This window comes from Chryseobacterium sp. Leaf394 (assembly GCF_001424105.1).
Classification (GTDB): Bacteria; Bacteroidota; Bacteroidia; order Flavobacteriales; family Weeksellaceae; genus Chryseobacterium.
The window spans coordinates 298-115,640 of record NZ_LMQH01000004.1; the positions used below are offsets into that span (position 1 = coordinate 298).

The following is a 115,343-nucleotide window of genomic DNA, read 5'->3' on the forward strand; positions in this document are numbered from 1 at the left end:
AATTATTAAAAACAATAAATCAGAATTGGATGAGGTACAAACCTTAAGAAATATTGAGAATCTTGATACAAATACTGACCAAAAAGACCTGAAAAGCAGGAACTATTATCTTATTCAATAATAGCAGCAAGTATAGTCATAGAATATGGTTCGATATGAAAACAATAAATTTAACCATAACTTTGAAATGCTTCAATGGAAAGAGCATAGGATATGTACTGCCTTTTTGCTTTAACCGGATAGAGATATCCTGACATCTAAATGATGTTTATATATCTGACGACTATTAACTTTTACGATTAAAACATCTAAGAGTGTATAGCATTCGCTATTTTTAAGAGACTAGCATAAAGGTAAATTTTGAAATATAAGGACACAATTTACTAGCCTGTCCCCAGAATATCCTCACAAAATCAGATGAAGCAATTCAAAAGTATTGTGAAGAAAATGGTCTTACCGGGGAAGTTCAGTTAACACGTTATTGCGGTTCAAAAGGATTTGACGAAACATTAGAAAAATGTGATGAAATTATAAATCATACTGGAAGGAAAAATTTAATACTAATAGCCTGTATCTGGATATTCCGAGCGGATTTTTAATTAATAGACCACTTCCAAGGATAGGAAAATTTTATGAGATATGTCAAAATCTCAGGGCAACATCGTAAGCTAGATAAATGGAGTGTCTTATCGCTAGATGACAATAGAACTTAAAAAATTTCAGAAATATTAAAATAAATACCATAGAATAAAAAACAAGTGAAAAAATCATAGCGTAAATATTCCAGATCGATATGTGCAGCTTTTCACAATGGCTACCGTCAGACAAATCAAGTAAATAAAAGTCATCATGATATCATTCAATTTCTTAATGGGAATTTTGAATCTTATAAAATAAAAAAATGGCTAAATTCATCAAAGACGGCTTACAGTCAAATCCTGAAAAAGAATTGCAAATTGAGATATTAAGTGAAGATATCCTATCCCCCTACTATTTCCCACCACCAGAAGATCAGATGCGTCAACGGGAAGTTGCAGAGATGTTTAGCACGACAGTTCAAACAATTATTAACTGGACTTCTTCGGGCAAAATTCCTGCATTCAGGATTGGTAAAGTTCCCATTTACTCCCGTAAACTTCTTATTTGCATTGCCAGAAACAATCGTAATCTTTTAAAATCTTAAAAGATTCTTTGTTCAATGATATTCCAAATTCTAAAACTATTTTAGAAAGCACTTTCCAGATAAATTATATTTGTAGAAAGTTTTGGAACAGTTTTGTAGAAGATTTGGATAAGATAGCTAAACTCTCACCACTGAATTATTGTTAAATATATTCTCTAATTTATCTTTTTTGTAACAAGCAGATAAATGTAACTCCTCAAAAAATATCCTTATTTTCAAGATCAAAACAATAAAATATTTAAAAATTATAATTTATTGCCGACAAAGGTAATTTCTCAAATTACATGTGGGATGAATGTTATATTTAACTTCTCTACGGTTATTATACATTGAGTGAAAAATATAATCTAGTGCTAGAAATAATAGTCTTTTTCAGAAAATTTTGTATGATAGATTATTTTTAAAAAAATCGAATAATTAATAATATTTTTCGTCCATTTTTGATTGTTCCTGAATAGCTCAAATGATCTGATCATCTCTCTTCACTTCTCTTCGTACTTATGTGACGCATTTAGACTTTCTGCCTTCTATTTGATACTTATTTGGGCCATTTTGGTCTTTAATAACCTCTTTTCTGGTTTTTCGTGGTTTGCTGGGTCTTTCTTATATTCACGCCATTCTTGCCCTGTGTTGTGACCAAATACTTCTTACCCTTTTTCGGTGGGCTTACCTGTATTAGGATCAATGAACTTTCCATCTTTAGTTTTAGGAGCGGCATCACGAATAGCTTCTTTTGTTTCTTTTCGAAGTTTAACCCTATTTTTCATTACATCCGTAGTCTTTACGACATCATCTGCAACAGCAACAGCTTTACTATCAGATTTAAAAACACCTTTTACAGAATTTACCATTATCGCAAAAAAACCAGTTTTAGCGGCCACTGTAATTACAAGCTCCTCAATAGCCATTTCCGGTACAATGCTTGCGAATGCTACCCAAAAGGGCTCTAATATTGAGTTTCTGGTTTCATTAAATTGTTGGTAAAGTTTACTGTCTCTGTAATTGACAACTCCATCTGTCTGCTTCATGAATATTACATTGGGGTCATTACTGCTTAAATCCCAACGTGTAAATTCCGATCCTTCCAGCTCTCTGCCATCAACAACTCTATTCTCCGAAAAATTATAATGAGACTGATAAGAATACTTTTCACTTAATGGATCAATATTGAAAAATCTCCCAATCGATGGATCATAATTTCGCCATCTAAAAGAATTCCAACCAGTGTGAATCTGGCTTTCCTGCGATTGAAAACTATATTTGAAGCTTGTATTATTTTATGATGTAATTGAGCCATGTTCCAATCCAAATGGGTAAAATCAACTTCATCATCTATTTCCGCATTTCCATTGGAGCCTTTATAGAATGAAACTCTGATATTTCCTACTTGATCTTTATAATGATAAATATACTTATTATTTTCGAAATTACTCCCCCCCAATCCATTGCTGACAAGGGTTTCACAAATGATCCTTGCAGGAAAAACAGCTCCTTTTACTAAAGGCGTACTTCTTGGTATCGGAACTAAAGCTGACTTTGCAAAATATTCCGACAGATCGGCTTCTTTTATTCTGCGGCTTACATCTCGTACTGAAGCTAACATCTCCGTTTTTACAGGAACCGGCAACCGTCCTTGAAGAAGTTTCAATCTCGGATCTACCTTTTAGAGAATAGGTTAAAAAAGTAAGAAAATTAAAATACATACTCTTTTTTTGTTGTTATATAGGGAATGCTTTCAATTAAAAATTCAAAGTTATCATTCGTCAGTAACTGAGCATTTCTTCAGCCCAAGAAATTTTTTCATTAAGGACATTTTCCATGATCAGCAGTTGTCTGCCTGGACGAAGCGCTTCCCAACCTTAATGTTTTGTACCGCTTTTCTCACTTGCATCAATGATGATCGTCGCATCACTTATCAATGCCATTGTTCGATTTCTTATCGGGAAACTTTTTAGTGTTACGGGATAGTTTTCCGGAAACTGCGTGATCAGTAGGTGATTTTCAGCAATGAAATCCTGAAGGTCTTTATTTTCAGCAGGGAAATATTTATTAAGAGGTGTCCCGATAACACCGATAGTATGACCATCAAATTCAATCGCAGTTTTGTGTGCAATCGAGTCAACACCTTCCGCTAAACCGCTGACCACAGTTATATCATTTTGCACCAAGAGCTTTACGATCTTCCTTGCTCTCCTTACCCCAAATTCTGATACCTTCCTAGAACCAACAACCGCTACCCTTCTTCCATTTTCCAATAACGAAAAGTCCCCGTTGTAAAATAACTCTTTGGGACTGTTTTTCTTCTCAACGGTGGTAAACTTATCGTAATATTCGTTAAAAGCACTGATCTGCATAGGAACTCAAGATTTAAATGAATAATGTAAATATAGTTTTTTACCCTATAATTACAAATTGAAAAATATTATCGATTACATAAAGTAGTACTACAATAATTTAAAGAGAAGTCATATTTCTCATAATCAACCGCTAAAAAGGCAGCTAAGGTATATCGGTCATCCATTTCTTCACCCAGCCAAAAGACTACGGCATAAACGGTTTCCTCCCTGAAGGTACCCTCCAATTATTCCGTTTCCTTAGCTTTTCCCTTTGCCCGCTAAGATTATCTGCTTTCTTTTTTCCGGTTTTTCTTTTGAAAAATATTCAGCGAAGCCCAAAGGGCTTTGAAAGGAAGGACGGAGAAGAGATTGAGAACAGATCAAAATGTACAATCTTTAAAAACAACGATTATGAACATCATCGGAAGTCTGACAAGGGATGCAGAAGTGCGCAACTTGCCAAATGAAAAAAAGGTAGTTAATTTTTCAATTGCTACAAATGACAACTATCGCAACAAGCAAGGCGAACAGATCGAACAGACCACCTATTTTGAATGCGCCTACTGGATCTCTCCAAAAATGGCTGACTTTTTAACAAAAGGTACTTTTGTAGAATTAACAGGAAGAGCCTACACCAATGCGTGGTTAGGAAAGGATGGAGAACCTCACGCAGGATTGAATTCCACACCTCACAAATCAAGGTTCGCAGCAGTAATTAGCGAACTGAAAACAAGTATACTGAATCGAATAAAAAAGATAAGAAGGAAATTTCTAATTCTAATTCCAACGACAGCGATAAAGATGATAACCTACCATTTTAAAATCATCAAACAGAATTCTCTAACAATTAAATATTAACATCATGGCACATAATTTAAATTTCAACAACAGAATAGGAAAATATTTATTTTTCAGCGTAAAGGAATAAGCATGGCACAACTTGGGGCAGATCGTACAGGAATACCCTACAAGTGATGAAGCCATCAAATTTGCAGGACTTGACTACGAGGTCGGAAAATCTGCCCTATTTAAAAAAGGTGCAGGCATTATCGAATATACCACCGGAATAGAAATGATCGATTCAGAATTGGAAGTTCACAACTACTTTGCCAATATCCGCACCGATAATAACACCGTTTTAAGCGTAGTCGGAAAAAGATTACCAGATCGTACAAAACCGTGAAGCCTTTTTATTTTTTGATTCTATTGTAGGCGGCACTGGTTTGCAACACTTCAGCCGTAATTTTGGTCCACAATCATCAGTCAGGAAATTTCGAACCTTCTGCCGTAGATTTGAAAATTATACACAACATCAAAAGAGCATCTAAATTTTTAAATATTAAATTACTGGATCATTGCATTATGACGTCGACTGACCATTTATAATTTATCATTTATCGAATAATATAATTTATAAATGACCTTCATATTAATAGTAAAATACACGATAATATTTTAATTGTCGTGTATTTTGCTATTCTGACGAAAAGACAATTCCTTTCGGTGGTCGGAAACATCTTTTCGCAAAAAGTATCGAAACAACTCTTATTACGAGCCTCAAGAAGCCATGCATATCATAAAAGTTGTGAGCTTTTGAAGATAATATTTACTAATTAACCTACTAATCGATTGCACCCTATTGCCGAGCATAAGTCAGGATTTTAAGACGTATTGTCAAATGCAAAATCTACCCTTCTTTCATTCTACAAAACTATCTTTGATCTAAATGCTGATTGCTTTTGTTTCAATTGACACTCGTCATTCGGTAGATATGTTAGGTTATTGTAATATTGAAGCTGACCAGCGCCTTCATACCGCGACATTGTAAACCATCCGATAATATAGCATACCAGCGAGCAGGCTTGAGCTACATCTAAATCTCTAAGAATCTGACTGCGCTGAAAGTACTCCCGCTTTCCAATCTTAAAGCGAGAATTTAATCAGTCAGTTAGTTTTTTTTGAAAGGATCCCGTACTTCTTTCAGGTTGTAGTTCCTGACTGATCTCTGTCCCCTCGGAATTCCGCATGCCCAGATTGCATGAATTCATGAACGCTGGATTGTTTGGCTTCAAAGGTATCAAACAATTTTGCCATACATCAGTCCTGCTTTACTTATTGTGCAAATATAAAATCCTTTTGTGCTCAGCATCTAAATTGTTGTGTTTGGCTTGCTGTGCTATGTTTGGCGTTATGGACATCAAAGAATCTGTGAAGCATTGTGGCTTACTTTGTCAAACGGAGATTGGAGAACGACAGCTTTTTACCTTTGAAATTATAAAAGGATTATAATGTTGGATTAATCAATTGTATTGTGGGTATTATCCTTTCTCCCGAAAGGGGCAAGTTGTGTTTTGAGTGCCTCATAACTGTTTTTTGTGCCTCAAAACAACTTGACCTGCCGGGAGTTGGAAAACATTCTCCAAAGTCGAAGTTTTATAAAAATTAGTGGGCAGATGATGAATGAAAATAATGATAGATCACAGAAAAAGACAGGGCGCCGTCCAAAAACATATCCTGCCCAGATTAGATACACTATCTCATTTAATGAAGTGGAGCATGCCCGATTTCTCCAACTTTTTGACCAGTCGGGAATGAAATTAAAAGCCCATTTCATCATTTCATGTATTTTAAAAGACTATCAAGACCACTAAAACAGATATGAGAACGGCAGATTTCTATATCCGACGATTTGCGGAAATGAGCTTTTCAGAATTCAATAACCAATAATGAGGACGCCTAATTAGCGTCCTTTTTTCATTTGTCTGTTAATCCATGGTATATCTTTTTTATCTTAGAAAATAATCCCACCAATCTATCATTCGTGCATAGAGATCTTTATTTTCCCTGCTTGAGGAATTTGGATAACGCCCCTGTTTCGGATAGAATATTCCAATAACATCTTTCTTATTCCTTTTTAAAGGAATATAAAATACCATCCTCTGTTCACATCTTATATTTTCATCTTTTTCCCCTCCCCAAAGCTTTATGGGTGCTGAAACATTCTCTGCATAATGAACAGGATTATCTCAAAAATATAATTCTTTATCCTGTGCAAAAGATTTCTGAAAGTTATACTGACCCACTTCAAACTGATAATAAAATGAAGAATGAAAATTACAATTATATGAGAAATATGATTTAATAATATCAGCGTTGCCGGATCCTAAAAGTAGGCTGCACCGGAGTGTGTTGCAATGAAGTTGGTTTCATAGCCTCCGTGGAAATGACCGGTTAGTCCGATCTTATCCTGATCAATGAACTGTTTAATACTTAAAGCACTCAGGGCAGCATGCACATCATCAAGAGCCTAGAGACCACTTTCATTTTTTCCTGTTATCTTCCATAAATTTGTTGATCATCTTGCATCATAAAATTGGAATCCACCAGTGTTTGATGTAATACATCTTTTTTACTCTCTCCGGCTATAATTTTTTCTGCTATCTTTTGTGTCGTATTTTTATAATGCTCACCAAAATTTTCCAGCTTTTCAATATCCTTCAATAGTTCTTTTTTAGTTTCATCAAAAATTTGTTTTTCAGATTTTATAACTTTATCTGAAGGAATTGGCACTTGGTTCACCTTTTCATTTTTTAGAACTGAATCTTTATTTTTCAGACTATAATCGTTTTATTGCTTAGATTTTAAACCCAATTGAGTTCCCTTATAAGCCTCGAATAAAAGGTTTGAATATTTAACTGTACTATTCCCCAGCTAGGATCATTTGTTTGTGAAATTGCAGAAATTCTCTCTAAACCTTCAAACAAATATTTCTATTTTTCTTCTGTTAAGAGTGCAAGATGAGCGCAGTCAATTAGGGACTTACTATTCCAATGCTGATTGCTGACAGTCTTGAGAATTAAATTGTATTAATATAAGCTAAAAGAATTTGTCTGGATAATCAAAATTTCCTTTATAAACATCAGCCCCCACTTTCGCCCCCTATAAAAAATAAACCCTTGAACATCAGCATATTCAAGGGTTTTATTGTGGTCCCACCTGGGCTCGAACCAGGGACCACCTGATTATGAGTCAGGTGCTCTAACCAACTGAGCTATAGGACCTCAAAATTTGGTTAAATTTTGTGTTTGCAAAAATAGTAAAATTTCTTTCTCTGCAAAACTTTTTATGGCTTTTCTTGGCAAAGTTCTACCAAAACTCCATTGGTTGATTTCGGATGCAGGAAGACAACTAATTTATTATCAGCACCTTCTTTAGGCTCTTCAGATATAAATTGAAATCCTTCTTTTTTTAATCTTTCGATCTGATAAGTAATGTTTTCTACACCAAAAGCCAAATGATGAATCCCCTCCCCTTTTTTATCTATGAATTTTGAAATCGGACTATCCTCTTTCGACGCTTCCAAAAGCTCGATTTTCGATTCTCCGGCTTTGTAAAAAGAGGTGACAACGCCCTCGCGCTCGACGGATTCTTTTTTGTAAGATTTTTCGCCTAAAAGCTTAGTGAAAAGTTCATCAGAAAATCCCAATGACTTCACAGCGATACCGATATGCTCAAGTTTCATAAATATATTGATAAGATAATTAATTCTTTGATCTATTTTAAAAAGATCAATTAAAACAAAAGTAGTAAATTTGCACAAATTATGGAAAGTAACAGACAAAGAAAAGTAGCACAGATTATACAGGAAGATTTCGCAGAACTTTTCCGCAAACAGGCATCAGAAAGTAAGCAAAACTTTTTGGTTTCCGTTTCGGATGTGAAGGTAACTCCGGACTTGGGAATTGCAAAAATTTATTTAAGCATTTTTCCACAGGAATTCCGTTCCAGCATTATGAAAGAGATTGAGGAAAATAAGGCTCAGTACAGAAATTTCATCGGTCAGAAAATGGCAAAACAGGTTCGTATTATTCCGCAACTTAATTTTTATCTGGATACAACGCTGGATGATGTGGAAAAAATTGAGAAAGAACTTCGTGGTGAAGGAGAAAATCCTATTCTGTAGATCTTGAAAAACATTGCTTTTTACATTGCATCGCGCTACCTGATTTCAAAAAAAGGAAGCACAGCGGTTACCTTCATCACATGGCTTGCTGTGGGAGCGATGAGCGTTGCGGTGACAGCAATGTTTGTGATTATTTCTGTTTTTTCGGGGCTTGAAGATTTCAATGCTGATCTCGTAAAAGACCTGCACGCAGATATTACTGTTAAGAGCACGGCCGGAAAAACAATCAAAAACCCTTCGGAAATTTTAAAAGTTTTAAAGCAAAACAAAGAAATATCTCAGTTTTCAAGGGTTATTGAAGAAAAAATCTATATTAATTTCAACGGCAAAGGCGACATCGCGTATCTCCGTGGTGTAGATTCTGTATACGCCCAGGTAAATCCGATACATAAAAGCATTGTCTACGGAACTTATCCGGATTTCAAATTTAAGGATGAGGTTCTGATTGAAAATTCTCTTGATTTAAGACTGTCAATTCCGGTAAATTCAGAAAAAGATATGGCAACGCTGTATATGCCGAAGCCAGGTAAAGGTCTTATCAACAAAGAGGAAGATATTTACAACCGAAAAAACATTTTCGTAACCGGAGTTTTCCCCGGAAAGGAACAGCTCAACAATTACATTATTGCTCCGATATCTTTAGCTGAAGAACTTTTGAATCTCCCAAAAAACTCTGCCTACAACATCGTTATCAAACTCAAAAATCCAGACAGAACAAATGATGTAAAACTGGAACTTGAAAAAAGTTTAGGTAAAAATGTGATTTTAAGCACAAAATCTGAAGAAAATGCAGCATTCTGGAAGATGATTAACACTGAAAAACTATTCATCTACCTGATTTTCGGACTGGTAATTTTCATTACAACATTTAATCTTGCGGGCGCCATCATTATTCTGCAGCTCGACAAACGTGAACAGGCAAGATCATTGGTTTCACTTGGTTTTCCTTTGAGCCATCTCAGAAAAACATACTTTTACACCGGACTTCTCATTGTTTTTGCAGGAATTTTAACCGGTTTATTGATTGGAACTGCACTCTGTGTTTTTCAGGAGTACACAGGTCTGTTTAAAGTGGTTGATGACCTGCCTTTCCCAGTAAGAATTGAAGGGAAAAATTATCTTATTGTTACTGCTACAGCGGCAGGTTTTGGCATTCTCATATCATGGTTTTTCTCGAAGATCAGCAAGGGCTATATTACTAAAAATTAATATATAACGGCCTTAAATTTTGTACCTTTGTCGCCCAATTTCAAAAAAATGAAGCGATTTCTATCTTTTTTAGTATTCAGTTTTGCTGTAATCATCAGCAATGCGCAGGCTCCTGCAGGGTATTACGACAACGCCGCAGGTCTCACCGGAGCAAATTTAAAAACAGCTCTGAAAACAATCATTACCAACGGACATGCATCCGGCATATCCTACAATGACCTGTGGACAGCCTATCAAACGACCGACAGAGACCAGCATTACGAAAATGACGGTACTATTTTAGACATTTATTCAGAAAACCCAACAGGAGCAGATCCTTACAATTACACCTACGGCTCCAGCCAGTGCGGAGGAACCAATGGCCCTGAAGGATATTGTTACAACCGTGAACATATCGTACCTCAAAGCCTTTTCAACGATGCCTTACCTATGAGATCTGATGCTCACTTTGTAAGAGCCAGCGACCAGAAAGTAAACAGCGAAAGAGGAAATTTTCCTTTCGGAAATGTGTCTTCACCAACTTTTCAGTCTCAGAACGGATCCAAAAAAGGATCTTCATCTTCTCCAGGATTCTCTGGAACTGTATTTGAACCTATCAATGAATTTAAAGGTGACGTTGCCAGAATGATTTTTTATTTTGTGACAAGATACGAATCTCAGCTTCAGAGCTTTTCTTCAGGAAACATGCTGGATACTTCAAACTCACCAACATCATGGAAAGGAATCGTACAGTGGGAACTTGATGTTCTTTTAGCTTGGAACGCTTTAGATCCTGTTTCACCAACCGAAATTTCAAGAAACAACGCAACTTACGTATTTCAGGGTAACAGAAATCCATACATCGACAATCCTAATTATGTAAATTTAGTTTGGGGAGCAGCAGTGATCGACAATCAGGCACCAACTGCACCGACAAATCTTACAGTTACAAGCTCTAATACCAATTCAGTTTCTCTCAGCTGGACAGCCTCTACAGATAACGTAGGTGTTACTGGATACAATATTTATGTAAACGGAACACTTCATTCGACAGTTACAGGAACAACGGCAACAGTTTCAGGACTTTCTTCAGGAACTACATATTCATTCTACGTAATTGCAAAAGACGCTTCCAATAATCTTTCACCTCAGAGTAACACTGTTCAGGGAACTACAACAACAGATACCCAGGCACCGACAGCTCCTGCAAACCTCGCTGTGACAGGAACTTCAAACAATTCGGTATCATTGAGCTGGACAGCCTCAACTGACAATGTAGGTGTTACGGGATATAATATTTATTTAAATGGAACTTTCCATTCAACACTACCAGGAACTTCGGCAACTGTTTCAGGTTTGAACCCATCAACAACTTATTCTTTCTATGTTGTGGCCGCAGATGCAGCAAATAATCTTTCTACCCAAAGCAATACAGCTCAGGGTACAACGACCGCTATTCCACCAGCCGGTACCAATTGCGGAACGGAAGATTTCTCTACAATCCCGGCAAATGCCAACAACTACACCACGAGAACCTGGACGAATAATGGAATCACATGGACCGCAACTGATGCAAGAACAGACCAAACCATCAATGGCAGAGCTATCGTTATAAGAACAGGAAGTCTTACCAGCTCAACAATCACGAATGGAATTCAAAGCATTACATTGACCACCCAACTACCGTTTAGTGATAACGGAGGAACTCTCACAGTGCGTGTTAACGGAAATATTGTAGGAACAGCTCCTTACAGCACAACAGTTCAGACTACGACCATCAGTAATATTAATGTTTCCGGGAACGCTGTCCTGTCAATCACCAATTCAAACAATCAGAGAGTCGGAATTGATGATTTGAGCTGGACTTGCGGAACATTGAGCACAAAAGATCTTAATGTTGAGAAAGCACAGTATCAGCTTTATCCAAATCCGGTAAAAAACCACCAGATTTTCATTAAAGGTGAAAAACTTGATAAGATTAAAACTGCTGAAATTTATAATCTGAACGGTCAGCTTTTAAAGAAAATTGAAAAACCATTTATTCATTCAAATAAAATTGAAGTAAGAGAACTTACCAAAGGAACTTACATTCTTAAAACAGATGAATTCTCTACGAAATTTATAATTGATTAATCTAAAACGATTTTCAGATCTAAAAGACCGGCATTGTCCGGTCTTTTTTTTATTTTTGAACTATGGAAAGCAAGCAAAAACTGGGGTTGATCGGCCGGAACATCTCCTACTCTTTTTCAAAAAAATATTTTGAGGATAAATTTCAAAAACTGATGATTAACAATTATTCGTATGATATTTTTGACCTTCATAATATAGATGAGGTTAAAAAGCTTTTCGCTGATCCCAAACTGCTTGGTTTTAATGTCACCATTCCATTTAAAGAAAAAATTATCGATTATCTGGATGAATTAAGTGATGAAGCTGAAAAAATCGGTGCCGTAAATTGTGTTAAAATCGAAAACGGAATTAAAAAAGGATACAACACCGATGCAACAGGTTTTGAAAAGACCTTGCTCCTCCATATAAAACCACATCACAAATCTGCCATGATTTTAGGTAACGGCGGTGCTGCAAAAGCGGTAAAATATGTTTTAGACAAGATGCAGATTCCTAATATTACCGTTGCACGAAGTTCTCATGAATTTAATTTTAAAAATATTTCAGAAGAAACAGTGCGAAATCATCAGTTAATCATACAGACAACTCCTGTAGGAACTTATCCGAACATTGATGACTGTCTTGATTTTCCATTTGACGGAATCACCGACCACCATTTGATTATCGACCTGATTTACAATCCAAATTACACCAGATTTATCATAAACGCTTCCGAAAAAGGTGCAAAAACTGCCAACGGTTTTTATATGCTTGAGCAACAAGCAGAAAAAGCATGGGAAATTTGGAGTAATCAAAAAAAATAGTATAAATTAGTGCTCTGTTATGCTTTTTAGGCAATTTTAAAAGATAACCGTACCAAAACACATAAAAGATTTGCTATGACTACAGAAAATAACTTTTCTGACAACGAAGAAAAGAACATCCAGGAAAACGTGGAAGAAACTACAAATCCTGTTCAGAATGAAGAAACTTCACCTGTCGAAGAAAACGATCATCACGACGAACAGGAACAGGAAGAACTGAATCTTGCAGATGCCCTTAAAGAAATGGAAAGCATCATCAACAGTCCGTCGGCGGGTGAGCAGCACAAAAGATTTAACTTCCTGAAAGAAAAAGCAAGTCATTTCATTCACGACGAGGTGGAAGATAAAAGGCATGAGCATACTGATGCGGGAAATCCGTCAGAGCATTTCAGCTATCATCATCCGCAGCAGTCGAGATTCAATGCTTTGGTGCATATCTTCAAAGAAAAGCATGACGATTACCAGAAACATCAGGACGAGGAACAGCATAAAAACCTTGCCCACAGACAGGAAATCATTGAGAGATTAAAAAATCTTTATACCAACTCTGAACCTGGCGTCAATCTTTTTAAATCTATCAGAGAGATTAAGGAAGACTGGTCAAATTCCGGACAGGTTGCCAAATCTGAATTCAAAATTTTAAACAATAATTATTTTCATCATCTGAATCAGTTTTATCAGATGCTTGATCTTAATAAAGAATACATGGAGCAGGAATATGCTCACAATCTTGAAAAAAGACAACACATCATCGACCGTGCAAAGGAGCTGGAAAACGAGCCGGTGATTCAGAAAGCACTGAACGAACTCCAATACCTTCATAAGCTCTGGAAAGAAGAAGCAGAGCCGGTGGCAGAAGAATTCCGTGAAAAAACGTGGGAAGAATTCAAAGAAATCTCCAATAAAATTCACGAAAGAAAATCTGAACTTTCTGCGGTAATCGAATCTGAACAAAATGCCAATTTAGAAAAGAAAAACAGCATTATTGAGGAGATTAAAAAACTTTCAGAGCCTGGCGAAAATCCTAATCATAATTTCTGGCAGAATGCGATCAGAAAAGTTGAAGATCTGCGTACAGAGTTTTTAAAAACCGGTAGCGTACCGCGCAAACTTTCAAACCAGAACTGGAATGATTTTAAAGTAACGCTCAGAACTTTTAATACACAGAAAAATTCTTATTACAAGTCTTTAAAGGGATCACAGCAAAGCAATCTTGATGAGAAACTGAAGCTGATACAAACTGCAAAAGACAATATGAACAGTGAAGACTGGGATATCACCGTTCCGCTTTTCAAAAAACTTCAGGAAGACTGGAAAAAAATCGGTCATGTACCTAAAAGTATGACCAATAAAATCTGGGAAGACTTCCGTGAGGCCTGTAACACTTTTTTCAACAATTACAGAGAAAAAAGCAATGTTTCCAACGACAACTGGAAAGAAAACTACAAAACCAAAAAAGCTTTGCTGGAAGATCTTAAAATGGTTACCGACGAGGATGGAAGTGTAGAAAAAATTGAAAGCATCAAAACTGCATGGAATAATATCGGAAAAGTACCGAGAGACAAGATTGGAATCAATTCTGAATTTAACAAAGCTTTGAGAGAAAAACTGAAGCTGAACAAAATGAACGAGCTGGAGCTGAAGGAAGAAGGTTTATCTGAAAATCAGCTGACAGACAAGGCCAGAAAAATCAAAACCCAGATTTCTGAACTGGAAGGTGAAATTGTAAAACTGGAAAATAACCTTTCATTCTTTACGAAGCCATCCAGAGAAAATCCTCTTCTTGCTGAAACTTACAACACTTTAGACAGCAAAAAGGCACATCTGGAAACTTTAAAACAGAATCTGCACAGCATTATCAGCGGTGAATAATTACTGAAATACTTGATACAGGCGGAGCAAAGCAATTTGTCTTCGCCTTTTTTAATTTTAAAAATGAACGACGGATTTTATATTCAAAGATGCATTGAGCTTGCAAGAAAAGCTTTTGGAAAAACCTATCCCAACCCCATGGTCGGAAGTGTGATTGTACATAAAGGCAAAATTATCGGGGAAGGCTATCATCAGAAAGCAGGCGAACCGCATGCTGAAATTAACGCCATCAATTCTGTAAAAAACAAAGAGCTCATTCCTGAATCTACAATCTATGTTTCTCTGGAACCCTGTGCTCATTATGGTAAAACACCTCCGTGTGCTTTAAAAATCGTTGAACTCGGTTTTAAGAAAGTCGTAATCGGAGCCATGGATTCTCATGACAAAGTGAACGGAAAAGGAAAAGAAATCATTCAGGATGCAGGGATAGAAGTAGTTTCGGGAGTTTTGGAAGATGAATGTACAGATTTAAATAAGAGATTCTTCACTTATCACGAAAAGAAGCGTCCTTACATTGTCCTCAAATGGGCAGAATCTGCAGACCGTTTCATGGATAAGGATTTTAAACCCACACAAATTAGCAACACACTTACAAAGCAGTTTGTACATCAGCTCAGAAGCAGCGAACATGCTATTCTGATCGGCACGATGACTGCGCTCAGAGATAATCCTAGCCTTACAACGCGTGAAATCAGCGGAAGAAGTCCGGTAAGAGTATTAATTGATGTAGATTTGAAAGTTCCGCAACACTACCATATCTTCAATAACGAGGCAGAGACTTTGGTTTTCAATTCGGTAAAAAGTGAGGAAGATGGAAATGTGAAATTCATTAAAACTTCGAGGGAAAATTTAATTCAGAATCTGCTGACCAAACTGCATGAACGCCAGATTCAGTCGGTGATTGTAGAAGGCGGTGGCTTGGTTCTTCAACAGTTTATCGATGCCGGCCTTTGGGATGAAGCGATTGTTATCAAAAACAGCAATTTGATTCTAGAAAATGGGACAAAAGCTCCGAAATTCGGGAATAAAGCTTCTGATATTCAGGATTTCAGAGATAACGTTATTGAATTTCATTTTAATAAAAATTAAGCAGGAAGCCTAATGTTGCACGAGTATAAAACCATTTCAAAACCCGTCGAAAATATCCTTTTGAAAGAAAAAGGAAGTAAGTTCATTGGTTATGCATTTCCTGTGAACAGTGAAATGGAACTGAAAGGTGCTCTGGAAAAAATCAGACTCGAACATCCCAAAGCGACACACCACTGTTATGCTTTCAGAATGGGCTTAAATGGAGAAAACTACCGTGCGAACGATGATGGCGAGCCTTCCGGAAGTGCAGGATTACCAATTTACAATCAGCTTCTGGCGAATGAAATTACAAATGTTCTCGTCATTTCCGTCAGATATTATGGCGGAACAAAACTTGGAGTTTCAGGATTAGTGAAAGCTTATAAAGAATGCGCTAAAATCACTCTCGAAGAAGCTGAAATCATCATAAGAGAACTGGAAACTGAAATTACAGTTCAGTTTAATTTCGATCAGCAGAATGTTATTTTCACTTTACTTTCAAAATTTGATGCTAAAATTTTAAATTTTGAAACTTTTGAAAAATGCGAAATCAGGGCTTCAATAAAATTGGCAGAGAAAGAAAACATTTCAGAAAAATTATCTGAAATGCAGCATGTTTCTTTTGATTTTAATGACTGATTACAATTCAGTCTGTTTTTTGGTTTGAGGATCATAAAGAATAATCTTTCCGCAGTCCTTCCCTAACCTATCTTTTAAAATGACACTTATTTTCCGGTAAATATCATCTTCCGGAAGAGGAGCCGATTTAATCTCCTTCATCGCCCAGTTTTGCAGGTTGATGATGTAATATTTATGATATGGCTGCACATGATCAGGAACAGAAAAATCCCGATATTCCTCATTTTCTTTTGACACATAGATATAAAGCTGCTTTTCCTTCCCTGTGTAAAGACTTGAAGAAAAATACTGATACCACATCCCGAAGAAACTGAAGACCGGCATCACAAACCAGAGTAAAAACCAAAAAGCATTTCTTTTTAGCAGAGTCAGTGAAAAACTTTCAAAAGGTTTCAGATAAACAAGTATGAGCATAAAAATCATGGCTAAATTCCAGCTCCAGATTACAGGATTGTAATTCAGACCGAACGGACCGATAAAAAACAAAACAATAATATGAACTGAAATTAAGCAGTAGCTTACATATTTTTTTCGCCTTGAAAAGAGAAGCACTATTCCCGCAAAGATTTCTATGAAAGGAATGATGAGGCCGAGAAAAAATAATTTATATCCCACAATAGTTTCCTGTGAAAGATTAAAGAGATTTTCAAGAACCATTCGCAGCCAGACATTTTCTAAAAATCCACGGTTTAATTTATGCAGACCGCTGAAAATGTAAACTGAAACAAGAAAAAAATGAAGGAGCCGAAAGAAAGTTTTCTTTTTTCTAAAATGCAAAAAATAGAGTGCAAAAATACAGATGTACATAAACTCCCAGGGTTGCCAACGGACGGTATCTAGACTGCAACTCAGAAATTCAAAAATTAAGAACAGTATTAAAAAATATTTTTTAGGTGAAATAACAATCGCAAATAGCATCAGCATGGCAGTTCCAAACAAAGCAAGGTGAATCTCGGAAGGAACTTTCTGGAGAAAATCAGCGGGAGCAACTACAGGATATTTTCTGTCTGTAATCCATGTTTTATAACTGAAAACCTTCGTCACAAACCACAATACCGCAATGACGCGAAGCAGAAGTACAGATCTGCCCTGCTCTGAATTAAGTATAGTTTTTAAAGAGTTCAAAAGGATTTAATTTTAAATCAAAAATATTAAAATAACCTTGATTTAATAACAAAAAAAATCCCGGACAACAATCCAGGATTTCTATATTTTAATTTATAATTTTTTAATCTCTTCTTCCACTCATCAAAAGTGATGCGAAATATAAAAGTTGCGCCAACGATCCAATAGCCGCCACCAAATATGTTCTTGCTGCCCATTTCAAACTGTCTTCCACACCAACATATTCCTGTGCAGTCACAGTTCCGGTATCTTTCAGCCATTTCATTGCCCTGTTGCTGGCATCGTATTCTACAGGAAGTGTAATAAACGCGAACAGAGTCGTCAGTGCAAACATAATTACACCGACAAATAAAAGAATTCTGTTGCCGCTCATTGCCATAAGCAAAATACCTCCCATGATTACAAACTGCATCAGGTTTGAGCTGATGCTTACCACAGGAACCAGCTTTGATCTCAGTTGCAGCATAGAATATCCGACTGCATGCTGTACAGCGTGACCACATTCGTGAGCTGCGACAGCCGCTGCTGCTGCATTTCTCTGCATGTATACCGCTTCTGATAAATTTACCGTTTTATTTTCCGGATTGTAATGATCTGTCAGCTGTCCGGGAACTGAAATTACCTGAACGTCATGAATCCCGTTGTCATACAGCATTTTCTCAGCAACTTCTTTTCCCGAAAGTCCGTTGCTAAGTCTTATTTTTGAATAATGTTCAAATTTTGATTTTAATCTCGAAGAAACCCACCAGCTGATAAGCATCGAGATCCCGATTATAATGTAATATCCTGTCATTTTTACTTTAAATTTCAATCTAAGATTAGGATTAGAAGATGTAAAAATTGTGCCAAAGTTTAAGCAATATTTAATTATATTTGTGGTTCTATTTACCCGAAAACTATGTCTGAAGTTTCCATTTTTGAAGTAAAAACGCCTGAAGATTTAAAGAAATTTGTAAAGTTCCCGATGGATCTTTACAAAAACAATCCCTATTACGTTCCATCCTTTATTAAAGATGAAATTAATGTCTGGAATCCGAAGGAAAATCCGGCACTGAGTTATTCGGAAGCGAAACAGTTTTTAGCTAAAAAAGATGGTAAAATCGTTGGCAGAATCGCGGTGATGATCAATCATAAAGAAGAAAAGGAACTCGGCATCAGAAAAGTACGTTTTGGATGGATTGATTTTACAGACGACAGAGATGTTTCAAAAGCTCTGATCGATACTGTGATTGATTACGCAAAATCTCATCAAATTGACAAAATCGAAGGCCCGATGGGCTTCACAAACCTCGACAAAGCGGGAATGCTGACATTCGGTTTTGAAAAAATTGCGACAATGATCGGAATTTACAACCATGAATATTATCACCGTCATATTGAAGAGCTTGGGTTGGTAAAGGAAAAAGAATGGGTGGAATTTGAAATGAATTTCCCAAAAGTACTTCCTCCGAAAGTAGAAAAATTCAGCTCTCTGATTGCTGAAAAATACAACTTGAGAGTTTTGGATTTCCAGAGCAAGGAAGAAATTTTACCTTATGTAAAACCGATGTTTAAGCTGCTTGACGAAACTTACAAACATCTTTCCACCTACACTCCTATTACAGAAGAACAGATCAAAACATACAAAGAAAAATTCTTTCCGATGATTGCCAAAAACTACGTAATCTGCGTGGTTGATGAGCATGACGAACTGGTTTCTTTCGCCGTGACAATGCCTTCTTACTCCAAAGCGTTACAAAAATCTAAAGGTAAACTTTTCCCGTTTGGGTGGTGGCATTTTATGCAGGCTCAAAAGAAAAATGACCGTGCCAATTTCTACCTGATAGGAATTCATCCTGAATACCAGAGGCGAGGTGTAACGGCTATTATTTTTAAGGAAATATTTGTCCGTTTCAACAGTATGGGAATTGATTTTGCAGAAACAAATCCTGAACTGGAAGAAAACAAAAGTGTACAGCTCCTGTGGCAGGATTACAATCCTGTGAATCACAAAAGAAGAAAAACCTATTCATTACAGTTTTAATATGAAACCACATCTCATTATATTCGGAATTATGATTGCAGGCTTCATTGCTTACAATCTTTTCTTCGCCGCCACAGACGACAGAGCGAATACACTGATCAATATTATTTACGCAAGTGTTCTCTTCGGATATATGGCTTTTATGGCTTTCGTAGTGCTGAAAAAAATGAGGAAATAATCCCTATTTTTAATAATTCTAAATTATGGTTTTTCTCCATAATGAAACGACTTTTAGCGTGATTAATTTCACGCTTTATTGTTTATTGCCTAAATTTGCAACTTGAGATAATAATGTAAAAATGAATTTACCAGAAAATTACATTCCGATCCTTATTCAAGCGGGTGTAGCTGTAGGATTTGTAGCGATTTCGCTCCTTGGCGCACACTTTTTAGGACCAAAACAGAAAAAAGGAAATTCTGTAAAAAATCAAAGCTGGGAGTGCGGTGTGCCTGTGGAAGGTAATGCAAGAACTCCATTCTCGATTAAATATTTTCTTACTGCAGTGCTTTTTGTACTGTTTGATATCGAAATCGTATTTTTTTATCCTTATGCCGTAAATTTCAGAGAATTCGGATTCGAAGGCTTCCTTGCGGTGCTTACATTCGTTGCCATTTTCTTCCTTGCATTTTTCTATGTGTGGAAACGTGGCGCTTTGGACTGGGATAAATAAACAATCATCATTTTAAATAAGAGATTTAGATAAACACAATCAGATTAAAGTTAACATTAGCGGTAATTTGGAATCTAAATTAGAATATTAAAAATCAACAAAATGTCAGATCAAAAACCAATTATAAGAACAGATGCACCAGCTCCCGAAGGATTTGAAGGAGAAGGTTTTTTCGCAACAAAACTGAGCAGTGTGATCGGTATGGCAAGAAAGTTTTCACTTTGGCCATTGCCTTTTGCAACTTCTTGTTGTGGTATCGAATTTATGGCGACGCTTAACCCAACGTATGACGCATCACGTTTTGGTATGGAAAGAAACTCTTTCTCACCAAGACAGGCAGATATGCTGATGGTTTGCGGAACTATATCTAAAAAATTAGGCCCTGTTTTAAAAGAAGTATACACGCAAATGGCTGAACCGAAATGGGTTGTTGCTGTTGGTGCATGTGCTTCCAGCGGTGGTATTTTCGACAGCTACTCTGTTTTACAGGGAATTGACAAAATTATTCCTGTGGACGTTTATGTTCCCGGATGCCCGCCAAGACCGGAGCAGATTATTGAAGGGGTTATGCAGGTTCAGGCTTTGGCAGAGAGCGAAAGCATCAGAAGAAGAGATACTCCTGAATATCAGCATTTATTAGACTCTTATAATATTAGCAACTAAGAGAATGACGAACGAATTTGTATTAGAAGCCATAACAAGAGAGTTTCCTGAAACGGTAATTACCAGCTCAGAGCCTTACGGAATGCTGACGATTGAAGTTAAAAAAGAAGACCTTAAGAAAGTAGTTCATTATCTGAAAGACTCATCATTGGAAATCAATTTTCTTACAGACGTTTGTGGAATCCATTACCCGGAATTCCCAGATAAGGAAATCGGTGTGGTTTATCACTTACAGAATATGATGACCAACTTCAGATTACGTCTGAAGATTTTCATGACAAGAGAAAATATCGAGGTAGACTCTCTCACTGAACTGTATGCAGGAGCCAACTGGATGGAAAGAGAAACTTTTGATTTCTACGGAATTAAATTTAAAGGTCATCCGGATCTCAGACCTATTTTAAATATGGAAGATCTTGGATACCACCCTATGTTGAAAGAATATCGACTTGAAGACGGTACCAGAACCGATAAGGACGATGCAATGTTCGGAAGATAATATAGCCAATGGCGGATGGCAGCTAGCCAATAGCCAGAAGCAAATAGCTAAAAGCAAATATTATGAAAGATAACTCATTATCTAATATACTTAACCAACACGAAAGTAAAGAACAGATTGACGGGCAGTTATACACCCTGAATCTTGGTCCTACTCACCCTGCAACACACGGAATTTTCCAGAATGTGTTGACGATGGATGGAGAAAGAATTCTTCATGCTGAGCAGACCGTTGGTTATATCCACAGAGCTTTTGAGAAAATTTCTGAAAGAAGAAACTATTCTCAGATTACTACTCTTACAGACCGTATGAACTACTGTTCGGCTCCTATCAATAATTTAGGATGGCACATGACGGTTGAAAAACTTATCGGTATCAAAGTTCCAAAGCGTGTAGATTACATGCGCGTTATTTTAATGGAACTGGCGAGAATCGGTGATCACCTGATCTGTAACGGGGTAACCGGAATGGATGCAGGTGCTATTACAGGATTGACATATATGTTCATCGAAAGAGAGCGTATTTACGATATGTACGAGCAGATTTGTGGAGCGAGGATGACAACCAACATGGGAAGAATCGGAGGTTTTGAAAGAGATTTTACTCCAAAATTCCATGAGTTGCTGAAAGATTTCCTGAAAACTTTCCCTGCAAGATTTGCAGAATTCGGTCAGTTGCTGGAGAGAAACAGAATCTTCATGGACAGAACCATTGGTGCCGGAGCAATTTCTGCGGAAAGAGCTTTAAGCTACGGATTTACAGGTCCGAATTTACGCGCATCAGGTGTTGATTATGATGTAAGAGTTGCAGAGCCTTATTCTTCGTACGAAGATTTTGACTTCATCATTCCTGTTGGAACTGCAGGTGATACTTACGACAGATTTATGGTTCGCCAACAGGAGATTTGGGAATCAATCAAGATTATTAAGCAGGCATACGAAAATCTTCCTGAAGGACCTTTCCACGCAGATGTTCCTGACTTCTATCTTCCTGAAAAGGCAGATGTTTACCAGAAAATGGAAGCGTTGATCTACCACTTCAAAATTGTAATGGGTGAAACTGATGTTCCAAAAGGAGAAGTTTATCACGCAGTAGAAGGAGGAAACGGAGAATTAGGATTCTATTTGGTAAGTGACGGTGGTAGAACGCCATACAGACTGCACTTCAGAAGACCATGTTTCATTTATTACCAGGCTTATCCTGAAATGATTACAGGTTCTGTGATTTCAGACGCCATCGTTACGATGTGTAGTATGAACATTATTGCGGGAGAATTAGACGCGTAAAATTGTATAAAGTATAATGTACTGATGTACAATGTACTTGAAAATATAAACAGTAAATAATTACCCAGTACTCTGTACTTCGTATATTTTACAACTGAATAGTTCCCAAAAGAACTTTTTAATTAAAATAAATTTAGAATTGAGCCTTTGAATCTCAAATTTCAAACCTCAAATTTCAAATCAGATAAAGATGAGCGAAACAATAGCTTTTAAACCGGAAAGTTTACAGCAGGTCCATAAAATCATGGCAAGATACCCTGAGGGAAGACAAAAATCTGCTCTTCTACCTGTGCTTCACATTGCACAGAAAGAATTCGGAGGTTGGTTAGACGTTCCTGTGATGGATTATGTTGCTGAATTATTGAGTATTAAGCCAATTGAAGTATATGAAGTTGCTACTTTCTATACCATGTTCAATATGAAACCGGTTGGTAAATATGTTTTGGAAGTTTGCAGAACGGGACCTTGTATGGTTTGCGGAAGCGAAAAAATATTAGATCACATCAGAACAAAACTGAACATAAAAGACGGCGAAACTACTGCCGACGGAATGTTTACCCTGAAGCCAGCTGAATGTCTTGGTGCATGTGGATACGCTCCAATGTTACAGTTAGGAAAGTTCTATCACGAAAATTTAACGATAGAAAAAGTAGACGAAATCCTTCATCTTTGCAGAGAAGGACAGGTTGACTTGGGCTAAAAAAATTTTAAACTAATTAAAAAAAAGCATATAACTGTCACACTGAGCTCGTCTAAGTGTAAAGGCCAAAAGCCAGCAGCTAAATGCTAAAAGCATAATTAAAAATGAGTAAAAAACTTTTACTTAAAGACGCACACATAGAAGGCATCCGCTACTTTGAAACTTATCGTAAACAGGGAGGTTACACTGCAGCAGAAAAAGCCTTGAAAATGACACCCGAAGAAATTCTTGAAGAAGTAAAAGTTTCAGGTCTTCGTGGTCGTGGTGGTGCAGGTTTCCCAACAGGAATGAAGTGGAGCTTTCTGGCAAAACCGGAAGGTGTTCCAAGACACTTGGTAGTGAATGCTGATGAATCTGAACCGGGAACTTTCAAAGACAGATATTTAATGGAATTTCTTCCTCATCTTTTGATTGAGGGAATGTTGATTTCATCTTATACTTTAGGTTCAAATGTTTCTTACATCTACATCCGCGGAGAATATTCATGGATTCCGGATATTTTGGAGGAAGCGATTGAAGAAGCTAAAGCTGCAGGATTTTTAGGTAAAAACATCTTAGGAACAGGTTTCGATTGTGAAATTTATGTTCAGAGAGGTGGCGGAGCTTATATCTGCGGTGAAGAAACGGCTTTACTTGAATCTCTTGAAGGAAAAAGAGGAAACCCAAGATTAAAACCACCTTTTCCGGCTGTAAAAGGACTTTGGGAAAGACCAACGGTTGTAAATAACGTTGAATCGATCGCAGCTATTGTTCCGATTATCGATATTACCGGTGCAGAATATGCAAAAATCGGTGTTGGACGATCTACAGGTACAAAATTAATTTCTGCCTGCGGAAATATCAATAAGCCCGGAGTTTATGAAATCGACATGACCATTACGGTTGAAGAATTTATTTACTCTGATGAATACTGTGGCGGAATTCCAAACGGTAAAAAGCTGAAAGCTTGTATTCCAGGAGGAAGTTCAGTTCCGATTGTTCCGGCAAACTTATTATTGAAAACCGTAAATGGTGAACCAAGATATATGAACTATGAATCTCTTGCTGACGGTGGTTTCGCTACCGGAACGATGATGGGTTCAGGAGGTTTCATTGTTTTGGATGAAGACCAGTGCGTTGTAGAACATACCATGACTTTGGCGAGATTTTATCACCACGAAAGTTGTGGACAGTGTACTCCTTGCCGTGAAGGAACGGGATGGATGCACAAAATTTTAAAGAAGATAGAAAAAGGAGAAGGAAAAATGGAAGACATCGATTTGCTTTGGGATATCCAGAGAAAAATCGAAGGAAACACCATTTGCCCATTAGGTGATGCGGCAGCATGGCCTGTAGCAGCAGCAATCCGTCACTTCAGAGATGAATTTGAATGGCACGTGAAAAATCCAGAGTTGTGCTTAACACAAAACTACGGGTTGGCCAATTATGCAGACCCTATTCCGGCTGCAGCAAGTAATTAATAGAGGTTGAAATTTTGAAGAAAATAATTGCTGTAGGCCTTTTGTTGTCGAATTTTGTGTTTGGGCAGGTTACTACAGAAAAAAAAGATATCAATCCTTTTAAAAAAGGATCTGTAATGGCATTCTGGGGTTGGAATCATGCTAAATATTCCAAATCCGACATTCATTTTAAAGGAGACGGTTACGATTTTCAGCTGAATGATGTTGTGGCCAATGACAGACAGACCAAATTTGATTGGGGAACCTATTTTAATCCGGGAAGCATAACAATTCCTCAGGTTAATTACAGGATTACCTATTTCCCGAAAGATAATTTTGGAATTACCTTAGGGATGGATCATATGAAATATGTGATGGATCAAAACCAGACTGTAAATTTTAAAGGTCACATTAATGATCCGAAATATGCAGGAATGGTCAGTAACGGAACTGTAGATCTGCGTGGAGAAGATTTTCTTACGTTTGAGCATACAGATGGTTTGAATTATATCAATATCGGAGCACAGAAATATCATAATGTCTTAGACAAAAAAAATATAGATGTTTTTGTAAGTTACGGAGGAGGGATTGGTGCATTACTGCCAAAATCCAACGTCCGTCTGATGGGAAACGAGAGAAGTGACAGATTTCATCTGGCAGGTTTCGGAACCGATATCAGAGCAGCAGTTTCTGTGGTTGCAGTGAAACACATTGTTTTGCAGGCCGAAGGAAAATTAGGTTACATCAATTTGCCCGATATAAAAACAACCCTGAACAATAAGCCCGATAAGGCTTCTCAGGATTTTGTGTATGCACAGTTCAATTTCGGAATTGGATATACATTTAATACAAAAAAGTATAACTAAAATATAGCTTTAAAGCTTTAACAGCTTAAGCGAAAAGCATAGAATATGAGCGAAGAGGTTAAAAAATTCAAAATAACGATAGACGGACAGACTACTGAAGTTTTGCCTGGCACTTCTATTTTGGAAGCTGCAAGACAGATCGGTGGAAAATCTGTTCCTCCTGCAATGTGCTACTACAGCAAACTGGAAACCAGCGGAGGAAGATGCAGAACATGTTTGGTAGAAGTTTCCAAAGGTTCGGAAGCAGATCCGCGTCCTATGCCGAAACTAGTAGCAAGTTGCAGAACCAATGTGATGGACGGAATGGAGGTAAAAAACCTTTCTTCTGATAAAGCACAGGAAGGCCGTAAAGCTGTTACTGAATTCTTACTGGTAAACCACCCGTTAGACTGCCCGGTTTGTGATCAGGCCGGAGAATGTCATCTTCAGGATTTGGGTTACGAGCACGGAAATCTTGAAACAAGAACTGAATTTAAGAGAAATACTTACGATGCAGACGACTTAGGTCCACACATCAAACTGAATATGAACCGTTGCATCCTGTGTGCAAGATGTGTTTTAGCAGCTAATCAGTTGACAGGCGAGCGAGAGCACGGAATTTTGTTCAGAGGTGATCATGCTGAAATTTCTACTTATTTAAATAAAGCTTTAGACAATGATTTCATCGGAAACGTAATTGACGTTTGTCCGGTTGGAGCATTGACAGACAGAACTGCACGTTTTGCAAGCAGAGTATGGTTTACAAAACCAATGAACGCTTCATGTAAATGTGATAAATGTTCAGGTAAAGCTACTGTTTACATGAAAGGTGATGAGATCGTAAGAGTTACCGCTAGAAAAGACCAGTGGGGAGAAGTTGAAGAATTCATCTGCGACACTTGCCGATTCGAAAGAAAAAGCCTCAGCGACTGGAACCTTGAAGGCCCGAGAAATATCGACAGACATTCAGTTATTTCATTGAACCACTACGAAAAGCCTAAAGACGAATTGAGAGTTTTAGACAATCCGATGGCGAAAGAAATCAGCGAAAAAGACGAAAAATAAAAATTTGAAAATTTATTAATTTGAAAATTTGAAAGTGGGTTTACTTTAAACCTCAAACTTCAAATCTCAAATTTCAAACTATAAAAGATGGATTTAATTACATTTAAATTAATACTTGTACTTGCACTTTTCCTGCTTTCATTAACGATTGCAGCCTACTCTACCTGGGCAGAAAGAAAAGTGGCAGCCATTATGCAGGACAGAATCGGGCCTAACAGATCTGGGCCATTCGGTTTACTGCAGCCTCTTGCAGATGGTGGTAAATTTTTCTTTAAAGAAGATTTTACACCGCACAATGCAGAAAAATTTCTTTTTGTATTGGGACCTGCACTGGTAATGTTTATTTCATTAATCACCGGAGCAGTTATTCCATGGGGTAAAACACTGAGCATTGGAGACGTTTCTTATGACTTACAGGTTGCCAACATCGATGTAGGTGTACTTTTCATTATTGGTATGGCTTCAATTGGAGTTTATGGAATTATGATCGGTGGCTGGGCTTCCAACAACAAATATTCACTACTTGGTGCCATCCGTGCTTCTTCGCAAATGATTTCTTACGAATTGGCGATGGGGCTTGCACTGCTTTCTATCATTATGATGACAGGAAGTTTAGATTTAAAAGTAATTACTGAAAACCAGGCTGAAGGAAAACTTTGGGGAATTATCCCTTTCGGTTCCGGAATGAACTGGAATATATTTTACCAGCCTCTGGCATTCCTTATTTTCTTTGTTGCAGCGTTGGCAGAAACCAACCGTCACCCTTTCGATTTACCAGAGTGTGAATCTGAACTGGTAACCGGATATTCTACAGAATATTCTTCAATGAAGTTAGGTTTGTACATGTTTGGAGAATATGTGAATATGTTTATTTCAAACGCTTTTATGGTCGTTCTTTTCTTTGGAGGTTACAATTACCCGGGAATTGAATGGGTAACTCAGAATTGGGGAGAAAATACCGCAGGAATTTTAAGCATCGTAGCATTTTTAACGAAAACGGTAGTCGGAATTCTGATCTTCATGTGGATCAGATGGACGTTGCCAAGATTCAGATACGACCAGTTGATGCACTTAGGATGGAAAACTTTGATTCCATTGGCATTGGTCAACTTGATGATTACAGGAGCGGTGATTTTAGCTTTTCAATAATTTGAGATTTGATGTTTGAGATTTGAAATTCGTTTGTAAAACAGATTTTCACTATCTTAAACAAATAAATTTCAAATAGAATGGCAACGATTAACAATTTTGAAGATTTAGAAATTTGGCAAAGTTCAAGAAGCCTTTGTCAGCTGATTCAAAAAGAATGTTTATTGAATCCGAAATTTTTAAATCACGATAAAAATCAAATTGACAGAGCTTCAGCGTCCATTATGGATAATATTGCTGAAGGTTTTGAAAGAGAAGGCAATAAAGAATTTATAAACTTTCTTACCATGTCTAAAGGTTCAGCAGGCGAAGTTCGCTCGCAATTAATAAGAGCTTTGGACAGAAATTATTTAGAGGAAGAGACATTTAGTTTTTTAAAAGAGCAGACAATATCTTTATCTAAAAAACTTTCAGGATTTATAAATTATTTAAAAAGTACCGAACACAACGGGAATAAATTTAAAAGATAAAGTTAATAATTAAAAGCTTGAGAATTATGATTATGACAATTCTATTCAGAATTAAATTTCAAATCTCAAACTTCAAATTTCAAATAATATAATGAAATTAACCAACAGATCAAAAGTTGTTTCGAATAAAGAAATGACCCTTGCTGAAAAAATCTACCTTCCGGCGATTTTCAAAGGTATGGGTATTACTTTCAAACATGCTGTGAGAACCGTTGTAAAACGAGCTCCGAATGTTTATTCTTATCCGGAAGTACAGAAACCGAGAGCAGATATCTGGAGAGGTCAGCACGTTCTGAAAAGAGACGAAGAAGGCAGAGAAAGATGTACAGCCTGTGGTTTGTGTGCCGTGGCATGTCCTGCCGAAGCAATTACAATGACTGCTGCTGAAAGAACCAGAGAAGAAAAAGATCTTTACAGAGAAGAAAAATATGCATCAGTATATGAAATCAATATGTTGAGATGTATTTTCTGCGGTATGTGCGAAGAGGCCTGTCCGAAATCTGCAATTTATCTTACAGACCGTTTAGTTGATGTTGAAACCAACAGAGGATCTTTCATCTACGGTAAAGATAAATTAGTTGAAAAAATTAATGAAAGGATTGATATTACTGAAAGACAGTCCGAGAAACAAAAAAATGCAGTAAAATAATGGATCAGTTTTTATTTTTCCTGGTGGCGTTTTTAGCAGTGGCAAGTGCAGTTTACTTTGTATTTGCAAAAAATCCTTTATATGCTATTCTGTCATTAATTGTTACAATGTTTTCAATCGCGGGAATGTACGTTCTTCTGAATGCACAGTTCCTTGCCATCATACAGATCATCGTTTACGCAGGTGCGATCATGGTTTTATTCCTTTACATCCTGATGATGCTTAATCTCAATAAAGAAGATGAAAGTAAAAAATCCAGTTCATTGAAATTTATCGGAGTTTTTACAGCTGGTCTTCTTTTAATCGGGCTTTTAGGTGTTTTCAGAGGTATTGAGCAGAAACACGTTGTGGTAGCCAATGTAGATAAAGGTGTTGGTCTTACAAAAAATCTGGGAAGACTTTTATTTAACGAATATGTTTTGCCGTTTGAGCTTGCTTCCATCCTTATTCTGGCTGGTATTGTAGGTGCGGTGTTAATCGGTAAAAAAGATTTATAAAATTATGGGAGAAGTAAATACATTTATGCAAAGCATTCCCTTAGAGTACTTCATTATTCTTTCGTCTGTACTTTTCAGTCTGGGAGTTTTGGGAGTATTGGTAAGAAAAAATGCGATTGTGATGTTGGGTTGTGTAGAGCTGATGCTCAATTCTGTAAACCTTTTACTGGCTGCATTCTCAGCATATAACGGGAACAGCGACGGACAGCTTCTGGTATTCTTTATCATGGTAGTTGCTGCTGCTGAAGTAGCGGTAGGTCTGGCAATTATTGCAATGCTATACCGAAATACCCGTTCTGTAGATGTAAGTATATTTAATAAATTAAGAGGATAAAGAATGGAAAATTTAGTGTATGCAATAATACTTTTACCTCTTTTAGGGTTTCTCATCAACGGGCTTTTCGGGAAAAATCTTCCTAAAGTTGTAGTTGGTTCTTTGGCTACAGCAATGGTTTTCGGATCTTTTGCAATTGCCGTTTATTTATTTTTAAATTTCGATTCTGAAAGCCAGCCACAGGTTTTTACAGCTTTTGAATGGTTCAGAGTAAATGGAATTCAAGTTAACTTCGGTTTCCTTATTGATCAGCTTTCTTTGATGATGGTAATGATTATTACGGGTATCGGATCTCTGATTCACCTCTACTCTATCGGTTATATGAGTCACGATAAAGGTTTCTATAAGTTTTTTACTTATTTAAATCTATTTATCTTCTCCATGTTACTTTTGGTAATGGGAAGCAATTACCTCATCCTTTTCATCGGATGGGAAGGTGTAGGACTTTGTTCTTATCTTTTGATCGGATTCTGGTATACTAACGAAGAATACGGTAAAGCTGCGAGAAAAGCTTTCATCATGAACAGAATTGGTGACCTTGCATTGTTGATCGGCATCTTTATGATCGCTTCACAAACTAACGCAATTGATTACCTTTCTATAAAACAAAACGCCGGACAGTTTGAACTGGACGGAACAATCATTATCTTCATTACCGCGAGTTTATTCATCGGAGCGACAGGTAAATCTGCTCAGGTTCCTTTGTATACTTGGTTGCCGGATGCGATGGCAGGTCCGACTCCGGTTTCTGCATTGATTCACGCAGCAACGATGGTAACGGCGGGTATCTATTTAGTGGTAAGATCAAACTTCTTATTCACTTTAGCACCAACCGTTCAGGGCGGAATTCTTTTCATCGGATTCTTAACAGCGGCTTTAGCAGGTTTCTATGCACTCAGACAAAACGATATCAAAAAAGTCTTGGCATATTCTACAGTTTCACAACTTGGTTTTATGTTTATTGCTTTAGGTTTGGGAGCTTATACCACAGCAATGTTCCACGTTATGACGCATGCTTTCTTTAAAGCTTTAATGTTCCTCGGAGCTGGTTCTGTAATCCACGCAATGAGCAACGAGCAGGATATGCGTTTCATGGGAGGTTTAAAAAAATATATTCCAATTACTCATTTTACATTCCTTATCGGAACTTTGGCCATCTCAGGATTCCCTTTGCTTTCAGGAATGATTTCTAAAGACGAAATTTTGGTTGCCGCTTTCGCTAAAAACCCTGTTTACTGGGTAATCTTGTTTTTACTGGCAGCAACTACCGCAGCTTATATGTTCAGACTGTACTATCTTACTTTCCATGGAGAGTTCAGAGGTACGGAAGAGCAAAAACATCATTTACATGAGAGTCCATCGACGATGACTTTACCTTTAATCGTACTTGCAGTTCTTTCAGTTTTAGGTGGATTTATCAACCTTCCTCACTTCATCGGTCACGGGCATTATGCTAAACTGATGGAATGGCTTAAACCTGTTTTAACAGAAGAAAGCTACAAACAGATGGAATCTACTCTATCGGGAGTTCCGTTCGGAACTGAAATGATTCTTTTGGGTGCGACAGTTTTAATGTTCTTTACCGTTTGGTTAATCGTTAAAAACATTTACATCAACAAAAAGAAACAGGCTTTACCGGAAGAGCAATACACCGGATGGGAAAGGCTTTCTGCTAAAAAATTATATGTAGACGAAATTTACAATGCTCTGATTGTAAAAACAGTTGAAGGATTGGGACGTGGCGGAAAAATGTTTGACAAAAACGTTTTAGATAAAGCTGTAGATTTCGTAGGCGAAGGTGCTGAAGACAGCGGAAGATCTATGAAACGCATCCAGAACGGAAATGTAGAAACCTACATTCTCATCATGTCTTTAGCTGTGGGAATTATATTGATTGTTAACTTTATATTACAATAATGTCTTATTTACTATTAACATTATTACTTTTACCTCTTGTAGGTTCGGGAATAGTCTTTGCCTGGAAAAATGCTTCCAGCAAATATGTGGCACTGGCGATTGCCCTTGTACAAATGCTCTTAACCTTCTATGTGGCTGCAGATTTTGACTTTGCACCTACCGTAGACAGCGTATTGCAGTACGAAATTAACTATCCATGGTCTCAGTTTATCAAAAGTACGCTGCATTTTGGGATTGACGGGATGAGTTTACTTCTTCTGTTGCTGACCAACATTCTGATGCCGATCATCATTCTTTCATCATTTAATGAAAATGTAAGCTACAGAAATACTTTCTATGGCCTAATTTTATTGATGCAGTTTGGTCTTATCGGAGTTTTCACTTCTTTAGACGGATTGTTATTCTATATTTTCTGGGAAGTTACTTTGATTCCGATCTGGTTTATTGCGGCTCTTTGGGGTCAGGAAAACAAAAGATTTGAATTTACTACAAAATTCTTCGTGTATACTTTCGTAGGTTCATTATTTATGCTTGCAGGAATCATCTATGTGGGGATTCATTCAGCATCATTTGCACTTACAGATTTATATAATGCCAATTTGGGAGATACGCAGCAGGTGGTTGTTTTCTGGATGATTTTCTTCGCTTTTGCAGTGAAACTTCCGGTTTTCCCTTTCCATACATGGCAGCCGGACACGTACACCTACTCTCCTACTCAGGGATCAATGCTTTTATCAGGTATCATGCTGAAAATGGCGATCTACGGAATTTTACGATATTTATTACCAATCACACCAACTGCTATCTTAGGAATCAGCGGACAGATTGTAATCATTCTTGCGATTGTAGGAATTGTACACGGTGCTTTAATTGCGATTATTCAGACTGATATGAAAAGAATTATTGCTTATTCATCATTCTCTCACGTAGGCTTGATGGTAGCGGGAATCTTTGCTTCAGCTGTTGTTACTTTAAGAGGAACTTTCAATGTGGAAGGTGCAGAAGGTGCTTTGGTACAGACTTTTGCTCACGGTATCAACGTTGTCGGACTTTTCTACTGTTGTGATATTTTATACAAGAGATTCAAATCAAGAGATATCAGACAGATGGGTGGTTTAGCGAAAGTAGCACCGAAATTTGCTGTTCTTTTCCTGATTATTATTTTAGGATCAATGGGCGTTCCGTTGACAAATGGTTTTATCGGTGAATTTATTTTGATTAAATCGATTTTCAGCTTCAGTGTTCTGGCATGTATCATTTCAGGTCTTACGGTTATCCTCTGCGCAGCTTATCTTCTTAGATTTTACGGAAAAGCGATGTTCGGAAAGGGTGACGATACTGTTTTGAGTACTGCAAGAGATCTTTCGGCAGTAGAATTTTCGGTACTGGCAAGTATTGCGGTATTTGTGATCGTTTTGGGAATCTTCCCTCAGCCGGTTATCGATATGGTAGGAACTTCTGTACAGTTTATTTACAAATCTCTAATTTCTTAAGAAATTCAGATTGAGTGACATAAATTTTAATTAAATAATTTAAAAAATAAGAGAACAGAAAAATTTAGATAGGATAAATTTCAAATCTCAAATTTTAAATCTCAAATCCATACTATGAGTGTTTTAATAATTGTTTTCCTAACCGCTGTTGCAGCTTTGTTTTCAGGAGTTTTTGAAAAAGGAAAATTGGCGAGATACATCGGTATTCTGGGGCTTATCATCGCTTTGGTTGTGAGCTTTTTCCCACAGGCAGAATTTCTGAACCAGTACAAAGTCATGTACAACTACAGTGACAATGCAGCATTATTTACCAAAATTTCTTTGGTTACTACATTGCTGTTGTTTTTCCTGGGTGGTTTTGCATTCAGCAATCACAGAAGCCATCAGTCTGAACTGTATGCCCTGATGCTTTTTGCACTTTGTGGTGGGATTACCCTTTTCGGTTTCCAGAACTTAGTAACATTATTTATCGGAATCGAGATATTATCTATTCCGTTGTATGTACTTGCAGGGGCAAACAAAACAGATTTAAGATCAAATGAAGCCTCAATAAAATATTTCCTGATGGGAGCTTTTGCTACAGGATTTCTTTTATTCGGTATTGCTTTCATTTACGGAAGCACCGGAAGTTTTGATTTAATGAACATTCAGGATTTCAGTATTGCAAATCCTAACAGCATTATGTTTACCATTGGAGTAATCATGATACTTTGTGCCATGTCTTTCAAAGTGGCTTTGGCACCATTCCACATGTGGAGCCCGGATGTATATTACGGTTCTCCTTCACTGGTAACTGCTTTCATGGCGAGCGTGGTAAAAATCTCAGGATTTTTTGCTTTATTTAAAATGATGAGCATCGGTTTTGTAGGCGTTACCGAACAATGGATCGATATTCTGGGCGTTTTCGTTATCATCACTCTTCTTTTGGCCAACGTAATGGGACTTGCGCAAACCAATGCAAAAAGAATGCTTGCATATTCATCAGTATCACACGCCGGTTACATTGGTCTAGTGTTCTTCGGAATGAATTCTATGAGTACATACACCCTGGCATTTTACCTTTTTGCTTATTCACTGGCAACGGTAGGTGTGTTTATGTGTCTTATTTATGTTGAAAAAATCAAGAAAGAAGCATCTTACGAAGCATTTAAAGGTCTGGCGAAATCTGAACCTCTTCTTGCAGTAGCCACTTCAATATCTCTGCTTTCAATGGCAGGAATTCCTTTAACTGCTGGTTTTATGGGTAAATTTTCATTATTTGCACAGGCTTTAGGAAATGATGATAATGTAGGAATCGTATTGGTAGCCGTTTTAGGCTCAGCGATTTCAATTGCTTATTATTTAAGACTGATCATCGCTATGTTCTTCTTCAAAGAAACCACATTTAAAACAGCAGAAAAAGCAACAATCACTTACAACATCGTAGCAGTTTTTGTCATTGCATCACTCGTTGTATTCGGAGTTTTCCCCGATTTGTTTGCTAAAGTTTTTGCGTTCGCAGGATAAGAAAATTCTCTTTTAAAAAAATAAATTAACCTTTCAAATTATTTTGGAAGGTTTTTTTGTCCGGAAGAAATTTTAATATCACTTGTAGTAGAACTACTACAAAATTATTGGAGAAAATTCTTTAAGTTTATAATGATGAAAAAAATAAACACTGATGATATCGCAAAATTTTATCAAACACAAAGTTCGTCCTGATGACAACCTAAGTTCACTGGCGAAAAGAATTAATATTTCTGAAACTGACCTGAAAGATTTTCACAATCAAAACTGCGGAAACCTGCCTAAACTTTGGGTCAACAATCTTCAGGGAATTGAGGTCGTGTTGATTCCTACAAATTTTATTACTGAAGAAGAAAAACAAGTTCAGCTAAGAAAGTTACTGCCTGCAGAAAATTACCATCCCAATTTTCATCTCAGTCAATATTCTGTTGAAGAAATCATTGAGCAGACCGGAAAAGAAGACTTGAAAATAAATTATACAACTGATTTAAATTTTAGAGAAATTGAAAGCAGATTTGTCGTTGATGTTGCAGTAAAAGATTACACAAAAAATGGCAATATTCCGGATGATAAAATTTCTTTGCTGTCATTGGAATGTATGAAAAGTCTCTACCCCATTTCGTTTCAACTTTCCGATAACGGCAAACTGGAATCTTGCTATGAACATCAAATCACAGTTGAGAAATTCAAATCTAAAAGAAGTGACATTGAAGATTTTTATATTGGAGAAATTGCAAGAAAATATCTGAATACATTTGAGCAAAATATTTCAGACGAAGATTACTTTTTAAAGCAGATTCAATCTGCTTTGATACATCAGATTTTATTCCCCAACCTGATATGGTTTCATAAAAAATCGGTTTGGCAGGATAAATTTGTAATCTACCCCAATTCTTTTCCTTTGGAATTTGAATGTAAAACTGAAAATCAACTTCAGGATGATGGTATTTCAGAAACAGTAATTTCCGCAAGCCTATGGGAAAATTGCAGTCTTCGGGAACTTATAAAAGGTGTGCGAATCGAAGATGAAAATGAAAATGATCTTTTACAAATTGATATCAGCATACATTACTTTACAAGTCAGACTACGAAAAAGCTGCTGGAAGTAAAATCGTCTGTATCAATTTGGTTTCAGGGCGAATTATTTCAAAAACATACATTAAACATAACACAAAATTGATATGAAAACCTACATTACCCAACCCGATGATTCATTTGCTGGGATTGCGAAAAAGTTTCAGATCAAAGATGAATTTTATTTGAAAACTTACCACAATCTTAACTGCTCCCAAGAAAATCTTATTCACGGAAAAATTCCAGCGCGAACTCGGATTATGATTCCTGAAGACCCTCAATTTATGAATGAAGAATTATCATCTGACGCAGATTTTGATGACAGTAATATCAGCCCTGAAAATGGCTTTGATGATCAATCAGAGAATATAAAAGAAGAATATTTAACGGATGAGAAAAAAGAAAATGATACAACAGGTGGAAAAACAGAAGAAGAACAAGAAAGTACTCCCAGCGATCATGATGGTAAATATTTTGTCATTCAGAAAGGAATGTGTCAGTGTAATCAGGGTTTTAAATTTCCAAAGTTCAAAGTGACCAGTCATCAAAAACACTATTGGAATGACGCCGATGGCGAGGCCGACTATCTCGCAGTCACTGAAGATGATCTCACCTTTGAGCCTGCCGCAACGCCATTCGGAAACTGCAAACTAAAACCAACTTCAGGCGGATACCTACCCTGCTCATATGCCCCTGCCGGAAAATGGACAAAAACCTATGACAAAGTGAAAGTCATGGGTAAAAGTTGCCTCACCGAAATTTCTGAACTGATGTGCAGAACAGGTGGAAAAATAACCATTTTTAAACATGGTCAGCAGAGCGAAATCGGAAAAGCAATGTAGAGAAAGCAGATTCCCGGGAGCAGCATGTGTATAATCCTTTGGTGGATTTTGAGGAGTTTAGGGAGGAAGTAAATGGTAACAATGAAGATGCCTGGTAAATAAAAACATACAATCATGGAAAAAAAAGGCGTATCACAAATTTCAGGAACTGTAAAACCTGTTGTAGGAGAAAAATATATCTATCACGTTACAGGATGGTATCCTGATACAGAAGCAGAAAAAAGAAATCCTAAACTTGTAACCTGGGAACTCTTCAAACAGAGAAAAAATGGTAATTTTACAAGTACCAACATCAGGAAAAAGGAATCAGCGAATTTACTTTTGGCGAAAATGCAGTAGGGTCAGTGTATAAATTGGAAGCCTATCTCTATGCTTCGGAGGGAGGCGGATTAATTATTCATCCTCAGCCCAGCAAAATTCCGGTTATTAATAAGGTAGAATTGTTTTATGTAGATGACACAGAAGGTACTACCTTTAGCTTCATGGAAAAGCTGCGGGCAAAAGCTTACTGTACCAATATGCTAATGAAAGAGCTTTCTTTTACCTTGTGGGAAGATGATGCTCAGGGAGAAGGTCATCATCCTAATAACAAGCTGATTCTAACCAAAAAAGCAAAAGTGGATAAAAATGGTGTAGCCGTTGCTGAATTTATGCTTACCCGCGCATTGATCCATAAGACCATGCAAGGTGAAGCAGACGCGAAGAAACTGGAATTTTATGTTACGGTAGAATATTATGCTAAAAAGAAACATTCAACAGAGAATATTCACATCGACAATCCTCTTCCTCCTATTAATGGAGAAGTAAGAGATTCCCCTGCTGAAACTATCCCAAAAGCTAAAAACTCTCCAGCAGAACAGAAACCTCCGAGCATGAAAGAGGAAAAAGGAATTGGAGATATTGCTGTAGATAAAGCAAAAGAGCTGTGGGATTGGTTGGAAGCAAAAGGAACCATTATAAAAGAACAACTTCCTACTGTGCAACATCCAGATGGGAAATCGCCGGCGGTTGTGAAGGAGACTGCAGTTGCCAAGAGAGAAGACAAAGAATGTTGTATTATAGATGAGGAATTTTTCTTAACAAATTATGAAAAAGAATTTCCACGTTATAATAAACAAGGAAAACTAATTCCACTTTCAGATTTGGTTAAAGTCAGTTTGCGAAGAATGTTTAAAAGTACTTCAGAATATTACTCTAACGAAAGTCGATGTTGTAATAAGTATCACATTGCGTATATGTTAGCTACTGCCAAACATGAAACTGGTCATAGTTTTGATCCAATTGAAGAAGCAAATTGGTTGAGTTGGAATGTAAGAAAAAAATATTTTGAAGAAATGTATGATCCCGTCCTTGGCAAAAATGAAAAGCGTAGAAAAATGGCAAAAAATAATGGAAATACAAAAGAAGGCGACGGAGCAAAATATTATGGTAGAGGATATGTCCAATTAACTTGGAAAGATAATTATCAAAAAATGCAAGATAAATTTGGGGTTAATCTTGTAGACAACAGGAGTAACGCTTTAAATCATGAGTTAGCTGTCAAGATAATGATATATGGAAGTGAAAAAGGAATATTTACTGGAGTAAAGCTCGCTAACTATATATCTGACAGCAAAAAAGATTATGTAAATGCAAGAAGAGTTATTAACGGAACAGATGAAGCGAATTCTATCGCTGGATACGCAGAAAAAATTGAAAAATGTTTAAAAATAAAAGAATGTAACTGCGCAAAAACTCAAGAAGGTTCTCAACAAAAACCAGCATTAAGTGGTAAGATTGTTTTTTTTGATTCTGGTCTAAGTGAGGAAAGAGTAAGTGTTGTTAGTCAGTTTACCATTTCGTTATTAGAGAAAGCAGCAAAAAATTCAGCAAATGATAAGCTAATAATAACTAGTACCATAAGATCAACGAGGAAACAAGCAGAAGTTATGTACAGTAATGAAAGTAATGGAAATCATATTAGATATGCAGCACCTGGAAGAGAAGTCATAACTGTTTTTAATGCTGGTAAAAGTAAAGGTAATTCCAAAGAAAAAATTATTTCTGATATGGACAGAAAAATTATAGAACTTTCAGAAAGCGGACAAAGAGTATCATTACATTGTGTTTCAAAAGAAACCTATAGTAAAAACAATATTATTGATATTTCTTATTCTAAAGGCGTTAAAAATCCTCGAGATTTAATTCGTGAATTAGTAAAAGATTCAGCTGTTACCAAAATTATTCATCCTCTTAATAATGTTGTTAACAATAGTAAAATTAGATATGATACTAAAGAACCCGCAATACATGTAGAAATAAAAATACCATGAAAAAAACATATATATTAATACTTATCACAGCTATTAGTATTTTAGTCAGTTGTCAAGAGCCAAAAATATCACGCACCGACCAAATTACAGAGAATAACAATTTAGATGAACTATTCAAACAAGATGATGGTTATCAATACACTAAAGTAGGTATTGCATGTAAAAAAATAATCTTACTAAGTTAAAAGAATTAATTTCTAAAGGGGCAAATATTAATATTGCAAAAACAGATGATATATATGAATTTGATGCATTGTATGTTGCAATTGAAAATAAACATGTGCCAATTACAAATTTTTTAATACTAAGGGGTACAGATGTAAATAAAATATATACAGAGGAAGGTTTGACTCCCATTGTATTAGCTACAAACTTAAATCAAATTGTAATCGTAGAATTACTAATTAAAAACGGAGCTAATGTCAACCCTATTGATGTTGAAGACTCTGATTATACATATGTTCCTCTATTATCAGCAATAAATAATAATAACATTACAATTTCAGAATTATTAATTGAAAATGGAGCAAAAACTGATATTAAAAATAATAAGGGAGAAACAATTGAAACTTTATTGTCATCCAAAGGTGGTAATTGGAAAAAATTGTTATCAAAATATAAAAAATAATATTACAAAAATGAAATATACATTATTACTAATCTCTTTTATCGTTTGCTTTAATTATTCATGTAAAGAATCAGGTATTAAAGAGAAACAAAACAAAACAGTTTTGAAAAACATTAATAACACAGAGACCTTAAAGTCCAATTATCAAAATTTATGTAATGTTATTGTCAAAGAAAAAGATATTATAATAGACTGTGGAAGAATAAAAGTCTATTCAAATTTGATTATTGATGAGATGTCTATTTCTACTGAATTTATTCAAGGTGAGCAAAATACATTTTCATTGCTTTATGAATTTAATGCTTCTGTAACGAAAGTAAAAGAAAAATATGATTTTGTATATTCAGCTAAAGGATTAAGACTCATAAAGAAAGAAACTCTAAAATATGGCAGAGAAGGAATTTCTTTTACAAAAGTATACTTTAAAAAATATATGATGGAAGATAAAAGTTTTGATGATATACAATCATTAGCCTCAAATGTAAATGACGTCTTTAATAAATATCCACTAGCTTTTCTATACGATAATCAGCAAAAATTATTTGGTAAAGAAATATATGACTTATCCCGTGAAGACTTTTATATTAACTATCCTGATGTGAAACAGCCAAATTTAGACATTGTAAATGTAGAACTTGCAAATAATTTGGCTTTTGATTTACAAAATGAAAATATTAATATTTCATCAAAATTAATTTTAGAAAGTATAGTTGAAAAATATCCTGACAGAGTAGTTGCATGGCTTAATTTAGGAGATGTGTATTGGTCTTTGAAAGATAGTATTAAAGCAAAAGACGCTTATCAGAAATATATTTCCTTGATGAAATCTCAAAAGAAAGACTTATCAAAAATCCCTCAAAGAGTTTATTATAGGACGAAATAATTTTTAAATAATAGCTAAAAGCATCACTGGCTCCCTTGCACAAAACAAACCTCCAAGCATGAAAAAGGCTTTGATACATTGTAGCAGCCAAAGCAAAAGATTTATGGAATTGAATGGGAAGAACTAACAGAGCCGCAAGCAAAATCTGTAGCCTGCCTTGTAAAAGCTTTGTTAAAATATTATAATTTGGATAACAGGAAAATAGATTGCCACGAACATTTAGCTCCCAAACAAAGTGGAGAAGGACAGGTTGTATTCGATGCTATTAAAGATTATATATAACTTACTATGAAAAATACATTTATACATTTCGCAATACGCAACAGATAATATTAACGTCAAAAATCCGCTTCCTCCCATAATCGGAGAGATAATAGATGATCCTGCGGAAACTATTCCAAAAGCTAAAGAATCTCCTTCCCAGACAAACCTCTAAGCATACAGGAGGAAAAAGGGTCTAAAGATATTGCTTTTGAATAATCAAAAAGAACTTAGGGACTGGATGGAATCCAAAGGAACCCTGATAAAAGAGCAACTTCCTACTGTGCAGGTGCCGGATGGGAAATCGCCGGCGGTGGTGCAGGAGGCGAAAGAGGAGAAATATTTCTGTAAGCAGTATGACTTAATCTGAGGAAATAAGGTATGTTGTGAGTTTAGCAATAAAGTAGGACAGATTTGTGCAGAACTTTGGGGAGAAAGCAGAAAAAAAAGATATGTCCAATTTCCGTCTGTCGAGGCAGGAATGGTTTATGTTGCAGAGTTTTTGGTAAGGCATAATGGGAACATTGGGAGATGGCATACGACTGATGTTAACAGACAAGCTGATTATGTAAATAATATTAATAAAACAATTCCTCGAATTGTTAATAGTTTTATATAATATGAAAAATATACATGTCCTTATTCTTGTTACATTTTTGATTACGTTTAATGTATTATCATGCACAAAAAAAAGCGAATCATATGACAAAGGGATTCCAACCGGAGTGACTAAAAAGTCTTATGACTGCGAGCAAATTCTCTTGCAGTTACTTTATACTAGTGATTTTGAGATAAAAGAAAAATATAATATTAGAATTGATACTGTAAGAAATGATACTATTATACTAAAAGCTTTTGTACAAAACAATTTATCGGACGGCCCTCAAAATAAAAATATTGTTGAAAGCGTTGTTGGTTGGTTCATAATTCCACCCAAAAAAGATGCACTTTATCTCTCACTAAATGCATTAGATCCTATTGATCCAAATTTTAAGAAAATAAAAACAAATGAAAAATTTTTTAGAGATTTTTTGAACTGCATAAACAAAAAAAAAGAAAGCACTATGACTACAAAAATAAAATTTACAGACCTTTTTAATGAAGGAACTAGTATTAAGTTTAATCCAAACAACTTGAATGATAATACGCCTGAAGTCAATTCTTTTAAGAAAAATTTGGAGATTTATCTTTCTGAAAATCCTTCACCTCAAGATTTTGAAATAGAAAACCTCACCTATCTGATTAATAATGAAACTTTTTTCGATTTACAATACTATACAGATAGCAGTTGGTTACAGTATTTTATCACAAAATATAAAATAGATACCCGCGAGTTAAATAGTTTAATGGAGCAAGCGATTAACCAGGAAGATTATAATGCTGTGAAGACATTAGTAAATAATATGTACATTGTCTCTCAAAAAGATTTGCTCATTTCTTCGAAAGCAAAACAAGAAGCAAAAGATAAAATCCAAACAAATAAAGAAGATGGGTACGAAAGCTATCTCACATCAAACTCGAAAATAGATAAAATAATTAATCTTCTTGAAGAAAAGTTTAGTGCAAACAAGGTTAATGATCCCGACGGCTTCACAAATCTCCGCAAAGAAAAAAGTACATCATCAGAAATTTTACAGCAAATCAAATCCGGCGAACAAATCCAGGTTTTAGACAAATCCGGCGATTGGCTTTTGGTGAAAACCAATGAAGGTAATCAAGGCTATATACACAAAAGCAGAATAAGATCAAATTAGCAAAAAATAATGACGGGAAATAAAATAATTTTTGGTTTTTTAATAATGTCATTTTTAATTGGTTGCAGACAGGAAGCAAAAGCAACTCACACGCTGTCAACTCAAGATAGCTTACAGGTAAAAAATAGTTCAAAAGAGGCAATTTCTACACTAAAAGAGTTCTACTTTTCAATGTACGGAAATGATGCAGACAATGAAGATTTAAAGAAAAAATACGTATCAGAAAGAGTTTTAAAAAGAATTGAAAGTTTAACATCAAATCCTGAAAATCTTATTTTGGATTATGACCCGTTCATTAAAGGACAGGACTATGACGCAAACATTATTAGAAAAACACTTGAAATAAAACCTTTAAATAAACGGAATGAATATAGAGCAAGTTTTTTATTATTCGGAGGAACAGATGAAAAACGAACCAATGTAGATTTGCTGTTAAAACAAAATCAGGAAGGGGATTTTTTGATTGATGCAATATTGAATGATGATCATTTGAACTTTGTAGAATCAGGTCTAACCACAAAAGAAGATTCAAATTTTGATGGATATAAACTGATTCAAGAGATAAAAACAGATATCAATCAGGATGGAAAACAGGATATAATTTCTATCTACGGAACAGATTGGAATAAAGAAATAAAACCCACAGACTCTAAACTCTTTAAAGTGACTGTCAGGCTAAATGATGGAAGTAATTTTTTAACATATACAAACAGCAAAATTATTCTTCCTTATTTTCCGGATAATGTAGCGTCAGGATTTTCAGATATTAAAGTTAAAAATAATTACTTTACGGTTGAACAGGCAAACGGACAAGGAAATTTTATTGAGAAAAGTTTCACAACTTTTAAATATGATCATTCAAAAAACGGAATTTTTCTTCATAAATATTCTACTATTACAACTGATAGAAATTCTGGAGATGAAAAAGAAATAAAATCTGAATATTCTGAAAAAGACTTCGGTAAAATAACTTTTGCAGAATTTAATCCTGACACAATTATTAAAAAATAATCTGAATCATTATTAAAATAATTCTATCAATATTTGAAAACAGATATCAATATGGTATTTATAATTCAACAAAACTCTCCTCGACAGAAAAAATCTCCCTATCTTTAAGCACAATAAATATTAAATCAAAAAACAATGAAATCACTTGTTCTTACGTTGATGATGATTCTTTCTTTAGGAACATTATCAGCACAAACCACCGAAGGTCAGCTTACCTACAAAATGGATTTTTCAAGCGACAATCCACAAATGGCAGCCGCTCTTCCTATGATGCAGGGTTCTACAATGAAGCTTTATTTTATGAAAGACAAATCTGCAGCGGATGTTATGATGGGCAGCTTTATGAAAATGAAAAGCGTAATGGATACTAAGGCAGATAAAGGTATTATTCTGGTTGAAGTAATGGGTCAGAAAATTGCCAACAACGTAGAATCTATTTCTAAAAAGAAAGTAGATACCGATAAAATCGGAAAGCCGGTTGCAACTTCTGAAACGAAAAAAATTCTGGGTTTCAACTGTAAAAAGTATGTAATCAAAGATCCTGAAGGAAAAGGTGCCGACTCAGTTTTATGGGTAACAACAGATATTAAAACAACGTTAGCAGGTCAGGAACAGTTCTCCAACGGTCTTGAAGGGGTTCCTTTGGAATTTTCTACAATGCAGCAGGGAATGAATGTCCGTTTTGAGGCAACAAACTTCGACAAAACCGTTTCGCCAGCAGTTTTCAACCTTACTATTCCTGAAGGGTACAAGGTAATGACAGAAGAAGAAATGGCAAGGATGGGAGGTTAATTTTAAATCTTCTCTTTTACAATTCATAAAATACAATTTCCGGATTGTATTTTTTTTTGTTTTTCAGACATGCCTAAGCTAAAAATCATCATTCAGATTTTCATTAATTTCCCTACCTTTAACCTCCAAATTTTTCATCAGTGCCAGAGTTTTTGCAGGAAGAAAGTCCGTTTCAGGTTTATTTATCGTTCAAAAAATATTTGGATGTGCTGGAGCATATCCGCTACAACGACAGACTTGAATACCGGGTAAATTATGCCGAATCGGTGATCGAAAGATTCAAAAAATTTCCCGAACTTTGTGAAGGTTCGCAGGATTTTTCTTTACTGACCAAACATCAGGATCTTATCAGAATGTTGCTGGCAGACCTCTTCCCCACCGGTCTTACACACAATGAAATCAAAGCGGCAAGTATACCTTTTACAGATATTTCCTTCAATTACACAGAGCGGTTCAGAAAAATACTTTCAGATGCTGGGCACAATTTCACACTTGAGTTCCGTGATATGACGCAGGATGAGATGTATGTGCTTTCCTGTTGCATCATCGTTCAGCTTTATTTTAAAAAAGATATTAAATTTATAATTCCATTTTACTATGATATTCCCGATCAGCACGGAATCATCAGACATTATAAAATTACGGTAAATTCAGATTTCTCAGAGATTATACCGATAGATCAGAAAAACTTTCCAACCGACAGTGAAATCGAGATTCTTCTTGAAAATCTGGATGATGTGAGTCTCTGGAAAAAACATTTTCCGCCGCAATCGTGGATGCTGAAAGGCTTCAATATTTTTTCTCTCGTAGACTGTACTGCAGAAGTAGCGTTATCGGATTTGAAATCAACGATGATCCAGATCGATCCGGAAAATCCGCTGCCGAATGAGAATTTAAAAGAAATTTTTAAATCTTATTTTGATGTTGCCGAGCTGAATTTTGGACTGATGCTCATGGATCACCAGCATCAGAAGCTGGAAAAACTTCCGATCTACGAAAATGTTTTCAGTAATTACCTTCTTGATTTCTGGATTAATCTTTATGATGAGAAAATTCAGAAAACAGCTTTTCAGAATCTGAAATACAATCCAAAACCGATTGTGATTTCGGATGTGGATCATTTTGATGATGAGATCAAAAATACACCCAACTTTTCGGTGCTTGCAAAGAACAATATCAAAAGTTTCATGGTCATCCCGATCGTTCACGAAGGCGAAGTTTTGGCTTTAATGGAATTTACATCAGAAATTGCCGGAAGCTTTAATGGACTTAAACTTAAAAAACTGGATTCTCTGAGCGATATTCTGATCTTTTCACTCAACCGTTTCAAACACGAACGCGACAATCAGATTGAGGCCATTATCCAGCGAGAATATACCACAATCCACAATTCTGTTATCTGGAAATTCAGAAATGAGGCTGAAAAATATTTCAACGCTTCACTTCAGCGGAAATTATATACTTTAAGAGAGATCAGTTTCAAAAATCTCAGTCCTTTGTTTGGAGTTTCAGATATCCGTTCATCTTCAGACAAGCGTTTTCATCTGATGCTGGACGATCTTAACGAACAGATAGACTGTCTTCATCAGCTTTTCTCTGACCTGAATTTTCCTGAAAGCGAAAAATATCTTTTAGCGCTTGATGTTTTCGAAAACGAACTCAATAATGATTTTAAAGCAGATACTGAACAGAGATTTCAGCATTTTCTGAGGGAAGAAATCCATCCCTTTTTACAGGCAGAGCTGGAAATGACATCGATGCAGAACATTAAAGATTACTTTTCAAAAGTCTATTCTGTCAACAGTCTTTTCTACTCCAACCGCAGAAAACTGGATGAATCGATTACACTTATCAACAGGAAAATTGCTGATATTTTAGATGAAAGTCAGGTAGAAGCACAGGAGATTTACCCACATTATTATGAAAGATTTAAATCTGACGGTGTTGAGCACAATCTTTACATCGGGCAAAATCTAAGTCCATCAATCAAATATTCACAGAGACAGCTCAGTGAATTACGCTTTTGGCAACTGAAAACCATCTGCAGAATCGAGCATGATTTCGAAAACTTCAGCACCCAACTTGCTATATCACTTGAAATTGCTTCTCTCATTTTTGTTTACAACGAAAGAATAGATATCCGTTTCCGTATGGATGAAAAAAGATTTGATGTAGACGGTGCCCACAATTCGTTCTATGAAATCATTAAAAAACGTCTTGAAAAAGCAAAAATTAAAGATTCCACCGAAAGAATTACCTGTCCCGGAAAAATCACCATCGTCTATTTCGGTATGGAAAACCAAAAGGAATATCTCAATTATATTTCCAGACTTCAGAAAATCGGAATTCTGAAAAATGATGTTGAATTATTGCGCGTGGAAGATCTTCAGGGCGCTTCCGGATTGTTGGCGATGCGGGTTTCTCTGGCTTAAATTAAACTTTATATTAAAGTCACTCAATTTGAATAATTTTTAATAAAAACCTGAAAGGGCGAAATCACTAAGCTACAAAGTCATAAAAGCATACGCAAAAGACAGCACAGAAATAATGATTCCTGCCATAAAAATCTGATAGGTAATTGAAAGTAACTTATATTTCCGATCTAAAACTTTACCCAAAAAATATAAATCTTTCATCATAGAATCATAAATATATTCCCTGTCTTTAATTAAATCCCTCATCGAATTTTGGAAATCGTCAAAAATCATCTGATGAAAATTACCAAAGAACAAAAGATTCACCTTTCTGTCTGCGATATCCTGCTTTGTAAAATTGGTCTTCGTCACATTAGGTTTCGTAGAAAGAATCGCAAAAATAATGGTCAGAACACTTGACAATAAGAGCAAAAATGTGGGTATAATCAAATGCGTATTTTTTGGAGTATCCAGTTTTGGAACCAAAACTGAAAGACCAACCGAAATGATAATTGCATTCACAGAAAGCAAAATATTCGCTTTGCTGTCTGCAATATCACTCAGTCTAGTATGATTATTTAAGGTAACTCTGAAAAGGGTATCAACACTTCTATCGGATTTTTCTTCTTTTTTCTCAGACTTATCTTTTTTAGGCTTATCCTCTTTTTCCAATTTTTTCTCGATTTTTTTTACGTTTTTAAGCTTTAAAGGCTCCCAGTTTTCTTTCGCGTAATCGGTAAAATACTGATGTTTATTTTTGAGGAAATCTATGTTCATTTCGTTCCACTCATCGGTGGAAAAACATGGCCCTCCGGTGAGTTCCCACTCTTTTCTCAAAGCTTCTGCGGAATCATTATAAAAAGGACTCGCAAAATGACTGAAATCTGCATCCTTCATGATCATTTCAAGAAAACCTTTAGGCTGATGGTATTTTTGGGTTGCAAGAATCAGATTTGAAACTTCGTCAATATATTCATCAGAAAAATTATCTTTTTTAAGGAAATCTTTCATCAAAACCGCTCCTCTTTCTTCGTGTCCCTCGGCATTACAGTCGGTAAATCCCACGTCGTGAAACCACAAAGCAAGAATTATTTTTTCTCTTTCAACCTCAGAAATTTGGCTGTGTTTAATGATCTCTTCCGCTTTCTGGACGGCAAAAGAGGTGTGAATAAAATTATGGTAAAAGTAAACCGAAGATAACTTATCTTTGAATAAGCTTTCTACGTGATTTTTAGCCTTATCTAAAATATTCATTGCAGATTTTTCTTAATGTAAATGTATGAATTTATCTTGTATTAAATCCCTTAAAAATAGCCGTTTCATTAATGGCTTAATCATACTGTCTGTGCTCTCTTCCTGTGCAACTTACAAAGTTCAGAAAGGAAAAGAATTGCAGGAAATCCCTGTTTCGCAGGCAAAAACGGAGAATGATTTTAAACTTTTCCTCATCGGTGATGCCGGAAATGCGAACGAAAAGCAGGCTCAGCACACTTTAAATTTACTTAAAAACAAGCTCGACTCTGCAGATAAAAATTCGATAGTCATCTTTTTGGGTGACAACATCTACCCACTCGGAATGCCAAAAGAAGGCAGCAAAGAATATGATTCCGCAAGGGTAAAAATGGAAAATCAATTGGCTGTTACCAAAAATTTCAAAGGTAAAACACTGGTTATTCCCGGAAATCATGACTGGTATCATGGTCTCGAAGGTTTAAAAGCGCAGGAAGATTTCGTGAAAAACTATCTTAATGATAAAAAATCTTTTCTTCCTAAAAATTCATGCCCGATTGATGATATTAATTTAACTAAAGACATTAAGCTGATTATCATTGATTCTGAATGGGCACTGATCGACTGGGACAAATATCCCGGAATCAATAAAGGTTGTGATATCAAGACAAAGGATGATTTTTACAAAGAGTTTAAAGACTTAATTGTAAAAAATCAGGATAAAAGAATTATCGTTGCGGTGCATCATCCGATTATCAGTTCGGGTGTGCATGCCGGATTCAATTCTGCAAAATCACATCTGTCTTCATTTCAGGGAAAACTTCCGGTTCCAGGCGTTGCCACTTTAATCAATACGTTAAGAAGTTCGTCTGGAGCAAGCATGGAAGACCTCAGCAACAATCATTACGCTGAATTTGCAGGAAGAATTAAAAACATTGTTCAGGACAAAGAAAATGTGATTTTTGTTTCAGGACACGATCACAATCTTCAGTATCATTCAGATAAAAATATTAGACAGATCATCAGCGGCGCGGGTTCCAAAACAGATCCTGTGACGATTGCTTCAAAAAAGGATTTTTCCTTTGGTGGAAGCGGTTTTGCAGTTTTAAATTTAAGAAACGATCAAAGTGCCGATGTAGAATATTTTTCAACTAAAAATAATCAACTGAAAAGCCTTTCAAACATTCAGGTGAAAGATGCGCCGAAAGAATTTGTCAATAATTATCCGTCAGATTTAGCTGCCACTTTTACCAGCGCGGTTTACACTGAAAGAATGACGCAGCGCGGGAAATTTTACAGCTGGCTATGGGGAAATCATTACAGAAAATATTACGCAACACCGATCAATAATCAGGTTGCAGATTTGTCAACTTTAAACGGAGGTTATACACCTTTTCGTGAAGGTGGCGGAAATCAGTCGAACAGTTTGCGCTTGCAGGCAAATGACGGACAGGAATTTGTAATGCGTGGTGTGAAGAAAAATGCAATACGCTTTTTAAACAATCAGGGATTCAAAAAAAACAGTTTTGGAAATGAACTTTCAAATACTTTTCCCGAAAGATTTCTGATGGATTTCTATACGACAAGTCATCCTTTTACCGCATTTTCAGTCAACAATCTTGCTGATAAAATCGATCTTTTTCACAGCAATCCAAAGCTGTATTATATTCCTAAACAAAAGCAGTTAGGTCAGTTTAACCAAAATTATGGCGATGAAATGTACATGATTGAGGAACGCTTTTCTTCCGACCCAAAAACTTTAGCTTCACTGGATAATGCTACAGATATTATCTCGACAGCTGATTTAATTAAAAACCTTCAGAAAAACAGCAATTACACTGTTGATCAGGATCTGTATATCAGAGCAAGACTTTTTGACATGCTGATCGGTGATTGGGACAGACACGAAGATCAGTGGAAATGGGCAGAATATAAAAACGGAAAAAATGTTTTTTACAAACCTATTCCGAGAGATCACGATCAGGCCTTCAGCAATTATGACGGTACTGCTTTTAAAGTAATTATGAATATTCCAATGATCCGTCACATGAAATCATTTAAAGATGAAATCAAAAATGTGAAGTGGATGAATATGGAACCTTATCCGCTGGATTTAATTATTCTGAAAGCTGCAAGTGAAAAACAGTGGAATGCTCAGGCAAAATTTATTCAGGAAAATATTAGCGACAAAGATATTGATGACGCATTCAAAAACCTTCCGAAAGAAGTCCAGGATGATACGATTGCCGATATTCAGAGAAAACTTAAGGTCAGAAAAAAGGATCTCGGAAACTATGCAACAAAATACTCTTCTGTCTTGGAAGAAAAAGTTCCGATCGCAGGAACCGTCAACAAAGATAAATTTGTGATTTCAAAACACACAGACGGTCTGATTACTGTAAAACAATACGAACTGAATGACAAAAGTAATGAGGAAAAACTTGTTTTTGAAAAGACTTACAACGACACTTTAACCAAAGAAATCTGGGTGTATGGACTTGAAGAAGACGACATTTATGAAGTTACGGGAGATGGAAAATCTAAAATCAACATTCGCCTGATTGGTGGATACAACCACGATGTTTACAGAGTTTCCAACGGAAGTAAAGTGAAAATTTATGATTTTAAATCACAAAAAAACACATACGAAACCAAAGGCGCTTCAAAACATTTAACCAACGACTACGAAGCCAATACCTACAACTGGAAGCACCCGAAATACAACTTTTTTGCAGGTTATCCGAACGCCGATTTCAATCCTGATGATGGTGTAATTTTGGGTTTTGTGGCGAATTATACCGTAAACAATTTCATCCGCGATCCGTTTACCCAAAAACATTCTCTCAGTGCCAATCTTTACACGGCGACAGGAGGTTTTAATGTAGGGTATAAAGGCGTATTTAAAAAGGCAATTTTCGGTTGGGATGCCAATGTTGATGCCTATTACACCACTCCTCATTTTGCCAGAACATTCTTTGGATTGTCGAATGACAATGAGTTTAATAAAGAGATCAGCAGGAATTATAACCGTGTGAGAATTTCACAAATCAGAGTTGCTCCTTCCATTTCAAAAACGAACTGGCTCAATCTTAAACACCAGTTTCAGTTGAGTTTTGAGCATTCTGAAGTGCAGAGAAACGATGACCGCTTCATCGCAGTTTCGACGGATGTGAATCCAGAAGTTTTCAATGGTCAACAGTTCGGTGGTGCCAACTATACTTTTAGTTTTAAAAATTCCGACAGCAAAGCCTTCCCTACTTTGGGAATGGAATTGATTCTAAATGCAGGCTGGAAAACAAACTTTGCAAATTTTGACCAGAATTTCGTGGCTTATCAGGGAACTTTAAATTTATTCAGGAAAATTGATAAAAACGGAAAATTTGTATTTGCGAACTCGGCCAATGCGATGATCATCAACAACAATAATTTTGAATTCTATCAGGCGGCAAGCATCGGTGGAAGAAACGGTCTGCGTGCTTACAGAAATGAAAGATTCTCAGGAAAATCCTATTTCGTCAACAGTGCAGAAGTCCGCTGGGATTTTGGACGTGTGAAAAACAGCATCGTTCCTGCTAATATGGGAATTTTGGTTGGATACGATTTGGGTAGAGTGTGGAACGATCACGAAATTTCAGATACATGGCATCAAGGTGTCGGCGCCGGTTTCTGGCTTGGAATTCTGGATATGATTTCTGCAAGACTGGATTATTTCATCGGATCAGATGGCGGAAGAATTTCCGGTGGCGTCGGAATGAGTTTTTAAAGGCATTGCCTTTTATATTTGAAGAGTTATTAAACCTTCAAGGTTTTTGTAACCTTGAAGGTTTGTTTCTTTATAAAATCATTTTAGTTCAAATTTATACACATTCCCACCTTCTTTCTTATCCTTTTCATCGGCAATCAGTAAGGTTTTATCATCAAGAAAAACAACTGCTTCCTTTTGCGAATTATGGTTTAGGACAAATTTCTGAATTTTAGCTGAATTAAAATTATCCGGAGCAAAACCGGAAAGAACATGAATATTTTTGTGCGTTAAAAGAACAATCTGATTTTTTGAATTAATGGAAGCCGAAGTAATCGCAGCATCGTTATAACCGCCTTCCAGTTTCAATTTCCCAACTAATTTAGCTTCAAAATCACCTTCCTTATTTGGAATCTGGAAGACTAAAAAAGTTCCGTCAAAGCCTTTGCTTCTGTTTTTTGTAAAGAGATAAAAATTCCCGTCTTTTTCTACAAAGGCTTCACAATCGTAAAGCAGATTAGATTTTTTTGGAGGAAACTCAGTCTGCCCTTCATAGTGAAATTTCGTGGTCTGAATTACTTTTGCAGATTTTTGAGTTTCACTTTTTAAATCCAGTTTGAGGATAGAAAGATTCTGTCTGTCATTTTCATTATTCCCGAAATCACCGATATAAATATTTCCCGCATTATCTTTCGTAATGTCTTCCCAATCGTTATTGTCGGCATTTTCAACCAATACATCTGCGATAAGATTTCCTTTTAAATCTAAACCGTACACCACATTTTTATTTCCGGCGTCTTCAATTGCCCAGATTGTTTTCTGATCCTGTGAAATTGCCATCCCCGAAACCTCTTTCAGTTTTTTTGGAAGGGAGAATTCCGTTTTCAGACTATCTTCTTTCGGAGTAGAAGTTTCAGTTTTCGGGTTGCATCCTATGAAAAGCAGAGAGCAGATCGCAGAGAGAATATTCATTTTCATTTGTTGTTATTTAAAAGTTTTGCTTTATCCCAAAGTTCGTCCATTTCCTCCAAAGTCATGTCAGCTAATTTTAAATCTGCATCAGCTGCAAGCTGTTCCATCTTCTGAAATCTTGAAATGAATTTTAGATTGGTTCTTTCCAAAGCGGAATCGGGATTTAAACCTGAAATTCTGGCGTAATTGATCAGTGAGAAGAATACGTCTCCCAGTTCAAGTTCTTTTTTATCCAAATCAGTTTCGTCATGAAATTCTTTAATTTCCTCATCTACTTTCTTCCACGCATCTTCGGCATCATGAAATTCGAAACCAATTCCTTTTACTTTATCCTGAATTCGGTAGGCTTTTACAAGACTCGGCAAACCTTTCGGAACACCACCCAAAATAGATTTGTTTCCCTCTTTTAATTTAAGCTTTTCCCAGTTTTGTTTCACCTCTTCTTCATCTTTCACTTCAACATCGCCGTAAATGTGCGGATGACGGAAAATCAGTTTTTCATTCAAAGAATTGATGACATCAGCAATATCGAAACTTTCTTTTTCTGAACCGATTTTAGCGTAAAAAACCAAATGCAGCAATACATCGCCGAGTTCTTTTTTGATCTCCGTCAGATCTTCCTGCAAAAGTGCATCAGAAAGTTCGTAAGTTTCCTCCAAAGTCAGATGACGAAGAGTCTGAAGCGTCTGTTTCTGATCCCACGGACATTTCTCACGAAGATCATCCATAATATCCAAAAGTCTTCCGAAAGCTTCGAGTTTTTCCTGTCTGGTGTTCATTTTTAGGTTAAGGTTAAGGTTAAGGCAAATTTAGTAAAAATCGATTTTAAAAACTGTCGTCATTGCGAGGAGGGACGACGAAGCAATCTGTTGAACTTACTCAAATACCTCTAACAGATTGCTTCGCTTTGCTCGCAATGACAAAAAAACCTCATCATTGCTGACGAGGTTTGTATCAATGAAGATAAATTAATTATCCCATTTTTCTGTGTGTACTTTTTGTAGCTGCTTTTGCTCCCGTGCTTGCTTTTACTTTTGGTGTAGCCGGCTTTTCTGCTTTAGGTGCCTTTTTTGGAGCTTCTTTTTCTACATTGATTTCTTCTGCAGCTTCTCCTTCCAAAGTTTCAGACTCTGCTTTCACGAAACTTTCAGGAGTGATGTAACCTGCCTTGTGAAGCGTGTTGTACCATTGAGCAAGCTTCTTGATATCAGAAACATAAACTCTCTCAGTATCGTAGTTTGGAAGCGATGCGCTCATAAATTCCTTCAGCTCTGCCTCTGAAGATTTGTGAGAAATCGTTTCTTTATAGTCATAGTTTTTTGCAATATTTTCAAATACTTCAAACAAAGGCACTTCTTTATCAAAAGTAAACATTGCAATATTGTCTAAAAGACTTACCTGACTTGAATTTCCGATGCTTACTTTCTTTTTGTTTGAAACATCTTCAATAATAAAACCGTTTCTAAGCTGAGAAACCAATTTGAAAAGTCCCGGTTTTCCGGAAATCGAAATTATTTTTTCTAACTGCATAATCTTGTTTTTTGTGGCAGTATACAACTGCCTTTTACCTGTTTATTTCTTTTTTTAATCTTAAAATCTACTTCGGAAATCTCATTTTATAGTTGATTCCAACCTCGCCCTGAGAGATTTTTACCAGCTTTCCTTTAACGAGTTTTTTCTTTAAAGCACTGAGATGATCGGTGAAAAGAATCCCTTCAATATGATCATATTCGTGCTGAATAACGCGGGCTCTAATATCGGAAAAAGTTTCTGTATGTTTAACGAAATTTTCGTCATAATATTCGATCAGAATTGTACTTTTTCTCTTCACATCTTCCCTTACGTCCGGAATCGAGAGACAGCCTTCATTAAACTTCCATTCTTCGCCGGATTCTTCAAGAATTCTAGCATTGATGAATACTTTTTTGAAGTCTTTCAGTTCTTCGGCAATATCTTCATAGTCTTCATCCTCTGCCAAAGGCGTTACATCCACCATAAAAAGTCTGATGTCCAGACCAATCTGTGGCGCTGCGAGACCGATACCGTTGGCACTGTACATGGTTTCAAACATATTATCAATCAACTCCTGCAGCCCCGGATAATCTTTATCGATATCCTTTGCCACTTTCCTCAAAACCGGATCCCCGAATGCTCTTATTGGTAAAATCATCTTGTTCTTTGTTCTAAAAAATTCTGCAATATAATCGTTGCACTTACTTTGTCTATAAGACCTTTCTGCTCCCGCTGTTTTTTATTTTTCCCACTTTGGGAGATAAAAAACGATGCCATTTTTGAGGTAAATCTTTCATCTAAACGATGAACCTCTACCCCTGGAAATTCAGCTTTAAACTTTTCAATAAAAGTCAAAATACTCGTCTCAATTTCAGACATATTGCCTTTTAAATCTGTTGGTAAACCCACTACGATGGCTTCCACCTGATTTTCTGAGAAATACTTTTTTAAAAAATCAATCAGAGAAGCTGTGGCTACTGTATCTAAAGCACTTGCGATAATTTGCATATCGTCGGTGGCTGCGATACCACATCTTGCCTTTCCGTAGTCTATTGCAAGGATTTGTTTCAGTGAAGATTTCATAAGACTGCAAATTTAATAAATTTTAGTGATTTTATTCTAAACACAGTTTTTTTTATAAATTTTGATATTTTACATAATTTTTTTTATAAATTTAATTTTCCAAACCACTCATTATGAAGCAACTCATCCTTGTTCGGCACGCAAAAAGCGACTGGCCGGAAGAAACAGAAGACTTTGACAGACCCTTGGCCAACAAAGGTCTGGAAGATGCCGCAATGATGTCGAGATACATGAAAAACAACAATATCAGCATCGATTACCTTCTTTCAAGTCCCGCAGTGAGGGCTTTGAATACCTGTGAAATTTTCAACCAGACTTATCAGCTGACAGTAGGAACTGATCCAAATCTTTACAATCCCAAAGAAAGAAATTTCGAATCTGCTATTTATACTTTGGACGATTCACTGAATTCTGTTGCTCTTTTTTCGCACAATAACGGAATTTCCAATTTTGCCAACTCCATTTCCGAGGATATTTATCACTTCCCGACCTGCGGCGTTGCCGGATTTCAGATTGAATGTGATTCTTGGTCGCAGTTTGAGGGAGCTAGGAAAAAATTATTGTTTTTTTATGAACCTGGGAAAATTAAAACATGAACCGTTACCGAATAACGTGAATTGAACTCATTTCTGTAAACCTACTTATTGCTTATTATCGAATAATTCGTAAATATCACAATTTTCGACTGTAGATTTGATGATAACTTGGTTGTTTTGTACTGCAACATTCATAGTTTGAGTTCCATTTCCAAAATCCATTCCTAAGATTGAATGATAAACCTGAATTCTTTGAATTTTATTCATATTATTTCTTTGAAATAAGACAGCATTAAAATCTTTTTCAGGTTTCTTAACATAGTTTTCATAACCCTCGAAAATAGTTTTCCCAAAGAAAAGCACTTTTCCATCTTTGTAGATAAACATAAAGTCTTGATATTTACCATCTGCCGTAGATTCCATTCTGCCTGAGATCATTTTAAAGTCTTTTGCGCATTTGTAAGTCCCCAAATGCTTGTAAATCTCATTGTATCTGACATCTAAATTTGAGGAGTCAAATTTTAACAGTTTTTTTAACATCCTATTCTCTGCTGGGCTTTGAGCTGAGAACGCCGGTGAATTGAAAATTAAAAACAGAATGATACAGATTACATAATTTTTCATCTTCCTGAGAATATATATCAAATTTATTGTAAAAAAAATCAAAAAAACTTACAAATCGTTAATTTAACACTACTCTTTTGATGAATAGATTTGTAGTTCTGAAGATTTTCATAAATATTTTTGTTGTCTTATTTGTTTCACATTGTCCAGTTTTTTTGCAAAGAAAAAGACGAGCCAAAGCCCGTCCCTATTGCTGATATTTCATTCTTAAGTATCGAAATTGACTATTTTCTCTTCAAATCCAGATCATCAAAATCAAAACTGAAATCTGTAATATCTGAAATCGCTTTCATTTTTGCTGACTCTGCTTTTCCGTTTTCATCATAACTGAATATGATATAAGCATCCGCATCATAGCTTCTGTCATCCCATTTTACAATAAAAGTATTATTGGAATACGGAAGCAGCTCTCCTTTCAGTCTTGGGGAATTTTTGCAGTTCAGTCTGAAAGTATTTCCTTCTTTTGTAATCGTTACATCACCAAACCACACATCATTGTAAGTTCCTGCGAACTGTTCTGCTTTTGGCTGGAGGTTTTTGTCTTTTTTAAAGGCTTCAGATTTTGCGAAAGCTTCTTTCTTTTGCTTGTCATAGCCTTCTTCTACTTTTTTCATTCTGTCGCCGTAGGTTTTCAGCCAGTTTCTGTCTGCCACGCCAAGGTAAGAATCTTTCACGGTGTTGGTAATTGTGTTGAAAGCCGCTCCGGACTGTTGATTTGTTAAAACCACAATTCCTAATTTCATATCCGGAATTAAAGTAAACTGAGTCACCGTTCCGATTAGTCCGCCAGTATGCTGAACCTGTTTATGACCTTTCACATCACTTAAAAACCATCCCAAACCATAGCCATAGAAACTCGTGTCATAAGGGTTTTTCAGAGCTGCGCCACTCGAAATCTGAAGATTCCAAAGCTGCATGATGTTTTTATCTGAAACCAGTTTTTTACCGTCTTTGGTGGTGAAATTATTCATCAGACATTCTGCCCACGTCGTTATGTCTTTGATATTGCTCATAATTCCGCCTGCTGCGTTGGCCGTTTCGTTCCAGTCATGAGGAACTGCGATGGCTTTACCGTCAACCGGAGCGTGGGCATCGATTTTGTTGGCAACTGCTTTGGCTCTGTTGTAACTTCCGAAACTTGAAGTCATGCCGACCGGTTTCAGGATTCTCTGTTCGATAAACTCTGCCCAGCTTAGCCCGGAAATTCTTGTAATTACCTCTCCCGCAACAATGAACATCACATTGTTGTAATCCAAAGTCGTTCTGAAAGGATTTTCAGGCTTCAAATATCTTACGTTGTGTACAATATCTTTTACGCTTAAATTTCCGCCTTCGGGAAAGAACATCAAATCCCCCTGTCCAAGACCCAAACCGGCTCTGTGCGTCACCAAATCTTTGATCGTAACATTCTGAGAAACGTAAGGATCATACATTTGAAATTCAGGAATATATTTTGAAACTTTATCGTCCCAGTCGAGTTTTCCTTCATCTGCTAAAATTGCCAGGGCGGTGCAGGTAAACCCTTTTGAGTTGGAAGCAATTCCCACCAAAGTAGTGTCATCCATTGGCAGTTTTGAGGTTAATGAACGGACGCCGAAACCTTTGGAGTAAATCAGTTTCCCGTCTTTGGTAACACCGACAGACATTCCCGGAACATCGAAAGTTTTTAAAGTATTCTGAATCAATTCATCGAGTTTTTTTTCTTCAACCTGGGCATTGGCAATGCCGAATGTCAAAATAAAAAGGAAAAAAGAAAGTTTCTTTTTCATATGTAAATATTTATTTTTTTTTAAGGTCATATGGAGTCGCCACAATCTAATTTTTGCTTATTACAGAAATAATCAAATATGGCGAATTCATAAGTTTTAAATTTCATCAAATTTAAACATTTCGGGATTATTGAGTAAATTTGGACTTTCAAAATATTCAATGACTAAAATCCTACTACTTTCAGATTCTCATTCGTACATTGATGACAGAATTTTAGAATATGCTTCTCAGGCTGATGAGATCTGGCACTGTGGTGATTTCGGGAGTTTTGAGATCATTGAAAAGCTTGAGAAAATAAAACCGCTGAAAGGTGTTTGGGGAAATATCGACGGCGCAAAAATCCGTTCAGAATTTCCTGAAGTGAACCGGTTTTTCTGTGAAGATGTAGAAGTTTTGATGATTCACATCGGTGGTTATCCTGGAAAATATACGCCTTTGGCAAATAAAGAAATTAAAGAAAAAGCTCCGAAACTGTTTATTTCAGGGCACTCTCATATTCTGAAAGCGATGTTTGATCAGAAAAATAATCTGTTGCATTTAAATCCTGGAGCTTGTGGTAAGCAGGGCTGGCATAAAATGAGAACGATGATGCGGTTTATAATCGACGGAGAAGAAATAAAGGATCTGGAAGTAATAGAATTGGGAGCGAAGGATTTGAAATTTGAGATTTGAGATTTGAGATTTGAGATTTGAGATCTGAAATTTGAGATTCAGTACGTAACCACTTTTGATTAAATGACAGTTTAATTTTGGTAACAAATTGTAACTAGCCCTGATTGCAGCGGTTACCCCGCAACTGGCGATGGCCAATGCGGTGGCGTGAGGAGTATGAGCGGAAAGCAGGTTCACGGCTCCTGAAAAAAATTAAAAATAAAGAAACGGATTGATTTGTTTCACCCACAAAGACATGAAAATAGGAGAAAAAGTTTCGGCACTGGATGAAGATTTGAACGGAGTAGTCACTTCGGTTAATGGAAATACTGTGGTTTTTAAAGACGAATATGGATTTACCTATCAATATCCGAAGGAAAAACTGGTTCCGAAAAATGCTGAGATTTATGAAAATATCAAAATTGTAAAAAAGGCTGAACCGAAAAAAACAGTTTCCAAAAAACACGATAAAAATCCGATGATTCTGGATCTTCATTTTGAAAATTTAGTTAAAAATCCTAATGATTATGATAGCTTTGAGCGGCTTTTTCTGCAAAAAGAAAAGCTGATCCAGACAATCAATTTTTGCAGGAAAAATCATTTGAAAAGACTTGAAATTGTACACGGAATCGGCGACGGAACCTTGCAGCGAATGGTTTTGGATGTACTTGAAAGCCAAACCAATCTTGATTTTTACAACAAAGAAATACTTCACCATCAATCGGGTGCGGTAATGGTAGATTTTCACTAAATTTGCAGGAATTGACTTATGAACGTACTACATTTACTTTTCACAAAAGACGGATTAATCTACCAGATCGCTAAAAACAAAAGCGTCGTGGAGGAAAAATCTTATTTTTCTGACGAAGAATCGCCGGAAAATTTTATCCTTGACACCCTCGATGAAGTTTTGATCAAACAGCGATTTGACGAAATTCATGTTGTTTCTGCATTAAATAATTTTACTCTGATGCCCGAAGGTTTTGAAAACCATGACCTTGGCTATGATCTGATTGCATTCAACACGCCTGTGGATAAGGAAAAAGAAGAACTGATGCTGTCTGTCAACAAAAAGTTTAAAGTTCAGTTTTACTATACTTTCCCAAAAGAATATTATCAGAAAATCAAAGCGCTGTCGCTGCCGGTTTTCTTTAATTTTTCGGGTGAGAAGTTTTTAAATTCTATCAGTTTTAAAAATAATAAAGAAATTCATATCAATCTGTATCACAATCAGTGCGAGTTTTTCGCGATTGATGATAAAAAAGTGATCCTTTATAACAATCTGGATGTGAATTCTGAAGTTGATTTCCTTTACTTCGTGATGTTCACTTTAAGCAAAATCGGTTTTGGAATCAATGAAACCAAGTTTTTCGCTTATGGAGAAACCACCGAAAACGAGACTTTTATCTCTGAACTTCAGAAATTTGTGAAGAACCTGAAGATTGTTTACGATAATCTTCCGGGCAAAAATTTCATATTAAATTAGGCTGGATGATGGACGTTGGATGCTGGATGTTTACAAGATTGCGTATATTTTCTGATGAGTTTTAAATTTGAAAAATTAATTATCTGGCAGGATGCAATGAGTTTTGGAGAATCTGTTTTTCAAATGAGAAATAAACTTACATAAGACCATCTTCTATTCACAAACATCAAACACCTTCCACCCAGCATCAAACACACATCACCAAACCTCTAACACCCAACAAACATGTACAGAATAATTTCCGGTAAATGGAAAGCCAAAAAAATAGCCGCTCCCAGACATTTTGATGTAAGACCTACAACAGATTTTGCCAAGGAGGCACTCTTCAGTATTTTGGAAAATACTTACGACATGCAGTCGGTTTCCGTTCTTGATCTTTTTGCAGGAATCGGTTCGATCAGTCTTGAATTTGCTTCGAGAGGCTGTCAGGATGTGACTTCTGTGGAAATGAATCCAAAGCATACGTCATTCATCAACTCTACTGCTGCTGAACTTGATATGAGTCTGCAAATCAGCACACAGCGGGGAGATGTTTATGACTGGCTGAAGAAATTCAGAAATAATAAGTCTTATGAGATTGTTTTTGCCGATGCACCTTTTGAAACCGAAGAAAAAAAATATCATGAACTGCTTTCTTTAGTTTTAAAAAATAAGTATTTGAAACCTAACGGCGTTTTGATTGTAGAGCATCAAAGCAGATTAAAACTTGATCATCCTAATTTTAAATTTACAAGAAAATACGGAAATGTAAGCTTCAGTTTTTATGAACCTACTCCAGAAGCTGAAGAAGAAATAAGCAATCAGGAAAATTAATTCCTGATTTTTTTTGCGCTGATTTTTTTTAAAATCAGACTTATAACGTAAATTTATATTGACTTAAATTTTTAAACCAATCAAAAATGAGTTTTCTGCAAAAAATGAAAAACCGGTATACGGTAAAAAAATACAATGCTGAAGGAGAAATTGACGCTGAACAGATTGAGGAATTAAAGGAAATCCTACAACTCAGCCCGTCTTCCATCAACAGCCAGCCCTGGAATTTTGTTTTTGTAACCAGCAAAGAAATTAAAGAACAGCTGTCGGAAGTATCTTTTCACAATACCGCAAAAGTTATTGAGAGCAAACTGGTTATTGTTTTTCAGGTACTGAAGTCGGTGGAAGATTTTGAAACTCAAATCAATGAAAATCTTCCGGAAATGGCTGTTAATTATTACAAAAACATGGTTCAGCCTCACGGTGAGGAGTACATCAAAAACTGGATGGCGAAACAGGTCTATATTTCTCTGGGAGTTCTTTTGTCCGCGTGTGCAGAAATGGGCATCGACTGTACACCGATGGAAGGCATAAAATCTGCGGAGTACGATGAAATTCTGCAAAACGAAAAGTATGAAAGTCTGTTTGCTGTTGCCATCGGGCAAAAATCTGAAGCAGACACCAATCAGCCTGTTCACACGCCAAAACGAAGACTGGAAACGAGTAAAATCATTTTGGAAAAATAACTGAAAATTAACTTATATTTAAAAAATAGTTTTAAATACTGATGTTATGGATATTTTAGTAAAAAACCTGAGAATCACTGCAATTACTGCGCTTAGTTTATTTTTAATATTTAAATTTTTTGTGACCAATTCAAATCTTGAGCATATTTCAGGGATCGCTGCTTTAAGCTGTTTCGCAGCATTGCTAGCAATTTTTGGTTCAAAATTAATCAGCAGATATTATATAAAATAATTTAAGATTCTAAATCATTACAAAACTTTCAATTCCAGATCGATGGTTTTGCCAAAGAATTTTTTAGATATTTTTTCAAAGTTTTTGGTGAGATCCGAGAGGTAGAAATGATAACTTGGCTTGGGATTACCGTCATTCAGCAGACGGTACTTATCTAAAATAATTTTCAGATGACTCGCTACAATATTCGGTGAATCGATCACCCGCACGCGGTTTCCGTAATACTGCTTGATCTCGTCGATCAGAAGCGGATAATGCGTACAGCCAAGGATTAAAGTTTCAATATTCTTCAGTTTTGCATTGCTCAGATAATTGTAAATAATGGAATGAGTGATCGGATGATTCTTAAAACCCTCTTCAATAGCAGGAACCAGGAGCGGTGTCGCCAGTTCGTCTACCTTGATCCATTTGTTATGTTTACGGATGCTTTTTCTGTACAAACCAGAGTTTACAGTTGCTTTGGTAGCAATTACTCCAACGTTGTTGTGAATTTCATAAGAAACTTTTTCGGCAACAGGATTGATGACGTCAATTACGGGAACACGCTCTGCAACCATCTCCACAACTTCTTTTAAAGCATTTGCCGTTGCAGAATTGCAGGCAATAACGATGGCTTTGCAGTTTTTTTCGAGCAGAAATTTAGTGATCTTTTCGCAGTATCCTACAATCGCCTCTTTTGATTTTTCACCGTACGGAAGATGCTTTGTGTCGCCGTAATAGATCAGATCTTCGTGTGGAAGAAGCCTTTTTATTTCTTTGGCAACCGTAAGACCGCCAACGCCACTGTCAAAAATACCGATGGGCTGCTTTGCAGAAAGGTGAGAATAATCCTGTTTTTTTGTTTTCAAAACTGATTGAAATTTAGTGCAAAAATAGTGAAATTGTTGGATGCTGGAAGCTGGATGCAGGAAGTTTTTTGTAAAGACAATCTTACATCATCTTACATCCGGCATCCGGCCTAAACTACAAACAGATCTGAAGCAATTCCGTCTGCCATAAACCAATGTTTTTCAGGAATTTTGAGGTGATTATTTTCGATTATTAAAATTCCTTCTTCTAATTTTAATTTAGATTCATTTTGAAAATGCTCCAGAATTTCATCATTAAATTTATCTTTTAATACCGATAAATCAACACCCCAGATTGTTCTGAGGCCGATCATAATCATTTCATTGAACTGATCTTTTTTGGAAAGAATTTCAGTTTCTTTAGGTAAAATTCCTGAGTTTATCCCGTCTGTATATTTTTTATTGTTGGCGACATTCCAGCTTCTGACTTCATTCCCGTTGTATGAATGTGCTGAAGGTCCGATGCCAAGATATTCACAGGATTTCCAGTAGGCGGAATTGTGTTTTGAATGATAGTTGGGTTTACCGAAATTTGATATTTCATAATGATCAAAACCATGATCTTTCAGAAAGTCTTTCATGTAAAAAAATTCCCGGTTCTGTTCGGCTTCTCTTGGGGAATTTACTTTTCCGTTTTCAATCCATTTCTCCAGTGCAGTTTTGGGCTCGACTGTGAGAGCGTACGATGAAATATGAGGAACTTCGAGGGCGATGGTTTTATTTAAATTTTCCTTCCATATTTCCATACTGGAAGTTGGTGAACCGTAAATTAAATCAATACTGATATTTTCCAAACCAAAATCCTGAGCTCTTTTGATCGAACTTTCAGCTTCTGAAGCGGAATGTGCGCGGTTCATTAATATTAAATCTTCCTCAAAAAAACTCTGAGTTCCGATTGACAATCTGTTAATGGGAGAATCCGAAATACCTTTCAGAAAGTTTTTATCTAAATCATCCGGATTGGCTTCAAGGGTAATTTCAATATCAGAATTAAAACTGAAATACTTTAAAACCTCATCAATCAAAGACTTGATTTCATCTGAAGAAAGTATTGAGGGCGTGCCGCCACCGAAGTAAAGTGAATTTAAATTCTTATTCTGAAGCTCATCCTTTCGCAGAAAAATTTCCTTTTTCATTGCAGAAAGCATTTCATCTTTAAAATTAAGAGAAGTTGAAAAATGAAAATTACAGTAGCTGCATTTCTGTTTGCAAAAGGGAATGTGAATGTAGATCATAAAAAAAGCTCTGAAAAATTTCAGAGCTCAAATTTATTTAAATTAAATCATATTAGTATCTAAATCCTCTATGATTAATAAAGTTATCAAAGTTATAACCAAGTCCGATCATGAAACTGTTTCCACCGTACTCCTGAATATCAGATAATCCAAGGTTGTATGTAGCTCCAATCATAAGTTTGTTTAATCTTACTTTCACTACAGGTGCAATCTGAAGAGTCTGGTTGTCAAATCTGTTCTGTACAGTTCTGTAACTTGCTCCTACTGAGAATGCATTTACTTCGTTTGAGAAAGTTGCCATTAGGTTCAAATCCATCATTCTTGTAGAGTTGGTATTTAAATTTACCAAAACTGATGGTGTTAAAGCGATGTTATCTGCAAGATTCCAGTCATATCCTAAGTTTAAGAAGAATTTGATTGGTGAAGGCTCGTAGTTGTTTACGATAGATTCGTCATTGCTTAAAGCGATATCGTTTACAGAAACTCCTCCGAATAAACCTCTGTAAGTAGCAGCCATACCGAAGTTGGCATATACCATAAAGATGTTACTCTCGTTACCCTGCAACAAAGGATCGAATCCGTCTTCGGTATTAATTTTGGTATAATCAAAATTCATGTTATAGAAATTAACACTTGTACCGAATGAGAACTGGTCTTTTCTCTCTCCCTCACTGCTCAGAGGAATGTAGTAAGATGCACCAGCGGTAATACCACCCGCAGAGATCGGCCCGTTGCTGTCTCTGAATACAGAAATACCGGCGCCCACTCTGTCAAAGATATTAGCGTTGATCCCTACTGACTGTACATTTGGGGATTCACTAAACTTTGAAAATTGTTGCTGATAGTTAAGGTTAAGCTGTACATAGTCTGTTTTACCGTATTGAGCAGGGTTGAACAGGAACTCACCATCCAAAAGATATTGTTGATAGTATGGTAGTGATTCTTGTGCTTTGTATGCATTCGACAAAAGAGCTAAACATACGATAGCATATAGTTTTCTCATAACAAATCTTGATTTCAATTCAACAAATATAAAAAAATTCTCAATATATTTTTAGTTTTCTAAATAATTTCTCCATTTTTTTACAGCATCCGCCATATCTGATGGCATTGGGCTCTCAAAATACAATTCCTTTTTAGTAGTGGGATGTATAAACCCGAGGGTGTGGGCGTGCAGTGCATGTCTTGGTAAAATTTCAAAGACATTTTTTATAAACTGCTTATACTTAGGAAGATTCACTCCACGGAGAGGCGTATGACCTTCATATCTTTCGTCGTTGAAGAGCGTATGACCCAAATGTTTGAAGTGGGCTCTGATCTGATGCGTTCTTCCTGTCTCCAGCTTACACTCTACCCACGTCATGTATTTAAATCTTTCCAAAACTTTATAATGGGTGACTGCATGCTTACCCTGGCTTCCGTCGACATAAGTGTGCATCTGCATCCTGTTCTTCGGATGCCTGCCTATATGACCCTGAATGGTGCCTTCATCATCCTTCACATTTCCCCACACAAAAGCCCAGTACAGTCTTTTGGTTTTCCGGTCAAAAAACTGTTTGGCAAGAAAACTAAGCGCGTACTCATTTTTAGCAATAACCAATAGTCCTGAGGTATCTTTATCAATACGGTGGACAAGCCCTACCCTGTCGAGGTCCGATTTGGCTCCGTTTTTTTCAAAATGAAAAGCGAGGGCGTTGATTAAAGTTTTATCCCAGTTTCCGTGACCCGGATGCACTACCATTCCAGGATCTTTATCCACAACTATAACATCTTCATCTTCATAAACAATGTTAATTGGAATATCCTGCGGAATAATAACATTCTGTCTTGGCGGATGGGCAAGAAGCACTGAAATCTGATCACCCGGTTTCACGCGGTAGTTCTGTTTTACGGGAACACCGTTTACCACAACATTTCCGGCGCGGCATGTTTGTGATATTTTGTTTCTTGAAGAATTCTGACGGTAGTTTAAAAGAAATTTATCAATCCTTAAAGGTTCCTGTTTGGGATCAGCGGTGATGTTAACGTGCTCGTAAAGTCCTTTGTTTTCGTCGTCAAGTTCAAAATTCTGCTCATCGGAACTTTCCAGTTCGTCATCTAAAAAATCTTCGTTGTCTTCTGTCATTTCTTAAATATATAAAAGGCTCCAACGCAAAAATACCGTTGAAGCCTGATTATTTGTATAATTTTAATTTAATTGATAACCTGTTTTGCTTTTGGCTTATCTGCAGGCTTGGTCGTGGTGGTTGCTTTAGGCTTATCTGTTGAAGATTTAGCTGGCGTTGTATTCTGTTTCGGTGGATCATTTTTCGGAACATCCCTTTTTGGCGGAGTGACCGGAACAGGATCAACCGGCACAGGATCCGGGAAGTTCGGAACTTCTTCATATCTTACCGGAGGCAGTGTGGTATCAATCTTCATTCTGTACATCGAATTAAGCTCGTTGATTTTGTTCATCAGCTCCGCAGGCGTTTTTTTACTGGCCCAAAGGTCAATCTGCATTCCCTGATCACGGACATCACCTGAGGCAGGATCCTGATAATAAACAATATCATTTTCGTTACTTCCACCATCTTCATAATCTACAATTCCCACTTCAAAAAGGTTTCTTGCAATGAGTGCCTTCGCCTCTTTTACGGTAAGTCCTACCACATTCGGAATACCGATATTTCTCATCGGGCCACTGCCTATTACCACATCAATAATTGAGAATCTCGGAATTTTAGTTCCCGGTTTAATGCTGTTTCCTTTAAATAAAATTCTTAAAATAGCATCTTTCTGAATACTCGGTTCATAAATGGTATCACCCACCTTCAGACCTACCTGATCCAGACGCTGGAAACCTAATCCTGAATACTTATTGATAACATCAGGAACGGAAACGGGAGCCCAGTTTCTTGGATTAACTTTTAAAGTAACCGATCTTCCGTTTTTAACACGGGATCCCGGTGCAGGATAAATCTGCAATACCTGAAAAGGCCTGTATTTAGGATCGTATTTAAAGCTGTCTACTTCATATTCCAATCCGGAATCATCCAGAATTTTCACGGCATCGTGTACAGATCTGTTGACCACATTCGGAACCTGTATTTCATCGCCGTGATGGGTATGAATCTCCAGCCAGCGGAATGTGAGGTAAATTAAACCTACAAAAACTCCGGCTGCAAGAATTAAATTCAGGAGAACTCTCCAGTTGAAAAGCGATTTGAGCATATTGATAAACTCTTTATTTGTAACGGCAAATATAATTAATAATTTTAGAATAGAATTTATTTAAGAATTTTTGGCTGTCGTTTAAATTTTACAAAAATCAGCTCCGGCAATATCTAAAATCATTAAATTTGCCTTACTTGAAAGATACATTTAGCTATGAACAAAACAAATGTAGCCGTAGTAATGGGCGGCTATTCCGATGAATATAAGGTTTCTCTGAAAAGCGGACAACTGATTTTCGATTCTTTAGACAGATATATTTACGACGTATATAAAATCGTAATTCTGAAAGACGAATGGTATTTTTTGGATGAAAATGAAAATAAACAAGAAATCAACAAAGGAGATTTTTCAGTAAAGTTATCTGATGAAAAAACGCTGAAATTCGATGTTTGCTTTAACATTATTCATGGAACGCCTGGCGAAAATGGTATTCTGCAGGCTTATTGGGATGCAATCGGACAAAAATATACAGGTTGTGATTTTTATCAAAGTGCTTTGACTTTTAACAAAAAAGACACTTTAGCCGTACTTTCAAAGTATGGAATTCCATCTGCGAAAAGCGTTTATTTAAGAAAAGGAGAAGAGATTAATGTTGATGAAATTGTTGAAAATTTAAAACTTCCGGTATTTGTAAAACCCAACCAATCCGGATCTTCTCTTGGAATTTCTAAGGTGAAAGAAAAATCTGAACTGATTGCTGCCACCGAAATTGCATTTAAAGAAGACGATGAAATTTTAATTGAAAGCTTCCTTGATGGAATGGAAGTTTCTGTAGGAGTGATTGATTATAAAGGCGAAACCATCGTCTTGGGAATTACAGAAATTGTTCCTCAGAATGAATTTTTCGATTATGAAGCCAAATATGAAGGTGCTTCTGAAGAAATTACGCCTGCAAGAATTGACGACGAAACAAGAATTAGAGTCGAAGAAATTGCTAAAAGAGCCTACAATTCTCTTGGAATGAGTGGTTTTTCAAGAAGTGAATTTATTCTGATGAACGGCACACCGTACATGCTCGAAATGAATACCAACCCAGGATTTTCTCCCGCAAGTATTCTTCCGCAACAGGCAAAAATCTATGGAATTTCCATTAAAGATCTTTGTGGAAATGAAGTGGAGAAAGCTTTTAAAAAGTAGGAAGATGAATGTTGGAAGACAGAAGTTTGCACTTTGCTTTTAACATTCATTTTTTAATTTAAATAAAATATAGTTCAGTGGGGAGAGTTTAACATGATAAAACTTTAAACTCAAAACCTAAAACCCAAAACTTTTCACGCATGAAAATTGCCGTTTTTCCGGGATCTTTTGACCCGATTACTTTAGGACATTATGATATTATTGAGAGAGCAGCGGCACTTTTCGACAAGGTGATTATTGCGATCGGACAGAATTCTTCAAAAAAATATATGTTTCCGCTTGAGAGACGAATGGAATTCATTCAGAACTCTGTTGCTGAATTTCCGAATGTGGAAGTCGATCATTTTGAAGGACTGACCGTCGATTACTGCTTCGAAAAAAATGCCCAGTTCATCCTCAGAGGCCTCAGAAATCCTGCCGATTTTGAATTTGAAAAAGCTATTGCTCATACCAACAGAACGCTTGCTCATAAAAAACTGGAAACGGTTTTCCTTTTAACTTCATCAGGAAAATCTTTCATCAGCAGCAGCATTGTGAGAGAAATCATCAATCACGGAGGAGAATATGAACTTTTGGTTCCAGAAGCGGTAAGAGTTGAAAAATAAGTAATGAGTAATGGGTAATAAGTAATATAATAACACAAATGGATTTTAATCAAATTTCAGAGACCGGACTAAGAAATTTTCTTTAGAAATCATCAAAAGTCTATCTCCACTGCCCTATTCTGATGCGGTTTCAATTATCAGAAAACAAATCATTAGATCTTCAACTTCTGTCGCATCCAATTATCGGGCGGTTTGCAGAGCAAGATCGGAGAAAGAAAAATTTGCAAAAATCTGTATTGTTGTTGAAGAAATTGATGAAACCCAATTCTGGTTAGAAATCATCGAAGATTTAGAGTATCTTGAAGATAAAAAATTACTATTATTAAAATCAGAATGTGAAGAACTGGTAAAAGTAATGACCACATATAAACATAAATTATCTCAAAATTTATAACGTTCGTAATTACTCATTACCCATCACTTATTACCTATAGACATGCACGAGCAGCTCAACTTCATCATAGAAATTCTCGGGACGATCTCTTTTTCGATGTCGGGGAGTTTTGCTGCGATGCAGAAAAGGCTGGATCCTTTTGGGGTTTTAATTATTGCATTCGTAACGTCGGTTGGTGGCGGAACGGTGAGAGATTTATTACTGGACACTCCCGTTTTCTGGATGCACGATCTTCTGATGTGCGGACTGATTCTGGCAACCAGCATTTTCTCCATGATCTTCAAGTCGATTGAGAAAAATTTCAAGGTTACGCTTTTTATATTCGACAGTTTTGGGTTGGGATTATTTACGATCATTGGCGTTCAGAAAGGTTTAAATTTAGATATTCATCCTCTCATCTGTATCGGATTGGGAACGATCACAGGCTGTTTTGGTGGAATCATACGCGATATTTTACTGAACAGAATTCCACTGATTTTCAGGAAAGAAATTTATGCGAGCGCCTGTATTATTGGAGGTTCCACCTTTCTACTGCTGACGCATTTTACCACACTTTCTTATACTTTTATTCAGATTTTTACGATTTTAATGATTGTAAGTGTGCGGACTTTAGCCGTAAAATACCATTGGCAGATTCCAAAATTTTATGGGTATGAAAGTAATTCTGAAATGTAAAGACAAAAAAAAACGCACCTGATTTCTCAGGTGCATTTCTATTTTATCTCTAAGTATTTTCTTAAAACTTCCCTCTCTGTCTCATGTGAGGATTGTGAACGTGTTTTTGCATCGTTGGCATTTTCAGCTGAGCTTTCATCGTTTTAATGTGCTCGGTCATCATTCCTGCCGTATCCAGTCTTTTTGCTTCTTCCAAAAGTTTCTGTCCTTCCTGCTTTCTACCTTTAGAAAGTGCTGCCGCAGCCAGATTTAAAGTTGCCATGGCGCGGTCATGCTTCATATTCAAACCATAATCCAGTGCTTTTTTCATATAAGGTTCTATTTTCGCAGGATTGTCCTGAGCCAAAGTGAGACCTTGCAAATAGTGAAAATATCCGTATTGATTTTTATCCAGCTGAGAAGTATAATTGGTAATTTTTGTAAGCCAGACTCCTGCTTTCTCCATATTTTGTTTTCTCAGTTGCCAGAAAGCCAAAAGAATATACTCGTTTTTAAAATAGAGGAAAATAGGAACTGCTGAAAGAATCACCAAAACGATTCCCCAACCGATGTTTCTGTTCATCATCAGATAAACTGCTGCTGCAATAATCAGGGCAGCGATAACAAATTTTATGTATTTGTTCATGTTTAAATTTTAGAATGGCAAAGATAATGAATTCAATATTCAATATTCAATATTTGAGGTTGATTAAATTCAGTATTGTATGAATTTAATTCATCTATTTCAAATCTCAAACGTCAAATCTCAAATCTTCTCATAAGTTTGAAAGCTGAAATCATATTCATTTTTCTCGTCTTTTTCGTGATGAATTTCTTCTGAAAGTTTCCAGATTTTAGGGTCAATTTTCGGGAAAAACGTATCTGCTTCAAGTTGAGCTTTTACTAAGGTCACTTCCAGTTTATCAGCAACTTCCATTGTTTGCTCATAAATATTTCCACCACCGATGATGAAAACATTTTCATCGATTTTTTTTGCAAATTTTAAGGCTTCTTTTATGCTTCCAACAATTAAAATCCCTTCCTGAAACCAGTTTTTCTTTCTTGAAACAACAATATTGGTGCGGTTGGGAAGTGGCTTACCAATACTTTCGTAGGTTTTTCTGCCCATAATAATCGGATGTCCGGAAGTAAGATCTTTAAAGTGTTTCAAATCTTTTGGAAGATGCCACAGAAGCCTGTTGTCTGCTCCTATTTCGTTCTTCTCGCCCATCGCCACCACAATTGTTGTCATTCTTAATATTTTTTACAAAAATAGCACATAATTTGTATATTTGGAAAACGCAAAAATTAAAAAAAACATACAGACTATGAAATCGCCATTACAAAGTAACATTAAAATATTCTGAAGTCTGGCGATTGCATATGACAATTAAAAAACAATAAAAAAATTCACATATGAAAAACAAAGGCTGCCTTAGTGCAGGAACCATCGGAATTGCACTTCTTGTAATTGTTGCAATTGCCTTCTTCTGGGGAAAAAACGGTTACAACAACTTCGTTGCTAAAGAAGCGATTGTAGACAACAAATGGTCTAACGTAGAAACGGTGTATCAAAAAAGAGCCAACCTGATTCCAAATCTTGAAAGAACAGTGAAAGCTTACTCTAAATTTGAGCAGGAAACATTAACCAAAGTAATCGAAGCAAGATCTAAAGCAACTTCAATAAACATTGATCCTACTAATATGACCGAAGCTGATTTGGCAAAATTCCAGGCTGCACAGGGAGAATTATCAGGAGCACTGAGCAGATTGATGGCGGTTGTAGAATCTTATCCAAACTTGAAGGCAGATCAACAGTACATTAATTTCCAGAGCGAATATATCGCGATTGAAAACAGCATCAGATCAGAAACTGTTTATTACAACGAAGCTGTGAGAGATTACAATACCTCAATCAAGCAATTCCCTTCTAACATCATAGCGAATTTCACCAACTTTAAAGAAAAACCATCTTTCAAAGCAGCTGCAGGAGCAGAAAAAGCACCGGATGTGTTTTCAGAATAATTAAAACAAACGTGAGCAATTTCCTTACAGATCAGCAGATCGCATTGCTTGTAGATGCGATACAGTCGGCGGAAGATCATTCTACCGGCGAGATCAGGGTGCACATCGACTCCAATACTGAAAACAAAAATGCTGACAGAGCTTACAATGTTTTCAAAGAACTTTGCATGAATAAAACCGCAGAACTCAATGCGGTTCTTTTTCATGTTAATTTTGAACAGAAATATCTCACGATTATAGGCGACAGGGGAATTCACGAAAGAGTTCATCAATCCTACTGGGATGCTCTGCATGATGAAATTACCGCTGGCTTCGCTCAGAAGAAATTTTTCGAACCGCTGCGGGATGCAATTTTAAAAACAGGTTTCGAACTCAAAAAACATTTTCCGGTGACGGGAGAAAACACCAACGAACTTTCCAATGAAATTACATTTTCATAAATCCGTATTTTCATTTATTTTTCTCTGCCTGTGCATTTTTGTATCGGCACAATACACTATTCCCGAAAAACCGAAACTCCTCTACCCTGTTTACGATGAAGCGAAACTTTTATCGAAGCAGGAAACCGATGAATTAAACAAAAAACTGATTGCATTTTCAGATTCTACATCTACAGAAATTGAAGTTGTTATTATCCCTTCCACAAAAGGCGAAGACATTAATTTTGTTGCCACGATGATCGGCGAAAAATGGGGAATCGGGCAAAAAGGAATAGACAACGGAGTCGTTTTTCTGATTGCAACTGAAGACAGAAAACTGGCAATTCAGCAGGGACGGGCCGTTGAGCAATATTTAACAGCATCTGTTTCTAAACAGATTATCGATTACATCGTAACTCCTCATTTCCGTGAAGGAAACTGGTATGAAGGCATTAACCGTGGCACATCTGCGATTATGGAGGCCGTTCAGGGGAAATTCAAGCCCATTGAACGGAAGAAAGAAAACGATTTTGATCTGGGCCAACTTCTTTTAGTTGCCTTTGTAATCATCATTATTCTCATCATTATTTTTAAAAACCGAGGTGGTGGAAACGATGACGACGACGATGTGATCATCACGCGACGCGGCAGAAGAAATTATCCTGGAGGATTTTTCCCTTTCCCATTCCCTGGCAGCTTTGGTGGCGGTGGCTTTGGTGGCGGCAGCTCATCAGGTGGCGGCGGAGGTTTTGGCGGCTTCGGCGGTGGCGGAAGTTTCGGAGGTGGTGGTGCTTCGGGTGGATGGTAAAAATATTTTTAGAGAAGATGAGATTTTCTATCATATCCATTTTTTTAAGTTTTCTTACTGTAATTTTTGCTATTAAAATAAATCTTGACATTTTACATGATTATTTGTATGTGGATGGGAAAACACGTGCCCTTTTTGGTCTTACAGAATTAAAATATTTTTATAAATATTATTTTCTTACCATACCAGTAATTGCATTGTTATTTCTAATATTCGCTTTTAAAAATCAAGAATTCAATATTTTTAAATATTCAGCAACATTTCTTGTATTAATTTCAATTTTGTCAGTATTTCTCAACTTTTGGAAATGGTTTATTTAATTGAAATTCAGAAAATAATGGAAGTTTTTTAAAAAATAAAATAGACGGAACTGTTCTAATCATCATTAATTCTAAAGTCAGAAAAATAATCAAAATCATTCACGGAATATAGTTTTACTTAATCGTGCTCGTTTTTTATCCATTAAAATTTCATTAAAAACCGCCAACAGCCACAAATTTCTAAGCAAATTTTCATTATATTTACTGAAAACGGGTTTATGAAGAAAACACTGGTGGTTTTTGCCCATCCTTATCTTGAACACTCTACTTCAAACGTGGAACTCATCAATTTCTACGTTCGTCATCAGCATTATACACTTCGTGATCTGTACGAAGAATATCCCGATTTTCACATTGCCGCTTTCAGAGAACGGAAAAGACTGCAGCAGTACGACCGTTTTATATTTCAGTTTCCGATTATCTGGTTCGGGATTCCACCTTTGCTGAAGCTGTGGATTGACGAAGTTTTCGACCGGAACTGGGTGAAAGAAGGCGAAAACAATCCCCTGAAAGACAAAGAAGTTTACATCGTTGTAACAACAGGTGGCAAAGAAAGATCTTTCACAAAAGAAGGCACTTACAAATACACCATCGATGAGATCATCAGCACGCTCATTGTTTCTTTAAATGTTTTCGGTGCCAATATTAAAGACATCACCATTGTTTACGAAGCCAATAAACTGTCAAAAAAAGAAATTATCCTTCACAAAAAGAAATTTGTAGAAATCCTAAATCAATAATATGGAATCCAGCATCGCGATGAACACCCTGATTTTTTTAGGCGTTGCCATTATTATGGTTCCGCTGGCCAGAAAATTGGGCTTAAGTTCGGTGATAGGCTATATTTTAGGTGGAATTATCATCGGACCTTATCTTCTGAGACTTACCGGAAACGACGTCAACGATATTATGCACGCCAGCGAATTTGGCGTGATCATGTTGCTTTTTCTGGTCGGATTAGAACTGGAACCCAGAAAATTCTGGGAGATGCGGAAGAAAATTGTCGGATTGGGGCTTACACAGATGGTTCTCACCATTTTTATTTTATTCATCATCTTCATCACAGCAGGTTGGAATATGAACAAAGCCATCGCCGTCGCCATGTGTTTTGCATTATCTTCTACCGCAATTGTTTTACAGACTTTACAGGAAAAAAACAACCTGAAAACTCTGGCCGGGGAAGCTTCCTTTTCCACCCTTTTATTTCAGGATATTGCCGTAATTCCAATTCTTGCGATTCTTCCGGTTTTGGCTCATACCAAAGCAAAGCATAATGATAATGAGGTCCAGATTTTAATTCAGAAACTTCCGGACTGGCTTCAGGCAGGAACCGTAATTTTCGGTGTTGTAGCCTTGATTTTATTGGGAAGATATGTTTTTGTACCGTTTTTAAGGTATGTTTCGAAAGCGGGAATGACAGAATTACTTACAGCCACTTCCCTTTTTCTCGTGATTGGAGTTTCAGAACTGATGGTTGCCATAGGATTATCTCCGGCTTTGGGAGCGTTTTTGGCAGGTGTGATGTTGGCCAACAGTGAATTCCGTCACGAGCTTGAAGCACATATCGATCCGTTTAAGGGTCTTCTGCTCGCCGTGTTTTTCGTCAGCGTAGGTTCCACGATGAATTTTAATGTGATTGCTGCAGATCCTGTCTTTATTTTTAGTACTGTTTTTGTGGTTTTGGCAGTAAAATTCGTTGTTCTTTTTGCCATCGGAAGATTCTTCAAAATAGATTCTCCCCAAAGTCTGTTTTACGCTTTTGCGCTTTCTCAGGTCGGTGAATTTGCTTTTGTTTTGATTAATTACGCATCAGATTTATCACTTTTCAGCGCAGAAATGAATGCCCAAATGATGGCCGTGACAGCAATTACGATGTGCATTACTCCGATTCTTCTGATTATTAATGATAAAATAATAACTCCAAGATTTCTCAGGGAAGTTCCGGAGACTCAATCCGATTTCAATATTTTGGACAGCGATATTTCTCAGAAAAAAATCATCATTGTAGGTTTCGGGCATTTCGGAAGTACCGTGGGAAGACTACTGAAAGCCAATAAAATCACAGCAACAGTTCTCGACAGAGATTCTGACCGTGTGAAACTGTTGAGAAGCTATGGTTTTAAAGTGTATTACGGTGATGCGACCAGAATTCCAGTTCTGAGAGCTGCCGGAATTGAAGATGCCGAAATTTTGGTTCTCTGTTTGGATGATCCGGATGACAACAGATTTGTTGCTGATCTGGTGCGTGAACAATATCCTGACGTGAAAATATTTGTACGTGCGAAAAACAGAATTGATGCCTATGCTTATCTCGACAACGGAATTGACAATATTTACAGAGAAACTTTAGGAACTGCCGTTGATATGGCTGTAGATGTTCTGCAGGAAACCGGAATGCGGAAATATGCTGCCAGACGTTTAGGGCAAAGGTTTATGGCGATCGACAAAGCCTCTATCCGTAAACTGGCAAAATCAAATGACGATGAAGACATCCGGCTTTTTACTACAAGAGAAATCCTCCAAAGAGAGGAGGATTTGTTGGCTTATGATAATTTAAATCTTGAGAATAAAGACTGGGAAACCTCATCTACCGAAGGTGAAGAGGAAGGCGATAAATAGTTACTGTAAACTTACACTTCCGCCACTGCTTTCTTCTTTCGAAACGGTGGTCACATTTCCTTTTTTAATTCCTTTGATTGAACCTCCTGAAGAAGCATGAGCTTCAAATTTAGAAGAAACACCAATTTCTACGTTTGAACCGCTTGAAGATTCTGCTTTTACGTTTTCTGCAACTACCTCTTTTGCCGAAATTGTACTTCCTGATGATGCATTTAAATCGGCACCTTTAGTTTTTCCTGAAATATTCACTTCTCCAGCTGAAGAAGCTTCTACATTAAGATTTACAGCCCAGATTTGTCCTTTAAAAGTTCCGCTGCTGCCTGCATCAATATCCATTTCATTGGCTTCAAGTTTTCCGGAAATATGACCTGAACTTGAAACTTCTACATCGGTTTTATCCTGTGTAAACTGATCTCTTACCACGATAATTCCTGCAGAATTAGCTTCCAGTTTTTTGAAATCTTTCGCATAAATTTTAGCTTTCACATTATTTGTATTCATCACGCGGAAACCGTTTTTGTAATGAATATGCAATTCTCCGCCACTGTTATCCACCAGAACTTCATCGATAATATTGGCAGGGGCAGAAATAACGACCCTTTCCACATCAGATTTTATCACCTCAGCTTCGATTGCCTGCGAAACTTCAATTTCGTCAAAATCTCCTTTAAATTCTTTCTGTTTTAAAGGTCCGTGATCCTTATTGGTAACGTCCGGAAGCCATGTTGACTTTCCGTTTTTGCTTTCGTTTTCTTTGCACGATGACAAAGTAATGATTCCTGATAAAAGTAAAATAGAAGTGTATTTCATATTTAAAATATTTGATTGGTTTCTGATTTTACATGCAATCGCTTTAATTTCATCAGTTTTAAGATGGAAAATTGTGGCGGTTTGATGTTTTGATGTTTTAAAGTTTAGTTTTTAATATCTTTATACTTTAATAACAACTAAATTAATGAATCTCTTACAACTGACAAGAAAAACAGTTTTAAAATCAGATAAGAGTTTGATAATTATATTTAAATAATAAATTCTGCACATGAAAAACATTTCATCAGTATTATTAATTTCTGCTTTGGCATTCAATTATTCCTGCACTACCACAATGAAAACAACCGACGTAAAACAGGAAATCCCTGTTCCTGATGCTTCACTTTCTACGAATCCGTTCATGAAGAAAAGCAAACTTCAATATGAAGCTCCCGAATTTGATAAAATTAAAAACGAACATTTCAAACCTGCTTTTGAATTTGGTTTAAAACAGCACGATGCTGAAATCCTGAAAATTGCCAACAATTCTGAAACAGCAACTTTTGAAAATACGCTTGTGGCCTTGGAAAAAAGTGGTGAAGTTTTGAAAAGAGCAATGATTACATTTTCAAATCTGACGAGCGCCAATACCAACCCTACGCTACAGGCTTTAGACGAAGAATTTGCACCAATTTTCGCAGCACATTCTGATAAAATGTATCTGAATGAGAATTTATATAATAGAATTAAATCTATTTCAGATAGCGGTTTAGATTCTGAAAGCAAAAGACTTTTACAATTCTACAAGCAGAATTTTGAAATCGCAGGAGCCAATCTTTCCGCTGCTGATAAAGAAAAATTAAAGCAGGTCAATCAGGAAATGGCTTCACTTTCTACTCAGTATTCAAATAAATTACTGGAAGCAAGAAAAGAAGGTGGAATCGTTATCGATAACGTAAAAGAATTAGACGGACTTTCAGCTGATGAAATTGCAGCTGCTGCAGCGGACGCAAAAACTGCAGGAAAAGAAGGAAAATATCTTTTAGCGCTTCAAAACACAACACAGCAACCTGTTTTACAAAACCTGACCAACCGAGCCACCCGTGAAAAAGTTTTCAAAGCTTCATGGATGAGAGCTGAAAAAGGTGGAAACAGCGACACAAGAGCAACCATTGAGAAACTGGCACAATTAAGATTGAAAAAAGCGCAGATCTTAGGCAAAAAAAGTTTCGCAGAATGGAAACTGCAGGATCAGATGGCGAAAAATCCTGACGCTGCCGTAAAATTGATGAACCAATTGGCAACTCCTGCTGTGGAAACCGCAAAACGTGAAGCAAAAGATATTCAGGATCTGATTGACCAGCAAAAAGGAGGTTTCAAATTAGAGCCTTGGGACTGGAATTTTTATGCTGAACAGGTGAGAAAAGCAAAATTTGATTTAGATGAAAACCAAATCAAACCGTACTTTGAAATCACAACTGTTCTGGAAAAAGGAGTTTTCTTTGCCGCTGAAAAATTTTACGGACTAACATTTAAAAAGAGAACCGACCTTCCCGTGTATCACCCTGATGTGGTAACGTATGAAGTTTTCGATCATGACGGAAAATCCCTGGCTATTTATTATTTGGATTTCTACACAAGAGATTCTAAGAATGGTGGTGCGTGGATGAGTAATTTCGTTGAGCAATCTTATTTATTGGGAACAAAACCTGTGATTGTCAACTGCTATAATTATCAGAAACCTGCCGCAGGTAAGCCTTCATTAATCAGTTATGATGATGTAACAACCATTTTCCACGAATTTGGACATTCAATTCATGGAATGTTTGCGAGTCAGAAATATCCTTCACTTTCAGGAACGAATGTACCGAGAGACTTTGTGGAATTCCCTTCTCAGATCAATGAACACTGGGCATTAGATCCTGTCGTTTTAAAAAATTACGCACTTCATTACGAAACAAAACAGCCGATTCCACAGGCTTTGGTAGATAAAATTAAAAAAGCAGCAACCTTCAATCAGGGTTATATGACGACTGAACTGGTTTCTGCAGCAGCTCTGGATATGGATTGGCATTCTGTAACTAACGAAAGTCAGTTACTTCCGGTTTTAGACTTCGAAAAGCAATCATTAAATAACCACGGATTTAATTTATCAACCGTGCCGCCAAGATACCACACACCTTACTTTGCACACATTTGGGGTGGCGGTTATTCGGCAGGTTATTACGCATATTTATGGTCTGAAACTTTAGACAGTGATGCATGGGAATGGATTGAAAAAAATGGCGGACTGACGAGAGAAAACGGTGACCGTTTCAGAAAATACATTCTGTCTGTCGGAAATTCTGTTGATTTGAATCAGGCGTTCAGAGATTTCACAGGACACGATCCGGATATTAAGCCGTTGTTGAGAAACAGAGGTTTTATTAAATAAATTTCAGGAAGCATTCATTTATTTGGATGCTTTTTTTAGTTATACGAATGGCTCGAATTTAATGCGAATTATCCCGAATTTAGGCTCTCGCTGATTTTGCTGATTGAGCAGATTTTTCTTATATATAATTTAGTATTTAACGGTTTATCTGTCATTCCGGAGGAATCTAAACTGCTTGATTTTCAGAATGTGGGAATTCCTCTGGAAAATGAAGATTTGAACAAAATGACTACTTATAACTAGTTTTATAATTAAAAACCGACATTCATATTAATTTAAACTCAAATTTTGATTTTTGGATTAGAATCTGGGAAAATCTGTGCAATCTGTAGCATATTTTAAACACAAATTGCACAAATGATCTCAATAATGACACAAATTTAAATCTACTTCATTGCAAAATCTGCGTGAAATAGATTTTGGCTAAAGCCGAATGCATTTTTTTTAAATTGCAAACGGGCTAAAGCTCGTCCCTATCGAACCACGCTTTGTGTAATTCGTGAAAAATTATTCCTGTACATTTGTGTTTTAAATTAAAATCAAAAAAAATGAACTGTCCATGCTGCTCCGGAAAAACGTATGAAGAATGCTGTAAACCTTTTCATATAGGAGAAAAATTTGCTCCGACCGCGGAAGCTCTAATGCGTTCAAGATTTTCGGCATTTGCCGTTCCGAACGGGAAATATTTAATGGAAACCACCTCACCCAGCAAAAGACAGTTCCACAATACCAAAGATCTGCAGGAATGGGGAGAAATCAACGAATGGACAAAACTGGAAATCGTCAGTAAGCCATCGATGAATAAAGTGGAATTCAAAGCACATTATACGGATGAAGACGGAGAAAAAAATATTCATCACGAATTATCGACATTCAAAATGATCCAAAACCGCTGGTATTATATTTCAGGAGAATTTTTGGACTGATTATTTAACCAAAAAAAATTTTTAACACATAAGTTACAGAGATTTTCTTGGTTTGAAAACATTTTTATAACACATTAGAGAAAAATAAGATTTTTAAAGTGAGTGTTTGCACTGTCCTACATTCTTAAATATGCATACAATGAAAATCTTTGATTTTCAACTCTGATGTGTTCTAAAATATTTTCCAAGTTTTCAAACTAAAACTAATGTGACTGATGTGTCAAAATTTCCCGCATTTTAAACTTTTTGAACTTTTATTTTCAAAATAATGACACTTCAATAATTAAAATTTCTTTTGTGACTTTTGGGGTTCAATTACGCATAAAAAAATGTCCAGCATTTCTGCCGGACATTCTTATTTTATGTAAAAAACTCTTAGTGAGCCTCGTTTCCGTCGATACCGTGAGCATGACCGTGAGACAATTCTTCTTCCGTTGCAGGACGCGTATTTAAAATCTCAACCTGGAAATCTAAAACTTTCCCAGCCATTGGGTGGTTAAGGTCAGCAATTACAGCTTCAGGAGTAACTTCAACTACAAATGCCTGAAAATTATTCCCTTCGTTATCAGACAAAGGCAAAATAGCTCCTACTGGTGGAATTCCAGCTTCTGCAAACATATCGATTGGCAATTGAGCAATCGCATCTTCCTGTTTTTCACCGTAAGCTTCTTCCGGCTGAATCACGAAAGCAGCAGTATCACCAGCAGATAAACCGTGAATATTCTGCTCAAATTTAGGAATCATCATTCCTACACCATATAAAAATGTAAGCGGATTTTCTGCTGTCGTTTCTTCTACAAGGATTTTGCTTCCATCCTCTTCGATAGTGTGAAGAACGTACTTTACAGCTACCACATGATTGTTATCAATTGTCATATTTCTTTTTTTGCGTGATTTTTTTCACGATTAAACGGCACAAATATACTGTTTTTGAAGGAATTGATTCATTAATTATCACTAAAGAATCATCTGCGGCATACTAATTTTTATTTTTTGCTTCTGCCTTTTTCTTCTGTCTCAAAACATACAGATACAGACTTTCAACCTTCGCTCTTGCCCAATCTGTTTTTCTCAAAAACTTCAATGACGAATTGATGCTTGGATTATCGGTAAAGCATTTGATGTTGATTTGTTTTCCCAATTCCCCAAAGCCCTGATAATATTCTACCAGTTCCTCGAGAATGGCATCAAGGCGTTTTCCGTGTAAAGGATCTTTTGACTGTTGCTCCATAATTTGGCAAAGTTAATTATTTCATTTCTAAACCTCATAGGTTTTGAAAACCTATGAGGTTTCATGCTTCAAACTTACTTATAACAATGCGAGATACTCAATTCTAAACCTAACGGGTTTTTAGAAACCCGTTTGGTTTGATATATCAAAACAAAGTTGTTTTGAGCAAAATATTCTGCATTTTATCACAAACAATAGTGAAACAAACAAAATGCAACTGCGGGAAGTCACAAACAACCTGTTTTAATTAAATGTAAACTGCATTTGGTTACAAACAACGGTGAAACAAACAAAATGCAACTGCATTTTATTACAAACAGGTTGTTTTAAACAAAATGCAGACTCCGGAAGTTACAAACAAGGATGTTTTAAAACCAACGGAGATCTCCGGAAGTCACAAGCACTCATGTTTGAAACCAACGGAGTACTTACGAAATTACAAACAGCGTTGTTTTACATAAAAAAGAAAATTTCTAATTTTTTAAAAACGACCATTGAAAAAACAGAAATTAATTTGAGAAAGACCGTCGATAAAATGATTGTGTTCAGCATAAATTAGAATTAAAAATCTAATAAGTTCAAACACAGAAGGGAACATCTAAATTACTTTCGATTTAATGTTTTCTCTAAAGAATAGATTAATTTAGCTAAACCGATTTCAAAATTGAATGAACATACAATAAATTTGAGATGAGTAGAAATACAGACGCCAACAAAAAAACATACAATAAAATAATCGCCAACAAGAAGCGAAAAATTCAGGAAGCTGAGCTGAAAAGAAAGAACCGCCTGAAGGAAATGCGCGAAAATACGAAAGCTAAATTAGCCGCAGAAAAGGAACAAGAAGACGAAATAAAATGAAAATCCTCCACACCGCCGACTGGCATTTAGGCAAACGTCTTGACCGTTTTTCACGACTCGAAGAACAGGTTTTGGTGATGAACGAAATCGTTGAGATTGCAGACCACGAAAAGGTTGATTTGGTTTTGATTGCCGGAGATTTATTCGATAATTTTAATCCGAGTGTTGAGGCGACTGAACTTTTCTATAAAACTTTAAAACGTTTATCTCTAAACGGAAAACGTCCGGTGATCGCCATTTCAGGAAATCATGATTCTCCGAGTCTGATCGATGCACCGGATCCCTTGGCAAGAGAATGCGGAATTATTTTGGTTGGTCATCCGAAAGCTCAGATTACGCCTTTTGAACTTGAACATTTTAAAATTTCAAAAACTGCATCTGGTTTTATCGAACTGGAATTGAAAAATCAGAATTTTCCTGTCAGAATCCTGCACACGCCTTATGCGAATGAAGTGCGTCTTAAAGAATATCTTGGAGAAAATAAGGACGAAGAACTTAATCACGTTTTGAGAGAAAACTGGAAGCAAACTGCCGATGAATTCTGCGACGAAGACGGGGTCAATCTTTTGATAGCTCATTTATACATGAACAAAAAAGGTACGCCGATGTTGGAAGAACCTGAAGGTGAAAAACCTATTAAAATCGGAAATGCAGACCTGATCTGGTCGGATATTATTCCGCATCAGATTCAATATACGGCTTTGGGGCATCTGCATGGTTTTCAGAACATAGGAACTGCAGAAAAACCTGTCGTTTATTCTTCATCGCCTTTGTGCTACAGTTTCAGCGAGGCCGGACAGACGAAATATGTTTCCATCATTGAAGCTGAACCTAAAAAAGCCATTACGTTTGAGAAAATTGCTCTGGAAAATGGAAAACCTCTGGTCAGAAAGACCTTTGATTCTGTAGAAAAAACCATTGAATGGCTTAAGGACAACCCAAACACGATGGTTGAACTCACGCTGGAAAGCGAAACTTTTTTAAAAGCCGAAGAAAGAAAAGTGATCTATCAGTCTCATGGCGGTATTGTGCATTTAATTCCGAAAGTTAGAAATCAGGACTTTAATGATAATAATTTAAGCGAAATTAATCTTAATCAGGATATTCAGGCGTTGTTCAAAGATTATTTTAAATCTAAAAACGCAGGTCAGGAACCGAATGAAGATTTAATTAATCTGTTTAATGAGATAGCTTCAGGTAAATAACAATCAAGGATTTTTCTTAATCTGCAATATATTTTTAAACCGCAAAAGAGACCAAAGAAGATCATTAAAATGTAGAAATTCAAAAGTTTGTAAAATGTAACATTTTTATTTGCAGACTTTGAAAAACTTTAACCATCAAAATCTTTCTCTTTAGCGGAAAAACAAAACACACATTTAAAAATGATTCCAATTCAACTCACTTTAGAAGGTCTTTACTCATATCAGGAACGTCAGAAAATCGATTTCGAAAGCCTGACGGAAGCTGGTTTGTTCGGTATTTTCGGCTCGGTAGGTTCCGGGAAATCTTCTATTTTGGAAGCCATTTCTTTTGCGTTGTATGGCGAAACTGAACGTCTGAATTCGAGAGATAAACGTGCTTACAATATGATGAATCTGAAATCAAATAAGTCTCTGATTGAATTTGATTTTATTAATTATGAAAACAAAAAATTCCGTGCTAAGAGAGAATTTAAAAGGAATTCAAAGAATTTTGAAGATGTAAAAACGCCTGAGGTCACCTTCTATGAATGGAAAAATGAGAGTTGGATTCCGTTGGAACATTCCAGTGCGGAAAGAATTATTGGGTTGAGTTATGCGAATTTTAAGCGGACGATCATTATTCCTCAGGGTCAGTTTAAAGAGTTTCTTGAACTGGGAGCGACCGAACGGACGAATATGATGAAGGAGATTTTCAGTCTTCACCGTTTTGATTTACAGAAAAATGTTTCGGATCTGAATACCAAAAACAAATCTGAACTCGATCAGCTGGAAGGTCAGCTGAAAGGTTTTGAGGAAGTGAACGAAGAGCAGATTTCGGTGCAGAAAGAACATTTGAAACTCGAGCAGCAGAAATTTGAAGAGATCAAAGTTCAGTTTAAAACCATTGAAGATAAATACCAACAGTTAAAAAATCTAAAGACCGATTTCGAATCTTTAAAACAGAAGAAATTTGATTTTGAACAACTCAGTTTGCAGAAAACCGAAGTTGACGAACTGGAAATTAAAACGGAGCTCTTTGACAAGGTTTTCAGAATCTTCACACCCATTATATCGGAAAAAAATAAACTGGAGAAGGAAATTTCAGAACAACTGAAAAATAAAGAAAATCAGTTTAAAATCTTACAGGAAACTGATGCGAGATTTGAAGATATTAAAAGTAAACTGGCTGCGATTCTGCCAAAATTTGAAGCATTGGAGCAATCTAAAATTCAGGAAAATGATTTGAGCCTGATCCTGAAAATGCTTGAATATTCTGATGATATTAAAACTTTAAAAATAAGAACTGAAAAAGGTTCGGAGAAAGTAAAAGAGGTTGAAGCTGCACAGAAATTAATCCAAAAAAATATAAATGAATTCACTGAAAATGTTGAAGCTTTAAAACCTAAAAAAATAGATTCAAATACTTTGATTCATGTTGGAAATTGGTTTTTGGAGCAGAAAAATTTAGCGGAATCAGCAAAAAATCAAATCGTAAAGATTGAAGAAGCTCAGATTAAAATTGAAAAACTAAATACTGACCTTATTCCCTTTGCCGTGGATCCTGAAATCTATAAAGAAGAGTACAAACTAAAATCTGATGCTTTAGAAGCGGAGGCGAAAAAACTTTCAGAACGGAGAAGCCAGCTTGAAGTTCAGCAGAAACTGGCGCATTTTGCCGGAGAACTGCATGACGGAGAATCCTGTCCGCTGTGTGGCGCGCTTGAACATCCGAATATTGTTGAATTTGATGATGTGAATGCTGAATTAACTGAAATTAAAAAACAGATTGAGCAAACCGAAATTCAAAAAAATACTTACCAAAAACAAGTTTCTGAAATTGAAAAACTTCTCGACCGAAAAAAGATTTTTAAGGATCAACTGAAAGCTGAACAGGAAAATTTAAATCAGATTACAACTAAAACTGAGACGCACAGAAAAACCTTTGTTTGGGATAATTTTAATGCTGAAAATGAAGCGGATTTTGAGCAGAAACGCCAGCAGTCCCTTGAAATTGAAAAGCAGATTGAAGAACTGACACAACAGATTTCCGGGCAGCAAAAAGCTCTGGAAATAGAGCGTGAACATCTGGAAAAATATAAAAAAGCTCTGGAAGAATTTACACTTGACGAAGCTAAAAAAGAAGAGCAGATCAGAACGAGCGAAGCCAATTTGAAAATTTTAAAATGGTCAGATTACAAAGAGAAAGAAACTGCTGAGATTGTAGATATTTATAAAAAACTCGCACAATCCAATCTTGAAACTGAGCAGAATTATCAGCAGCTTGTAAAAGATGAAAAGGAAATCTCGCCTAAAGTAGCGGAACAGAAAACGATTGTCAGTCAGTTGAAAACGAGAATTTCCGAACTGGAAAAAGAGATTTCAGAGAATGAAAATATTTTAACGAAATCCTTAGTTGAAAATAATTTCATTGATGTAAAGGCTGTTCAAAACATTCTTGTGCAGGAAATTAATGTGCAGCAGGTAAGAAATACCATTCAGCAATTCAGAATACAGTTTGAAACACTGAAAAACGGAATTTCTGATCTGGAAACCAAGCTCAAAGATTTTTCTTTTGATGAAGAACAGTTTGCTGAAGCGGAAAACAAGTTTACAACTGCTGAAAATGATTTAAAACTTGCCAACGATTCTGTCGTAAAAATCGTTTCTGAAATTGACCGGCTTGAGAAAGAATTTAAGAAAAAAGAAAATCTTCTTATGGACTTGGCTAAAGTTCAGAAGCGTCGTGAAAATTTAGCAATCATGCAGAATCTGTTCAACGGAGCTGGCTTTGTGCGTTACATCTCGTCCATTTATCTGAGACAGTTATGCGACCACGCCAACGTCCGTTTTCACCGGATGACGAGAAATCAACTAAGTTTACAGTTGAACGAAAACAATGATTTTGAAATCATCGATTACCTCAACGAAGGTCGCAGCAGAAGTGTAAAGACCCTATCTGGCGGACAGGCTTTTCAGGTTTCATTGAGTTTAGCTTTGGCTTTAGCAGAAAGTGTTCAGACGAATGCACAGTCGGAGAAGAATTTCTTTTTCATCGACGAAGGTTTCGGAACACAGGATGTAGAATCGGTGAATATTGTTTTTGAAACGCTGATGAATTTACAGAAAGAAAACAGGATTGTCGGTATCATTTCCCACGTGGAAGAACTGAAAGAAAAAATTCCTGTTTCGCTGCATATTACGAAGGATGAGGAAAGGGGAAGTTTGATTGAAGTGGTATAAACGTAATTGATTGATTTTACGATTATAACAAACTAATATCATTTTCTTTAAAGAAAATATAAAATTATTGCATTAGATTACAAAAATAATTATATATTTAAATCACATTCATTTTCATGATTTGTGTTTTGGTTTAGGTACAGAGCAGTTGAAAAAACTGCTCTGTTTTATTTTATATAACCCATGATATGGGAATAATTTCACAGTAAAATAATCCTGATTCAGGGAATTTTAAAGATCAATTTCAGACAATTACTCTCCTCTTACAGAAAAAAACTCCACAGAAAAATTTCCTGCAGAGTCTAAACTTATTTTACCTGATGTGCAATTTCATTTCCGAAAAGCTCAATCGATTTTCTCATCACGTCATCGGCCGGATCGCCAACGTCCATGTGACCGATGAATCTGGTGATTCCGAAGATCTCTTTCATGTAACTGATCTTATCTGCAACCTGATTGGCATTTCCAATAAACAAAGCTCCGTCTTTGCTTCTTCCGCCTTCATACTGCATTTTTGAAAAAGGTGCCCAACCTCTAGACTTCCCTATCCTGTCCATCTGAGATTTGTAAGTATCAAAATATCCGTCGATCACATTCTGGTCTTCGCTTAAAAAAGTATGCGAGTGAATGGCAATCTGCATTTCGGATTCCGGATGACCGGCTTTCAGGTATTCCTGTTTGTAAAATTCAATCAGATTCTTAAACTGAAGCGGCATTCCGCCGATGATTGCAACAATTAAAGGCATTCCCAATTGCGCTGCACTTAAAACGGACTGCGGAGTTCCGCCCACAGCTCTCCAAATTGGGAGTCTGCCATTGTTTTTTGCTCTCGGATAAACGGTTTGATTCTGCATCGGAGCACGAAGTTTCCCCGACCACGAAACGTTTTCTTCAGAATTAATTTTTAACAGTAATTCTAATTTTTCGTCGAAAAGCTGCTCGTAATCATTCAAAGAATATCCGTATAAAGGAAAAGATTCAATGAAACTGCCGCGACCTACAAAAATCTCTGCTCTTCCGTCTGAAATGAGATCTAAAGTTGAAAAATCTTCATATACTTTCACCGGCTCAGATGAACTCAAAACTGTTACACCACTCGCCAGTTTGATATTTTTGGTAACACTTGCTGCGGCAGCTAAAACCATTTCCGGTGAAGAAACTGCGTAATCTGCGCGGTGGTGTTCTCCCATGGCAAATACATCTATTCCGACCTCATCCATCAGTTTTACCTGACCGATGATTTCGCGGATTTTCACTCCTGCGTCTCTGTATTTTCCGGTTTTCTGGTCGAAGGCGACGTCGCCGAACATTCCTATTCCTAATTCCATATTATTAATATTTATAGAGCAAAATTAGTTGAATGGTTGTTTAAAAACGTTGATGTTTGATAAGAAGGGGTTTAGTACAAATTGCAAAATCGGTTCACAGGTTAATTTCCACTTAAATGTAATAATTGTTCTTCACACAACACTTTAGAATCGAAATGCAAATCTTTACAATTTCATTCTTTTTCTTTTGTCTTGAAACAAAAGAAACAAAAATTCAAGACATGGAAACGTAGGCTAAAATTCTGAACAATTTCCTAAAATCTCCAAACTCGGGCGGAAACAAAACTTTGCATTAAACTACTATTTTTGCCGCCACTCAAACAATGGATATTTTTTAACGGAAATTCTTCAAAATTTTTTAACGCCTACGTTTCCGAGGTCGGTTTATACAAAATTTTAAAAAACAATTTCCATACAAAATTGAAGAACAAAAAATTCCAGCCTTTACAGACTGGAATAGTGATTTATAAAAGGAATTCAGCCAGATGCTAAAAGTCATCAGCTATAGGCCTTACTTCTTCAGATTCTGATCAAAATAATCCGTTACTTTCTGCATTAAATGTACTCTGTCTTTTCCGGCAACGTTGTGGGGATGACCAGGATACATGAAATAATCCAGCTGAACTCCATTGTCAACTGCGGATTTCAGGAATTTTACAGAGTGCTGCCAAACCACAACATCGTCCTGCGCCCCGTGAATCATTAATAATTTTCCTTTTAAATTCTGAACTTTATCCAACAGATTTGAAGCTGCGTAACCCTGAGGGTTTTCCTGAGGAGAATCCATGTATCTTTCACCGTACATGATTTCGTACATGCTCCAGTCGATTACCGGACCACCTGCAACGCCAGCTTTGAACACATCGGGATGACGAAGCATAAAACTGGTTGTCATAAAACCACCAAAGCTCCACCCGTGAATTCCCAATTTTTCTGAGTCTACATAAGGAAGAGATTTTAAATAGTCAACTCCTTTCATCTGGTCGTTCATTTCTGTGGTTCCAAGGTTTCTGAATACCGCCTGCTCAAACTTCAGACCACGGTTGGCAGAACCTCTTCCGTCCATTGTGAAAATAATATAGTCGTTCTGAGCCATATATTCGTACCAAAGATTTCCCGAAGCCGGAAAAGTGTTATTGATCAGCTGTAAATGCGGCCCATTATATAAATAAACAATAGCCGGATATTTTTTTGTAGCATCAAAATTGGTCGGAAGAATAATCTTTCCGTACAAAATTGTTCCGTCGTCAGCTTTCAGATTGATATTTTTAATTTCAGGTCTTGCATAATTCTTCAACGGATTTTCTGAGGTTAAAATGTTCTGAATTTTCAAGGTGTTTGTATTGATAACATTAACCTTTCTCGGAGTCGAAGCATTTGAATATGTATCGTACAGATAGTTTCCATCGGCACTCAAAATTCCGGCATGCGTTCCTTCAGCATCGTCCAGTCTCTGTTTTTTATACGAATTCCAGTTGATTCTGTACAAATGTCTTTCAGTAGGGCTGACTTCTGTCGAAGTGTAATAAATCTCTTTTTTCTTTTCATTAAATCCTAAAATGTCGGTTACCAGCCAATCCCCTTTTGTAATCTGAGCGACCAAACCTTTCTCTAAACTGTAATGAAACAAATGGTTGTATCCCGATCTCTGACTTTGCCAGATAAAATCGGTATTAGAATTCGGGAAAAACAAGAGCGGATGCTGTGGCTCAACATATTTATCACTCTTCTCTTCGAATAAAGTTTTAACTAAATTTCCCGTTGCCGCATCGTACTGATTCATCTGTAAATGATTCTGTCCGCGGTTTAGAATGCCCACAAAAATATATTTTGAATCGGGGCTCCAGGTAACTGCTGTTAAATACTGATCTTTTTCACCCTCAATTTTCAGGTAAACTGTAGATTCATTTTTAATATTAAAGACACCCAGCGTCACTTCGTGGGAAGTTTTTCCTGCCATTGGATATTTGATATTGGTGTTGACAGCGGGAGTTACAGACCAGTCGATGATGGGATAATCTGCTACCATCGTCTGATCCATTCTGTAGAACGCTACCGATTCAGAGTTGGGTGCAGGAAAAATCCCGGTGTCGATGCCGAATTCGTTTCTGTGAACGTTTGACGCTCCGAAAAGGATATTTTCGTTCGATTCGTTGCTCACCGCAATTGTTTTTCCGTTTTTATTGACGAAAAGATTATTCTTATCTGTAAATGCAAAGGTTTGACTATCATTAAATACTTTCAGATTCTCTGCACTTTTGGGAGTTTCGGCTGACTTTTTAATTTTCCAGTCGCTGCCCGATTTTTCTACCCAGTTCATTTTACCGTTAGACATAAAATAACCTTTGGATGCGCCGGTAAATTTCACCTGCGGAATTCCTTTCATTTTATTTTCTGCCAATCCTTTATTCAGTTGGTTCAAAGAAATCAGAGTATCCTGTTTTCCTGTTTTAAGATCTGTAATCAGGTAACCGTTTTTCACTGCGTTGATGTAAGATTTGCCATCTGCAGACCATGAGAACTGGGAAATATTTTTCACAGCCAAATTGGTCCGCATACCATTGACAGCTTCTGCCATCGTGAATTTTTGGGTTTGCGCAAAAGCTGTTCCGCCCAAAACAATCATCATTAAAGATAATTTATGTAGTTTCATAAGTAAAATTTCATTTTTTTATAAATAATACCTCACCGGAGATGCAGACAATTGCTGATTAAACCATATTTGTACCACCGGTTTCATTATATTCAATAGAATCTTCCAAAAATAAGAAATAAATATCAGCCATTAAAAAGTCATTTAATGATGAATGTTTTATATTCAAAATGAATTTTTAAACTTTCCAAAAAAATTTTTGTAAACACGATAAAAGTCCTGCTCAGCTCCTGAGTGGCGAGATCTTATAAATATTTACATTTTATTAAATGATCTGAAACTGAAAATTCAAGTACACTCTAAGTCTTCAATTGTCTGATCATTTTCCTATGATTACTGCACTGAAATAATAAATAAATTTAAAAAGTGCTTGTTTTCAATATATTATGTGTACATTTGTAGAATAATCAGGCACCTGCCGACGCTTACTCTGAAACTTCTGAGTTTACTCATTCTATCAGTCTTCGCTTTTACAGTCGCTAATTTTTGTCGTCACAGAACAGGTGCAGTACCTTTTTTCAACCTGAATAAGTTCAGGATCTAAAAATTTCCAACATCATTTTTTGCTTACAAATCGATTTATTACAGTTTTGACCTGCTGATCAGAACGGTAATGGCAACAGCCAAACAATTTTTCAGCAAATACAATAATTTTTTTAATACAATACAATGCAACAAGGAACAGTAAAATTCTTTAACGACACCAAAGGATTTGGTTTTATTACACCATCAACAGGCGGTCAGGACGTTTTCGTACACTCTTCAGGATTAGTAGATACTATCCGTGAAAATGATGTAGTAACATTCGACCTACAGAACGGAGCAAAAGGCGTTAACGCAGTTAACGTGAAAAAAGCGTAATCTCAGAAGACCAATCATCTTCATTAGTGATACAGGCAGATAATTTATTTTATCTGCCTTTTTTTGTGCTGATCAGATACATACTGCTATCATCGCAGTATGATTAGTTTTTTTTCAGCTCTTACAAAATTAAAAATTCAGCAACATAATCCCATCTTACCCATTACTTCCGCACAAATATTATTAAAAAAATAAAAATATTATTACTATATAGAATATTTACAATATTTTTAATGCTTTAAAAATTAGAATCTCAATATATAGTATGAAAAAAGTATTGTACTCCATTGCGGCCCTTCTGGGCTTTTTTGGCATCTCGCATGCCCAACATCTAGAGTGCGGAAATGAACACGTCAGCTACGAAGAATTTCTTTCGCAGCGTGAACTGGCCAATAAAATTTTATCCAAAAACGGCAACTCCAAAAACACTCAGCTCATCACCTACGTTGCTGTGCAGGCACATTTGATAGGCATGAACGATGGTACTGGATACGTATCTGCCAACGGTCTTAATAATGCGCTGTCCGAACTTAACAGAAAATTCGCAGCTTTTAATGTGCAGTTCTATTTTAAAGGTTCCGACTTCCTTTACTATCCCAATTCACTTTACCACAGCGGAAACCAGACTGATGCGGAAACATTGACCTTCAGTCAGCAAAACAGCTCCAATAATTCTATGAACCTATTTCTTGCCAACAGCGTAAAAAGAGGCGGTTCGGGCGTAGGTGGCTGGTCGTATGTAGCACCATCCAATCAAAGCAACAACATTACTTGGGTTGTGAACGGACAGTTGGATGATGATAAAACAACCCCACATGAATTCGGGCATTATTTTGGGCTTTCACATACCTTTAACAATTCTACAAATTCTACAGTAAGCAACCGTGAACTGGTGACAAGAAATTTCAGCGAACCACTTCCAAGACTTTCTGCCAATTGTGACACCAAGGGAGATTTCATCTGCGATACTCCTTCAGATCCACGTGGAGCCGCAAACGCAACAACGAGCAACTGCGCTTATACAGGAACAGCGACCGATGCAAACAGTGATCTTTTTGCTCCGCTGATGAACAATATGATGGATTATAATTTCTGTGCACCGTACTTTTTCACTACGGGACAATACAACAGGATGCAAAATGTAGGATTGCCTATTGTTACCAACTCAAACACATTTACATTGAATGCTCCTGAGACACCTCAGCCTGTTCCTTCGGGAATTACTGCCTCATCATCAGATTACACCAACCAGTTTGCTTTAAACTGGGTTGATAATTCTACAGTTGAAACAGGATATCTTGTTGAGGCAAAAGCAGAAGGCAGCACTGTTTACATACCTGTAAAAGGCGTGATGAAAAATGCAGTTACGGCCAATAATTTTTCTAAATTAACAGCAGGACTGAAATATAATTTCAGAATAAAAGCTTCCAATACAAAGACCAATTATTCTGTGGAATCTGCTCTCATCCAGTTCCCGGCACTTTGTGGCAACAACAATATTACATCATGCTCTCCTCACAACGGGATAGATGCCAGTTATAATATAGAAAATGTAAAGCTTACACAGAACAACATTACACTCTTGCAAAACCTCAACAGCAACTGTTCGGGAAGTGCTATCGGCAACTACTTCAGTACGCACATCGCCAACGTGGCAGCCGGCACCAGCGTAACACTGGAGGCTAAAGCAAAAGCAAACTCCAATACAGGAAGTGCCTATTCACCATTCGTTAAAGTATATGTTGACTGGAATCAAGACAGTATTTTCGATGAGGTTACAGAAAAAGTAATAGAAAACACAGGTTTTAACGGGATTACACAAAACTTCCTCATTCCATCAACTGTACCAACAGGATCTTACCGCATGAGAATAGCCTTCACAGCTTCAACATCCGAATATGCCGCAATAACTCCCTGTCGGGTTTCTTATGGGGAAATTGAAGATTATCAGCTGGCCATAACCAACGGAAATCTAAGCACGATAGAAAATCAGCCTGAAAAAGCAGGCATTTATCCTAATCCGGTAGATGATATTCTTTATATTAAATCTAATCAGAAATACAAAGAATTCAGTCTCTATTCTGCTGAAGGGAGACTGGTGATGAAAGGTGATATACTGGATAATAAGATTAATGTTTCAAGTCTTGAAAAAGGTTATTATGTAGTTGAAATTTCAGATAATAAAGCAAATTCAGTAAGACATAAAATTCTGAAGAAGTAATTACAATTTTAAACTGAGCAAAATTTAAATAAATAAAATTCCGCCCCTTTGCAGAGGCGGAATTGTTATTAAAAAGAAATTCTTATTTGACTAAGGTTTAGTCCAGAATGCCCATTCTCTACCGTTGTAAACAGCTAACTGATTGGTGGAAGTTACATAAACCATCATTCCCGCACTTGGTGAAGGGATGTCTGTATGTGAGTTTACTCTTGGCAGAACCATTGCCTTAGAAGTATCAGATAGAACCAAAATACCCGGAGTACTGTCAGTTTGTGGCGTCCCTCCCAAAGTACCGATTGTTGCTTTTGCACTTAGACTTTCAGCATTGGTATCAGGTATATTTGCTGTTGTAGGTGCAAGTGCACCCGCAGACAGATCCTGCCAGATTGTTGCAGATGCAGGTGTGGTAACCGTTCTGCGGTATTTCACTTTCTGATCTGCTGAATCGAATATAAAAGTTCCCAATGCCAAGGTAGTGGGGTTAGCATTAACTACATCAGTTGCTGAACTTACCCAAGGCAAAACGATGCCCTTATTTCCTCCTGTAGCATTACCAAACTCTACGGAAACAGATGAGTTTACCGGATTGGTATTGGGTGTTGTTTTACCGATGGTCACCTGAGCCAAACTCAAGGCTGAAACCAAACTTAATGATAATATGATATATTTTTTCATTTTTTTTAAACTTTTACTGGTTAAAATTATCACAGGTTTGTCTTGTATAACAGAACCATCCTGTTCCATCGTAGATTTTCAGACAGTTTTCTGTTGTATCATAAACTGCCATTCCGATAACAGCGTTACCAGCCGTTGTGATCGCGTTCACCTGTGCTGTCGTAAGCCTATTAATGACAAAGCCTGTAGATCTTGAATCCAAAACCGTGTGTGCACTTTTGATTTTCATTGGCCAGTTTCCGTTTGTACCTGCTCTGTTTAATGAAGTAAAACCGTGCGAAACATCGATACCCGTAGCTGTACTTGCCGGTCTGAAACACCTTGAACATTCAGCATCCGTGGTGAGTGCATTTTGCGAAGTACCAATTTCCTGCCCTATGTCTGCAGTTAATGGCGCAGGAATATCTGTGTTATCTGCAAGACCTGCTAAATTTGAAGGGTTCGTTGCTGCATTAAGATTATTCCCGGCGTTATTTACCAACTGCGGAACTCCGTTTGCAGAAGCCGACGTGCTGATGATACCAGTTGGAGTTCCTGTTGTTACTCCGTCGTAGATTACTCTTATCTGACCACGTAAAGCGGGTGTAGGATGATTTAACGGATAAATTTGATTATACCTCACAACCTCTGTACCCTCCAAAGCATCAGCGCAGCCATCGTTATCTGAGTCTGCATCAAGACTGTTAGGGATGCCGTCAGCATCTGCATCGCATCCGAATGGAGCAAGAACGATGTTGTCAATACCGAGATCATTACCGCTACTACCGCTTCCCTGCTGATTTACTATTTCTATTGTAACAGTACCAGTAGTTGCAGTAAATTCCATACTTATTCTTCTCCAGACATCATCATTTGCCATTCCGGATAAAGAAGAGTTTGTGGTAGCCAACACGGCATTAGTGGCATCTCTGATTACAAGTTGAAGTCTTGGTATATCTGCAAGATTATCTGCAAGACCAGCCATATCAATTCTGAATCTGTAATTTCGTCCGGGAACTACAGCCAGATTAGTAACTCTGTATATTGGCTGATTTAAACTTGCTGCAGAACCTACATTGATCATTAGATACCTGCCATTTACACTACCAGCAGTGATATCATTATACCCAGCATCTTTATTCAGAGTAGGACTTAAGTTGGTTTTAGTATACGTTGCACTACGTGCATTAGAAGTTGTAATTGCATAACTGCCATCCTGCGGATCTGTGATAACCTGTGTATGAAGCTGCACATTATTATCAGGACTTGTAAGTGGCGCTGTTGCCGACACTGCATTTGTTCCAAAATCATTGCTGAATACAGGAGTACCTTCTGTCCTGGTGGTACAGTTGTTTTCAACCGTATCCAAAATACCGTCATTATCATCATCCAAATCTAATCTGTTAGGAATCCCGTCACCATCAGAATCAGTACTGTCTGCAAGAACGGTAACTGAAATATTAACTGGATTAGACGTAGATGGGTTACTTGCACCATCTAAAATATAATTATCTTTAATGGTGTAAGGAATTGTAGCAACACCTGTAAATGTAGGAACGGGTGTAAAAGTAACTACACCATTAGCAACAGACCATGTACCTTGGGCAGTATTCAATGTTGTCTCAACAGCTGGTGTCGATGGATCCAAATCTACTGTATTTGGATTAACAAGTCCATCAGGATCGGAATCGTTTACAGCAACGTTTAGAGAAACAGGAATACCTTGAAGTGTACTGGTATTATCAGCCACTGCTACCGGCACTGCATTAATAGCATTTGCAGTAACAGATAACTGTACTGTTTCAAATAATAACAGATTGGCAGCAGAAGTACTGGTAGCTGCTGAGTTTGTTCCAGGCCTGAAAACCAACGTTTGTGTAGTTGCTGGTGCTGTGAATCTAAATCTGAAAGTACCCCAAGTTCTCACAGGAACCGAGGATACATTCTGCACTGGATTTGCACCAATCTGATAGCTGAAAAAATCAATATATCGACCTGCATAAGCTCCTCCATTTCCTGTAGCATTAGTAGTTGCCGTAAGCGCATATACAATAACTTCATACTGCCTGCCGATAACCAAAGATCCTAAAGTGGTACTGAGAGATTCTTCTTGTCCAGCAGTTCCAACATCTCGAATTGAAATCCATCTGGTATTCCCATTTGGGGCATTTGGTAAAGTTACTACAGTACCTGTACCATTGATGTTATTAGTCCAGGCTGCCCCACCACCAGCAGTGTTGGTATCCGCAGCAATTGTTGTACTTGAAATATCAGGTGTACCGGATCCATTAGTCCAACCTGTCGGTACACAAGTTGAACAGTTTGCTGTTGCAGAACTTGAAGGCACCGTTTGAGCCAATATTAAACTACAGCTCAGCAAAAGTATAGAGAAAAATAGTTTCTCAATTTTTAAAATCATATGGAAAGTATTAATTTAATTATTAAAAATGAATTTCATTGTTATAAATAAAATTCGCAAACAAGAATTAAATAATACATGGTGGTGGCCTTGAAGAATAAGTTTTAGAATATCCGAACGTTTTAGACCGGGTATTGAAATAGAAATTATTATTGTTAAAAATAAGAATGAGGACTGACCTAAACTCTACATTTTCAACTAAATGGCTGTTGAGAGAATGATTCTGAGAATTCGGAACAATAAAATTAACCTGTTCTGAGTTTCCGGAGTAAAAGAAATTTCGTGAGGTAGGGTTTTTTAAAGAAATTCCACTTTCAGCTGCTTTTTTCTCATTTTTTTCCAACTGAGCCAACAGAGTTTTATCAATCTGAATAGGTTGTTTCCCACGTGCAATTTTGACCTCTTCAGACAGGGTTTTCGTTTTCTTTTCTGAAGTGATTAAAACCGTATGCTCATCTGCACTGTAACTGATGAAAGCTACAAGTTTTGTTTTCTTGTCATTTACAACCGTATTAAAAGACTCATCTGCAGAATAAATCTGTGCTTTGCCGATAACAGCGATCTGTGTCCCAGCGGAAATTTTAGCCGTGAGACTATCCTGTGCCGAAAAAAAGGAAAAAAGGAAGAAAAAAAGAAAAATACAAAGCCCCCGAAAGGTCGGCAGGATTTTGAAAGCTGCCCAAAATTGAAATTTGAAATCTTCGCAAACGCCTTTCAATACTTTGTTTTTTGGTTCTGCAAAATTAGCAATAAGCAATAAGACAACAATAAATCGTTATTTTTTACAACAAATAAACATAATTAAGATATTAATTTAAAATCAATAACCGATACAGTTTAAAATTTAAACCAGATCACCTGCTCTGTTGAAAAATAATTATACTAAAACCCCATAAATAAAGGACTTTAGAGCATTTTTATTTTAATTTATGTTCATATTGAGAAATTTTCCTGAAAATATTTTGTGTTTTATCCCGAAAAACAAAAGCCAATGATAAAGTTTCGTCCGTAATCGGAAAATTGTTCCGGTAACAGCACAAAAAAGCGACAACCTGAGGCTGCCGCTATTGAGATTTAAATGAAATATTTATTAAGGTTTCCAGAATGTCCATTTCTGTCCATTGAAAACTACAAGCCGATGTCCTGCCGAAGTCGCTCCAGCCAGGAAAGCCATCATTCCCGGTGAAGGATTTTTAATATTGGCCAAACTCGTCACAATCGGTAAAACCATGGCCTTTGAAGGTGACTCCAGAACCAAAACGCCGTCCGTAGTTGAAGTTTCGCTTCCAATAATTGCTTTCGCTGCAGCCTGATCTGCCAAAGGTAAAGCCTGTGGCGGTTTTACAACAGCTTCTACTGCCGTTGAATATCCCGACTGTACGCTGAGGTCTTTCCAGCCCGCGTTTTCATTTTTCACCTTTACTTTGTATTCTGCATTCGCAGAGACATCGAAAATAATTGTTCCGCCCTGAGAAGCAGCTACCGCCGTAGGAACGGTTTCTACGTAAGGAAGAATAATTCCTTTATCATTATCAGTTCCGAATTCCAGTAAAACGGAAGTGTTGGTCACGTTCCCCACGCTCGTGGTACCCCCTATTTTCACCTGCGAATAAGCGAACGCAGAAAGAAAAACGGATAATATAATTGCTGTTTTGTGCATGATATTTTCTTTTTTAATTAAAACCTTCAGGAGTTCTAAAACCCTGAAGGTTTAGTTTTACATTAATTCAATAAATCAGTTACGGACAACCCTGAGTGTTGAAACATTTCCAGCCTTCACCTGCTGCAGGTCCTGTATAGATTTTCAGACATCCTGCCCCTGCATTTTCATCCGAATCAAACACCATCATTCCCACAACCGGAATCGCAATGGTCGTTTCAGGACTGCTGTTTCTGGTCACTACAAAACCTTTGGTTTTACTTTCCAAAGCGGTGTATGCCGAATTTCTCAACATAGGCCAGTTTCCATTCACCGCACCTGCTCTTCCGAGAAGCGTGATACCATGTTTTACAGGGTAAGTTGCTCCAGCCACTAGTGCAGGATCTTCGTAACATACACATGCATTTACCAAAGCATTCTGAGAATCCCCAACAGTTTGTCCTTCACTATTGGTATAACCAGTTGGCAGTGGTGATACTTGAGGAATACCAGAAACATTTACACAGGCACCGGTAGCACATAGATTCTGATTTACTGCAGTACTTCCTCCTGTTACGGTACCACCTGCTGCTACCAATTGAGTCGTTGCAATATTCGCAGCACCTTCAATTGCATCAGAACATCCGTCACCATCTGAATCTAAATCTAATCTGTTTGGAATTCCGTCCCCATCCGCATCGCACTCCAGATACATCAAAACAGCATAGGCTGGATCAGCATTTGGCGTCGTCGTAGAAAAACCAAAAGTTTTCGGACCAAAATTCATATTTGCAAATCTCCAGTTACCGTTTTCTATTGTTGTCAAGTTAGTATCCAGGTCTGTGAGTGTTTTTTGAGTTGGCGATTCGCTAACAGCCCACTGATTGGCTACAGCAGTCTGATTAACCAGTCCCGGAAATGTAATTGGTATTACCGTTGCAGAATCATAGATGTGAATCGTTTTGCTGTCATTACCATAATACTGAATATCCTGCGCCATCAGAACAAACGCACTCATTGTTCCGGTTACCCTCCATATAGATGGTTGTTGTCCTTGTTTTGTCCACCAGGCATTGGCTGTAGGATTAACAGAAGCATTTGTAATGGAAACAACAACTGCTCCTGAATTAGGAGGATATCCAAATTTAGCACTTAAATCTGCAGTTACATTTTGATTTTTTGCATTTAATGCCAATCCAAAATCAGAAGGTAAGATATCTTTAGCAGTTCCTGCAGTAAGAGCATTCCCTAAATCGGCAATCGTATTGCTGCATTCTACAGTATCTAAAATACCGTCATTATCATCATCTAAATCCTGCCAATCCGGAATTGTATCTCCATCAGAATCTAAACAATCATTCTGAGCAGAAGACTGAGACTGACCAACACCTTGACCCGCTCCCACTAAAGTCGGTATCCCTGTAGTCGTATTTACTGCAGTTCCAAAATTAGTATTTGGTGTTTGTGATGCTATTGGTCCTGAAGCCAGTGTAGTTGGGTTAAAGTTTCCTGCTCCTTCTCTTGAATCTGGACAGCCATCATTATCAGAATCTAAGTCGAGATAATTAGGAATTCCATCGCCGTCAGTATCACAAGCAGGCTGTACAGAGAAAGTATACGAAAAACCATCTATTGTCTGAGATGTATTTGGATCATCAATCCTGTCAAAAACTATCTGAGTAAATGGCAATCCATTAGTACTTGTAATTCTTACCGATCCGAAACCATCCCTTGCAAGAGTGGAAAACGTGTTAGGATCTGAATCATAAAGCTGCCTGGTAGCAGTGTTATATACTAATTCTGTACCGCCACTCATTAGTTGTTCGACATGATTTCCCATAAAACGTGTTCTCATGAAATCAAAATCAGAAATATGCAGTGTTATACTTTCAACTGGAACACTCAATGTTAGCGTATATCTTGCATAATTTGCTGTTGCATTAAAATTCGTAAGGGCTTCTCCCAGTCTCCCTTGCGAAGTAGTGCCTGCAGGCGTATAAACTGTGGAATTAGAAAAATCACCTGTCTGTTTAGCTATTGCAGTATTTATAGTAACTCCGTTAAGCTCACGGTTAAGCGTTCCGGTAATTGTACCCCACGTGATTCCAGAAACAGTGGTAGTAGTACCTGAAGTGGCAATAACTGCTGGTGAAAAATTGGCAAAAACATTTGTTGGAGGACATTCAACAGTATCTAAAATACCGTCATTATCATCATCTAAATCCTGCCAATCAGGAACTCCATCTCCATCAGAATCTAAACAGTCGCTTCTGCTGATATCCTGTGATCTACCAACCGGCTGACCAACAGTACCGGCAGTAGCCGATCCTGAATCTGCGGCCCCACCTGTATTCACAAGGTTGGGAACCCCAAGATTAGCAGCCGACGACCCCACACCATTGTTTGGAGCGACAAGACCAATATTTATACTTCCGTTAGGATTTAATTGTGATGTGTTTACATTTTCTGAACCCTCAATTGCATCCGGACAGCCGTCGTTATCTGAGTCTAAATCTAAATAATTAGGAATACCATCTCCGTCAGTATCACACGGTGCCAAAAGTATTACATTATCGATACGCACGTCTTGTGCATTTCCTGATGAACTAGAATTCGTTATCCACGTTAATGCCAATCTGTAATTACCCGTTCCCGGCGCAGTAAAGGTAACAGGATAAGCCGTTGGCGTGTTAGTAATTGTAACATTACCAGTACCAGACGTTTGAGTCTTGTAAGTTTGAAGTACCTTAACTATGCTATTTGAGGAATCTATCAAAACCCAGGAGAAACTGGCATTTGTTGTTCCGCCTGTTATATTTAACGTAGAAGAAAAGCTGTAAGCTACCCCTAAGCTTGTAGTAAAAGGAGTGGTATTCGCCAAGAGTATATTACCTGGATATAAAGTTCCAGGATTATCTACAAAGATATTTAGTGCTGATCCTGTATAATTCAAAGGCCCGCTGGTATTGGGTGTATTGGTAGAGAAATTACTAATCCATGATGTAGATGCAGGTGATGCTGAAAAATCACCGTTAACAATTTGATTTGGCTTAGAACAAATATCTTCGTCAGTATCCAGAATTCCATCATTATCATCATCAAGATCTGATTCATTAGGAATGCCATCGCCATCCGAATCAGTAGCTGAGATTACTTCGACTGAAATATTTGCCGGCTCTGATGTTGATGGTGTAATCACAGTATTCAATATATAATTATCCTGAATTGTATATGGAATTGTAGCTGTACCGGTGAATTGCGGTAGAGGCGTAAAAGTAACAACCCCACTACTGTTTACTGTAAAAGTCCCTGCTCCAGCCAAAACGAAAGTCGTCTGCAACCCTGGAGCTGAAGGATTTAAATCTACAGACCCCGCCACAACGCTTCCGTCAAAATCAGAATCATTTGAAATAATGTTAATATTTACAGGTGTGTTCTGAAAGGTTTGAGTTGCATCTGCGACAGCAATTGGCACTGCATTTACAGCATTTGCGGTTACAGAAATCTGTACAGTTTCTGCATTTAAAAATCGTTCGGGATTGGTAGTACCCGTAATCACTGCATTATTCAATGCATTGAAAACGATGGGAACTGTTGCTGAAGCAGCTGTGAATCTAGCCCGCTGAGTTTGCCATGTATTTTGTGTAGCAGTGTAATTTTGAGCTGCACCAGTACCAAGCTGTACAGAAAACTGATCGATAAATTTTCCGGCATAAGAAGATGAACCATTCCCACCCTGATTTGTAACTGAACTAAGTGAATGAAAGAAAACTTCGTACAATCTTCCTCCTGTCAAACCTCCGATATTGGTGCTTACCACTTCCTGAACTGTTGTAATGGTACCTAAATCTCTTAGAGACACCCAGTTCGTATGTCCATTTGGAGGTAGTGGCAGACTGATGGGAGTTCCCAGACCGTTAGCTGCGCCAGTCCATAAAGAACCACCGCCGACGTTATTACCGGTATTAAGAGAAGCATTAGTTCTGTTAGATTTATCTGGGGTTCCGCTTACGGTTGTCCAGTTGGTTGGCACACAGTTAAAACAAACTGCTGTACCAGTATTTGTAGCCGCTACTGTCTGTGCACTGCTAAATGCGAATCCAGCCACCGGTAACAATACTGCTATTTTCTTAAAAATATTTTTAAAATTCATTGATATGTGTATTAGTTTAAATCTTTATAAAAAATAAAGACTGTAGAAAATTAATAATAAAACTAAACTAATACAGGGGGAGGCCTTACAGAAAAGACCCTAGAATAACAGAAAGCAAAAGACCTGTTGTTGTAGGCATAGAATTTTTGAGAGTGTAAATAGTCAAGTGCCCGAATAACAGAATGATATTTTTCACCAGCCGATGTTTCATTCTGATCATGCTGATGATTGCGCTCATGCACATAATGTTTTCCGGCTTTTTGATTCGTAGAAAATTTGCTTGCAGGAGGATGACTCAGAATATGATGTGCATGTGATCTATTTTTAAATGCTTTATTGGAAGCAATCTGTTTCTGAACCTTCTTTAGAGTTTCTGACCTTTTGTTAGTTTTTGCAGCTTTCATCTGAGAAGCAAGATCAGCATGATTAAATTTCGGAGATTTTTTGTGAACAATTACAAGATGTTCTTTCCGTAATACATTCTGAGCCGAAACATGTGCGTTTTTAACTTTGAATGCACCCTGCCTGAGTTGCTGATTAAAACTTTCATCAGCAGAATAAATTTTTGAGTCACCGGAAACTGAAATTACAGCAGAAGAAGTACTTATTTCAACCTGTGCAGATAAAAACTGCACCTGAAAAACCATAAAAAGAAAAATAGAAGCACGTACAAAAATGCCTGAATCCCCGATGGAATCTGATATTTTTACACAGCGTAAAATAGAAATAATATAACTCTTCAAGTGCTTTTGTTTTCATTGTAAATGTATAATTATTTTTTAATTTAAACTATATAAAAATCATAATTTACTACAAATTATCTCAAATAATGACAAATAAATAGTTTATGATTAACGATATATTAATGATAAATATTTATTTTAATTCAACTTTAATGATCAAAATCTCGTTTTACAGTACTAAAAAAACCATTTCAAATGAAATGGTTTTTCTTAAAATAAAGTTGTTTTTTAAGGCTTCCAAAAAGACCAGACTTTACCATTATAAATAGCCAGATGGTGATTTAATGTATCATAAACCATCGTTCCCGGTTCGGGATTAATGATATTTAAATGCGGGCTTTCCACTTTGGGTAAGATCATTGCTTTGTCGTTATCTTCCAACACGAGAATTCCTGGAACTGTACTCAAAGTCCCAATGCTTGTTCTGGCCGCAGGAGCATCATCAAAAGGATCCTGCAAAGCGGTATTGGCAACACCTTGCGTATTGTTTATTGGTGAAGGTGCTGTTTCATTTTTAGACAGAGGTTCCCAAGCTGAAGCACCGTTTTTATATTTAACTGTATGATCCGTCGTGTCATAAATGATGGTTCCTTCTACTGCCGAAGCTTTATCCATCGCTGAAGTCGTCCATGGTAAAACCAAACCTTTTCCCTGACCTGTAACGTAATCTCCGAATTCCAGAGAAATAGAAGGATTCACAGTATTGGGAGCAGCGGGCAATGGCAATGTTGTAAGATTTGATTTTCCGATAACCACCTGCGCATTTACAGAAAAAACTATACAGAGAAATGTTATATTAAAAATATTTTTCATTGTTTATTTTCTTTAAATTAAAATGAGTTTAATCCGGGCAAGCCTGCGTTCTAAAGCAACTCCAGATGGTTCCGTTGTAGATTTTCAGGCATTGCACATCTTTATCGTACACCATCATTCCTTCTACAAGGTTTGCTTTGGGAATTGCTGCAATTTCCAAAGCAGTGAGCCTGTTAACCACAAAACCTTTTGTCTTAGATTCCAAAACTGTCCAGGCACTTTGTCTCACTGTCGGCCATTCTGAAACTCCTGAACCTGCTCTGTTGAGTGCAGTGATACCATGTTTCACAGGGTTTGACACTCCGGCATTCTGAATACCCGGTTTGTAGCAGTAACAACCACCATTGACAGCTGCATTCTGAGAATCCCCAAAAGTCTGTCCTGTTCCTGCGACAAGAGGCACACCCATTGTCACAGCTGTATTTCCGACATTATTTCCAAGGTTCTGATTGGGGCTTTGCGAAGATAAAACACCTAAAGCAGTCTGCAAATCTGCAGTTGTGAAAGCACCACCGCCTTCTACTGCATCAGCACATCCGTCATTATCCGAATCGAGATCCAGATGATTTGGGTAAGCATCGCCGTCTGTGTTGGCATTACAATTCATATTATAAACTCCGAAAATAAAACCGTGAGGATCATTTCCACCCGTAAGATTCATTGTAAATGATGCTACAGATTTTGGAATGGAATAAAATGTGTACCCTTGAGTCGCATTTGTGTTGGTACTTACAACATTTCCGATCTGACCTGGCGTAACAGAAGGTACACCATCCAAAAGAGAATATACGCCTGTGTTGAAAACATCAGAATTGCTCAAAACAGTTAATGGAACACTAAAGATATTGGTTATAACCGCTTCTTCATTTCCTAATCCTGCAATACCTATAATATACTGATAATCGTTATCTGCAGTACTGATTGAGTTTGCAGAAGCTCCGAAATCTATTGATACATTTCGGGCAATTCCTCCAACTGTGTTTCCGTAATCAATAACATCAAGATAAGTTGTAGGAAAAGGAGCCGACTGAGTCCCGTTCAAGTTAATTGTTGTTGTGGCAACGTTCGGAGTGTAATAACCCCAGCCATTTCCTCCGGAATTATGTGAAACTTTCACACCTCCCAACGGCAATGCTGCACCTGGAGGAACCAATGAAAACACCGTTGATCCCGTATTTTTAAGTTCTGTGATTTTAGCATTATCAACGATTGTCCCCATGGTTACTGTTGGCAGACAACCTTCTTCGGTATCCAGAATACCGTCATTATCATCATCCAAGTCAAGATAATCTGCAACACCATCAAGATCAGAATCTAAACAGGCATTCTTACTGATATCCTGAGAAACTCCCATGCCCTGTCCTACATCATTTCCAATATCGAAAGATCCTGAGTTTACAATATTGGGAACACCATTATTTGAAACTGCAGATCCGAGACCGCCGTTTGAAGCATAATTAATGCTTCCATCAGTGTTCAGGTGGGAAGAATTTACATTTTCGTCACCTTCAATTGCATCAAAACATCCATCGTTATCTGAATTGAGGTCTAAAGAGTTTTCTATTCCGTCACCATCTGCATCACAGACATTGATAGGCATTAAAACAAAATTATCTACCCCCACATCATTACCTGCAGTACCTAATGGCTGAAGATTTATAATTTCTAAAGAGACGTTTGAAGTTCCAGCAATAAAATCCATTTTAAATCTTCTCCAGATGTCGTCATTTGCCATCCCGATATTATTGGAATCTGTAAAAGCTAAAATATTTCCTGAAGTATCTTTCACAGCAATCCTTAAATTTGGAATGTGAGCGTTAGCCTCTGCAAGACCAGCCAAATCAAGTCTGAATCTATATTTCTTACCTGGAATCACCGTAAGACCATCCACTTTGTACAAAGTTTTGTTGAGATAATTCGCAGCAACATTTATAATTAAAAATTTACCATCCGTGCTTCCATCAGCAATACTGAAATTACCTGCATCCTTATGCCCGTTTACGTTAGTTTGAGTATAAAAAACACTTTGAGATAAAGATCTTGAGACCGAATAAAATCCATCATTCGGATTGACTGCTGCAAAAGTATGCCCCACGACATTCAAATCCTGTGTAGTTGCAGTTCCTGTTCCGAAATTATTACTGTAAACAGGTGTACCTTCAGTTTCGCAAACATTTTCTACTGTATCTAAAATTCCATCATTATCATCATCCAGATCTAAGGAATCAGGAATCCCATCATTATCAGAATCCAGATCCACAAGAACCGGAAGCGTACAGGTTGTAACAGTAACAGCACGAGGTGAACTTACCGTCACCATACGGTTTCCGGCAGCGCCAGTTCCGTTGTAAACAAACGGAATATCAACGTATGTTGCTCCCTGAGGAATAAATGCTACATAAGGTGATGGTGATGTGGTAATACCGGATCCTGTCAGCGTAAATTCAGCAAGACCATTTACAGCTCCTGTAATCGGTACGCGCAAAACAGAGTTTTGTACAGTTCCGTTGGGAATTAAAGGAGTACCCTGAACACCACCTCCTGCTCCACCGCAGTTAATCGCAAATGATGCAGGAACATTTGTAACAGTAGCACATGAACCTAAATCACCAAAATCTCTGCGGTTACCAGCTGCTGTAGTACCTGCAATGTTTCCTACAAACGTTGATGCCCCAGTCATAGCATTTAACTTCCATATATCAGTTCCGTTGCCATTAGTTCTGCTGTAATAAAAGAAATCTCCCAGGTAAGCCAAACCGTTCCCATTTGTAGTACGTAAATTGGGTACAGTTCCAGACAGGCGAACTACTGGTGTCGCCGAAGGAACTGGAGTATCAGGGTCAATTCTGTATAACCAGATATTAGAGTCAGAAACTGAAGTTATTACATACAAATTACCTCCGTTATCAACTGCAATATCATTTAACGTAGTTCCATTTGTCCAGTTCGCATCACCTGTTACATTTCCTAATGATGTTGCAGCACCAGTGCCATTCCATCTTGTTAATGCTTTATTAGAAATACCGTAGACAAACCCTGTTGCCGGATCTGTACCTAAACCAATCGGTGAACCCCAGGTTGTAGATGCACTTTGCTGTACATAGGTCGTAGATGCCGAGTTCGTAACGCCAAGCCAGATTCTACCGGACGCACTGTTTGGAGAAGCTACAAATTGGTTTTGAGATAGACTTGAAGGAACCGGACCATACGCCATGTTTCCGTGAGTTGTGGGCGTTCCGCTTGCTACAAGTGTTGTTCCATCGATGATTCCTGCAGCATTTAAATTTATTCTGTAAGTAAATCCCTGAGCAGAATTAATTCCAAACAATTCATTACAGGTAGGAGCAGATGATGGCGTGAAAACCTGGCATGAAGCCAAATCTAAATCATCAGCATCCGTAAACGGACCAACTAAAGTATTCAGATTGTAAGAAGTTTTTACTGAACTTACACCTGTGTTGGGATTGATCTCGTAAACACGCGCATTGAAAGAACTTACCAAAAGAATATTGGTCACAAATCCTTCAACAGCATAAATACTTCCATTGAAGAATGACAATCCCTGAAAATTGGCCGGCATACTTCCGCTCAGTTGAATAACCTGTACAGCAACAAGCGTTGACAGGTTAACACGGTAAATGTATCTTGAAGCTCCTGAAGTAACTACAACATTCAACAGTCCGTTGGAATCAAAAAACGCATCACTGGAAACCGTGCCGACATTCCAGGTTGCATCCCCCGTAATTGTTCCGAGATCAGTGGCAGGTGCAGGACTCGCCTGGATAAGTCGTTTATTTGCAGACACACCATAAACGTATCCTAAAGTAGCACCCGCGGTTGGATTAGCCGTCAGACCACCTAAGGCCAAAGGAATATTAGTTCCGATACTTGTATTACTTCTGTACACAGGTGAATTTGCTGTCGTATTCGAAGATGTGAAAACCGTTTGAGATGTATTCGCAGGATTAGCACCTACAGCAAGATTGCTCTTTGCAGAGGCAGATAAAGTAGTTGTCGCACCTGGTAAAACACCGTTGAGTGCTGAGATATTGTAGACGTTGCCGTTTTGGGCATTCAGAATGTAAAGTGCATTACAATCCTGAGCTTTAGTATTCAAAAATAATAAGAAAGCAACGAAATATAATAGTTTATTTATTTTCATTAGTTAGATTCTTGATAATAGTAATTGCGTTCTCATTTTTAAAATGAAAACCGTAAAATATCCCTTGATGTAAAATTTAATTTGGTACTGTACAGATATTGGCGAATAAAATCTTTACTTTAACTTAAAAAGTAAGCACACAACTTTACAGTTAATACTAAAAGCATTAATTCATATTCAAAAATCTCACAGAAAATTGAAGGGATAAAAAAGAAAAAAAAATCTAAACTAACGGTGGGGGTCTCACCGGGTAAAACCCCGCAAATCTGTAATCGTAAGCAGCGCTGTTGCAGTGACAGCAGACAGAAAAATGCAGATCACTCAACACCCGCTGAATGTAAAATACAGATTGTACTATTGAAGCATCAGCATAATGCTTACTTAAGTTGCTGAAATTTATAAAAACTCTGTCCGCAGTACTTTGTGAGAATGTACGTGAATGTGAAGAGCTGTTCTGAAAATTATATTTTTTGGAATTAGCGTTTGTAACAGCTAAAACATTTACAATCGTAACATTTTTCTTTGCTGGCTTTTTTAGAACATTCTGCTTCCGAACTGAAGCTTGCTTAGATTTATCATCAACCGATATTGATTGAGCCGATATGATAAGAAGAACCTCATTATTATCGTCAACCTTCTTTGAAACCTTTTTTATATCTAATCTGACGTGAGCAACCTGCTGATTAAATTTATCATCAGATGAAAATATCTGTGCACCAGATTGCAGAGTAAGCTTAGATTCAGTACTATCAACCAGTGCAACCGATTGAGCAAAATATAACTGAGAAAAGAGAAAAACACAAAAGGCAGCAACAAACCTCCACCATCTTGCAAAATGGGTGTTATAAAGATTTGTAAAACAATGATATAAATACATCCCTGACCTCTAATTCTTTTCCGGTGCAAAAATACAAATTACAATGCATAGAATAATAATAAACAAGCCGATTTAATGTGATTTTAGTCAGTAAAATTTGATTATTTTAAATATTTCATAATATAATTAGTTTTTAAATAAATATAATTTAATCATAATGAAATTATTTGAGAAAATTATTATACATAACATTATTTCTGTACAAACATTGTTTCTAGTTGAAACATAGCATCACGATGGATAGGGCGATTGCGAGAATTGAAAAATATAAAATCGCATATTTTATACATTTTTCCGAAAATAAAATAAAACTCACACGTTAGAGACAGGGTTTAACCAAAAAAAAAGCGGCAAACTTTCGTTTACCGCTTCTTTATATTTTAAACTGAAAATTATTTCAATTCTACTTCAGCACCAGCTTCTTCTAATTGCTTCTTAAGAGCTTCAGCCTCGTCTTTAGAGATTCCTTCTTTAATAGCAGCAGGAGCTCCGTCTACGATATCTTTAGCCTCTTTAAGACCAGCACCAGTTAAATCTTTTACCAATTTAACGATAGCCAATTTAGAAGCACCTGCAGACTTAAGAATTACGTCGAATTCTGTCTTTTCTTCAGCAGCTTCACCAGCACCAGGACCAGCCATTACTACTGCAGCAGCAGCAGGCTCGATTCCGTACTCGTCTTTAAGGATAGTTGCTAATTCGTTTACGTCTTTTACTGTTAAGTTTACTAGCGTTTCAGCTAAATTTTTTAAATCTGACATTGTTGTAATGTTTTTGTTGATTATTGATTGATTTTTTTGAGAGTCTAATTATTCTGCAGCTGGAGCTTCTCCTTCTGCAGCAGCGTCCGGAGCTTCGGTTGCTGGAGTTTCTTCCACTGCTGGAGCAGCAACTTCTTCAGTTGCAGTTTCTGCAGTTTCAGCTTTGTTTTGAAGAGCAGAAACAACTCTTTGGATTGGAGACTGAAGTAATCCGATGATTTCACCGATCATTTCTTCTCTAGACTTGATGTTTACTAATGCATCAAGGTTGTTGTCACCAACATAGAATGTTTCCTGTACGAAAGCCGATTTCAAAGCTGGCTTTTCGTCTTTCTTTCTAAAGTCTTTGATTAATTTTGCCGGAGCGTTAGCTGTTTCAGCAACCATTAATGCAGAGTTTCCTTTGAAAGTTGAGAACATTTCAGAGTAATCTACTCCTTCAATCTGTTCCATTGCTTTTTGCAAAAGTGTATTTTTCACCACTTTTACTTTGATATTCTGCTTGAAAGCCTGTCTTCTGAAGTCAGAAGATTTACCAGCGTTCAAACCGTCAAGATCTGCTACATAAATTACTTTTGCATCCTGAAGCAAGTCTTTGATCTCTTGTATTGCTACAACTTTTTGGTCTTTTGTCATTGTCTTAAGGATTATAATTAGTTAACAGATTTACTATCAATTGCAATACCCGGGCTCATAGTAGAAGACAGATAAATGCTCTTCACATAAGTACCTTTAGCAGCAGTTGGCTTCATTTTGATCAAAGTAGAAATCAATTCCTGAGCATTTTCCTTGATTTTAGCAGCATCGAAAGATACTTTACCAATACCAGCGTGGATAATACCGTATTTATCTACTTTAAAGTCAATTTTACCCGCTTTTACTTCAGTTACTGCTTTACCGATTTCCATCGTTACAGTACCTGATTTAGGGTTAGGCATCAAACCTCTTGGTCCTAATACTCTACCCAATGGTCCTAATTTACCCATAACAGCCGGCATTGTAACGATAACGTCAACATCTGTCCAACCTTCTTTTATTTTCTGTAAATATTCGTCAAGACCTACATAGTCAGCACCAGCTTCTTTCGCTTCAGCTTCTTTATCCGGAGTTACCAAAGCCAAAACTTTAACATCTTTACCGGTACCGTGAGGAAGAGATACAACACCTCTTACCATTTGGTTTGCTTTTCTTGGATCTACACCCAATCTTACAGCGATATCTACAGAAGCATCGAACTTCGTAGTGTTTACTTCTTTCACAAGAGCAGAACCTTCTTCAAGGTTATAGATTCTTCCTTTTTCTACTTTGCTTAAAGCTTCTTTTTGCTTTTTAGTCAATTTTGCCATTTCTTTAAGTATTAAGCGTTAAAAGTTGGTTTAGTTCCTGTTACTCTTAATCCCATAGATCTAGCAGTACCTGCAACCATAGAAACTGCAGAATCCATAGTAAAACAGTTAAGGTCAGTCATCTTGTCTTCAGCGATCTTCTGAACCTGAGCCCAAGACACAGCACCTACCTTGTTTCTGTTTGGTTCTCCGGAACCACCTTTGATTTTAGCCGCATCCATCAACTGGATTGCTGCAGGAGGAGTTTTGATTACGAATTCAAAAGATTTGTCTTCGTACACTGTAATTACTACAGGTAAAACTTGTCCTGGCTTATCTTGGGTTCTTCCGTTAAATTGCTTACAAAACTCCATGATGTTCACACCTGCAGAACCTAATGCCGGACCTACTGGTGGAGATGGGTTTGCTGCTCCTCCTTTTACCTGGAGCTTAACCATTTTAAAGACTTTTTTAGCCATTGTTTGTTTTTTAAATTTGAATAATTAATGAGTTTGGAAGCATTTATTATTCAGCAGGTTACCGCACTCACATAAAGTAAACCTACTTTTCGGACTGCAAAATTATGAAAATAATTTTAATTAGCAAATAGTTAACTCATTAAAGTTCAGAAATAAATTAATTATTTTAATATCAACATTTCAATTAAATGTTTACTTTTATCGCAAATCTCCATACCATGAGAAAATTAAAATTTTTAGCATTATTCGCCTCATTATCTGTGATGCAGTCTTGCTGGCTCTTTAATTTCGAAGACGAACCTGCAGGCGTGCAACAATCTATGTATGAACCTGTGTATGCCACAAGAGCTCAACTGTCTGACATCAAGATTCAAAATCCTAAACCTACAACCAAAAATGCTAAAATCTATCTTAAAGATCAGTACATTTTTGTGAATGACAGCCGCGACGGTTTCCATATTGTAGATAATTCTGATCCTGCCAACCCGAAAAAAATAAAGTATCTGAAAGCTTTAGGCTCGACAGATGTAGCAATCCGTAATGATGTACTCTACGTGAATCAAGCTACCGATCTTGTTGCTTTAAAAATAAATACTTCAACTGATGAAGTGCAGGTTTTAAAAAGAATAGAAAATGTGTTCCCCTCCATTCAGTCTCCTGATGGTTTTATAGGCGAACCACAGATTGATAAAATAATTGTTGACTGGAAACTTAAATAAAACACCATGAAAAAATTTTCTATTTTACTTCTTATATTCTTTCTTTTTGGCTGTAATAATGACTCGGCAGATAAACAGGGCAGTGACGGGAAAGAAGGCTCCACAGCAACTTTCATTCTGAAAAACAATAATATGTATGTGGTTGATCATTCTAACCTGAATGTCTTCAGCATTACAAATCCTGAAAATCCTGTAAAAGTACGGACGGTAGAAGTTGGATTTGATATTGAAACCTTATTTTCAAATGGTGATTATCTTTTTATAGGTTCCCGCAACGGTATGTTTATTTACAATATTGCTGCAGAACCTGAAAATCCTAAATATGTATCTAAGGCGTTACACCTCAGAGCCTGCGATCCGGTGGTTGCCAACGGTACTCATGCTTTTGTTACCTTACATTCCAATACGGTTTGTGGTGCTGCAAATAATGTATTGATGGTGTACGATACTACAAATATTCAGCAGCCAAAGCTTATTACCCAGCGTGACCTTGCTGAGCCAAAAGGTTTAGCTTTAAATGGTAATTATCTTTACATCTGCGACAAAAACGATATTGTAATTTTTGACATCAGCAATCCGCAAAACCCGAATGTGGTAAAAACCATAGCCAATGTACCTGCACGGGATCTGATCATCGACAACAATCATCTTTTTGCTTTTACCAATTCAGATGTGAAACAGTACAGCATAGATCCTGCGAATATTCAAAACATCAGTTTGATCAGTTCGTATACTTTATAAATTTTAAAAGAAATTTGGGGTCAGTTTCTTTAATGGAAGCTGCACTCCAAATCTCACCTGTTCATAAGGGAAGTACCGTATTCCATGCTGAAACTGCAGAAATAGTAAAGTTCCGTCAGTGGTTTTGAGATTGAGTTTTGATGCTAAAATCATAGGTTTATCACCATAATCTTTAACACGTGTAATCCAACCATTATATCCTGAAAAGGTATTTTCCCAACTGATATTTTTGTGTTTTAAAATCAGTTTCAAACCGTACATAATCGCATCGTCCTGAACATTGAGATTGGGAGTCTGGATATCCCAGGAATAAAATCCAAAATCTGTAACCACTCTGAGTTCATCAATAAAGCTTTTCATTCTGAAAGACTTCCCCATTTCTACATCAAAATAGTATCCTGCAGTGTTGAAAAAGCGACGGTTTTTGAAATCGCTTCCTGAAGCCGTTTTTAAGCTGGAATTTAAAATTAAATCAGGTTTAAATTTGCCTTCAGACAACAATTTAATTCTCGTCTGAACATAAAAATCACCGGTAGCAAAGCCTTCGTTTTTCTGCATTTGCCGTCTTGCAACGATTTCATCTGTGACAGAATAATGTTCAACTAAAGTTTTCCATACTTTTACTGAAACTTTTTCAGCAATTAACGGAACCTCAATTCCGGTCAGATTGGAAATGGTCTGGTCACCATGGCCGAAATAGTAATCTCCGGTAAAGGAAACCTGCGTAAATGCGGGAATTGATGCATCGGTAAATTCAGGAACAGGATTGGCGTTTGGTCCGAAATAATTGGTAGTATGATGAATCAGGTCTTGCCCGAAACAGAGGGAAGCTGATAAGAATGTCAGCAATGGCAGTATTTTCACAGTTTTTAGTTTAGCTTAGTTTAAGCAAAAGTAAAAAAATGGGAAGAACAAACGATGGAAAATATAGGAATAATCTCTCTCAGCTTCTAAAAATACAACTGCTATTAAAACAATTAATCCTCAGCAGTCTTATACTTAGGTCTGAGGTTTCTGAATAAAACATAAGCAAGTGCAATAATGCAGGTTTGGATCCATTCAAAATCAAGTTTAAATCTTATATTGGCAGCGTGACCCACAAGATATGGCACTGTAAATCCCGCCAGCAAAAAACATGACAAAAAGAAAATACGCTTATGTTTTCTGAACAAAAAAATCAAGCTGAGCAATAAAGCTGTATTGATCAAAATAACATACAGCTTCCTTCCAAACAAAATTTTAAAACTGTAGTCATTAAAATAAATCTTTGGAACATACCATAGACTAATGAAATTATTAACGGCTTTCTTAAAGGGAGCTAAGTTATCTTTTTCCACAATTTTAAGAACTTCCTGCTCGTAAACCTTTTCTGCAAAAAATTCATTTTCAAACGTCACTTTATCAAACACACTCTTTTCATATTCTTTACTCATAAACTGATTAGAAGACAAAATCTGATACTCTGAAACATAACCTACAAAAACATTTTGCCAAACCGGAGTTTTCGAAAGAATTAATTTATCAAATGTAATATAATTTCTCACAACCCATGGACTGTACACTAAAGTTCCCACCATAATTACAAAGAGCACATTTTTTACCTTACTTTTCTTATTCAGAAGAAAAAATATCATCAGTATGACCATGACTGGGATAAAAACAACCTGCGTCAAAGCTAAGATTCCAGACACCACACCAAAACAGAATAACAGACTTAAGGCGTGCATTCCTTTCCACAAACAGGAGTACAGCCACCCATATAATACTGTTAAAAGAATAAAAAGATTGGTAGCTTCTAAAATATTGGAATAGTAAAAATATGATGGTGATAATATAAATAAATAAGCCGCTAAAATACCTGCTGAACGAAGTTTGAAATTGGTGAATATGTGTTTTATAATGATGGGTATGATAAAATAGAACAGGTGTTGTGTAATAATAATCACTGGTACAGCATTCGAAACTCCGAAGACAAGGATATTAATGTATAAATACAAAGGGTAAGCCGGAAGTTTATAAGCTGAGTTTCCATGATCAATATACCACGAATACTCACCATGCGCCG

At 36.8% G+C, this 115,343-nt stretch carries 103 protein-coding genes, 1 tRNA gene and 2 pseudogenes (1 of these 106 running past the window's edge); 64 read left to right on the forward strand and 42 right to left on the reverse strand.

Going from position 1 to position 115,343, the window contains the following annotated elements; genetic code table 11:
* Positions 1 to 901: 901 nt before the first annotated feature.
* Positions 902 to 1,183: a helix-turn-helix domain-containing protein gene (locus tag ASG21_RS00695; RefSeq protein ID WP_056074629.1), complete on the forward strand. Its 282-nt coding sequence runs from the start codon at positions 902 to 904 to the stop codon at positions 1,181 to 1,183.
* A gap of 647 nt (positions 1,184 to 1,830) precedes the next feature.
* Here ASG21_RS00695 and ASG21_RS00700 read toward each other — a convergent pair.
* The 3 genes from ASG21_RS00700 to ASG21_RS00710 form a co-directional block, all read right to left on the reverse strand.
* Entirely contained in the window at positions 1,831 to 2,415 is a 585-nt protein-coding gene (locus ASG21_RS00700; RefSeq protein ID WP_128414193.1) for a hypothetical protein, read from the reverse strand.
* The gene (locus ASG21_RS00705; RefSeq protein ID WP_056074633.1) at positions 2,337 to 2,831 is read right to left on the reverse strand and encodes a hypothetical protein; all 495 of its coding nucleotides are present in this window, start codon (positions 2,829 to 2,831) and stop codon (positions 2,337 to 2,339) included. The genes ASG21_RS00700 and ASG21_RS00705 overlap by 79 nt, the downstream gene beginning before the upstream one ends.
* Before the next feature lie 211 nt (positions 2,832 to 3,042).
* Entirely contained in the window at positions 3,043 to 3,537 is a 495-nt protein-coding gene (locus ASG21_RS00710; RefSeq protein ID WP_056074636.1) for a DNA-processing protein DprA, read from the reverse strand.
* Positions 3,538 to 3,930: 393 nt separating this feature from the next.
* Here ASG21_RS00710 and ASG21_RS00715 point away from each other — a divergent pair.
* From ASG21_RS00715 to ASG21_RS20510, 3 genes and pseudogenes are all read left to right on the forward strand, one after another.
* Positions 3,931 to 4,223 (forward strand): annotated as a pseudogene (locus ASG21_RS00715) (single-stranded DNA-binding protein); the annotation flags it as partial.
* A 158-nt stretch (positions 4,224 to 4,381) separates the two neighbouring features.
* A pseudogene (locus ASG21_RS00720) lies at positions 4,382 to 4,736 on the forward strand (alpha/beta hydrolase); the annotation flags it as partial.
* 1,239 nt (positions 4,737 to 5,975) lie between these two features.
* Complete coding sequence (locus ASG21_RS20510) at positions 5,976 to 6,170, forward strand: hypothetical protein (protein ID WP_241773433.1); 195 nt, start codon at positions 5,976 to 5,978, stop codon at positions 6,168 to 6,170.
* 682 nt (positions 6,171 to 6,852) lie between these two features.
* Here the strand turns inward: ASG21_RS20510 and ASG21_RS00730 are convergent.
* The 3 genes from ASG21_RS00730 to mce all read right to left on the reverse strand — a co-directional run bounded on the left by ASG21_RS00730 (position 6,853) and on the right by mce (position 8,041).
* A complete protein-coding gene (locus ASG21_RS00730) occupies positions 6,853 to 7,098 on the reverse strand; it encodes a hypothetical protein (RefSeq protein WP_056074640.1) in 246 nt (81 codons plus the stop codon).
* 408 nt (positions 7,099 to 7,506) lie between these two features.
* Positions 7,507 to 7,580: transfer RNA gene (locus ASG21_RS00735), tRNA-Ile, on the reverse strand.
* Positions 7,581 to 7,642: 62 nt separating this feature from the next.
* On the reverse strand, positions 7,643 to 8,041 hold the full coding sequence (gene mce, locus ASG21_RS00740; protein ID WP_056075215.1) for a methylmalonyl-CoA epimerase: 399 nt from the start codon (positions 8,039 to 8,041) through the stop codon (positions 7,643 to 7,645).
* Between the two features lie 81 nt (positions 8,042 to 8,122).
* Here mce and rbfA point away from each other — a divergent pair, with 81 nt between their 5' ends.
* The 7 genes from rbfA (at position 8,123) to ASG21_RS00775 (ending at position 16,185) form a co-directional block, all read left to right on the forward strand.
* Positions 8,123 to 8,482: a 30S ribosome-binding factor RbfA gene (gene rbfA / locus ASG21_RS00745; protein ID WP_056034986.1), complete on the forward strand. Its 360-nt coding sequence runs from the start codon at positions 8,123 to 8,125 to the stop codon at positions 8,480 to 8,482.
* Between the two features lie 3 nt (positions 8,483 to 8,485).
* Positions 8,486 to 9,691: an ABC transporter permease gene (locus tag ASG21_RS00750; protein ID WP_056074642.1), complete on the forward strand. Its 1,206-nt coding sequence runs from the start codon at positions 8,486 to 8,488 to the stop codon at positions 9,689 to 9,691.
* A 48-nt stretch (positions 9,692 to 9,739) separates the two neighbouring features.
* Positions 9,740 to 11,803, forward strand: a complete 2,064-nt coding sequence (locus ASG21_RS00755) for an endonuclease (RefSeq protein WP_056074644.1) — start codon at positions 9,740 to 9,742, stop codon at positions 11,801 to 11,803.
* Positions 11,804 to 11,865: 62 nt separating this feature from the next.
* Positions 11,866 to 12,606 (forward strand): shikimate dehydrogenase, encoded by a 741-nt coding sequence (locus ASG21_RS00760; RefSeq protein ID WP_056074647.1) that lies wholly within the window; start codon positions 11,866 to 11,868, stop codon positions 12,604 to 12,606.
* A gap of 75 nt (positions 12,607 to 12,681) precedes the next feature.
* The gene (locus ASG21_RS00765; RefSeq protein ID WP_056074649.1) at positions 12,682 to 14,478 is read left to right on the forward strand and encodes a DUF349 domain-containing protein; all 1,797 of its coding nucleotides are present in this window, start codon (positions 12,682 to 12,684) and stop codon (positions 14,476 to 14,478) included.
* A gap of 63 nt (positions 14,479 to 14,541) precedes the next feature.
* A complete protein-coding gene (gene ribD / locus ASG21_RS00770; protein WP_056074651.1) occupies positions 14,542 to 15,567 on the forward strand; it encodes a bifunctional diaminohydroxyphosphoribosylaminopyrimidine deaminase/5-amino-6-(5-phosphoribosylamino)uracil reductase RibD in 1,026 nt (341 codons plus the stop codon).
* 12 nt (positions 15,568 to 15,579) lie between these two features.
* Entirely contained in the window at positions 15,580 to 16,185 is a 606-nt protein-coding gene (locus ASG21_RS00775) for a YigZ family protein (protein WP_056074652.1), read from the forward strand.
* Here the strand turns inward: ASG21_RS00775 and ASG21_RS00780 are convergent, their stop codons facing one another.
* Together ASG21_RS00780 and ASG21_RS00785 are read right to left on the reverse strand one after the other, a co-directional pair.
* Positions 16,186 to 17,310 carry a hypothetical protein gene (locus ASG21_RS00780; protein WP_056074655.1) on the reverse strand — a complete coding sequence of 375 codons (1,125 nt, stop codon included), beginning with the start codon at positions 17,308 to 17,310 and terminating at the stop codon, positions 16,186 to 16,188.
* A gap of 103 nt (positions 17,311 to 17,413) precedes the next feature.
* Entirely contained in the window at positions 17,414 to 18,103 is a 690-nt protein-coding gene (locus tag ASG21_RS00785) for a zinc metallopeptidase (protein WP_056075217.1), read from the reverse strand.
* A 105-nt stretch (positions 18,104 to 18,208) separates the two neighbouring features.
* Here ASG21_RS00785 and ASG21_RS00790 point away from each other — a divergent pair, with 105 nt between their 5' ends.
* The 28 genes from ASG21_RS00790 to ASG21_RS00920 all read left to right on the forward strand — a co-directional run bounded on the left by ASG21_RS00790 (position 18,209) and on the right by ASG21_RS00920 (position 46,505).
* Positions 18,209 to 19,333, forward strand: a complete 1,125-nt coding sequence (locus ASG21_RS00790; RefSeq protein ID WP_056074657.1) for a GNAT family N-acetyltransferase — start codon at positions 18,209 to 18,211, stop codon at positions 19,331 to 19,333.
* A 1-nt stretch (position 19,334) separates the two neighbouring features.
* The gene (locus tag ASG21_RS20275; RefSeq protein WP_185113695.1) at positions 19,335 to 19,511 is read left to right on the forward strand and encodes a hypothetical protein; all 177 of its coding nucleotides are present in this window, start codon (positions 19,335 to 19,337) and stop codon (positions 19,509 to 19,511) included.
* A 121-nt stretch (positions 19,512 to 19,632) separates the two neighbouring features.
* The gene (locus ASG21_RS00795; protein ID WP_056074660.1) at positions 19,633 to 20,004 is read left to right on the forward strand and encodes an NADH-quinone oxidoreductase subunit A; all 372 of its coding nucleotides are present in this window, start codon (positions 19,633 to 19,635) and stop codon (positions 20,002 to 20,004) included.
* A 102-nt stretch (positions 20,005 to 20,106) separates the two neighbouring features.
* Positions 20,107 to 20,667 carry an NADH-quinone oxidoreductase subunit B gene (locus ASG21_RS00800; RefSeq protein ID WP_047447216.1) on the forward strand — a complete coding sequence of 187 codons (561 nt, stop codon included), beginning with the start codon at positions 20,107 to 20,109 and terminating at the stop codon, positions 20,665 to 20,667.
* Positions 20,668 to 20,671: 4 nt separating this feature from the next.
* Entirely contained in the window at positions 20,672 to 21,166 is a 495-nt protein-coding gene (locus ASG21_RS00805; RefSeq protein WP_056074661.1) for an NADH-quinone oxidoreductase subunit C, read from the forward strand.
* A 62-nt stretch (positions 21,167 to 21,228) separates the two neighbouring features.
* Positions 21,229 to 22,452 carry an NADH dehydrogenase (quinone) subunit D gene (nuoD, locus tag ASG21_RS00810; RefSeq protein WP_056074662.1) on the forward strand — a complete coding sequence of 408 codons (1,224 nt, stop codon included), beginning with the start codon at positions 21,229 to 21,231 and terminating at the stop codon, positions 22,450 to 22,452.
* 190 nt (positions 22,453 to 22,642) lie between these two features.
* Positions 22,643 to 23,152, forward strand: coding sequence for an NAD(P)H-dependent oxidoreductase subunit E (locus tag ASG21_RS00815; RefSeq protein WP_056074664.1), 510 nt, complete (start codon positions 22,643 to 22,645; stop codon positions 23,150 to 23,152).
* A gap of 104 nt (positions 23,153 to 23,256) precedes the next feature.
* Positions 23,257 to 24,612, forward strand: a complete 1,356-nt coding sequence (nuoF, locus tag ASG21_RS00820) for an NADH-quinone oxidoreductase subunit NuoF (protein WP_056074666.1) — start codon at positions 23,257 to 23,259, stop codon at positions 24,610 to 24,612.
* 14 nt (positions 24,613 to 24,626) lie between these two features.
* Positions 24,627 to 25,457, forward strand: coding sequence for a hypothetical protein (locus tag ASG21_RS00825; protein ID WP_056074669.1), 831 nt, complete (start codon positions 24,627 to 24,629; stop codon positions 25,455 to 25,457).
* 45 nt (positions 25,458 to 25,502) lie between these two features.
* Positions 25,503 to 26,501, forward strand: coding sequence for a 2Fe-2S iron-sulfur cluster-binding protein (locus ASG21_RS00830; RefSeq protein WP_056074671.1), 999 nt, complete (start codon positions 25,503 to 25,505; stop codon positions 26,499 to 26,501).
* A gap of 87 nt (positions 26,502 to 26,588) precedes the next feature.
* Positions 26,589 to 27,650 (forward strand): NADH-quinone oxidoreductase subunit NuoH, encoded by a 1,062-nt coding sequence (gene nuoH, locus ASG21_RS00835; RefSeq protein WP_056074673.1) that lies wholly within the window; start codon positions 26,589 to 26,591, stop codon positions 27,648 to 27,650.
* 80 nt (positions 27,651 to 27,730) lie between these two features.
* Positions 27,731 to 28,120 (forward strand): four helix bundle protein, encoded by a 390-nt coding sequence (locus ASG21_RS00840; protein ID WP_056074676.1) that lies wholly within the window; start codon positions 27,731 to 27,733, stop codon positions 28,118 to 28,120.
* Positions 28,121 to 28,211: 91 nt separating this feature from the next.
* Positions 28,212 to 28,769, forward strand: a complete 558-nt coding sequence (locus ASG21_RS00845; protein WP_056074678.1) for an NADH-quinone oxidoreductase subunit I — start codon at positions 28,212 to 28,214, stop codon at positions 28,767 to 28,769.
* The gene (locus ASG21_RS00850; RefSeq protein ID WP_056074680.1) at positions 28,769 to 29,266 is read left to right on the forward strand and encodes an NADH-quinone oxidoreductase subunit J; all 498 of its coding nucleotides are present in this window, start codon (positions 28,769 to 28,771) and stop codon (positions 29,264 to 29,266) included. Before ASG21_RS00845 ends, ASG21_RS00850 begins: the two co-directional genes overlap by 1 nt.
* Positions 29,267 to 29,270: 4 nt before the next feature.
* On the forward strand, positions 29,271 to 29,600 hold the full coding sequence (nuoK, locus tag ASG21_RS00855) for an NADH-quinone oxidoreductase subunit NuoK (protein WP_056034936.1): 330 nt from the start codon (positions 29,271 to 29,273) through the stop codon (positions 29,598 to 29,600).
* 3 nt (positions 29,601 to 29,603) lie between these two features.
* Positions 29,604 to 31,517, forward strand: a complete 1,914-nt coding sequence (gene nuoL / locus ASG21_RS00860) for an NADH-quinone oxidoreductase subunit L (RefSeq protein ID WP_056074682.1) — start codon at positions 29,604 to 29,606, stop codon at positions 31,515 to 31,517.
* Complete coding sequence (locus ASG21_RS00865) at positions 31,517 to 33,010, forward strand: NADH-quinone oxidoreductase subunit M (protein ID WP_056074684.1); 1,494 nt, start codon at positions 31,517 to 31,519, stop codon at positions 33,008 to 33,010. The genes nuoL and ASG21_RS00865 overlap by 1 nt, the downstream gene beginning before the upstream one ends.
* 114 nt (positions 33,011 to 33,124) lie before the next feature.
* Entirely contained in the window at positions 33,125 to 34,516 is a 1,392-nt protein-coding gene (locus tag ASG21_RS00870; RefSeq protein WP_056074687.1) for an NADH-quinone oxidoreductase subunit N, read from the forward strand.
* A 154-nt stretch (positions 34,517 to 34,670) separates the two neighbouring features.
* Positions 34,671 to 35,696: a LysM peptidoglycan-binding domain-containing protein gene (locus ASG21_RS00875; protein WP_056074690.1), complete on the forward strand. Its 1,026-nt coding sequence runs from the start codon at positions 34,671 to 34,673 to the stop codon at positions 35,694 to 35,696.
* Between the two features lies 1 nt (position 35,697).
* Entirely contained in the window at positions 35,698 to 36,432 is a 735-nt protein-coding gene (locus ASG21_RS00880) for a DUF4280 domain-containing protein (protein ID WP_128414176.1), read from the forward strand.
* A 114-nt stretch (positions 36,433 to 36,546) separates the two neighbouring features.
* Positions 36,547 to 36,771 (forward strand): hypothetical protein, encoded by a 225-nt coding sequence (locus ASG21_RS00885; RefSeq protein WP_056074692.1) that lies wholly within the window; start codon positions 36,547 to 36,549, stop codon positions 36,769 to 36,771.
* Positions 36,772 to 36,785: 14 nt separating this feature from the next.
* On the forward strand, positions 36,786 to 38,744 hold the full coding sequence (locus ASG21_RS20395; protein WP_199767865.1) for a hypothetical protein: 1,959 nt from the start codon (positions 36,786 to 36,788) through the stop codon (positions 38,742 to 38,744).
* A 253-nt stretch (positions 38,745 to 38,997) separates the two neighbouring features.
* Positions 38,998 to 39,372: an ankyrin repeat domain-containing protein gene (locus ASG21_RS00895; RefSeq protein ID WP_056074694.1), complete on the forward strand. Its 375-nt coding sequence runs from the start codon at positions 38,998 to 39,000 to the stop codon at positions 39,370 to 39,372.
* 10 nt (positions 39,373 to 39,382) lie between these two features.
* Entirely contained in the window at positions 39,383 to 40,255 is an 873-nt protein-coding gene (locus ASG21_RS00900) for a hypothetical protein (protein ID WP_128414177.1), read from the forward strand.
* A gap of 881 nt (positions 40,256 to 41,136) precedes the next feature.
* Positions 41,137 to 42,270, forward strand: a complete 1,134-nt coding sequence (locus ASG21_RS00905; RefSeq protein ID WP_056074699.1) for an SH3 domain-containing protein — start codon at positions 41,137 to 41,139, stop codon at positions 42,268 to 42,270.
* Positions 42,271 to 42,315: 45 nt separating this feature from the next.
* A complete protein-coding gene (locus ASG21_RS00910; RefSeq protein WP_157844497.1) occupies positions 42,316 to 43,281 on the forward strand; it encodes a DUF3828 domain-containing protein in 966 nt (321 codons plus the stop codon).
* Between the two features lie 135 nt (positions 43,282 to 43,416).
* Entirely contained in the window at positions 43,417 to 44,073 is a 657-nt protein-coding gene (locus ASG21_RS00915; RefSeq protein WP_056074703.1) for a hypothetical protein, read from the forward strand.
* Between the two features lie 140 nt (positions 44,074 to 44,213).
* Positions 44,214 to 46,505: a GAF domain-containing protein gene (locus tag ASG21_RS00920; protein ID WP_056074705.1), complete on the forward strand. Its 2,292-nt coding sequence runs from the start codon at positions 44,214 to 44,216 to the stop codon at positions 46,503 to 46,505.
* A 72-nt stretch (positions 46,506 to 46,577) separates the two neighbouring features.
* Here ASG21_RS00920 and ASG21_RS00925 read toward each other — a convergent pair whose 3' ends face one another.
* Complete coding sequence (locus tag ASG21_RS00925) at positions 46,578 to 47,741, reverse strand: Pycsar system effector family protein (RefSeq protein ID WP_056074707.1); 1,164 nt, start codon at positions 47,739 to 47,741, stop codon at positions 46,578 to 46,580.
* A gap of 25 nt (positions 47,742 to 47,766) precedes the next feature.
* Here ASG21_RS00925 and ASG21_RS00930 point away from each other — a divergent pair, with 25 nt between their 5' ends.
* Positions 47,767 to 51,480 (forward strand): metallophosphoesterase, encoded by a 3,714-nt coding sequence (locus tag ASG21_RS00930; protein WP_056074709.1) that lies wholly within the window; start codon positions 47,767 to 47,769, stop codon positions 51,478 to 51,480.
* A gap of 78 nt (positions 51,481 to 51,558) precedes the next feature.
* On the opposite strand, the gene ASG21_RS00935 is transcribed toward ASG21_RS00930, so the two are convergent.
* The 5 genes from ASG21_RS00935 to ruvX all read right to left on the reverse strand — a co-directional run bounded on the left by ASG21_RS00935 (position 51,559) and on the right by ruvX (position 55,014).
* Positions 51,559 to 52,437, reverse strand: coding sequence for a hypothetical protein (locus tag ASG21_RS00935; protein WP_056074711.1), 879 nt, complete (start codon positions 52,435 to 52,437; stop codon positions 51,559 to 51,561).
* Positions 52,434 to 53,210, reverse strand: a complete 777-nt coding sequence (gene mazG / locus ASG21_RS00940) for a nucleoside triphosphate pyrophosphohydrolase (RefSeq protein ID WP_056074712.1) — start codon at positions 53,208 to 53,210, stop codon at positions 52,434 to 52,436. The genes ASG21_RS00935 and mazG overlap by 4 nt, the downstream gene beginning before the upstream one ends.
* A 193-nt stretch (positions 53,211 to 53,403) precedes the next feature.
* Positions 53,404 to 53,961, reverse strand: a complete 558-nt coding sequence (locus tag ASG21_RS00945; protein ID WP_056075221.1) for a DUF5606 domain-containing protein — start codon at positions 53,959 to 53,961, stop codon at positions 53,404 to 53,406.
* A 67-nt stretch (positions 53,962 to 54,028) separates the two neighbouring features.
* Positions 54,029 to 54,601 (reverse strand): peptide deformylase, encoded by a 573-nt coding sequence (def, locus tag ASG21_RS00950; RefSeq protein WP_056074714.1) that lies wholly within the window; start codon positions 54,599 to 54,601, stop codon positions 54,029 to 54,031.
* A complete protein-coding gene (gene ruvX / locus ASG21_RS00955) occupies positions 54,598 to 55,014 on the reverse strand; it encodes a Holliday junction resolvase RuvX (protein WP_056075224.1) in 417 nt (138 codons plus the stop codon). Before ruvX ends, def begins: the two co-directional genes overlap by 4 nt.
* A 125-nt stretch (positions 55,015 to 55,139) precedes the next feature.
* Between ruvX and ASG21_RS00960 the strand changes: the two genes are divergently transcribed.
* Positions 55,140 to 55,622, forward strand: coding sequence for a histidine phosphatase family protein (locus tag ASG21_RS00960; protein ID WP_056074716.1), 483 nt, complete (start codon positions 55,140 to 55,142; stop codon positions 55,620 to 55,622).
* Positions 55,623 to 55,667: 45 nt separating this feature from the next.
* Here the strand turns inward: ASG21_RS00960 and ASG21_RS20450 are convergent, their stop codons facing one another.
* On the reverse strand, positions 55,668 to 56,186 hold the full coding sequence (locus tag ASG21_RS20450; RefSeq protein ID WP_056074718.1) for a hypothetical protein: 519 nt from the start codon (positions 56,184 to 56,186) through the stop codon (positions 55,668 to 55,670).
* A 224-nt stretch (positions 56,187 to 56,410) separates the two neighbouring features.
* Positions 56,411 to 57,955, reverse strand: coding sequence for a serine hydrolase (locus ASG21_RS00970; RefSeq protein ID WP_056075227.1), 1,545 nt, complete (start codon positions 57,953 to 57,955; stop codon positions 56,411 to 56,413).
* A 160-nt stretch (positions 57,956 to 58,115) separates the two neighbouring features.
* Here ASG21_RS00970 and ASG21_RS00975 point away from each other — a divergent pair, with 160 nt between their 5' ends.
* From ASG21_RS00975 to ASG21_RS00995, 5 genes are all read left to right on the forward strand, one after another.
* Complete coding sequence (locus ASG21_RS00975; protein WP_056074720.1) at positions 58,116 to 58,628, forward strand: metallophosphoesterase family protein; 513 nt, start codon at positions 58,116 to 58,118, stop codon at positions 58,626 to 58,628.
* Positions 58,629 to 58,863: 235 nt separating this feature from the next.
* Entirely contained in the window at positions 58,864 to 59,358 is a 495-nt protein-coding gene (locus tag ASG21_RS00980; RefSeq protein ID WP_056074723.1) for a Smr/MutS family protein, read from the forward strand.
* A gap of 18 nt (positions 59,359 to 59,376) precedes the next feature.
* A complete protein-coding gene (locus ASG21_RS00985; RefSeq protein WP_056074724.1) occupies positions 59,377 to 60,093 on the forward strand; it encodes a DUF3822 family protein in 717 nt (238 codons plus the stop codon).
* A gap of 225 nt (positions 60,094 to 60,318) precedes the next feature.
* Entirely contained in the window at positions 60,319 to 60,906 is a 588-nt protein-coding gene (gene rsmD / locus ASG21_RS00990) for a 16S rRNA (guanine(966)-N(2))-methyltransferase RsmD (RefSeq protein WP_056074727.1), read from the forward strand.
* Between the two features lie 104 nt (positions 60,907 to 61,010).
* Complete coding sequence (locus ASG21_RS00995; RefSeq protein ID WP_347230574.1) at positions 61,011 to 61,592, forward strand: nitroreductase family protein; 582 nt, start codon at positions 61,011 to 61,013, stop codon at positions 61,590 to 61,592.
* Positions 61,593 to 61,841: 249 nt separating this feature from the next.
* On the opposite strand, the gene murI is transcribed toward ASG21_RS00995, so the two are convergent.
* From murI to ASG21_RS01025, 5 genes are all read right to left on the reverse strand, one after another.
* A complete protein-coding gene (gene murI, locus ASG21_RS01005) occupies positions 61,842 to 62,672 on the reverse strand; it encodes a glutamate racemase (RefSeq protein ID WP_056074732.1) in 831 nt (276 codons plus the stop codon).
* A 110-nt stretch (positions 62,673 to 62,782) separates the two neighbouring features.
* Positions 62,783 to 63,907: a radical SAM family heme chaperone HemW gene (hemW, locus tag ASG21_RS01010; protein WP_082482325.1), complete on the reverse strand. Its 1,125-nt coding sequence runs from the start codon at positions 63,905 to 63,907 to the stop codon at positions 62,783 to 62,785.
* A 52-nt stretch (positions 63,908 to 63,959) separates the two neighbouring features.
* The gene (locus ASG21_RS01015) at positions 63,960 to 64,910 is read right to left on the reverse strand and encodes a PorP/SprF family type IX secretion system membrane protein (protein ID WP_056074736.1); all 951 of its coding nucleotides are present in this window, start codon (positions 64,908 to 64,910) and stop codon (positions 63,960 to 63,962) included.
* 51 nt (positions 64,911 to 64,961) lie between these two features.
* Positions 64,962 to 66,032, reverse strand: a complete 1,071-nt coding sequence (locus tag ASG21_RS01020) for an RluA family pseudouridine synthase (RefSeq protein WP_056074738.1) — start codon at positions 66,030 to 66,032, stop codon at positions 64,962 to 64,964.
* A 68-nt stretch (positions 66,033 to 66,100) separates the two neighbouring features.
* Positions 66,101 to 67,120, reverse strand: coding sequence for a PASTA domain-containing protein (locus ASG21_RS01025; protein ID WP_056074740.1), 1,020 nt, complete (start codon positions 67,118 to 67,120; stop codon positions 66,101 to 66,103).
* 156 nt (positions 67,121 to 67,276) lie between these two features.
* Between ASG21_RS01025 and ASG21_RS01030 the strand changes: the two genes are divergently transcribed.
* From ASG21_RS01030 to ASG21_RS01040, 4 genes are all read left to right on the forward strand, one after another.
* Positions 67,277 to 68,260, forward strand: a complete 984-nt coding sequence (locus tag ASG21_RS01030) for a D-alanine--D-alanine ligase (RefSeq protein ID WP_056074745.1) — start codon at positions 67,277 to 67,279, stop codon at positions 68,258 to 68,260.
* 140 nt (positions 68,261 to 68,400) lie between these two features.
* On the forward strand, positions 68,401 to 68,865 hold the full coding sequence (gene coaD, locus ASG21_RS01035) for a pantetheine-phosphate adenylyltransferase (protein ID WP_056074748.1): 465 nt from the start codon (positions 68,401 to 68,403) through the stop codon (positions 68,863 to 68,865).
* Between the two features lie 109 nt (positions 68,866 to 68,974).
* Positions 68,975 to 69,259: a four helix bundle protein gene (locus ASG21_RS19810; RefSeq protein WP_241773434.1), complete on the forward strand. Its 285-nt coding sequence runs from the start codon at positions 68,975 to 68,977 to the stop codon at positions 69,257 to 69,259.
* Between the two features lie 42 nt (positions 69,260 to 69,301).
* Positions 69,302 to 69,934: a trimeric intracellular cation channel family protein gene (locus tag ASG21_RS01040; protein WP_056074750.1), complete on the forward strand. Its 633-nt coding sequence runs from the start codon at positions 69,302 to 69,304 to the stop codon at positions 69,932 to 69,934.
* Between the two features lie 61 nt (positions 69,935 to 69,995).
* Here ASG21_RS01040 and ASG21_RS01045 read toward each other — a convergent pair whose 3' ends face one another.
* On the reverse strand, positions 69,996 to 70,559 hold the full coding sequence (locus ASG21_RS01045) for a hypothetical protein (protein WP_056074753.1): 564 nt from the start codon (positions 70,557 to 70,559) through the stop codon (positions 69,996 to 69,998).
* Positions 70,560 to 70,679: 120 nt separating this feature from the next.
* Complete coding sequence (locus tag ASG21_RS01050; protein ID WP_056074755.1) at positions 70,680 to 71,165, reverse strand: dihydrofolate reductase; 486 nt, start codon at positions 71,163 to 71,165, stop codon at positions 70,680 to 70,682.
* Positions 71,166 to 71,329: 164 nt separating this feature from the next.
* Here ASG21_RS01050 and ASG21_RS01055 point away from each other — a divergent pair, with 164 nt between their 5' ends.
* The 5 genes from ASG21_RS01055 (at position 71,330) to ASG21_RS01080 (ending at position 76,104) form a co-directional block, all read left to right on the forward strand.
* Positions 71,330 to 71,938, forward strand: coding sequence for a LemA family protein (locus ASG21_RS01055; protein ID WP_056074756.1), 609 nt, complete (start codon positions 71,330 to 71,332; stop codon positions 71,936 to 71,938).
* A gap of 11 nt (positions 71,939 to 71,949) precedes the next feature.
* Positions 71,950 to 72,378 carry a TPM domain-containing protein gene (locus tag ASG21_RS01060; RefSeq protein ID WP_056074758.1) on the forward strand — a complete coding sequence of 143 codons (429 nt, stop codon included), beginning with the start codon at positions 71,950 to 71,952 and terminating at the stop codon, positions 72,376 to 72,378.
* Positions 72,359 to 73,165, forward strand: a complete 807-nt coding sequence (locus tag ASG21_RS01065; protein WP_056074760.1) for a TPM domain-containing protein — start codon at positions 72,359 to 72,361, stop codon at positions 73,163 to 73,165. The genes ASG21_RS01060 and ASG21_RS01065 overlap by 20 nt, the downstream gene beginning before the upstream one ends.
* Positions 73,166 to 73,703: 538 nt before the next feature.
* The gene (locus ASG21_RS01075) at positions 73,704 to 74,225 is read left to right on the forward strand and encodes an NAD(P)H-dependent oxidoreductase (protein WP_056074764.1); all 522 of its coding nucleotides are present in this window, start codon (positions 73,704 to 73,706) and stop codon (positions 74,223 to 74,225) included.
* Between the two features lies 1 nt (position 74,226).
* The gene (locus ASG21_RS01080; RefSeq protein ID WP_056074765.1) at positions 74,227 to 76,104 is read left to right on the forward strand and encodes a monovalent cation:proton antiporter-2 (CPA2) family protein; all 1,878 of its coding nucleotides are present in this window, start codon (positions 74,227 to 74,229) and stop codon (positions 76,102 to 76,104) included.
* Here ASG21_RS01080 and ASG21_RS01085 read toward each other — a convergent pair whose 3' ends face one another.
* Positions 76,105 to 76,914: a head GIN domain-containing protein gene (locus tag ASG21_RS01085; RefSeq protein ID WP_056074768.1), complete on the reverse strand. Its 810-nt coding sequence runs from the start codon at positions 76,912 to 76,914 to the stop codon at positions 76,105 to 76,107.
* A gap of 229 nt (positions 76,915 to 77,143) precedes the next feature.
* Here ASG21_RS01085 and ASG21_RS01090 point away from each other — a divergent pair, with 229 nt between their 5' ends.
* Together ASG21_RS01090 and ASG21_RS01095 are read left to right on the forward strand one after the other, a co-directional pair.
* Positions 77,144 to 79,288, forward strand: coding sequence for a M3 family metallopeptidase (locus ASG21_RS01090; RefSeq protein ID WP_056074769.1), 2,145 nt, complete (start codon positions 77,144 to 77,146; stop codon positions 79,286 to 79,288).
* Between the two features lie 548 nt (positions 79,289 to 79,836).
* Positions 79,837 to 80,214: a YchJ family protein gene (locus tag ASG21_RS01095; RefSeq protein WP_056074772.1), complete on the forward strand. Its 378-nt coding sequence runs from the start codon at positions 79,837 to 79,839 to the stop codon at positions 80,212 to 80,214.
* Positions 80,215 to 80,589: 375 nt separating this feature from the next.
* Here the strand turns inward: ASG21_RS01095 and ASG21_RS01100 are convergent, their stop codons facing one another.
* The gene (locus tag ASG21_RS01100) at positions 80,590 to 81,090 is read right to left on the reverse strand and encodes a peptidylprolyl isomerase (protein WP_056074774.1); all 501 of its coding nucleotides are present in this window, start codon (positions 81,088 to 81,090) and stop codon (positions 80,590 to 80,592) included.
* Positions 81,091 to 81,193: 103 nt separating this feature from the next.
* A complete protein-coding gene (locus ASG21_RS01105; RefSeq protein WP_056074776.1) occupies positions 81,194 to 81,445 on the reverse strand; it encodes a VF530 family protein in 252 nt (83 codons plus the stop codon).
* Positions 81,446 to 82,135: 690 nt separating this feature from the next.
* Between ASG21_RS01105 and ASG21_RS20280 the strand changes: the two genes are divergently transcribed.
* The 3 genes from ASG21_RS20280 (at position 82,136) to ASG21_RS01115 (ending at position 86,730) form a co-directional block, all read left to right on the forward strand.
* Positions 82,136 to 82,306: a hypothetical protein gene (locus tag ASG21_RS20280; protein WP_165592829.1), complete on the forward strand. Its 171-nt coding sequence runs from the start codon at positions 82,136 to 82,138 to the stop codon at positions 82,304 to 82,306.
* Positions 82,303 to 83,511 carry an exonuclease SbcCD subunit D gene (locus ASG21_RS01110; protein WP_056074779.1) on the forward strand — a complete coding sequence of 403 codons (1,209 nt, stop codon included), beginning with the start codon at positions 82,303 to 82,305 and terminating at the stop codon, positions 83,509 to 83,511. Before ASG21_RS20280 ends, ASG21_RS01110 begins: the two co-directional genes overlap by 4 nt.
* Positions 83,512 to 83,691: 180 nt before the next feature.
* A complete protein-coding gene (locus tag ASG21_RS01115; RefSeq protein ID WP_056074781.1) occupies positions 83,692 to 86,730 on the forward strand; it encodes an SMC family ATPase in 3,039 nt (1,012 codons plus the stop codon).
* Positions 86,731 to 87,038: 308 nt separating this feature from the next.
* Here the strand turns inward: ASG21_RS01115 and ASG21_RS01120 are convergent, their stop codons facing one another.
* Both ASG21_RS01120 and ASG21_RS01130 read right to left on the reverse strand, forming a co-directional pair.
* Complete coding sequence (locus tag ASG21_RS01120; RefSeq protein ID WP_056074783.1) at positions 87,039 to 88,058, reverse strand: LLM class flavin-dependent oxidoreductase; 1,020 nt, start codon at positions 88,056 to 88,058, stop codon at positions 87,039 to 87,041.
* A 511-nt stretch (positions 88,059 to 88,569) separates the two neighbouring features.
* Positions 88,570 to 90,711 (reverse strand): DPP IV N-terminal domain-containing protein, encoded by a 2,142-nt coding sequence (locus tag ASG21_RS01130; protein WP_056074787.1) that lies wholly within the window; start codon positions 90,709 to 90,711, stop codon positions 88,570 to 88,572.
* A 669-nt stretch (positions 90,712 to 91,380) separates the two neighbouring features.
* On the opposite strand from ASG21_RS01130, the gene ASG21_RS01135 reads away from it, so the two are divergent.
* Positions 91,381 to 91,572 (forward strand): cold-shock protein, encoded by a 192-nt coding sequence (locus ASG21_RS01135; RefSeq protein WP_056074789.1) that lies wholly within the window; start codon positions 91,381 to 91,383, stop codon positions 91,570 to 91,572.
* Between the two features lie 265 nt (positions 91,573 to 91,837).
* Positions 91,838 to 93,793, forward strand: a complete 1,956-nt coding sequence (locus ASG21_RS01140; RefSeq protein ID WP_056074791.1) for a GEVED domain-containing protein — start codon at positions 91,838 to 91,840, stop codon at positions 93,791 to 93,793.
* Between the two features lie 90 nt (positions 93,794 to 93,883).
* Here ASG21_RS01140 and ASG21_RS01145 read toward each other — a convergent pair whose 3' ends face one another.
* From ASG21_RS01145 to rplK, 12 genes are all read right to left on the reverse strand, one after another.
* Positions 93,884 to 94,468: a hypothetical protein gene (locus tag ASG21_RS01145; protein ID WP_128414179.1), complete on the reverse strand. Its 585-nt coding sequence runs from the start codon at positions 94,466 to 94,468 to the stop codon at positions 93,884 to 93,886.
* Positions 94,469 to 94,481: 13 nt separating this feature from the next.
* Positions 94,482 to 96,866: an Ig-like domain-containing protein gene (locus ASG21_RS01150; protein WP_128414180.1), complete on the reverse strand. Its 2,385-nt coding sequence runs from the start codon at positions 96,864 to 96,866 to the stop codon at positions 94,482 to 94,484.
* Positions 96,867 to 96,933: 67 nt separating this feature from the next.
* Positions 96,934 to 97,584: a hypothetical protein gene (locus ASG21_RS01155; RefSeq protein ID WP_128414181.1), complete on the reverse strand. Its 651-nt coding sequence runs from the start codon at positions 97,582 to 97,584 to the stop codon at positions 96,934 to 96,936.
* A gap of 372 nt (positions 97,585 to 97,956) precedes the next feature.
* The gene (locus ASG21_RS01160; RefSeq protein ID WP_056074801.1) at positions 97,957 to 98,526 is read right to left on the reverse strand and encodes a hypothetical protein; all 570 of its coding nucleotides are present in this window, start codon (positions 98,524 to 98,526) and stop codon (positions 97,957 to 97,959) included.
* Between the two features lie 79 nt (positions 98,527 to 98,605).
* A complete protein-coding gene (locus ASG21_RS01165) occupies positions 98,606 to 102,658 on the reverse strand; it encodes an Ig-like domain-containing protein (RefSeq protein WP_056074803.1) in 4,053 nt (1,350 codons plus the stop codon).
* Between the two features lie 62 nt (positions 102,659 to 102,720).
* Positions 102,721 to 103,401, reverse strand: a complete 681-nt coding sequence (locus ASG21_RS01170) for a hypothetical protein (RefSeq protein WP_056074805.1) — start codon at positions 103,399 to 103,401, stop codon at positions 102,721 to 102,723.
* A gap of 228 nt (positions 103,402 to 103,629) precedes the next feature.
* Positions 103,630 to 104,214, reverse strand: coding sequence for a hypothetical protein (locus ASG21_RS01175; RefSeq protein WP_056074807.1), 585 nt, complete (start codon positions 104,212 to 104,214; stop codon positions 103,630 to 103,632).
* Between the two features lie 28 nt (positions 104,215 to 104,242).
* On the reverse strand, positions 104,243 to 108,376 hold the full coding sequence (locus ASG21_RS01180; protein ID WP_056074810.1) for a hypothetical protein: 4,134 nt from the start codon (positions 108,374 to 108,376) through the stop codon (positions 104,243 to 104,245).
* Between the two features lie 1,269 nt (positions 108,377 to 109,645).
* Complete coding sequence (rplL, locus tag ASG21_RS01190; RefSeq protein ID WP_056074815.1) at positions 109,646 to 110,014, reverse strand: 50S ribosomal protein L7/L12; 369 nt, start codon at positions 110,012 to 110,014, stop codon at positions 109,646 to 109,648.
* Between the two features lie 48 nt (positions 110,015 to 110,062).
* On the reverse strand, positions 110,063 to 110,650 hold the full coding sequence (gene rplJ, locus ASG21_RS01195) for a 50S ribosomal protein L10 (RefSeq protein ID WP_056074817.1): 588 nt from the start codon (positions 110,648 to 110,650) through the stop codon (positions 110,063 to 110,065).
* A 17-nt stretch (positions 110,651 to 110,667) separates the two neighbouring features.
* Entirely contained in the window at positions 110,668 to 111,360 is a 693-nt protein-coding gene (gene rplA, locus ASG21_RS01200) for a 50S ribosomal protein L1 (RefSeq protein ID WP_056074820.1), read from the reverse strand.
* A gap of 11 nt (positions 111,361 to 111,371) precedes the next feature.
* A complete protein-coding gene (rplK, locus tag ASG21_RS01205; protein ID WP_034679146.1) occupies positions 111,372 to 111,818 on the reverse strand; it encodes a 50S ribosomal protein L11 in 447 nt (148 codons plus the stop codon).
* Between the two features lie 218 nt (positions 111,819 to 112,036).
* On the opposite strand from rplK, the gene ASG21_RS01210 reads away from it, so the two are divergent.
* Positions 112,037 to 112,537 carry a hypothetical protein gene (locus ASG21_RS01210; protein WP_128414182.1) on the forward strand — a complete coding sequence of 167 codons (501 nt, stop codon included), beginning with the start codon at positions 112,037 to 112,039 and terminating at the stop codon, positions 112,535 to 112,537.
* A 6-nt stretch (positions 112,538 to 112,543) separates the two neighbouring features.
* On the forward strand, positions 112,544 to 113,278 hold the full coding sequence (locus tag ASG21_RS01215) for a hypothetical protein (RefSeq protein ID WP_056074825.1): 735 nt from the start codon (positions 112,544 to 112,546) through the stop codon (positions 113,276 to 113,278).
* A gap of 3 nt (positions 113,279 to 113,281) precedes the next feature.
* On the opposite strand, the gene ASG21_RS01220 is transcribed toward ASG21_RS01215, so the two are convergent.
* Both ASG21_RS01220 and ASG21_RS01225 read right to left on the reverse strand, forming a co-directional pair.
* Complete coding sequence (locus tag ASG21_RS01220; RefSeq protein WP_056074826.1) at positions 113,282 to 114,142, reverse strand: hypothetical protein; 861 nt, start codon at positions 114,140 to 114,142, stop codon at positions 113,282 to 113,284.
* Positions 114,143 to 114,255: 113 nt separating this feature from the next.
* Positions 114,256 to 115,343, reverse strand: the 3' portion of a protein-coding gene (locus tag ASG21_RS01225; protein WP_056074828.1) for a hypothetical protein. It continues 160 nt past the right edge of the window; the window shows 1,088 of its 1,248 coding nt (coding positions 161-1,248); its start codon lies off the right edge, out of view; the stop codon is at positions 114,256 to 114,258.

What these genes read in the sequence shown, in the direction of transcription:
- ASG21_RS00875 (WP_056074690.1), top strand. Translation starts at nt 34,671, where the DNA reads ATGATATCGCAAAATTTTATCAAACACAAAGTTCGTCCTGATGACAAC.
- ASG21_RS01065 (WP_056074760.1), top strand. Translation starts at nt 72,359, where the DNA reads ATGAAATTACATTTTCATAAATCCGTATTTTCATTTATTTTTCTCTGC.
- ASG21_RS00795 (WP_056074660.1), top strand. Translation starts at nt 19,633, where the DNA reads ATGAATTTACCAGAAAATTACATTCCGATCCTTATTCAAGCGGGTGTA.
- ASG21_RS00785 (WP_056075217.1), bottom strand. Translation starts at nt 18,103, where the DNA reads ATGACAGGATATTACATTATAATCGGGATCTCGATGCTTATCAGCTGG.
- ASG21_RS00925 (WP_056074707.1), bottom strand. Translation starts at nt 47,741, where the DNA reads ATGAATATTTTAGATAAGGCTAAAAATCACGTAGAAAGCTTATTCAAA.
- hemW (WP_082482325.1), bottom strand. Translation starts at nt 63,907, where the DNA reads ATGATCTACATTCACATTCCCTTTTGCAAACAGAAATGCAGCTACTGT.
- ASG21_RS01130 (WP_056074787.1), bottom strand. Translation starts at nt 90,711, where the DNA reads ATGAAACTACATAAATTATCTTTAATGATGATTGTTTTGGGCGGAACA.
- mce (WP_056075215.1), bottom strand. Translation starts at nt 8,041, where the DNA reads ATGAAACTTGAGCATATCGGTATCGCTGTGAAGTCATTGGGATTTTCT.
- ASG21_RS00985 (WP_056074724.1), top strand. Translation starts at nt 59,377, where the DNA reads ATGAACGTACTACATTTACTTTTCACAAAAGACGGATTAATCTACCAG.
- def (WP_056074714.1), bottom strand. Translation starts at nt 54,601, where the DNA reads ATGATTTTACCAATAAGAGCATTCGGGGATCCGGTTTTGAGGAAAGTG.
- mazG (WP_056074712.1), bottom strand. Translation starts at nt 53,210, where the DNA reads ATGAACACCAGACAGGAAAAACTCGAAGCTTTCGGAAGACTTTTGGAT.
- ASG21_RS00760 (WP_056074647.1), top strand. Translation starts at nt 11,866, where the DNA reads ATGGAAAGCAAGCAAAAACTGGGGTTGATCGGCCGGAACATCTCCTAC.
- ASG21_RS20280 (WP_165592829.1), top strand. Translation starts at nt 82,136, where the DNA reads ATGAGTAGAAATACAGACGCCAACAAAAAAACATACAATAAAATAATC.
- ASG21_RS01015 (WP_056074736.1), bottom strand. Translation starts at nt 64,910, where the DNA reads ATGAGAAAACTATATGCTATCGTATGTTTAGCTCTTTTGTCGAATGCA.
- ASG21_RS00815 (WP_056074664.1), top strand. Translation starts at nt 22,643, where the DNA reads ATGAGCGAAACAATAGCTTTTAAACCGGAAAGTTTACAGCAGGTCCAT.
- ASG21_RS00945 (WP_056075221.1), bottom strand. Translation starts at nt 53,961, where the DNA reads ATGCAGTTAGAAAAAATAATTTCGATTTCCGGAAAACCGGGACTTTTC.
- ASG21_RS00765 (WP_056074649.1), top strand. Translation starts at nt 12,682, where the DNA reads ATGACTACAGAAAATAACTTTTCTGACAACGAAGAAAAGAACATCCAG.
- nuoL (WP_056074682.1), top strand. Translation starts at nt 29,604, where the DNA reads ATGGAAAATTTAGTGTATGCAATAATACTTTTACCTCTTTTAGGGTTT.
- ASG21_RS01095 (WP_056074772.1), top strand. Translation starts at nt 79,837, where the DNA reads ATGAACTGTCCATGCTGCTCCGGAAAAACGTATGAAGAATGCTGTAAA.
- ASG21_RS01080 (WP_056074765.1), top strand. Translation starts at nt 74,227, where the DNA reads ATGGAATCCAGCATCGCGATGAACACCCTGATTTTTTTAGGCGTTGCC.
- ASG21_RS01160 (WP_056074801.1), bottom strand. Translation starts at nt 98,526, where the DNA reads ATGCACAAAACAGCAATTATATTATCCGTTTTTCTTTCTGCGTTCGCT.
- rsmD (WP_056074727.1), top strand. Translation starts at nt 60,319, where the DNA reads ATGTACAGAATAATTTCCGGTAAATGGAAAGCCAAAAAAATAGCCGCT.
- ASG21_RS01025 (WP_056074740.1), bottom strand. Translation starts at nt 67,120, where the DNA reads ATGCTCAAATCGCTTTTCAACTGGAGAGTTCTCCTGAATTTAATTCTT.
- ASG21_RS00905 (WP_056074699.1), top strand. Translation starts at nt 41,137, where the DNA reads ATGAAAAATATACATGTCCTTATTCTTGTTACATTTTTGATTACGTTT.
- ASG21_RS01180 (WP_056074810.1), bottom strand. Translation starts at nt 108,376, where the DNA reads ATGAAAATAAATAAACTATTATATTTCGTTGCTTTCTTATTATTTTTG.
- ASG21_RS01115 (WP_056074781.1), top strand. Translation starts at nt 83,692, where the DNA reads ATGATTCCAATTCAACTCACTTTAGAAGGTCTTTACTCATATCAGGAA.
- ASG21_RS00830 (WP_056074671.1), top strand. Translation starts at nt 25,503, where the DNA reads ATGAGCGAAGAGGTTAAAAAATTCAAAATAACGATAGACGGACAGACT.
- ASG21_RS20275 (WP_185113695.1), top strand. Translation starts at nt 19,335, where the DNA reads ATGAAACCACATCTCATTATATTCGGAATTATGATTGCAGGCTTCATT.
- ASG21_RS00850 (WP_056074680.1), top strand. Translation starts at nt 28,769, where the DNA reads ATGGATCAGTTTTTATTTTTCCTGGTGGCGTTTTTAGCAGTGGCAAGT.
- ASG21_RS00900 (WP_128414177.1), top strand. Translation starts at nt 39,383, where the DNA reads ATGAAATATACATTATTACTAATCTCTTTTATCGTTTGCTTTAATTAT.
- ASG21_RS00800 (WP_047447216.1), top strand. Translation starts at nt 20,107, where the DNA reads ATGTCAGATCAAAAACCAATTATAAGAACAGATGCACCAGCTCCCGAA.
- ASG21_RS00885 (WP_056074692.1), top strand. Translation starts at nt 36,547, where the DNA reads ATGGAAAAAAAAGGCGTATCACAAATTTCAGGAACTGTAAAACCTGTT.
- nuoH (WP_056074673.1), top strand. Translation starts at nt 26,589, where the DNA reads ATGGATTTAATTACATTTAAATTAATACTTGTACTTGCACTTTTCCTG.
- ASG21_RS01135 (WP_056074789.1), top strand. Translation starts at nt 91,381, where the DNA reads ATGCAACAAGGAACAGTAAAATTCTTTAACGACACCAAAGGATTTGGT.
- ASG21_RS01040 (WP_056074750.1), top strand. Translation starts at nt 69,302, where the DNA reads ATGCACGAGCAGCTCAACTTCATCATAGAAATTCTCGGGACGATCTCT.
- ASG21_RS00790 (WP_056074657.1), top strand. Translation starts at nt 18,209, where the DNA reads ATGTCTGAAGTTTCCATTTTTGAAGTAAAAACGCCTGAAGATTTAAAG.
- ASG21_RS00775 (WP_056074652.1), top strand. Translation starts at nt 15,580, where the DNA reads ATGTTGCACGAGTATAAAACCATTTCAAAACCCGTCGAAAATATCCTT.
- ribD (WP_056074651.1), top strand. Translation starts at nt 14,542, where the DNA reads ATGAACGACGGATTTTATATTCAAAGATGCATTGAGCTTGCAAGAAAA.
- nuoK (WP_056034936.1), top strand. Translation starts at nt 29,271, where the DNA reads ATGGGAGAAGTAAATACATTTATGCAAAGCATTCCCTTAGAGTACTTC.
- ASG21_RS00755 (WP_056074644.1), top strand. Translation starts at nt 9,740, where the DNA reads ATGAAGCGATTTCTATCTTTTTTAGTATTCAGTTTTGCTGTAATCATC.
- ASG21_RS00865 (WP_056074684.1), top strand. Translation starts at nt 31,517, where the DNA reads ATGTCTTATTTACTATTAACATTATTACTTTTACCTCTTGTAGGTTCG.
- ASG21_RS00980 (WP_056074723.1), top strand. Translation starts at nt 58,864, where the DNA reads ATGAAAATAGGAGAAAAAGTTTCGGCACTGGATGAAGATTTGAACGGA.
- rbfA (WP_056034986.1), top strand. Translation starts at nt 8,123, where the DNA reads ATGGAAAGTAACAGACAAAGAAAAGTAGCACAGATTATACAGGAAGAT.
- rplA (WP_056074820.1), bottom strand. Translation starts at nt 111,360, where the DNA reads ATGGCAAAATTGACTAAAAAGCAAAAAGAAGCTTTAAGCAAAGTAGAA.
- ASG21_RS01150 (WP_128414180.1), bottom strand. Translation starts at nt 96,866, where the DNA reads ATGATTTTAAAAATTGAGAAACTATTTTTCTCTATACTTTTGCTGAGC.
- ASG21_RS00695 (WP_056074629.1), top strand. Translation starts at nt 902, where the DNA reads ATGGCTAAATTCATCAAAGACGGCTTACAGTCAAATCCTGAAAAAGAA.
- ASG21_RS00935 (WP_056074711.1), bottom strand. Translation starts at nt 52,437, where the DNA reads ATGAAAATGAATATTCTCTCTGCGATCTGCTCTCTGCTTTTCATAGGA.
- ASG21_RS01090 (WP_056074769.1), top strand. Translation starts at nt 77,144, where the DNA reads ATGAAAAACATTTCATCAGTATTATTAATTTCTGCTTTGGCATTCAAT.
- ASG21_RS01030 (WP_056074745.1), top strand. Translation starts at nt 67,277, where the DNA reads ATGAACAAAACAAATGTAGCCGTAGTAATGGGCGGCTATTCCGATGAA.
- ASG21_RS01175 (WP_056074807.1), bottom strand. Translation starts at nt 104,214, where the DNA reads ATGAAAAATATTTTTAATATAACATTTCTCTGTATAGTTTTTTCTGTA.
- rplJ (WP_056074817.1), bottom strand. Translation starts at nt 110,650, where the DNA reads ATGACAAAAGACCAAAAAGTTGTAGCAATACAAGAGATCAAAGACTTG.
- ASG21_RS01085 (WP_056074768.1), bottom strand. Translation starts at nt 76,914, where the DNA reads ATGAAATACACTTCTATTTTACTTTTATCAGGAATCATTACTTTGTCA.
- ASG21_RS00880 (WP_128414176.1), top strand. Translation starts at nt 35,698, where the DNA reads ATGAAAACCTACATTACCCAACCCGATGATTCATTTGCTGGGATTGCG.
- nuoF (WP_056074666.1), top strand. Translation starts at nt 23,257, where the DNA reads ATGAGTAAAAAACTTTTACTTAAAGACGCACACATAGAAGGCATCCGC.
- ASG21_RS01045 (WP_056074753.1), bottom strand. Translation starts at nt 70,559, where the DNA reads ATGAACAAATACATAAAATTTGTTATCGCTGCCCTGATTATTGCAGCA.
- ASG21_RS00910 (WP_157844497.1), top strand. Translation starts at nt 42,316, where the DNA reads ATGTCATTTTTAATTGGTTGCAGACAGGAAGCAAAAGCAACTCACACG.
- ASG21_RS00975 (WP_056074720.1), top strand. Translation starts at nt 58,116, where the DNA reads ATGACTAAAATCCTACTACTTTCAGATTCTCATTCGTACATTGATGAC.
- rplL (WP_056074815.1), bottom strand. Translation starts at nt 110,014, where the DNA reads ATGTCAGATTTAAAAAATTTAGCTGAAACGCTAGTAAACTTAACAGTA.
- ASG21_RS00805 (WP_056074661.1), top strand. Translation starts at nt 20,672, where the DNA reads ATGACGAACGAATTTGTATTAGAAGCCATAACAAGAGAGTTTCCTGAA.
- ASG21_RS01120 (WP_056074783.1), bottom strand. Translation starts at nt 88,058, where the DNA reads ATGGAATTAGGAATAGGAATGTTCGGCGACGTCGCCTTCGACCAGAAA.
- ASG21_RS00845 (WP_056074678.1), top strand. Translation starts at nt 28,212, where the DNA reads ATGAAATTAACCAACAGATCAAAAGTTGTTTCGAATAAAGAAATGACC.
- ASG21_RS00870 (WP_056074687.1), top strand. Translation starts at nt 33,125, where the DNA reads ATGAGTGTTTTAATAATTGTTTTCCTAACCGCTGTTGCAGCTTTGTTT.
- ASG21_RS01075 (WP_056074764.1), top strand. Translation starts at nt 73,704, where the DNA reads ATGAAGAAAACACTGGTGGTTTTTGCCCATCCTTATCTTGAACACTCT.
- ASG21_RS01055 (WP_056074756.1), top strand. Translation starts at nt 71,330, where the DNA reads ATGAAAAACAAAGGCTGCCTTAGTGCAGGAACCATCGGAATTGCACTT.
- ASG21_RS00840 (WP_056074676.1), top strand. Translation starts at nt 27,731, where the DNA reads ATGGCAACGATTAACAATTTTGAAGATTTAGAAATTTGGCAAAGTTCA.
- ASG21_RS01165 (WP_056074803.1), bottom strand. Translation starts at nt 102,658, where the DNA reads ATGAATTTTAAAAATATTTTTAAGAAAATAGCAGTATTGTTACCGGTG.
- coaD (WP_056074748.1), top strand. Translation starts at nt 68,401, where the DNA reads ATGAAAATTGCCGTTTTTCCGGGATCTTTTGACCCGATTACTTTAGGA.
- ASG21_RS01215 (WP_056074825.1), top strand. Translation starts at nt 112,544, where the DNA reads ATGAAAAAATTTTCTATTTTACTTCTTATATTCTTTCTTTTTGGCTGT.
- ASG21_RS01100 (WP_056074774.1), bottom strand. Translation starts at nt 81,090, where the DNA reads ATGACAATTGATAACAATCATGTGGTAGCTGTAAAGTACGTTCTTCAC.
- ASG21_RS01050 (WP_056074755.1), bottom strand. Translation starts at nt 71,165, where the DNA reads ATGACAACAATTGTGGTGGCGATGGGCGAGAAGAACGAAATAGGAGCA.
- ASG21_RS01105 (WP_056074776.1), bottom strand. Translation starts at nt 81,445, where the DNA reads ATGGAGCAACAGTCAAAAGATCCTTTACACGGAAAACGCCTTGATGCC.
- ASG21_RS00930 (WP_056074709.1), top strand. Translation starts at nt 47,767, where the DNA reads ATGAATTTATCTTGTATTAAATCCCTTAAAAATAGCCGTTTCATTAAT.
- nuoD (WP_056074662.1), top strand. Translation starts at nt 21,229, where the DNA reads ATGAAAGATAACTCATTATCTAATATACTTAACCAACACGAAAGTAAA.
- ASG21_RS00960 (WP_056074716.1), top strand. Translation starts at nt 55,140, where the DNA reads ATGAAGCAACTCATCCTTGTTCGGCACGCAAAAAGCGACTGGCCGGAA.
- ASG21_RS01110 (WP_056074779.1), top strand. Translation starts at nt 82,303, where the DNA reads ATGAAAATCCTCCACACCGCCGACTGGCATTTAGGCAAACGTCTTGAC.
- ASG21_RS20450 (WP_056074718.1), bottom strand. Translation starts at nt 56,186, where the DNA reads ATGAAAAATTATGTAATCTGTATCATTCTGTTTTTAATTTTCAATTCA.
- ASG21_RS20510 (WP_241773433.1), top strand. Translation starts at nt 5,976, where the DNA reads ATGAATGAAAATAATGATAGATCACAGAAAAAGACAGGGCGCCGTCCA.
- ASG21_RS01210 (WP_128414182.1), top strand. Translation starts at nt 112,037, where the DNA reads ATGAGAAAATTAAAATTTTTAGCATTATTCGCCTCATTATCTGTGATG.
- rplK (WP_034679146.1), bottom strand. Translation starts at nt 111,818, where the DNA reads ATGGCTAAAAAAGTCTTTAAAATGGTTAAGCTCCAGGTAAAAGGAGGA.
- ASG21_RS01020 (WP_056074738.1), bottom strand. Translation starts at nt 66,032, where the DNA reads ATGACAGAAGACAACGAAGATTTTTTAGATGACGAACTGGAAAGTTCC.
- ASG21_RS01145 (WP_128414179.1), bottom strand. Translation starts at nt 94,468, where the DNA reads ATGAAAAAATATATCATATTATCATTAAGTTTGGTTTCAGCCTTGAGT.
- ASG21_RS00710 (WP_056074636.1), bottom strand. Translation starts at nt 3,537, where the DNA reads ATGCAGATCAGTGCTTTTAACGAATATTACGATAAGTTTACCACCGTT.
- ASG21_RS01140 (WP_056074791.1), top strand. Translation starts at nt 91,838, where the DNA reads ATGAAAAAAGTATTGTACTCCATTGCGGCCCTTCTGGGCTTTTTTGGC.
- ASG21_RS00915 (WP_056074703.1), top strand. Translation starts at nt 43,417, where the DNA reads ATGAAATCACTTGTTCTTACGTTGATGATGATTCTTTCTTTAGGAACA.
- ASG21_RS00970 (WP_056075227.1), bottom strand. Translation starts at nt 57,955, where the DNA reads ATGAAAAAGAAACTTTCTTTTTTCCTTTTTATTTTGACATTCGGCATT.
- ASG21_RS00995 (WP_347230574.1), top strand. Translation starts at nt 61,011, where the DNA reads ATGAAAAACCGGTATACGGTAAAAAAATACAATGCTGAAGGAGAAATT.